119 protein-coding genes, 3 tRNA genes and 3 rRNA genes (2 of these 125 running past the window's edge) are annotated in these 109,823 nt (G+C 63.9%); 56 read left to right on the top strand and 69 right to left on the bottom strand.

Annotated features, from left to right (window positions below; all coding sequences use genetic code 11):
* Window positions 1-110, bottom strand: the 5' end (the start) of a protein-coding gene (locus CB0101_RS12805; RefSeq protein ID WP_010303557.1) for a pseudouridine synthase. It extends 616 nt beyond the left edge of the window; the window shows 110 of its 726 coding nt (coding positions 1-110); the start codon lies at window positions 108-110; its stop codon lies beyond the left edge, outside the window.
* 84 nt (window positions 111-194) lie between these two features.
* On the opposite strand from CB0101_RS12805, the gene CB0101_RS12800 reads away from it, so the two are divergent.
* A complete protein-coding gene (locus CB0101_RS12800) occupies window positions 195-1,190 on the top strand; it encodes an RpoD/SigA family RNA polymerase sigma factor (RefSeq protein WP_136644164.1) in 996 nt (331 codons plus the stop codon).
* 23 nt (window positions 1,191-1,213) lie between these two features.
* On the opposite strand, the gene CB0101_RS12795 is transcribed toward CB0101_RS12800, so the two are convergent.
* Window positions 1,214-1,681: a hypothetical protein gene (locus CB0101_RS12795; protein ID WP_010303543.1), complete on the bottom strand. Its 468-nt coding sequence runs from the start codon at window positions 1,679-1,681 to the stop codon at window positions 1,214-1,216.
* A gap of 26 nt (window positions 1,682-1,707) precedes the next feature.
* On the bottom strand, window positions 1,708-3,384 hold the full coding sequence (locus CB0101_RS12790) for an AarF/ABC1/UbiB kinase family protein (RefSeq protein WP_010303542.1): 1,677 nt from the start codon (window positions 3,382-3,384) through the stop codon (window positions 1,708-1,710).
* Window positions 3,385-3,434: 50 nt separating this feature from the next.
* Here CB0101_RS12790 and CB0101_RS12785 point away from each other — a divergent pair, with 50 nt between their 5' ends.
* The 3 genes from CB0101_RS12785 to CB0101_RS12775 are packed head-to-tail and all read left to right on the top strand — an operon-like array spanning window position 3,435 to window position 6,371.
* Window positions 3,435-4,925, top strand: a complete 1,491-nt coding sequence (locus tag CB0101_RS12785; protein WP_010303540.1) for an aminotransferase class I/II-fold pyridoxal phosphate-dependent enzyme — start codon at window positions 3,435-3,437, stop codon at window positions 4,923-4,925.
* Window positions 4,852-5,466, top strand: coding sequence for a precorrin-6Y C5,15-methyltransferase subunit CbiT (cbiT, locus tag CB0101_RS12780; protein WP_010303538.1), 615 nt, complete (start codon window positions 4,852-4,854; stop codon window positions 5,464-5,466). Before CB0101_RS12785 ends, cbiT begins: the two co-directional genes overlap by 74 nt.
* Window positions 5,463-6,371, top strand: a complete 909-nt coding sequence (locus CB0101_RS12775) for a phosphatidate cytidylyltransferase (protein ID WP_010303536.1) — start codon at window positions 5,463-5,465, stop codon at window positions 6,369-6,371. The genes cbiT and CB0101_RS12775 overlap by 4 nt, the downstream gene beginning before the upstream one ends.
* 6 nt (window positions 6,372-6,377) lie before the next feature.
* Here the strand turns inward: CB0101_RS12775 and CB0101_RS12770 are convergent, their stop codons facing one another.
* From CB0101_RS12770 to CB0101_RS12760, 3 genes are read right to left on the bottom strand one after another with little or no spacing between them, the layout of a single operon-like run.
* Complete coding sequence (locus CB0101_RS12770) at window positions 6,378-7,001, bottom strand: DUF2993 domain-containing protein (protein WP_029552716.1); 624 nt, start codon at window positions 6,999-7,001, stop codon at window positions 6,378-6,380.
* Window positions 6,994-7,875, bottom strand: coding sequence for an alpha/beta fold hydrolase (locus CB0101_RS12765; RefSeq protein WP_010303532.1), 882 nt, complete (start codon window positions 7,873-7,875; stop codon window positions 6,994-6,996). Before CB0101_RS12765 ends, CB0101_RS12770 begins: the two co-directional genes overlap by 8 nt.
* Window positions 7,876-7,881: 6 nt before the next feature.
* Window positions 7,882-8,991: an iron-containing alcohol dehydrogenase family protein gene (locus CB0101_RS12760; RefSeq protein ID WP_043716912.1), complete on the bottom strand. Its 1,110-nt coding sequence runs from the start codon at window positions 8,989-8,991 to the stop codon at window positions 7,882-7,884.
* A gap of 84 nt (window positions 8,992-9,075) precedes the next feature.
* Between CB0101_RS12760 and CB0101_RS12755 the strand changes: the two genes are divergently transcribed.
* From CB0101_RS12755 to gap, 3 genes are all read left to right on the top strand, one after another.
* On the top strand, window positions 9,076-9,750 hold the full coding sequence (locus CB0101_RS12755; RefSeq protein WP_010303528.1) for a TMEM165/GDT1 family protein: 675 nt from the start codon (window positions 9,076-9,078) through the stop codon (window positions 9,748-9,750).
* A 69-nt stretch (window positions 9,751-9,819) separates the two neighbouring features.
* Entirely contained in the window at window positions 9,820-10,380 is a 561-nt protein-coding gene (locus tag CB0101_RS12750; protein ID WP_010303526.1) for a hypothetical protein, read from the top strand.
* A gap of 65 nt (window positions 10,381-10,445) precedes the next feature.
* Window positions 10,446-11,447, top strand: coding sequence for a type I glyceraldehyde-3-phosphate dehydrogenase (gene gap, locus CB0101_RS12745; RefSeq protein WP_010303524.1), 1,002 nt, complete (start codon window positions 10,446-10,448; stop codon window positions 11,445-11,447).
* On the opposite strand, the gene CB0101_RS12740 is transcribed toward gap, so the two are convergent.
* Window positions 11,426-12,325: a malate transporter gene (locus CB0101_RS12740; protein WP_010303522.1), complete on the bottom strand. Its 900-nt coding sequence runs from the start codon at window positions 12,323-12,325 to the stop codon at window positions 11,426-11,428. The genes gap and CB0101_RS12740 overlap by 22 nt on opposite strands.
* Before the next feature lie 70 nt (window positions 12,326-12,395).
* Between CB0101_RS12740 and CB0101_RS12735 the strand changes: the two genes are divergently transcribed.
* The 7 genes from CB0101_RS12735 (at window position 12,396) to CB0101_RS15495 (ending at window position 21,557) form a co-directional block, all read left to right on the top strand.
* A complete protein-coding gene (locus tag CB0101_RS12735) occupies window positions 12,396-12,704 on the top strand; it encodes a hypothetical protein (protein WP_010303520.1) in 309 nt (102 codons plus the stop codon).
* Window positions 12,705-13,334: 630 nt separating this feature from the next.
* Window positions 13,335-14,819: ribosomal RNA gene (locus tag CB0101_RS12730) — 16S ribosomal RNA — on the top strand.
* Between the two features lie 193 nt (window positions 14,820-15,012).
* Window positions 15,013-15,086, top strand: a tRNA-Ile gene (locus tag CB0101_RS12725).
* Between the two features lie 26 nt (window positions 15,087-15,112).
* Window positions 15,113-15,185, top strand: a tRNA-Ala gene (locus CB0101_RS12720).
* Window positions 15,186-15,661: 476 nt separating this feature from the next.
* Window positions 15,662-18,536 (top strand): 23S ribosomal RNA (locus tag CB0101_RS12715).
* Between the two features lie 163 nt (window positions 18,537-18,699).
* A 5S ribosomal RNA gene (gene rrf, locus CB0101_RS12710) occupies window positions 18,700-18,816 on the top strand.
* Together the 16S, 23S and 5S rRNA genes with 2 tRNA genes alongside form the textbook arrangement of a ribosomal RNA operon.
* A gap of 428 nt (window positions 18,817-19,244) precedes the next feature.
* Window positions 19,245-21,557, top strand: a complete 2,313-nt coding sequence (locus CB0101_RS15495; protein ID WP_168187988.1) for a hypothetical protein — start codon at window positions 19,245-19,247, stop codon at window positions 21,555-21,557.
* A gap of 773 nt (window positions 21,558-22,330) precedes the next feature.
* Here CB0101_RS15495 and CB0101_RS12700 read toward each other — a convergent pair.
* From CB0101_RS12700 to rimI, 3 genes are all read right to left on the bottom strand, one after another.
* Window positions 22,331-22,732, bottom strand: coding sequence for a hypothetical protein (locus tag CB0101_RS12700; RefSeq protein ID WP_136644162.1), 402 nt, complete (start codon window positions 22,730-22,732; stop codon window positions 22,331-22,333).
* Between the two features lie 62 nt (window positions 22,733-22,794).
* The gene (locus CB0101_RS12695) at window positions 22,795-25,356 is read right to left on the bottom strand and encodes an ATP-dependent Clp protease ATP-binding subunit (RefSeq protein WP_010303504.1); all 2,562 of its coding nucleotides are present in this window, start codon (window positions 25,354-25,356) and stop codon (window positions 22,795-22,797) included.
* A 150-nt stretch (window positions 25,357-25,506) separates the two neighbouring features.
* A complete protein-coding gene (gene rimI, locus CB0101_RS12690) occupies window positions 25,507-26,010 on the bottom strand; it encodes a ribosomal protein S18-alanine N-acetyltransferase (RefSeq protein ID WP_010303502.1) in 504 nt (167 codons plus the stop codon).
* Window positions 26,011-26,044: 34 nt separating this feature from the next.
* On the opposite strand from rimI, the gene lysA reads away from it, so the two are divergent.
* The 7 genes from lysA to CB0101_RS12655 are packed head-to-tail and all read left to right on the top strand — an operon-like array spanning window position 26,045 to window position 32,495.
* On the top strand, window positions 26,045-27,445 hold the full coding sequence (gene lysA / locus CB0101_RS12685) for a diaminopimelate decarboxylase (protein WP_010303500.1): 1,401 nt from the start codon (window positions 26,045-26,047) through the stop codon (window positions 27,443-27,445).
* A 37-nt stretch (window positions 27,446-27,482) separates the two neighbouring features.
* Window positions 27,483-28,307, top strand: coding sequence for a diadenylate cyclase CdaA (cdaA, locus tag CB0101_RS12680; RefSeq protein WP_029552715.1), 825 nt, complete (start codon window positions 27,483-27,485; stop codon window positions 28,305-28,307).
* Window positions 28,304-29,098, top strand: coding sequence for an isoprenyl transferase (locus CB0101_RS12675; protein ID WP_029552714.1), 795 nt, complete (start codon window positions 28,304-28,306; stop codon window positions 29,096-29,098). The genes cdaA and CB0101_RS12675 overlap by 4 nt, the downstream gene beginning before the upstream one ends.
* 14 nt (window positions 29,099-29,112) lie before the next feature.
* Entirely contained in the window at window positions 29,113-30,090 is a 978-nt protein-coding gene (gene bioB, locus CB0101_RS12670; protein WP_010303494.1) for a biotin synthase BioB, read from the top strand.
* On the top strand, window positions 30,087-31,028 hold the full coding sequence (locus CB0101_RS12665; RefSeq protein ID WP_010303492.1) for a rhodanese-related sulfurtransferase: 942 nt from the start codon (window positions 30,087-30,089) through the stop codon (window positions 31,026-31,028). The genes bioB and CB0101_RS12665 overlap by 4 nt, the downstream gene beginning before the upstream one ends.
* Window positions 31,000-31,986, top strand: coding sequence for a DUF952 domain-containing protein (locus CB0101_RS12660; RefSeq protein ID WP_010303490.1), 987 nt, complete (start codon window positions 31,000-31,002; stop codon window positions 31,984-31,986). Before CB0101_RS12665 ends, CB0101_RS12660 begins: the two co-directional genes overlap by 29 nt.
* Window positions 31,983-32,495 (top strand): hypothetical protein, encoded by a 513-nt coding sequence (locus tag CB0101_RS12655; RefSeq protein ID WP_010303488.1) that lies wholly within the window; start codon window positions 31,983-31,985, stop codon window positions 32,493-32,495. Before CB0101_RS12660 ends, CB0101_RS12655 begins: the two co-directional genes overlap by 4 nt.
* Here CB0101_RS12655 and lipA read toward each other — a convergent pair.
* Together lipA and recR are read right to left on the bottom strand one after the other, a co-directional pair.
* Window positions 32,474-33,400 carry a lipoyl synthase gene (gene lipA, locus CB0101_RS12650; protein ID WP_010303487.1) on the bottom strand — a complete coding sequence of 309 codons (927 nt, stop codon included), beginning with the start codon at window positions 33,398-33,400 and terminating at the stop codon, window positions 32,474-32,476. The two genes, CB0101_RS12655 and lipA, sit on opposite strands and share 22 nt — an antisense overlap.
* A 7-nt stretch (window positions 33,401-33,407) precedes the next feature.
* Window positions 33,408-33,977, bottom strand: a complete 570-nt coding sequence (gene recR, locus CB0101_RS12645) for a recombination mediator RecR (protein ID WP_029552713.1) — start codon at window positions 33,975-33,977, stop codon at window positions 33,408-33,410.
* A 113-nt stretch (window positions 33,978-34,090) separates the two neighbouring features.
* On the opposite strand from recR, the gene psbP reads away from it, so the two are divergent.
* The 4 genes from psbP to CB0101_RS12625 are packed head-to-tail and all read left to right on the top strand — an operon-like array spanning window position 34,091 to window position 37,309.
* The gene (gene psbP / locus CB0101_RS12640; protein ID WP_010303483.1) at window positions 34,091-34,663 is read left to right on the top strand and encodes a photosystem II reaction center PsbP; all 573 of its coding nucleotides are present in this window, start codon (window positions 34,091-34,093) and stop codon (window positions 34,661-34,663) included.
* On the top strand, window positions 34,663-35,748 hold the full coding sequence (locus CB0101_RS12635; protein ID WP_010303481.1) for an FAD-dependent oxidoreductase: 1,086 nt from the start codon (window positions 34,663-34,665) through the stop codon (window positions 35,746-35,748). The genes psbP and CB0101_RS12635 overlap by 1 nt, the downstream gene beginning before the upstream one ends.
* A 32-nt stretch (window positions 35,749-35,780) precedes the next feature.
* Window positions 35,781-37,121: an NHLP bacteriocin system secretion protein gene (locus CB0101_RS12630; RefSeq protein ID WP_010303480.1), complete on the top strand. Its 1,341-nt coding sequence runs from the start codon at window positions 35,781-35,783 to the stop codon at window positions 37,119-37,121.
* Window positions 37,118-37,309, top strand: coding sequence for a hypothetical protein (locus tag CB0101_RS12625; RefSeq protein WP_010303479.1), 192 nt, complete (start codon window positions 37,118-37,120; stop codon window positions 37,307-37,309). Before CB0101_RS12630 ends, CB0101_RS12625 begins: the two co-directional genes overlap by 4 nt.
* A gap of 3 nt (window positions 37,310-37,312) precedes the next feature.
* Here CB0101_RS12625 and CB0101_RS12620 read toward each other — a convergent pair whose 3' ends face one another.
* The 6 genes from CB0101_RS12620 to CB0101_RS12595 are packed head-to-tail and all read right to left on the bottom strand — an operon-like array spanning window position 37,313 to window position 44,107.
* Entirely contained in the window at window positions 37,313-38,356 is a 1,044-nt protein-coding gene (locus CB0101_RS12620; RefSeq protein ID WP_010303478.1) for an FUSC family protein, read from the bottom strand.
* A gap of 3 nt (window positions 38,357-38,359) precedes the next feature.
* Window positions 38,360-39,379: a hypothetical protein gene (locus CB0101_RS12615; protein WP_010303477.1), complete on the bottom strand. Its 1,020-nt coding sequence runs from the start codon at window positions 39,377-39,379 to the stop codon at window positions 38,360-38,362.
* A 14-nt stretch (window positions 39,380-39,393) separates the two neighbouring features.
* Window positions 39,394-41,214, bottom strand: a complete 1,821-nt coding sequence (locus tag CB0101_RS12610; protein WP_010303476.1) for a TolC family protein — start codon at window positions 41,212-41,214, stop codon at window positions 39,394-39,396.
* Window positions 41,215-41,236: 22 nt separating this feature from the next.
* The gene (locus CB0101_RS12605) at window positions 41,237-42,073 is read right to left on the bottom strand and encodes a hypothetical protein (RefSeq protein WP_010303474.1); all 837 of its coding nucleotides are present in this window, start codon (window positions 42,071-42,073) and stop codon (window positions 41,237-41,239) included.
* Window positions 42,074-42,080: 7 nt separating this feature from the next.
* The gene (locus tag CB0101_RS12600; RefSeq protein WP_010303471.1) at window positions 42,081-43,139 is read right to left on the bottom strand and encodes an FUSC family protein; all 1,059 of its coding nucleotides are present in this window, start codon (window positions 43,137-43,139) and stop codon (window positions 42,081-42,083) included.
* On the bottom strand, window positions 43,136-44,107 hold the full coding sequence (locus CB0101_RS12595) for an FUSC family protein (RefSeq protein WP_136644295.1): 972 nt from the start codon (window positions 44,105-44,107) through the stop codon (window positions 43,136-43,138). The genes CB0101_RS12600 and CB0101_RS12595 overlap by 4 nt, the downstream gene beginning before the upstream one ends.
* Window positions 44,108-44,170: 63 nt before the next feature.
* On the opposite strand from CB0101_RS12595, the gene CB0101_RS12590 reads away from it, so the two are divergent.
* Complete coding sequence (locus CB0101_RS12590) at window positions 44,171-44,617, top strand: MgtC/SapB family protein (RefSeq protein ID WP_010303467.1); 447 nt, start codon at window positions 44,171-44,173, stop codon at window positions 44,615-44,617.
* Window positions 44,610-44,846 (top strand): DUF6737 family protein, encoded by a 237-nt coding sequence (locus CB0101_RS12585; protein ID WP_010303466.1) that lies wholly within the window; start codon window positions 44,610-44,612, stop codon window positions 44,844-44,846. The genes CB0101_RS12590 and CB0101_RS12585 overlap by 8 nt, the downstream gene beginning before the upstream one ends.
* Here the strand turns inward: CB0101_RS12585 and CB0101_RS12580 are convergent.
* Entirely contained in the window at window positions 44,828-45,748 is a 921-nt protein-coding gene (locus CB0101_RS12580; RefSeq protein ID WP_010303462.1) for an LCP family protein, read from the bottom strand. The genes CB0101_RS12585 and CB0101_RS12580 overlap by 19 nt on opposite strands.
* A gap of 94 nt (window positions 45,749-45,842) precedes the next feature.
* Complete coding sequence (locus CB0101_RS12575) at window positions 45,843-47,633, bottom strand: ABC transporter ATP-binding protein (protein WP_010303458.1); 1,791 nt, start codon at window positions 47,631-47,633, stop codon at window positions 45,843-45,845.
* 65 nt (window positions 47,634-47,698) lie between these two features.
* On the opposite strand from CB0101_RS12575, the gene CB0101_RS12570 reads away from it, so the two are divergent.
* Both CB0101_RS12570 and CB0101_RS12565 read left to right on the top strand, forming a co-directional pair.
* Window positions 47,699-48,598: an oxaloacetate decarboxylase gene (locus CB0101_RS12570; RefSeq protein WP_136644161.1), complete on the top strand. Its 900-nt coding sequence runs from the start codon at window positions 47,699-47,701 to the stop codon at window positions 48,596-48,598.
* A 72-nt stretch (window positions 48,599-48,670) separates the two neighbouring features.
* The gene (locus CB0101_RS12565; RefSeq protein ID WP_136644160.1) at window positions 48,671-48,871 is read left to right on the top strand and encodes a hypothetical protein; all 201 of its coding nucleotides are present in this window, start codon (window positions 48,671-48,673) and stop codon (window positions 48,869-48,871) included.
* A gap of 134 nt (window positions 48,872-49,005) precedes the next feature.
* On the opposite strand, the gene CB0101_RS12560 is transcribed toward CB0101_RS12565, so the two are convergent.
* Window positions 49,006-49,437: an RNA-binding protein gene (locus CB0101_RS12560; protein ID WP_136644159.1), complete on the bottom strand. Its 432-nt coding sequence runs from the start codon at window positions 49,435-49,437 to the stop codon at window positions 49,006-49,008.
* 239 nt (window positions 49,438-49,676) lie between these two features.
* Here CB0101_RS12560 and CB0101_RS12555 point away from each other — a divergent pair, with 239 nt between their 5' ends.
* Window positions 49,677-49,889 carry a hypothetical protein gene (locus tag CB0101_RS12555; protein ID WP_136644158.1) on the top strand — a complete coding sequence of 71 codons (213 nt, stop codon included), beginning with the start codon at window positions 49,677-49,679 and terminating at the stop codon, window positions 49,887-49,889.
* Between the two features lie 18 nt (window positions 49,890-49,907).
* On the opposite strand, the gene CB0101_RS12550 is transcribed toward CB0101_RS12555, so the two are convergent.
* The 7 genes from CB0101_RS12550 to CB0101_RS12520 form a co-directional block, all read right to left on the bottom strand.
* Window positions 49,908-51,692 (bottom strand): DEAD/DEAH box helicase, encoded by a 1,785-nt coding sequence (locus CB0101_RS12550; RefSeq protein WP_371413630.1) that lies wholly within the window; start codon window positions 51,690-51,692, stop codon window positions 49,908-49,910.
* Between the two features lie 251 nt (window positions 51,693-51,943).
* A complete protein-coding gene (locus tag CB0101_RS12545; RefSeq protein ID WP_010303433.1) occupies window positions 51,944-52,315 on the bottom strand; it encodes a phosphomannose isomerase type II C-terminal cupin domain in 372 nt (123 codons plus the stop codon).
* Between the two features lie 10 nt (window positions 52,316-52,325).
* Window positions 52,326-52,700 (bottom strand): ATP-binding domain-containing protein, encoded by a 375-nt coding sequence (locus tag CB0101_RS12540; RefSeq protein WP_050778725.1) that lies wholly within the window; start codon window positions 52,698-52,700, stop codon window positions 52,326-52,328.
* Between the two features lie 27 nt (window positions 52,701-52,727).
* Entirely contained in the window at window positions 52,728-53,894 is a 1,167-nt protein-coding gene (locus CB0101_RS12535) for an ATP-dependent RecD-like DNA helicase (RefSeq protein ID WP_136644157.1), read from the bottom strand.
* A complete protein-coding gene (locus CB0101_RS12530; protein ID WP_010303406.1) occupies window positions 53,891-57,505 on the bottom strand; it encodes a UvrD-helicase domain-containing protein in 3,615 nt (1,204 codons plus the stop codon). Before CB0101_RS12530 ends, CB0101_RS12535 begins: the two co-directional genes overlap by 4 nt.
* Complete coding sequence (locus CB0101_RS12525; protein WP_136644156.1) at window positions 57,502-60,759, bottom strand: exodeoxyribonuclease V subunit gamma; 3,258 nt, start codon at window positions 60,757-60,759, stop codon at window positions 57,502-57,504. The genes CB0101_RS12530 and CB0101_RS12525 overlap by 4 nt, the downstream gene beginning before the upstream one ends.
* A gap of 3 nt (window positions 60,760-60,762) precedes the next feature.
* A complete protein-coding gene (locus CB0101_RS12520) occupies window positions 60,763-61,440 on the bottom strand; it encodes a metallophosphoesterase (RefSeq protein ID WP_010303385.1) in 678 nt (225 codons plus the stop codon).
* Between the two features lie 92 nt (window positions 61,441-61,532).
* Here CB0101_RS12520 and CB0101_RS12515 point away from each other — a divergent pair, with 92 nt between their 5' ends.
* Window positions 61,533-61,886, top strand: coding sequence for a hypothetical protein (locus tag CB0101_RS12515; RefSeq protein ID WP_010303383.1), 354 nt, complete (start codon window positions 61,533-61,535; stop codon window positions 61,884-61,886).
* A gap of 129 nt (window positions 61,887-62,015) precedes the next feature.
* On the opposite strand, the gene CB0101_RS12510 is transcribed toward CB0101_RS12515, so the two are convergent.
* On the bottom strand, window positions 62,016-62,336 hold the full coding sequence (locus CB0101_RS12510; protein ID WP_010303381.1) for an MgPME-cyclase complex family protein: 321 nt from the start codon (window positions 62,334-62,336) through the stop codon (window positions 62,016-62,018).
* Window positions 62,333-63,082, bottom strand: coding sequence for a pyridoxine 5'-phosphate synthase (locus CB0101_RS12505; RefSeq protein WP_010303375.1), 750 nt, complete (start codon window positions 63,080-63,082; stop codon window positions 62,333-62,335). Before CB0101_RS12505 ends, CB0101_RS12510 begins: the two co-directional genes overlap by 4 nt.
* Window positions 63,083-63,229: 147 nt before the next feature.
* Between CB0101_RS12505 and CB0101_RS12500 the strand changes: the two genes are divergently transcribed.
* Genes CB0101_RS12500 through grxD form a run of 4 tightly spaced genes read left to right on the top strand, consistent with a single transcriptional unit; the run spans window position 63,230 to window position 65,117 of the window.
* Window positions 63,230-63,970, top strand: a complete 741-nt coding sequence (locus CB0101_RS12500; protein WP_010303372.1) for a 1-acyl-sn-glycerol-3-phosphate acyltransferase — start codon at window positions 63,230-63,232, stop codon at window positions 63,968-63,970.
* Between the two features lie 9 nt (window positions 63,971-63,979).
* Complete coding sequence (locus CB0101_RS12495; RefSeq protein ID WP_010303370.1) at window positions 63,980-64,507, top strand: hypothetical protein; 528 nt, start codon at window positions 63,980-63,982, stop codon at window positions 64,505-64,507.
* Window positions 64,508-64,556: 49 nt separating this feature from the next.
* Complete coding sequence (locus CB0101_RS12490) at window positions 64,557-64,793, top strand: BolA family protein (protein WP_010303368.1); 237 nt, start codon at window positions 64,557-64,559, stop codon at window positions 64,791-64,793.
* A gap of 3 nt (window positions 64,794-64,796) precedes the next feature.
* Window positions 64,797-65,117, top strand: a complete 321-nt coding sequence (gene grxD / locus CB0101_RS12485; RefSeq protein ID WP_010303363.1) for a Grx4 family monothiol glutaredoxin — start codon at window positions 64,797-64,799, stop codon at window positions 65,115-65,117.
* A 28-nt stretch (window positions 65,118-65,145) separates the two neighbouring features.
* Here grxD and CB0101_RS12480 read toward each other — a convergent pair whose 3' ends face one another.
* Window positions 65,146-65,412, bottom strand: a complete 267-nt coding sequence (locus CB0101_RS12480) for a DUF6761 family protein (protein WP_010303359.1) — start codon at window positions 65,410-65,412, stop codon at window positions 65,146-65,148.
* 81 nt (window positions 65,413-65,493) lie between these two features.
* Here CB0101_RS12480 and CB0101_RS12475 point away from each other — a divergent pair, with 81 nt between their 5' ends.
* Both CB0101_RS12475 and CB0101_RS12470 read left to right on the top strand, forming a co-directional pair.
* Window positions 65,494-66,276, top strand: a complete 783-nt coding sequence (locus CB0101_RS12475) for a response regulator transcription factor (protein WP_010303356.1) — start codon at window positions 65,494-65,496, stop codon at window positions 66,274-66,276.
* Between the two features lie 31 nt (window positions 66,277-66,307).
* Entirely contained in the window at window positions 66,308-66,958 is a 651-nt protein-coding gene (locus tag CB0101_RS12470) for a hypothetical protein (protein WP_010303352.1), read from the top strand.
* A 14-nt stretch (window positions 66,959-66,972) separates the two neighbouring features.
* Here the strand turns inward: CB0101_RS12470 and CB0101_RS12465 are convergent, their stop codons facing one another.
* From CB0101_RS12465 to CB0101_RS12455, 3 genes are all read right to left on the bottom strand, one after another.
* Window positions 66,973-68,928 (bottom strand): ABC transporter ATP-binding protein/permease, encoded by a 1,956-nt coding sequence (locus CB0101_RS12465; RefSeq protein ID WP_010303348.1) that lies wholly within the window; start codon window positions 68,926-68,928, stop codon window positions 66,973-66,975.
* Window positions 68,929-69,632: 704 nt separating this feature from the next.
* On the bottom strand, window positions 69,633-70,172 hold the full coding sequence (locus CB0101_RS12460) for a hypothetical protein (RefSeq protein ID WP_010303341.1): 540 nt from the start codon (window positions 70,170-70,172) through the stop codon (window positions 69,633-69,635).
* The gene (locus CB0101_RS12455; protein WP_010303336.1) at window positions 70,169-70,459 is read right to left on the bottom strand and encodes a hypothetical protein; all 291 of its coding nucleotides are present in this window, start codon (window positions 70,457-70,459) and stop codon (window positions 70,169-70,171) included. Before CB0101_RS12455 ends, CB0101_RS12460 begins: the two co-directional genes overlap by 4 nt.
* Before the next feature lie 33 nt (window positions 70,460-70,492).
* Here CB0101_RS12455 and CB0101_RS12450 point away from each other — a divergent pair, with 33 nt between their 5' ends.
* From CB0101_RS12450 to CB0101_RS12440, 3 genes are all read left to right on the top strand, one after another.
* Window positions 70,493-71,983, top strand: a complete 1,491-nt coding sequence (locus CB0101_RS12450) for a glycoside hydrolase family 13 protein (RefSeq protein WP_010303332.1) — start codon at window positions 70,493-70,495, stop codon at window positions 71,981-71,983.
* An 84-nt stretch (window positions 71,984-72,067) separates the two neighbouring features.
* Window positions 72,068-73,168, top strand: coding sequence for a hypothetical protein (locus tag CB0101_RS12445; protein WP_136644155.1), 1,101 nt, complete (start codon window positions 72,068-72,070; stop codon window positions 73,166-73,168).
* Window positions 73,096-74,151 (top strand): Ig-like domain-containing protein, encoded by a 1,056-nt coding sequence (locus tag CB0101_RS12440; RefSeq protein WP_136644154.1) that lies wholly within the window; start codon window positions 73,096-73,098, stop codon window positions 74,149-74,151. The genes CB0101_RS12445 and CB0101_RS12440 overlap by 73 nt, the downstream gene beginning before the upstream one ends.
* Here CB0101_RS12440 and CB0101_RS12435 read toward each other — a convergent pair.
* From CB0101_RS12435 to CB0101_RS12340, 20 genes are all read right to left on the bottom strand, one after another.
* Entirely contained in the window at window positions 74,094-74,531 is a 438-nt protein-coding gene (locus CB0101_RS12435; protein ID WP_010303318.1) for a hypothetical protein, read from the bottom strand. The two genes, CB0101_RS12440 and CB0101_RS12435, sit on opposite strands and share 58 nt — an antisense overlap.
* Before the next feature lie 68 nt (window positions 74,532-74,599).
* The gene (locus tag CB0101_RS12430; protein WP_010303315.1) at window positions 74,600-76,339 is read right to left on the bottom strand and encodes a CHASE4 domain-containing protein; all 1,740 of its coding nucleotides are present in this window, start codon (window positions 76,337-76,339) and stop codon (window positions 74,600-74,602) included.
* On the bottom strand, window positions 76,336-76,773 hold the full coding sequence (locus CB0101_RS12425) for a LytTR family DNA-binding domain-containing protein (RefSeq protein WP_010303312.1): 438 nt from the start codon (window positions 76,771-76,773) through the stop codon (window positions 76,336-76,338). Before CB0101_RS12425 ends, CB0101_RS12430 begins: the two co-directional genes overlap by 4 nt.
* Window positions 76,749-77,081, bottom strand: a complete 333-nt coding sequence (locus tag CB0101_RS12420; protein ID WP_010303308.1) for a LytTR family DNA-binding domain-containing protein — start codon at window positions 77,079-77,081, stop codon at window positions 76,749-76,751. The genes CB0101_RS12425 and CB0101_RS12420 overlap by 25 nt, the downstream gene beginning before the upstream one ends.
* The gene (locus CB0101_RS12415; RefSeq protein WP_136644152.1) at window positions 77,078-77,374 is read right to left on the bottom strand and encodes a hypothetical protein; all 297 of its coding nucleotides are present in this window, start codon (window positions 77,372-77,374) and stop codon (window positions 77,078-77,080) included. The genes CB0101_RS12420 and CB0101_RS12415 overlap by 4 nt, the downstream gene beginning before the upstream one ends.
* Before the next feature lie 22 nt (window positions 77,375-77,396).
* Window positions 77,397-78,479 carry an IS21-like element helper ATPase IstB gene (gene istB / locus CB0101_RS12410; protein ID WP_136644151.1) on the bottom strand — a complete coding sequence of 361 codons (1,083 nt, stop codon included), beginning with the start codon at window positions 78,477-78,479 and terminating at the stop codon, window positions 77,397-77,399.
* Window positions 78,476-79,234: a DDE-type integrase/transposase/recombinase gene (locus tag CB0101_RS12405; protein WP_168187987.1), complete on the bottom strand. Its 759-nt coding sequence runs from the start codon at window positions 79,232-79,234 to the stop codon at window positions 78,476-78,478. Before CB0101_RS12405 ends, istB begins: the two co-directional genes overlap by 4 nt.
* Complete coding sequence (locus tag CB0101_RS12400; RefSeq protein ID WP_168187986.1) at window positions 79,192-79,788, bottom strand: helix-turn-helix domain-containing protein; 597 nt, start codon at window positions 79,786-79,788, stop codon at window positions 79,192-79,194. The genes CB0101_RS12405 and CB0101_RS12400 overlap by 43 nt, the downstream gene beginning before the upstream one ends.
* Window positions 79,789-79,814: 26 nt before the next feature.
* Window positions 79,815-80,597: a histidine kinase gene (locus CB0101_RS12395; protein ID WP_136644148.1), complete on the bottom strand. Its 783-nt coding sequence runs from the start codon at window positions 80,595-80,597 to the stop codon at window positions 79,815-79,817.
* Window positions 80,594-80,926: a hypothetical protein gene (locus CB0101_RS12390; protein ID WP_136644147.1), complete on the bottom strand. Its 333-nt coding sequence runs from the start codon at window positions 80,924-80,926 to the stop codon at window positions 80,594-80,596. Before CB0101_RS12390 ends, CB0101_RS12395 begins: the two co-directional genes overlap by 4 nt.
* A gap of 660 nt (window positions 80,927-81,586) precedes the next feature.
* The gene (locus tag CB0101_RS12385; RefSeq protein ID WP_029552689.1) at window positions 81,587-81,898 is read right to left on the bottom strand and encodes a hypothetical protein; all 312 of its coding nucleotides are present in this window, start codon (window positions 81,896-81,898) and stop codon (window positions 81,587-81,589) included.
* 145 nt (window positions 81,899-82,043) lie between these two features.
* Window positions 82,044-82,394: a hypothetical protein gene (locus CB0101_RS12380; protein WP_136644146.1), complete on the bottom strand. Its 351-nt coding sequence runs from the start codon at window positions 82,392-82,394 to the stop codon at window positions 82,044-82,046.
* A gap of 808 nt (window positions 82,395-83,202) precedes the next feature.
* The gene (gene crtH / locus CB0101_RS12375) at window positions 83,203-84,774 is read right to left on the bottom strand and encodes a carotenoid isomerase (protein ID WP_010303282.1); all 1,572 of its coding nucleotides are present in this window, start codon (window positions 84,772-84,774) and stop codon (window positions 83,203-83,205) included.
* A 29-nt stretch (window positions 84,775-84,803) separates the two neighbouring features.
* Entirely contained in the window at window positions 84,804-85,136 is a 333-nt protein-coding gene (locus tag CB0101_RS12370; RefSeq protein ID WP_010303279.1) for a type II toxin-antitoxin system PemK/MazF family toxin, read from the bottom strand.
* On the bottom strand, window positions 85,133-85,387 hold the full coding sequence (locus tag CB0101_RS12365) for an antitoxin MazE-like protein (protein WP_071778091.1): 255 nt from the start codon (window positions 85,385-85,387) through the stop codon (window positions 85,133-85,135). Before CB0101_RS12365 ends, CB0101_RS12370 begins: the two co-directional genes overlap by 4 nt.
* A 37-nt stretch (window positions 85,388-85,424) precedes the next feature.
* The gene (locus CB0101_RS12360; RefSeq protein WP_010303275.1) at window positions 85,425-86,369 is read right to left on the bottom strand and encodes a cation transporter; all 945 of its coding nucleotides are present in this window, start codon (window positions 86,367-86,369) and stop codon (window positions 85,425-85,427) included.
* Between the two features lie 24 nt (window positions 86,370-86,393).
* On the bottom strand, window positions 86,394-86,795 hold the full coding sequence (locus tag CB0101_RS12355; protein ID WP_010303271.1) for a putative toxin-antitoxin system toxin component, PIN family: 402 nt from the start codon (window positions 86,793-86,795) through the stop codon (window positions 86,394-86,396).
* A 5-nt stretch (window positions 86,796-86,800) separates the two neighbouring features.
* On the bottom strand, window positions 86,801-87,022 hold the full coding sequence (locus CB0101_RS12350; protein WP_010303267.1) for a ribbon-helix-helix protein, CopG family: 222 nt from the start codon (window positions 87,020-87,022) through the stop codon (window positions 86,801-86,803).
* Between the two features lie 40 nt (window positions 87,023-87,062).
* Window positions 87,063-88,454 carry an FADH(2)-oxidizing methylenetetrahydrofolate--tRNA-(uracil(54)-C(5))-methyltransferase TrmFO gene (gene trmFO / locus CB0101_RS12345; RefSeq protein ID WP_010303264.1) on the bottom strand — a complete coding sequence of 464 codons (1,392 nt, stop codon included), beginning with the start codon at window positions 88,452-88,454 and terminating at the stop codon, window positions 87,063-87,065.
* 55 nt (window positions 88,455-88,509) lie between these two features.
* The gene (locus tag CB0101_RS12340) at window positions 88,510-88,959 is read right to left on the bottom strand and encodes a hypothetical protein (protein ID WP_029552708.1); all 450 of its coding nucleotides are present in this window, start codon (window positions 88,957-88,959) and stop codon (window positions 88,510-88,512) included.
* A gap of 130 nt (window positions 88,960-89,089) precedes the next feature.
* Between CB0101_RS12340 and CB0101_RS12335 the strand changes: the two genes are divergently transcribed.
* The 3 genes from CB0101_RS12335 to CB0101_RS15485 are packed head-to-tail and all read left to right on the top strand — an operon-like array spanning window position 89,090 to window position 90,338.
* A complete protein-coding gene (locus tag CB0101_RS12335; RefSeq protein WP_050778724.1) occupies window positions 89,090-89,593 on the top strand; it encodes a hypothetical protein in 504 nt (167 codons plus the stop codon).
* Window positions 89,590-89,892: a hypothetical protein gene (locus CB0101_RS15490; protein ID WP_168187985.1), complete on the top strand. Its 303-nt coding sequence runs from the start codon at window positions 89,590-89,592 to the stop codon at window positions 89,890-89,892. The genes CB0101_RS12335 and CB0101_RS15490 overlap by 4 nt, the downstream gene beginning before the upstream one ends.
* On the top strand, window positions 89,856-90,338 hold the full coding sequence (locus tag CB0101_RS15485; RefSeq protein WP_168187984.1) for a hypothetical protein: 483 nt from the start codon (window positions 89,856-89,858) through the stop codon (window positions 90,336-90,338). The genes CB0101_RS15490 and CB0101_RS15485 overlap by 37 nt, the downstream gene beginning before the upstream one ends.
* A gap of 119 nt (window positions 90,339-90,457) precedes the next feature.
* On the opposite strand, the gene CB0101_RS12325 is transcribed toward CB0101_RS15485, so the two are convergent.
* Together CB0101_RS12325 and CB0101_RS12320 are read right to left on the bottom strand one after the other, a co-directional pair.
* Window positions 90,458-90,580 (bottom strand): photosystem II protein Y, encoded by a 123-nt coding sequence (locus CB0101_RS12325; protein ID WP_010303228.1) that lies wholly within the window; start codon window positions 90,578-90,580, stop codon window positions 90,458-90,460.
* 93 nt (window positions 90,581-90,673) lie between these two features.
* Window positions 90,674-91,198 (bottom strand): gamma carbonic anhydrase family protein, encoded by a 525-nt coding sequence (locus CB0101_RS12320; RefSeq protein WP_043716854.1) that lies wholly within the window; start codon window positions 91,196-91,198, stop codon window positions 90,674-90,676.
* A gap of 125 nt (window positions 91,199-91,323) precedes the next feature.
* On the opposite strand from CB0101_RS12320, the gene CB0101_RS12315 reads away from it, so the two are divergent.
* Window positions 91,324-91,395: transfer RNA gene (locus tag CB0101_RS12315), tRNA-Lys, on the top strand.
* 236 nt (window positions 91,396-91,631) lie between these two features.
* Complete coding sequence (locus tag CB0101_RS12310; RefSeq protein ID WP_010303221.1) at window positions 91,632-93,020, top strand: hypothetical protein; 1,389 nt, start codon at window positions 91,632-91,634, stop codon at window positions 93,018-93,020.
* On the opposite strand, the gene CB0101_RS12305 is transcribed toward CB0101_RS12310, so the two are convergent.
* The 3 genes from CB0101_RS12305 to CB0101_RS12295 all read right to left on the bottom strand — a co-directional run bounded on the left by CB0101_RS12305 (window position 92,989) and on the right by CB0101_RS12295 (window position 93,788).
* Window positions 92,989-93,207, bottom strand: coding sequence for a helix-turn-helix domain-containing protein (locus CB0101_RS12305; protein WP_029552706.1), 219 nt, complete (start codon window positions 93,205-93,207; stop codon window positions 92,989-92,991). The genes CB0101_RS12310 and CB0101_RS12305 overlap by 32 nt on opposite strands.
* Entirely contained in the window at window positions 93,207-93,404 is a 198-nt protein-coding gene (locus tag CB0101_RS12300) for a hypothetical protein (protein ID WP_010303218.1), read from the bottom strand. The genes CB0101_RS12305 and CB0101_RS12300 overlap by 1 nt, the downstream gene beginning before the upstream one ends.
* Window positions 93,405-93,473: 69 nt before the next feature.
* Entirely contained in the window at window positions 93,474-93,788 is a 315-nt protein-coding gene (locus tag CB0101_RS12295) for a hypothetical protein (RefSeq protein ID WP_136644145.1), read from the bottom strand.
* Window positions 93,789-94,002: 214 nt separating this feature from the next.
* Between CB0101_RS12295 and CB0101_RS12290 the strand changes: the two genes are divergently transcribed.
* The 6 genes from CB0101_RS12290 to CB0101_RS12265 all read left to right on the top strand — a co-directional run bounded on the left by CB0101_RS12290 (window position 94,003) and on the right by CB0101_RS12265 (window position 97,922).
* Window positions 94,003-94,251, top strand: coding sequence for a galactose oxidase (locus tag CB0101_RS12290; RefSeq protein WP_246833752.1), 249 nt, complete (start codon window positions 94,003-94,005; stop codon window positions 94,249-94,251).
* Between the two features lie 3 nt (window positions 94,252-94,254).
* A complete protein-coding gene (locus CB0101_RS12285) occupies window positions 94,255-94,548 on the top strand; it encodes a DUF1651 domain-containing protein (protein ID WP_136644100.1) in 294 nt (97 codons plus the stop codon).
* A gap of 141 nt (window positions 94,549-94,689) precedes the next feature.
* Complete coding sequence (locus CB0101_RS12280) at window positions 94,690-94,947, top strand: hypothetical protein (RefSeq protein ID WP_136644144.1); 258 nt, start codon at window positions 94,690-94,692, stop codon at window positions 94,945-94,947.
* Between the two features lie 153 nt (window positions 94,948-95,100).
* Window positions 95,101-95,286 (top strand): hypothetical protein, encoded by a 186-nt coding sequence (locus tag CB0101_RS12275; RefSeq protein ID WP_136644143.1) that lies wholly within the window; start codon window positions 95,101-95,103, stop codon window positions 95,284-95,286.
* A gap of 732 nt (window positions 95,287-96,018) precedes the next feature.
* Window positions 96,019-96,900, top strand: coding sequence for a metal ABC transporter solute-binding protein, Zn/Mn family (locus tag CB0101_RS12270; protein WP_010303189.1), 882 nt, complete (start codon window positions 96,019-96,021; stop codon window positions 96,898-96,900).
* Window positions 96,882-97,922, top strand: coding sequence for a hypothetical protein (locus CB0101_RS12265; protein WP_246833769.1), 1,041 nt, complete (start codon window positions 96,882-96,884; stop codon window positions 97,920-97,922). Before CB0101_RS12270 ends, CB0101_RS12265 begins: the two co-directional genes overlap by 19 nt.
* Before the next feature lie 347 nt (window positions 97,923-98,269).
* Here the strand turns inward: CB0101_RS12265 and CB0101_RS12260 are convergent, their stop codons facing one another.
* The 7 genes from CB0101_RS12260 to CB0101_RS12235 form a co-directional block, all read right to left on the bottom strand.
* The gene (locus CB0101_RS12260) at window positions 98,270-98,743 is read right to left on the bottom strand and encodes a hypothetical protein (RefSeq protein ID WP_010303167.1); all 474 of its coding nucleotides are present in this window, start codon (window positions 98,741-98,743) and stop codon (window positions 98,270-98,272) included.
* A gap of 61 nt (window positions 98,744-98,804) precedes the next feature.
* The gene (locus CB0101_RS12255; RefSeq protein ID WP_010303162.1) at window positions 98,805-99,191 is read right to left on the bottom strand and encodes a hypothetical protein; all 387 of its coding nucleotides are present in this window, start codon (window positions 99,189-99,191) and stop codon (window positions 98,805-98,807) included.
* Window positions 99,191-100,396, bottom strand: coding sequence for a hypothetical protein (locus tag CB0101_RS12250; RefSeq protein ID WP_136644142.1), 1,206 nt, complete (start codon window positions 100,394-100,396; stop codon window positions 99,191-99,193). Before CB0101_RS12250 ends, CB0101_RS12255 begins: the two co-directional genes overlap by 1 nt.
* Window positions 100,397-101,318: 922 nt before the next feature.
* Window positions 101,319-102,299 (bottom strand): IS5 family transposase, encoded by a 981-nt coding sequence (locus CB0101_RS12245; protein ID WP_136643901.1) that lies wholly within the window; start codon window positions 102,297-102,299, stop codon window positions 101,319-101,321.
* A gap of 316 nt (window positions 102,300-102,615) precedes the next feature.
* The gene (locus tag CB0101_RS15690; protein WP_246833768.1) at window positions 102,616-102,846 is read right to left on the bottom strand and encodes a hypothetical protein; all 231 of its coding nucleotides are present in this window, start codon (window positions 102,844-102,846) and stop codon (window positions 102,616-102,618) included.
* A complete protein-coding gene (locus CB0101_RS15685; RefSeq protein ID WP_246833767.1) occupies window positions 102,843-103,064 on the bottom strand; it encodes a sigma factor in 222 nt (73 codons plus the stop codon). Before CB0101_RS15685 ends, CB0101_RS15690 begins: the two co-directional genes overlap by 4 nt.
* Before the next feature lie 240 nt (window positions 103,065-103,304).
* Entirely contained in the window at window positions 103,305-103,715 is a 411-nt protein-coding gene (locus CB0101_RS12235; protein ID WP_010303126.1) for a MerR family transcriptional regulator, read from the bottom strand.
* Between the two features lie 139 nt (window positions 103,716-103,854).
* Between CB0101_RS12235 and CB0101_RS12230 the strand changes: the two genes are divergently transcribed.
* The 4 genes from CB0101_RS12230 (at window position 103,855) to CB0101_RS12215 (ending at window position 105,890) form a co-directional block, all read left to right on the top strand.
* The gene (locus tag CB0101_RS12230) at window positions 103,855-104,106 is read left to right on the top strand and encodes a DUF3721 domain-containing protein (RefSeq protein WP_083798503.1); all 252 of its coding nucleotides are present in this window, start codon (window positions 103,855-103,857) and stop codon (window positions 104,104-104,106) included.
* An 8-nt stretch (window positions 104,107-104,114) separates the two neighbouring features.
* Window positions 104,115-104,519, top strand: coding sequence for a hypothetical protein (locus tag CB0101_RS12225; protein ID WP_010303120.1), 405 nt, complete (start codon window positions 104,115-104,117; stop codon window positions 104,517-104,519).
* A 4-nt stretch (window positions 104,520-104,523) separates the two neighbouring features.
* A complete protein-coding gene (locus tag CB0101_RS12220; protein ID WP_136644141.1) occupies window positions 104,524-104,739 on the top strand; it encodes a hypothetical protein in 216 nt (71 codons plus the stop codon).
* Window positions 104,740-104,781: 42 nt separating this feature from the next.
* Window positions 104,782-105,890 (top strand): IS3 family transposase gene (locus CB0101_RS12215; RefSeq protein ID WP_136643917.1). Its coding sequence is split into 2 segments (ribosomal slippage): window positions 104,782-105,046 and window positions 105,046-105,890, totalling 1,110 coding nucleotides; the frame shifts between segments, so codons are not numbered across the junction.
* A 104-nt stretch (window positions 105,891-105,994) separates the two neighbouring features.
* Here CB0101_RS12215 and CB0101_RS12210 read toward each other — a convergent pair.
* Window positions 105,995-107,632, bottom strand: a complete 1,638-nt coding sequence (locus tag CB0101_RS12210) for an iron uptake porin (protein WP_010303096.1) — start codon at window positions 107,630-107,632, stop codon at window positions 105,995-105,997.
* A gap of 576 nt (window positions 107,633-108,208) precedes the next feature.
* On the opposite strand from CB0101_RS12210, the gene CB0101_RS12205 reads away from it, so the two are divergent.
* Window positions 108,209-108,664 carry a hypothetical protein gene (locus CB0101_RS12205; RefSeq protein ID WP_071778089.1) on the top strand — a complete coding sequence of 152 codons (456 nt, stop codon included), beginning with the start codon at window positions 108,209-108,211 and terminating at the stop codon, window positions 108,662-108,664.
* Here the strand turns inward: CB0101_RS12205 and CB0101_RS12200 are convergent.
* A complete protein-coding gene (locus CB0101_RS12200) occupies window positions 108,561-109,340 on the bottom strand; it encodes a LuxR C-terminal-related transcriptional regulator (protein ID WP_246833765.1) in 780 nt (259 codons plus the stop codon). The genes CB0101_RS12205 and CB0101_RS12200 overlap by 104 nt on opposite strands.
* 135 nt (window positions 109,341-109,475) lie before the next feature.
* On the bottom strand, window positions 109,476-109,823 hold the 3' end of the coding sequence (locus CB0101_RS12195) for a sigma-70 family RNA polymerase sigma factor (RefSeq protein ID WP_010303081.1). 585 nt of this gene lie beyond the right edge of the window; 348 of the gene's 933 nt are visible here — the last part of the coding sequence; its start codon lies off the right edge, out of view; it ends in the stop codon at window positions 109,476-109,478.

Genomic DNA, 109,823 nt, shown 5'->3' with positions numbered 1-109,823 from the left:
GCGGTGCGCCCATTCACACTCACGCGCCCTGCCCGCAGCAGGGTTTCCGCGTACCGGCGCGAGCCGAGACCGGCGGCAGCGATCAGCTTCTGCAGCCGCTCTTCGGGCATGGCAAGGGCCTTTGGAGCTTCATTCTGCCCAGAAAAAAGGTGGTAGGTTTACGAAACACCTGAGTTTCGTAAACCCGTCGCTTCATGCCCTCGCTTCCGGTGATCCGTTCCGAGCGTGATGCTGCTGCCCTCGCCGGCGGCACCGACTTGGTGCGCTCCTACCTCCGGGATATCGGTCGGGTGCCGCTGCTCACCCATGAGCAGGAGATCACCCTCGGCCGCCAGGTGCAGGAGCTGATGGCCTTGGAGGAGCAGCGCGAAGAGCTGCGTCTGCGCGCCGGTGGCGAAGACCCCACTGATGCCCAGCTGGCTGAGGCGGCGCAGCTTACCCCGCAACAGCTCAAGAAGCGCCTGCGCTCCGGCCAGCGGGCCAAGGAGCGGATGGTGGCGGCCAACCTGCGCCTGGTGGTGAGCGTGGCGAAGAAATACACCAAGCGGAACATGGAACTCCTGGACCTGATCCAGGAGGGCACGATCGGCCTGGTGCGGGGCGTGGAGAAGTTCGACCCCACCCGCGGCTACAAGTTCTCCACTTATGCCTATTGGTGGATCCGCCAGGGCATTACGCGGGCGATCGCGGAGAAGAGCCGCACGATTCGCCTGCCGATCCACATCACTGAAACGCTGAACAAGCTCAAGAAAGGCCAGCGGGAACTGAGCCAGGAGTTGGGCCGCACCCCAACGGTGACGGAGCTGGCGGAGTTTGTGGAGCTGCCGGAGGAGGAGGTGAAGGATCTGCTCTGCCGCGCCCGTCAGCCCGTGAGCCTGGAAACCAAGGTGGGCGACGGCGACGACACCGAACTACTCGATCTGCTGGCAGCCGACGGGACCCAGCCGGAAGAGCTGGTGGATGGCGAGTGCCTTCGCAGCGACATGCGTGATCTGCTCGATCAGCTGCCGGAGCTGCAGGGCCGGGTGCTGAAAATGCGTTATGGCATCGGTATCGAAGAACCGATGAGCCTCAGCTCCATCGCCCGCGAACTGGAGATGAGCCGCGACCGGGCCCGCAGCCTCGAGCGCCGCGCCCACGAGGAGATGCGCCGGCTCTCTCAGCAGATGGGTGCTTATCTGGCGGCTTGAGCGCTCGGCCTTCGGCCGGATCCTTAGAAAAACTGATCGAAGTTGTCGAAATCAACGGCACTGAAGGTGCCGTTTTCCACCTGCAGCATCAGCCGCTCCAGCTGCACCCACAGGGCTCCCGCGGTGGCCAGCGACAGCAGCAGGGCCACCAGGTAGGCTGCGCCGGCGGCGAAGCTGAACACCTGCAGGCTCCCTCCGATGAACAGGGTGATGCCCAGCACGATCCCCGTGTAGCTCAGGTTGGTTTCGAAGCAGCCAAGCGGCAAGAGTGCGAGGCGATCCTGCTTCCAGCCGTTCAGCTTGTCTTGCACCAGGCGAGCGAAGGTGAGTCCGCAGAGCACGCCCATCGCCAGGCCCACCCCCGCCACCACATAGGGCGGCTGCAGGAACGGCGCAAACTCCAGCAGGATTTCCTGGGCATCCAGGTCGCCGTAGTCGCCGCTGGCCATGTCCTGGGCGGCTTCGCTCAGGTTGATCGGGGCCAGAGACATCGCGGTGCGTTCAGGTGGCGCCGACCCTAAGCGGCCAGGGGATTGAGCCGGGTGAGCAGCTGATCCCGCAGACGCCGCACCAGGCGCTGGGGAGCAAAGGTGCGGCCCAACAGGTCCATCAGACCCCGCAGGTCTTCGGTATTGAGGCGGTCGTCGCGCACCAGGGTGAGCAGCAGCCGCTCTCGGATGCTGCGGCCTTCCTGACCCAGCAGCAGCTTCAGCCCTGCACCGGCCACGGGTAGCAGCTCAGCACCCACGGCGCTTTCATCGTTTTCCACCACTGCCAGCAGGCTTTCGAGCCGTTGCACCTGCAGGCGCCCGTCGCTATCGAACAACACCTCCAACAGTTTTTCGCGCATCTCGGCGGTGTCGCCCGCCAGCAGGCGCTTGGCCACGTAGGGATAGGCCACACGGATGATCCGGAAACTGGGATCGAGCCGCAGGGCCAGACCCTCCTGGCTCACCACGGCGCGGATGATCAGGGCAAACCGCGCCGGCACCCGGAAGGGATAGGCGTACATCAGCTCCGAGAAGCGATCGGTGATCGCTTTGAAGTTGAACGAGCCCACGTTGTCTCCCAGGGCGCCGCCAAGCACCTCCTCAAGGGCCGGCACGATCGGGGCGAGATCGGTGTTGGGGTTGAGAAAGCCCAGATCCACAAAATCTTGGGCTAGGGATTGGAAGTCGCGGTTGATCAGGTGCACCACCGCGCCGGTGAGGGTGAGGCGGTCGCTGTCGCTGATCGAATCCATCATCCCGAAATCCACATAGGCCAGATGGCCCAGGGCTCCGGTTTTGCCGGGCAGGGCAAAGAGGTTGCCGGGATGTGGATCGGCGTGGAAGTAGCCGAATTCCAGGAGTTGCTGCAGCCCGGAAATCACTCCCGTGCGGATCAACGAGGAGGGATCGAGGTCCTGCGCTTCCAGTTCCTGGCGCTGTTGCAGCTTGGTGCCTTCGATCCAGGTGGTGGTGATCACCCGCTGGGCCGAGAGGCTGCGGTCCACCCGCGGCACGATCACCGCGGGGTTGCTGGCAAACAGCCGGCCGAAGCGCTCCGCGTTGTCGGCTTCGCGGCGGTAGTCGATCTCCTCAAACAACGACCGCCCGAATTCATCGATGATGTCGCCGAGGCCGAAGCCGAGGTTGAGGGGCAGCAAGGGTGCAGCCATCACCCCCAGCAAGCGGATCAGCACCATGTCGCGGCGCAGTTGTTGGGTGAGGTTGGGGCGTTGCACCTTCACCGCCACCCAGCTCCCCCCCACCGGTTTGGCCCGATACACCTGGCCGAGGCTGGCGGCAGCCACGGGGTAATCGGGAAACTCCTCAAACAGCTGCTCCACCGGCGCCCCAAGCTCCTCCTCGATGGTTCGCAGGGCGATGGCGTGGGGGAAGGCGGGCAGGTTGTCTTGGAGCTTGGTGAGCTCATCGAGCCAATCGCGCCGCACCAGATCCGGGCGCGTGGAGAGGGCTTGGCCGAGCTTGATGAAGCAGGGGCCCAGGTTGGTGAGGGTGGTGAAGATGCGTTGGCCGAGCTTCTGCTGCACCTTCGGATCACGGCTGCCGCTCTGCAGCACCAACACCAGGGCGAGCCCCACCAGTTGGCTCACCAGCACCACCAGCCGGCTGATCAGGAGCCAGGGGCGCAGCAGCAGCCAGCGCAGATCAGCCCCCGGGTCGTAGCGATGGGCGGGGCTGCTCAACACAGGGGCGCACGCAAAGAAGGGCAAACTCTAAGAAGAACGCCCGAGGGGCCATGGCTCTGCTGGAGCGTCTGTTGGCGGCTCCGCCGCTTCTGCCCCTGCACCTGCCCGCCCATGGCCGGGGCCGCGCCTTGGCACCGGGGCTGCGCCGCCTGCTGCGGCAGACCCCGGGTAGCTGGGATCTTCCCGAATTGCCGGAGATCGGCGGGCCGCTCGAGACCGAGGGTGCGGTGGCCGAGGCGCAGGCTGCCGCCGCAGAGCAGCTGGGGGCAGAGCGCTGCTGGTTTGGCGTGAACGGCGCCAGTGGCCTCCTGCAGGTGGCGTTAATGGCTCTGGCCAAGCCCGGCGATCGGGTGTTGCTGCCGCGCAACCTGCACCGCTCACTGCTGCATGGCTGCCTGCTCGGTCAGTTGCGGCCGGTGCTGTTTGACCTGCCCTTCGATCCGGCCACGGGGTTGTGGCTGCCCCCGACCCCGGCCTACCTGGAGCGGCATCTGGCCGAGGCCCTGGCGGCTGGACCGCTGGCGGCGGTGGTGTTGGTGTCGCCCAGCTATCAGGGCTTGGCGGCTGATCTACCAGCCCTGGTGGCGCTGGCCCATCAACGCGGCTTGCCGGTGCTGCTCGATGAGGCCCACGGCGCCCACGGCGGGCTCGATCCCCGTCTTCCGGCTTCGGGCTTGGCCAGCGGCGCCGATTTGGTGGTGCAATCGCTGCAGAAGGCGGCGGGCGGTTTGGCCCAGAGCGCGGTGCTGCTGCAAGGGGCTTGCGCGGATGCCCAGGCCACTGCAGCCCGCAGCGAAGCGATCGAGCGGGCCTTGCTCTGGTTGCAAACCTCCAGCCCCAGCGCTCTGTTGCTCGCGGCGGCGGCCACAGCCTTGGATCACTTGCACAGTGCAGCAGGCGGGCGACAATTGGCCCGCGCCGTCGACACCGCCCTGGAGCTCAGGCGGCGGCTCGAGCAGGTGGGCGTGCCCCTGTTGAGCAGCGACGATCCCCTACGCCTGTGCGTGCACACCGCCGCGCTGGGCATCAACGGGCTCGACGCCGATGCCTGGATGATGGAGCGGGGCGTGATTGCGGAGTTACCCGAGCCCGGTTGCCTCACGTTTTGTTTGGGGTTGGCTCCACCGCGGCGGGTGCTGCGGGTGCTGCCGAGGCGTCTGTTGGCGTTGCAGAGCGCATTGGGAGGCCCCCCGCTTGCTGCCTTCTCGGCGCCGCCCCTGCCGCCGGTGGCGGAGCCGGAGCTGCCGCTTGAGCAGGCTTGGCGGGCGCCGCAGCAGCGGGTTCCCTTGGCGGCGGCCAGGGGCCGGCTGGCGGCCGAACCGCTCTGCCCCTATCCCCCCCGGGATCCCTCTGCTGATTCCAGGGGAGCGCATCGACGCCGCCCGGGCGGATTGGTTGGTGCAGCAACAACAGCTGTGGCCCGGCCAGATCGCGTATACGGTGAAGGTTGTGGCCGATTGAGAGCCGATGGGCGCGTCCGGCGATGGCCCCTTCCAGTGGGACTTCGTGACGCCTGGGCTGCCGGATGCCGCCTTTGCTGATGCGCCCGGCTTCAGCCCCACGCCCCTGGAATTGCGGGTGATGTTGCTGGCCCATCTGCGCCCCCGCCCCGATTCACTGGTGTGGGATGTGGGTGGCGGTACCGGAGCGCTGGCCTTGGAGATTGCCCGTTTGATGCCCGCCGGCCAGGTGCACACCCTCGAGCGCGACCCCGAAGCGATCGAGCTGCTCAAGCGCAATGCCCGGCGCTTCGGCGCCACCAACCTGCACATCCATGCCGGGGATGCCCCCGAAGGCCTCACCCAGCTGCCGCCGCATCCCGATCGGGTGTTGCTGGAGGTGGGGCGCCCCTTGCGGCAGGTGCTTGATCTGGTGTGGGAGGCCTTGGTGCCGCAGGGGCGCCTGGTGATCAGCACCGCCAGCCTGGAGGGCCTGGTGGATGCCACCGACACGCTGGGGCGTTTGGAAGCCCGCGACCTGCAGGTGGTGCAGGCCACGGTGCATCGCATGCAGCGCCGCGGTCGTCAGGCCAGGCTGGCCGCGGCCGAACCGTTGTTTTTGATCGCCGCCGAACGCCCTTGATCCCCTCGCCCCGATCCCGCACCTCTCCCCAGCGCCTGCTCAGCGGTTACGCCGTGGGGGCGTTTGGCTTTGTGGTGGTGGTGTTGGGGGGCTGGTGGTTCACCCTCGCTCTGGGGGTGATGGTGCACCTGGGGCTGCTGGAGTATTTCCGGTTGGCGCGCTTCAAGGGCATCCGCCCCGCCAGCAAAACCACGCTGGTGGTGGTGCAGTTGCTGTTGATCACCACGCAATGGGCCCATGGCGGCGATGCCCAGGCGCTTGGCTTTTCCGCCGATCTGGCGGCCGCGGTTCTTCCCCTCTCCGGAGCGGCGATCTGCGGCTGGCTGCTGCTGCAACCCCTCACCGGCAGCATCGCCGATATCGCCGCCTCAATCTTTGCGCTCTTTTATCTGGGCTTTTTGCCCAGCTACTGGATCCGCCTGCGCGATCTCACCGATCCGGCGCTGGCGCCGCGGCTGAGTGGCCTCAGCCAGGCTTGGCCCCATCTCAGCTCCGGCATGGTGCTGATGCTGATGGCTTGCTTTCTGATCGTGGCCACCGATATCGGCTCCTATGTGATCGGGCGCCGCTATGGCCGCCGGCCCCTTTCGCCGATCTCACCGGGCAAAACCGTGGAAGGGGCATTAGGCGGTGTGGGCTGTGCAGCGCTGTTGGGGGGGCTGTTTGCTGAGCTGCTCGGCTGGAATTGGGGCTGGGCCGTGGGGGCTCTGCTGGGGATGGTGGTGGCCCTGTTTGCCCTGGTGGGGGATCTCACAGAATCGATGATGAAGCGCGATGCCGGCGTGAAGGATTCAGGAGATCTGCTGCCAGGCCACGGCGGCATCCTCGATCGCATCGACAGCTATCTGTTCACCCCGGCGGTGTTTTTCACCGTGGTCACGCTGCTGTTGCCGTTGATTCGCTGAGGAGCCTCAGGGCGACACCCGCGCCCGGCCATGCAGCTGCAACACGCCGCCTTCGAGGTTGGCGTCGCGGATCTCGATGTTGGGATCGCTGGGGAGCGACACGCAGGGGCGACCCTCCACACCGCAGAGCTGCAGGCCCCCATCCACGGCACGGGGAACGGTTGCGCAGCGCTGATCCTGCGCCTGGAGCACCAGCTGGTCGCGCTCGATGCTCACGCTTTGCAAGGGGGTCAGGCCCAAGAGCCCATCCACCAGCTGATCTCCCAGGGGGCGCCAGTGCGGTGTGCAGAGGGAACGGCCCAGCCCGCCGGCGCTGAACACCACACTCCCCTCGATCTGGAACGGCTGATCAAGCTGCACCGCCTTGCCGCGCAGCAGGTTGCCCACTTGCACCTCGATCGCATCGCTGCGCAGCTCCACCCGCTCGATCTCCAGCGAGCTGTACACCACGCCCCTGGCCACCAGGCTCACGCCATCGAGGCGGCCGCGCAGCAGCCCCAGGCTGGATCCATGCAGCTGCAGCTCCAGGCTGTCGACCGCCTCGCATTGCTGGCGAATCCAGAACTGCAAGCCGCTGGCCAGAAGTTGCAGCACCGGGCTTGAGCGGGGTGTCTGCGTGTCGTCAGCCATGCCAGATGCGAGCCACGGTGGCGGGCTGGTCGATGTGGGGCAGATGCCCGCAGCACTCCAGCTCAGTGATCCGCTCTCCTAACAGAGCCTGTGCGGCGCGTTTCTGGGGTGGCCGCAGGATGCGGTCGTTCTGGCCCCAGAGCACCTGCAGGGGTTGCGGCGGTAGCGGATCTCCGCAACCGGCGAAACCGCCGCTGCGGGCAAAGGCCCCCAGGGCTCCTGCCCAGTTGGGACACGCCAGATGCAGCGAGGCGATTTCCAGCTCCGCAGGCCCCACATCCCGATCCGGCATCGCGAAAGCGGAGCGGCACAGCCCCCGGCGGATCGCGGGCAATCCGAGGAAGCGGGCTCCCAGCTGATCGAGCAGAGGCGGCACCGGCATTGGTTGGCCCGTTAGGCCGGCGGGGGCCAGCAGCAGCAATCGCTCGATCTGCTCGGGGCAGCGGCGTGCCAGCTCCACGGCCACCGAGCCGCCCATGGAGGCGCCGATCAAGCCCACCTGCACTGCTCCGCTGCGCCGGATCAGCTCCTGCAGCACCTGCTCGAGGTGATCGAGCACGGCCGCCGGGCCGTAGGGGGCGTTGAGGGGTCTAGGGCAGAAGCCGAAACCGAACAGATCCGGAATGAACAGCTGATGGTGCGGGGCCAGCAAGGGGGCCAGCCGCCTGAACTCCAAATGCGAGCTATCAAAACCATGCAGCGCCAGCAGCGGTGGCCCTTCGCCGATCACCGCCACCGGCCATGGGCCGCCTTCTAGATCCGGTAGAGACCACCACTGCACCGCAGCGGCAAGGGCCCGGCCGTCGGGATCAAGCAGGTGCTCAGCGGCGTGGGCCAGGAGTTCCTGGGGGGAGGCGGAGGGTGCCGTTGTCATCACGGATCAACCCTGGCTGGCGCTCAATTTGGCTTCGCTGCTGGTGGTGGTGCTCACCAGCGCGGCGAGCACATCGCTGGGTTGCACGTTGAAGGGCAGGTGATGGAGGTCGGATCCTGGCCGGCAGGCAAAGGCCGCCACTTCCTGGAGCTCGCTGAGGCTGGCCCGCTCCAGGCCGAGGTCGCCCAGGCTCACGGGCAGCCCCAGCTCCTGGAACAACGGCAGCAGCTGCCGGCGTGCCTGCCCCGCCAGGCGGTTGCCGCCGATCACCTCCTCCAGGCGCAGCTGCACCAGGATCCCGAAGCCCACCTTGGCGCCATGCAACTGGCCATGGCTGGCCTCCAGTTGGGTGAGGCCGTTGTGCACTGCGTGGGCGGCCACGGTCCGGCAGCGGGCGCCGCCGATGCCGCCGATCAAACCGGCCGTGAGGCCGCAGGCCTCGGCCACTCGTACCCACGCTTCTCCGCCTGGCTGGGCCATCGCCTCGCCGGCCTCCAACAGCAACTGATCGCGCAACACCCGTGCCATTTGCACCGCCTGTTGCACCATCCCATCGCTGCTGGCACCGCTGCTCACCGAGGCCTCGTACCACTTGGCCATGGCATCGGCGATGCCGCTGGCCAGGGTGTGGGCGGGTGCCTGGCGCACCAGGGCGTGGTCGAACACCAGCAGATCAGGGCAGCGCTCCAGGGCTACGTCGCCTTCAAAGGCCCCTTGGGCTGAATAAAGGTTGGCCAGGGCCGTCCAGCCGGCACAGGTGGCGGCGCTGGTGGGCACGGTGATGCAGGCCAGGCCATGGCGGAAGGCCAGCAACTTGCCCGCATCGAGCACCTTGCCGCCGCCGGCAGCCACCACGGCATCGCAGGCGTTGCTGCGCAGGATCGCGCTGATCCGCTCCAGATCGCTCTCGCAGCAGTCGTGGTTGAGCTCGGCCTCGCTCAGCGTGAGCCCCAGCTGCTGCAGATCCACGCCCAGCTGCCCGCGCAGTTGGCGGGTGGCCGGGCTGCGGCCCAGCAGCAGAGGCCGGCTGCAAAGCGTTTGGATCGCCGGCCACGACTCCTGCCAGGCCCCTTCACCCCGCAGAACAACCGCTGGAGCGATAGCGAGTTGCTGCATGGAGGTGCCCACGATCAGCCCAATTGCCAAGAGTCCACTGTAGAAGTGACGGGCGCAGCGCATTCGCTGGTCTCGCGATCAGGCATGGCACCTCCACTTCCCTCCGATCCGGGCCTGGCGGCCTTTGGTTCGAGCCTCACGGCCATCACCCTGGCGGAGCTGGGTGACAAGACCTTCTTTATGGCCTTGATCCTGGCGGTGCGTCACAGCGCCCGGCTGGTGTTTGTGGGGGCTTTTGCGGCCCTGGCCGCCGTCACCCTGCTGTCGCTGGGTGTGGGTTACGGCTTGCGGGAGTTGCTGCCCCAGAACCTGGTGCCTTGGCTTGCGGCGGTTCTGTTCCTGGGATTTGGCATCAAATTGCTCGTGGATGCCCAGTCGCTGGGGGCCGGCGCGGCTCAGGAGGAGGCCGAGGAGGCGGAAGAGGCGGTGAATGCCGCGGAGCAAGGCAACGGCCAGGGCGGTGCATGGGCCGTGATCTGGGAAGCCTTCGCGCTGGTGTTTGTGGCGGAGCTGGGGGATCGCACCCAGTTCGCCACGATCGTGCTGGCCACTGCGCCGGCTCAGGTGTTCAGCTTTGCGGGGCTCCTCGCCGGCACCCTGGCCGGGCACGCGCTGGTTACCTGGCTGGCGGTGGGGGCTGGTAAGTGGGTTGGCGGTCGAGTCAACGAACAGCTGCTCTACCGGCTCAGTGGTGGTTTGTTCGTAGCCTTTGGCCTGGTGTCGCTGCTGCAGGGCCTGGCTTCGGTGGCCGGCCGCTGATTCTTCGGCTTTCCCCCTGTCTACAGGGCCCGTTTGGCGTCAGATTGAGTGCAGTGGCGTGAGCAGGGCATGGCAAAGCGTGGATGGCGCACGCGCCTGGCCGACACCTTGATGCGTTGGGGTGCAGCGCTGCGGCCCCCCCAGCCGTTGCCACCAGCCCCCACCCGCATCAGCCTGCCTGCGGAGCCCCGGCAACCGGCCCAGATGAGCCAGCTGCCGGGCGTTCGCCCGCCGCTCTCGATTGAAAAGGCGGTGCGCAACCGCGATCTCACGGTGCTCAAGCGTGAAGCCTGCGATGCCCTCGCGGCGCTGGCAGCCGCCCATGCCCTGGTGACCTCGGCACGGCTTGGGCAGATCCAGAACCTGCGTACCGATCTGGAGCGCGGTGAGCTCGAAGAGCAGGATCTTGCCGACCTCGCCGGCGACTACCAGGCCTGGCAGAACGATCAGGTGCGTTTGTTTGATGCGTTGGCCCTGGTGCTGGGCATGGCGGTGCCGGAAGGGCGCGCCTTCGACCAGATCGACGAAGAGATGGTTGAAGCGGCCGAGGCGCATCTCAACGCCCTGGCGGCTGAATATCAGCGCCGTTTGCTGAGTGATCAGTTCGAAGCGGGTCAGAAGGAAGGCTGAGGGCGCTGAACCCTGGCCCGTATGGTGAGCCTTGATTAGCTGCTTTTCACTCAGGGAGGTCTCCGATGAGCATCCGCGTCGGCATTAACGGCTTTGGCCGGATTGGTCGCCTCGCCTTCCGCCGTGCCGTCAGCCTGCCGGATGTGGAGGTCGTGGGTATCAACGACCTCATCGATGTGGAGTATCTGGCTTACATGCTCCGCTACGACTCCACCCATGGGCGCTTCCAGGGTGATGTGCGTGTGGAGAACGGCCAGCTGGTGGTGAATGGCAAGGCTATTCGCATCACCGCTGAGCGCGATCCCAACAACCTCAACTGGGGAGCGGTGGGAGCCGACTACGTGCTGGAGAGCACCGGCTTCTTCCTCACCGATGAAGCAGCCCGCGCCCACATCAACGCTGGCGCCAAGCGTGTGGTGATGAGCGCTCCCTCCAAGGACGACACCCCCATCTTTGTGATGGGCGTGAACCACAAGAGCTACGCCGGTCAGCAGATCGTGTCGAACGCCAGCTGCACCACCAACTGCCTGGCCCCGATGGCCAAGGTGCTGCACGACAACTTCGGCATCGTGACTGGTCTGATGACCACCGTGCACGCCACCACCGCCACCCAGAAAACGGTGGATGGCCCTTCGGTGAAGGATTGGCGCGGTGGCCGCGGCGCCGGCCAGAACATCATCCCCAGCTCCACCGGCGCCGCTAAGGCCGTGGGCCGGGTGATCCCTGAGCTCAATGGCAAGCTCACCGGCATGGCCTTCCGCGTGCCCACCCCCGATGTGTCGGTGGTGGATCTCACCGTGAACCTGGCGAAGCCCGCCACCTATGAGCAGGTGAAAGCCGCCATGAAGGCCGCCTCGGAAGGCGAACTGGCCGGAATCCTTGGCTACACCGAAGACGACGTGGTGTCCAACGACTTCCTTGGCGAGAGCTGCACCTCGGTGTTCGATGCCGGCGCCGGCATCGCCCTCACCGACACCTTCATGAAGCTGGTGTCCTGGTACGACAACGAGTGGGGCTACAGCTGCAAGTGCATCGATCTGATGCGTCACATGGCCACAGTCGCCTGAGCCAGTAGCCAGGCCCAGAGGGGCACGCTGATCAGCGAGAACAGCGTGCTCCACAGCACCAGTTGCGCAGCCGGGAGTGACTCCCGGCTTTTTTGTGGGCTGGCTTCGGCCAGCAACAGCACCGACATCGCCGTGGGTGCAGCGGCTTGCAGCACCAGGGCATCGCGCAGCAGTGGTGCCCAACCCAGCGATTGCGTGACCACAAGAGTGAAAAGCGGAAGGCCCAACAACTTGATCAAAAGCGCGGGCCGTAGGCCTTTGGCTTCGATCCGCTGGCCGACCAGGAGGCCAAGCCGCATGCCCACCAACAACAACATCAGCCAAAGCACCAGCCGAGCCGGCCACCACAGCGCCGTGGCGATCGGCGTGCGCCACGGGGAGAGCAGCAACGGCAACGCCACCAGCAGGGCTTGAACCACCGGTGTTCGCAACAGCTGTTGCAGCAGCTGCAAGGGCCGTGCCCGCTCGCCGGTGAGCAGCAGTGGGCCCAGGCTCCAGGTCACCAGTGTGCCCACGAGGTCGTAGGTGATGCTGAAACTGAGGGCTTCCGGCGGCAGGAGTGCCAGCGCTACTGGGAGGCCGAAATAGGTCGTGTTGCCCACCACGGCACCGAGTTGCAGGCTGCGCCGCGGCAGTAGGCGTTGGCTGCAGGCGCGTTGCGTGATCAGCAAGCCACCTCCTGTGAGCCCCAGGCTGAACAGGGCCGCCTGCAGGTTGCCGCTGTGAACGCCTCCCTTGAGCAGCAGACCCACGAGGCTGATCGGAACCCCCCAGCGCAGCAGATGCGGTGCCAGGCGCTGGGGCAGCTGAGGCCACACGCGCCCCAAGGCCATGCCGCACAGCAGACAAGGCGCCAGTTCGAGCAGCAGCTGCAGCATCCCTTCACCCTGCCAGCCGTTGCCGTCCGCCGCTGACAGCGCTAACGCTGAAGCAGCTGCGGGCGCTGCGATGGAGGATCAGCCGATCACCCCCCATGCCGTGCCGGTGTTCGACGCCGAAGGCAACCTCACTTATATCGGTGACGACGGGCGCCGCTATGTGGTTGGCCCGTTGCCGGCGCTGGATGAAGCGCAGGTTGATCAGGTGATGCAACGCCTGTTGGCAGGCCAGGGGCTGTTCTCGGAGCTCGAGAGCCTCGCCAGCCAGTGGCTGGATCAGGTGTGCGGCCCGGATCTGAGCCGCGGCGCTGCTCTGGCTCTGTTGCTGTCCAGCCTTGAGATGGCGCTTGACCCCGGCGAGGACGATGCCGAGGCTTGACCCGGTTCGGCGCTCTGGTAACTTTTGAAGCCGCTCGCGAGTCGAAAGACCTGCAGCGGCGAACCGAAAACCCCGAGAGATCGGTGTTGTAGGTTCATCCAGCGGCTGAGAGGCCGCTTGGAACTGAAAGCCGAGCAGTCGGTGATGTAGGTTCAACAAGCGGTCGAGAGGCCGCTGATCCGAAAGCGAAGCCGAGCCGCGAGGCAGGTTTTGTTTTCTGGAGCACCTGGACAACTGAAACGTTTAGGAACTGACGCTTTCACTGCGTCAGCCGCCTGCAGGATCCACTCGAGAGGGTGTTGAGGCTGTGAGTGGTTGGCCGCAAAGAGCAGTGAAGGTGTGAGGTCCCGTCAAAAATTTTAAGTTGCAGAAGCCTGCTGCTTTACACGATCGATGACTCTCACGGTTGTTGGTTGTGTCGGTGTGCAGTTGGTGGAGCAACGACCGGATCTGAGATCCTGGAAAGTCGAGACGAAAGAAATTTTGTTTTGCACTCTTTGAACGCTTCTGTCAGAGGGAGTGGCTCCAACTGTGAGATCTGCGCCAGTGGATCGAGTGGGTGATGAGCAATTCAAGTTGAGATGATTTGGAACGGTTTACTGTTTTGAGTTTTTCAAGAGGACTTGAACTACAACGGAGAGTTTGATCCTGGCTCAGGATGAACGCTGGCGGCGTGCTTAACACATGCAAGTCGAACGAACCTTCGGGTTAGTGGCGGACGGGTGAGTAACGCGTGAGAATCTGCCCTCAGGAGGGGGATAACGGCTGGAAACGGCCGCTAATACCCCATATGCCGCGAGGTGAAATGAATTTCGCCTGAGGATGAGCTCGCGTCTGATTAGCTAGTTGGTGGGGTAAGAGCCTACCAAGGCATCGATCAGTAGCTGGTCTGAGAGGATGATCAGCCACACTGGGACTGAGACACGGCCCAGACTCCTACGGGAGGCAGCAGTGGGGAATTTTCCGCAATGGGCGAAAGCCTGACGGAGCAACGCCGCGTGAGGGATGAAGGCCTCTGGGCTGTAAACCTCTTTTATCAAGGAAGAAGATCTGACGGTACTTGATGAATAAGCCACGGCTAATTCCGTGCCAGCAGCCGCGGTAATACGGGAGTGGCAAGCGTTATCCGGAATTATTGGGCGTAAAGCGTCCGCAGGCGGTCTTGTAAGTCTGTTGTTAAAGCGTGGAGCTTAACTCCATTTCAGCAATGGAAACTGTAAGACTAGAGTGTGGTAGGGGCAGAGGGAATTCCCGGTGTAGCGGTGAAATGCGTAGATATCGGGAAGAACACCAGTGGCGAAGGCGCTCTGCTGGGCCATAACTGACGCTCATGGACGAAAGCCAGGGGAGCGAAAGGGATTAGATACCCCTGTAGTCCTGGCCGTAAACGATGAACACTAGGTGTCGGGGGAATCGACCCCCTCGGTGTCGTAGCCAACGCGTTAAGTGTTCCGCCTGGGGAGTACGCACGCAAGTGTGAAACTCAAAGGAATTGACGGGGGCCCGCACAAGCGGTGGAGTATGTGGTTTAATTCGATGCAACGCGAAGAACCTTACCAGGGTTTGACATCCTGCGAATCTTTTGGAAACAGAAGAGTGCCTTCGGGAACGCAGTGACAGGTGGTGCATGGCTGTCGTCAGCTCGTGTCGTGAGATGTTGGGTTAAGTCCCGCAACGAGCGCAACCCACGTCGTTAGTTGCCAGCATTTAGTTGGGCACTCTAGCGAGACCGCCGGTGATAAACCGGAGGAAGGTGTGGATGACGTCAAGTCATCATGCCCCTTACATCCTGGGCTACACACGTACTACAATGCTACGGACAAAGGGCAGCAAACTCGCGAGAGCTAGCAAATCCCATAAACCGTGGCTCAGTTCAGATCGTAGGCTGCAACTCGCCTACGTGAAGGAGGAATCGCTAGTAATCGCAGGTCAGCATACTGCGGTGAATACGTTCCCGGGCCTTGTACACACCGCCCGTCACACCATGGAAGTTGGCCACGCCCGAAGCCGTTACTCCAACCCTTGTGGAGGAGGATGTCGAAGGTGGGGCTGATGACTGGGGTGAAGTCGTAACAAGGTAGCCGTACCGGAAGGTGCGGCTGGATCACCTCCTAACAGGGAGACAACAACTGATCGTGATGTCTGAGTACTTTATTCTCAGGCCATGATCCTGTCATCTCGAAGGTCGATCGGTACCTCAACTTCAAGGTTGGGATGAATGGGATACCTCGGTAAGTCATTCATGCTCAAGTCTTGATTTTTAGTTCCTAAACGTTGTCTAGGTCACCCCATAGAGGGTTCACTTCCTGGGCCATTAGCTCAGGTGGTTAGAGCGCACCCCTGATAAGGGTGAGGTCCCTGGTTCAAGTCCAGGATGGCCCATGCCAAGGTCCAGCGATGGATCAATTGGGGGTTTAGCTCAGTTGGTAGAGCGCCTGCTTTGCAAGCAGGATGTCAGCGGTTCGAGTCCGCTAACCTCCACTAACATCTGAACTCCTGAAGCAGGAAGCAATTCTTGTGAGGTGAGGTAGACGTTGTTCGCTGATCAAGAGCACTCGAGAGATCGAGTGGAGTTCAGCCTCAGATCATTCCCCAGTCTTTGATCCAAGGATCAAGGTTGAGATGGTTGATCTGATGCTGGATTCAGCGAAGGAGCCTCGCGAGGGGCTTTTTCAATGAGATTCAGCAGAACCTTGACAACTGCATAGGTGAGTCTGGAAAGACAAAGCATCTCATAGAGGCGAGATGACAGAAGCTGCAAAGCTGATGTTATGTCGTGATTCTATTTTTGAGAGCCGAGACCTTCTAGCGTTCTTCCAACGGCGCCGAGCCGACGGGAGTCTGATCCTTATTTGCGGCAGAGCCGCTTGCGATTGGGAGACCGATCAATAGCGAAGCTGCTTGCCAAATTCGAGAGAATAGGCCTCAACAGCCTGAAGCGTTAGGAGGATTAATTTGGTCAAGCTACAAAGGGCTCACGGTGGATACCTTGGCACACAGAGGCGATGAAGGACGTGTTTACCTGCGATAAGTCTCGGGGAGCTGGAAAAACGCTTTGATCCGGGAATTTCCGAATGGGGCAACCCCTAGAACGGCCGCCTGAATCCATAGGGCGGTGCGAGCCAACCCAGCGAACTGAAACATCTTAGTAGCTGGAGGAAAGGAAAGTAAAAACGACTCCCTCAGTAGCGGCGAGCGAACGGGGAAGAGCCTAAACCGATGGTTTCGACCATCGGGGTTGTGGGACAGCAACGTGTATCAGGGAGATTAGAAGAAGCGTTTGAATGGCGCACCACAGAGGGTGAAAGTCCCGTATTCGAAAATTGAACTGAGCTAGCTGTATCCCGAGTAGCACGGAGCACGTGAAATTCCGTGTGAATCCGCGAGGACCACCTCGTAAGGCTAAGTACTCCTGTGTGACCGATAGCGCAACAGTACCGCGAGGGAAAGGTGAAAAGAACCCCGGGAGGGGAGTGAAATAGAACATGAAACCGTGAGCTTACAAGCAATGGGAGCCCGACTGATCGGGTGACCGTGTGCCTGTTGAAGAATGAGCCGGCGACTTATAGGCACTGGCAGGTTAAACCGGGAATGGTGGAGCCATAGCGAAAGCGAGTCTGAATAGGGCGATTGTCAGTGTTTATAGACCCGAACCCGGGTGATCTAACCATGGCCAGGATGAAGCTTGGGTGATACCAAGTGGAGGTCCGAACCGACTGATGTTGAAAAATCAGCGGATGAGCTGTGGTTAGGGGTGAAATGCCAATCGAACCCGGAGCTAGCTGGTTCTCCCCGAAATACGTTGAGGCGTAGCGTCTAGTGCTCCAGCAGGGGGTAAAGCCACTGTTTCGGTGCGGGCTGCGAGAGCGGTACCAAATCGAGACAAACTCTGAATACCCTGTGTGTAACTAGGCAGTCAGACTGTGGGGGATAAGCTCCATGGTCGAAAGGGAAACAGCCCAGACCGCCAGCTAAGGTCCCCAAATCAACGCTAAGTGATAAAGGAGGTGGGATTGCCCAGACAACCAGGAGGTTTGCCTAGAAGCAGCCATCCTCAAAGGAGTGCGTAATAGCTCACTGGTCGAGCGATCCTGCGCCGAAAATGAACGGGGCTAAGCGTTGTACCGAAGCTGCGGATTAAACTTGTTTAATGGTAGGGGAGCGTTCCATGTGGGGTGAAGCGTTAGCGTAAGCGGGCGTGGACTGCATGGAAGTGAGAATGTCGGCTTGAGTAGCGAAAAAATGGGTGAGAATCCCATTCCCCGAAACCCTAAGGGTTCCTCCGGCAGGCTCGTCCGCGGAGGGTTAGTCAGGACCTAAGGCGAGGCCGAAAGGCGTAGTCGATGGACAACAGGTCAACATTCCTGTACTGATCATGTTTTGGGAAGGGGGACGGAGAAGGCTAGCCAATCCGGATGTTGGTTACCGGTCCAAGCGTTCGAGGCGTTGAGAGCTGGCGAAAACAGCTTGAGCTGAGGCGTGAGTGCGAGCTTCTACGGAAGCGAAGTTGGTGACGTCAAGCTTCCAAGAAAAGCCCTATACCCGTTAAGGCATGATTACCTGTACCCGAAACCGACACAGGTGGGGTGGTAGAGAATACCGAGGGGCGCGAGGTAACTCTCTCTAAGGAACTCGGCAAAATGACCCCGTAACTTCGGGAGAAGGGGTGCCAGCGCGAGCTGGTCGCAGTGAATAGGCCCAGGCGACTGTTTACCAAAAACACAGGTCTCCGCTAAGTCGCAAGACGATGTATGGGGGCTGACGCCTGCCCAGTGCCGGAAGGTTAAAGAAGTTGGTCAGCGCAAGCGAAGCTAACGACTGAAGCCCCGGTGAACGGCGGCCGTAACTATAACGGTCCTAAGGTAGCGAAATTCCTTGTCGGGTAAGTTCCGACCCGCACGAAAGGCGTAACGATCTGGGCGCTGTCTCGGAGAGAGGCTCGGCGAAATAGAATTGTCTGTGAAGATGCGGACTACGTGCACCCGGACAGAAAGACCCTATGAAGCTTTACTGTAGCTTGGTATTGTGCTCGGGCTCGCAATGCGCAGGATAGGTGGGAGGCTTTGATCCATTGCTTGTGGGTGATGGTGAGCCACTGGTGAGATACCACTCTTTGCGAGCTAGGGTTCTAACGGTCACCCGTTATCCGGGGACCGGACAGTATCTGGTGGGCAGTTTGACTGGGGCGGTCGCCTCCTAAAAGGTAACGGAGGCGCGCAAAGGTTCCCTCAGGCTGGTTGGAAATCAGCCGACGAGTGTAAAGGCAGAAGGGAGCTTGACTGTGAGACCTACAAGTCGAACAGGTACGAAAGTAGGCCTTAGTGATCCGACGGTTCTGCGTGGAAGGGCCGTCGCTCAACGGATAAAAGTTACTCTAGGGATAACAGGCTGATCTCCCCCAAGAGTTCACATCGACGGGGAGGTTTGGCACCTCGATGTCGGCTCATCGCAACCTGGGGCTGAAGTCGGTCCCAAGGGTTGGGCTGTTCGCCCATTAAAGCGGTACGCGAGCTGGGTTCAGAACGTCGTGAGACAGTTCGGTCCATATCCGGTGCATGCGCAGGAATATTGAGAGGATTTCTCCCTAGTACGAGAGGACCGGGAGGAACGCACCTCTGGTGTACCAGTTATCGTGCCAACGGTAAACGCTGGGTAGCCATGTGCGGAGTGGATAACCGCTGAAAGCATCTAAGTGGGAAGCCCACCTCAAGATGAGTATTCCCATGGCTTAAGCCAGTAAGGTCACGGGCAGAACACCCGTTGATAGGCTCTATGTGGAAGCGCAGTAATGCGTGAAGCAGAGGAGTACTAATAGACCGAGGGCTTGACCAAACCTCAGCTCTCAAACCTTGAAAAAGGCGAGATCTTTGTCTTCTAGAGCGGACCTCCAACACCTGCGTCAGCAGGCAGACGGACTGGTCTGTAACCTATGCAGTTCTCAGGGTTCACCTGAGAGCGAAGAATGCTTTGAAAGCTTGTCACCCAAGTTTTCTATCCTGGTGTCCATGGCGCATTGGAACCACTCCGATCCATCTCGAACTCGGCTGTGAAACGATGCAGCGCCGACGATATTTGGGGGGTAGCCCCCTGAGAAAATAGGTCGATGCCAGGTAAAACATTCTTTGCTCTAACCATCTCCCGCTTTCCGTTGCTGCTGTTGATCAGCCGACTGGAGTGATGAGACAAAAAAAGCCACCCGACGGGTGCTTTTTTTGTCTCTATACGTAAGTTGGCAGGACTCGCTTTTTCTGCTATAAACCTTCCTGCAGCAAATCTGTCCGCTGTGGATCCCCTTTTCCAGTCAGTTGCAATCCCCGGTGTTGAGGAGCAGGGGATGATGGGCTTGCGTGGCTGGGAGGAGGCGCATTCAGGATCGTCTGCGTTACTTGGCGGGGGGGGCTGGATGCAGCTTCTGCTGTTGGATCCCCTACGATCGATGGCCTTAGCGAGGTTGGCGATTCTGTTTTTGTAACTGACGGCCGCGATCCCCTGACCGGCATCGGTGATTCGGGTTCTTCATTGAATCCGCCAGCTGCGGTATTGAGGCGTCTTAAGCGTTATGCGTTCGATTTGTCAATTGACGTTAATGGGATCAATCTCTCGTCGCGGGGGGATGTGCAGGCTGGTCGTAAGTTCAATGTCAAGTCAACGATAGACGGCGAATCTACGCGCTTTGTAAGAGAGGGCGCCATGACTTACGCTAATGCGCGTTCGCTTGGTGCAAAGGGTAGGAAATGGGTTGAGGTCGACGAGGGTGATCTGGATTCGGCTGATGTCTCTGTTGCTCTGAATAGTTTGACCACGGGGCTGACTGCTCGCAATGCCTTGTCTGCTCTGAAGCGGGCTCTTGATTGGCGTCTGGTGGGCAACGATGGAGATCTCAAGAAATACACTGCCTATTTGGATCAGGCCACCTGGGCGTCGATGCTGCCCCTTTCCGACTTGGCTGCTGCTGAAATGGGCGGATTGCCGGCCGCTGATGGTGCGGAGCCGATTGCGATTGAGGTGTGGGTCAGCAAGTCCAACCGCTTGGCTAAGGTTTCTAGTGCGGCTGATGGTGTGGGTTCAATCAACCTCAATCTGATTCAGCTGAACCGTAAGGATATCAACGTGCCCAGCCAGAAGCAAGTGGGTGATCTTGAGTCTTCCTCCGGTCGTTATTTGTTTGCCGATGGTGCCGATGGAAAATCTTCCTCCATAAATGGTGGTGATGCAGGAATTATTTATGGGGATGGAGGTGATGCCATCACCGGTGGACGTGGTGGCAACGCCGGCTGGATTGGCGACGGCGGTCTGGGCGGTACGGGTCTTGATGGCGGGGCTGGTGGCACGGGTGGAGCCGGTGGCCTGTTGCTCGGCGATGGCGGTCAAGGCGGACAAGGCAGCACCGGTGTGACCGGTAGCTCTGGCGCAAGCGGTGGTTTTCAACAAGGTATTGGTCTTCCTGGCGGTGACGGCGGATTCGGCGGCACCGGCGGATCCGGTGGGTTGGGCGGAGAAGGCGGTCAGGGTAGCTTGATCTTTGGTCGTGGCGGCACCGGCGGTACGGGGGGCACCGGCGGTACGGGGGGCACCGGCGGGATAGGTGGTCAAGGTGGCGCGGGTGCTGCTGCAACCACGGCTGGCGGCGCTGGTGGCAACGGTGGTGATGGTGGACGCGGTGGCAACGGCGGCAGTGGTGGTCTCGGCGGGGAAGGCGGGGAAGGCGGTCTTGGACGCTATGTGTTTTCTGTCTTGGCCGGTGGCACTGGTGCTACTGGCCAAGACGGAAATGGTGGAGCCGGCGGCACCGGTGGTGCCGGTGGTGTTGGCGGCAGTGGAGGTAATGGAGATGCCACAACTCCCAATGGCGGGCGCGGTGGCAACGGTGGCAACGGTGGCCTTGGCGGCTCCGGGGGCACCAACGCCACAACCGGTACGGCTGGTGACGGAGGCAACGGCGGCAACGGCGGTCGCGGGTACTCCCCGACCGGGGACCGCGTCTTCTATGCGCCCAACACGGCTGGTCAGGCCGCCCCGGAACTGGCGATCACCGGAACCGCCGGCACCCAGGTGGTGCGGGTCTCCCTGGTCGGGGCGCCGACCGGCACGACGTTCTCCCTGCCGGTCACGGCGGGCCTGACCGCTTCCTACGGCTACACCCTGGCCGGGCAGAAAACCGAGGTCTACTTCACTGGCAGTCAAGCCGACATCAACACCGCCCTCGCGGCGATGCAGATCACCACCGGAGCGACCCTGGGCAACTTCTCCTTCGACGTTCTCTCGCTGAACAATCCGGCCAACACCTACTTCTGGCCGGAGGGGCCGACGGCCCCTGGGCAATCTCCGGGAAGCCGCTTCTACCAACTTGTTACCGGCAGCTTCTTCTGGTTCGGCGCAAATGCCGGCGGCCCCGGCGTCTCGCTCAACGGGCAGAATAGCTATCTGGCGACCATCACCAGCGCGGCGGAGGACGCCTTCGTCGCGACCTACATCCTCGGTAATGGCAGCCAGTGGCTGGCCGCCTCCGACGCTGCTGTCGCTGATACCTGGAGATGGACCCAGGGTCCAGAGGCCGGCACTGATTTCTGGTCGGGTGGCCCTTCAGGCGGGGGCGGGACCACCCTGCCGCCGCTCAACTATGCGAACTGGGCGGCCGGTCAACCAATTGGTGCCGGGAGCGCCGACTATTTGCTACGGCTCGCCGATGGAACGTGGACCGCAGTTAACGGCGCGTTCACCACTCCCGCAGGCCAAAACGGGTACATCCGCGAGTGGGGTGGGGGGGGGTGCGTCGTTCTCCGGTGTGTCGGATACGGAAGCAGCGGCGGTGGATGCCGCGGGCACCGGTGGTGCCGGTGGTGCCGGTGGTAACGGCGCCATCACCGGCACGAGAGGCTCCGCGGGTGCTAACGGTGCGATCGGTTAGTTCGGCAGCCGCCTTCAGCTCCGGAGCCTCAACCGCTCCAAGCGCAGCCGGCGGTGACGGTTGCCAAGGTGGCAGCACAGCCGCCAACGGGTACCCAGGTGCGAATGGCTGATCACGCGGACGCAGATACGAGGCTCTCAATTTGATTTCATCATGCAAAAAAAGTTTACCGAACCCGCCTGAGTCTGACATTTGATTTTTGGCATCACGTTCACTGATGTCAGGGGAGTGCCGCGGCCAAACAGTCGCGATTCATGAGTGATTCAAAGAGCTCGTGAGCGAATTGTTCGCGGTCTGCCTTTCTACGGCTCGCGTCTGAAGCGGCCCCGGCGAGGATGTTACGGATCGTGCGGCGATTGTTCGCCCGTCGCACGAAGCTCAGCTGCTCAGAGCTCAGGGTCGTGCTCCAGCCGGGAGGACTGATGCTCTGGCCATCGAGCCTGCAGCAGTAGCGAAATAGCTGCACGGCAACGAGCTAGCACCCCATTGTCCAATCGATTAGATATGACTCTGGTGGTCGTTCTGGGTGGGACGCTGTAATAAAAAAATGGCAGCCATTGCGGTGGTTGATCCGCCCCATCGCAGGCCATTGTTGTTCTTTTGGGAGAGCCGCGACCGCGCTGAGAAATGAGTCGCCTGTGGCCACCGTGGGCTCCTACGACGACTTGAAGAACCATTCCTGAGGGACTACTAGGGCGCACGCGTCGACTAGCTCGTGTCAGTCGACAACGGCGCAACTGTGATCGAGGCCCTGGAGAAACGCGTCAACAAGACCCGCATCAAACTGCAAGTCGGGAGCGACGGCGAGGCGGCTCCGCTTTGCCCACCTACTCGATGAGCAGCCGGTGGAGTTCGAACTTGTTGAGTGCGTATTTCTGTTGGAGAAAGAGGTGATGGTCGAGCGATGCGCGCTCACGTCAATCGGTACCACCCGCACAGCTGGGTTGGTGGTAGCGAATACTGCAGCTTGATTGCTGCCGCAGCCTGCGATCAGGATGTCGAGATCAGCGCGATAGTCGCGATCAGGCCAGAACAGGGGATGCGCGTGGCTGGGATCAAACCATTGCCAGTTTGATGCCAGCCAAGGGGCAAATCCTGGATGGGTTCTGGGTAAACCCATATCTCGTACTGCCCGGCTACAACATCCGAAAGGGGATGCGACATCGGTTACAGGAGCTTGGATCAGACCCCAGCCCCAGCCAGTGCGGGAATGGCGGCTTCGCCTTGCTTGCGGATGACAACTTGCTTGTTGTCGTCCACATCCACAACGGCACTGTCGCCTTCGCCGATGCGACCGGAGAGGAATTCTTCGGCCAGGGAGTCTTCGAGCAGGCGCATCACGGCACGACGCAGTGGACGGGCGCCGTAGCTGGGGTTGTAGCCCTCCTCCACCAGTCGCTCTTTGAAGGCCTCGGTGACGGATAGGTGGATGCCCTTCTCGCTCATGCGGCTGAACACTTCCTTGAGCATGATCTCGGCGATCTCCTTGACTTCGTCGCGGCTGAGCTGACGGAAGACGATGATTTCGTCGAGACGGTTGAGGAACTCAGGGCGGAAGTACTGCTTCAGCTCTTCGTTCACCAGCGAGCGGATGCGGTTGTAGTTGGTTTCTTCCGCATCGGCGCCGGAGAACTCGAAGCCGAGGCCGCCGCCACCCTTTTCGATCACCTTCGAACCGATGTTCGAGGTCATGATGATCAGCGTGTTCTTGAAATCAACCGTGCGGCCCTTGGAATCGGTCAGGCGACCGTCTTCCAGGAGTTGCAGCAGCAGGTTGAACACATCGGGGTGGGCCTTCTCGATCTCGTCGAACAGCACCACGGTGTAGGGCCGGCGGCGCACAGCCTCAGTGAGCTGACCGCCTTCGTTGAAGCCCACATAACCCGGAGGTGAACCGATCAGCTTGCTGACGGTGTGGCGCTCCATGAACTCCGACATGTCGAGGCGGATCATCGCCTCTTCGCTGCCGAAGAAGTAGGCCGCGAGCGACTTGGTCAGCTCAGTTTTACCCACACCAGTGGGGCCGGAGAAGATGAAGCTGGCGATCGGGCGGTTGGGGTTCTTCAGGCCCACGCGGGCGCGGCGGATGGCGCGTGACACGGCCTTCACCGCTTCGTCTTGACCGATCAGGCGCTGGTGGAGGGTTTCCTCCATGTTGAGCAGCTTGGCCGACTCGCTTTCGGTGAGCTTCTGCACCGGCACACCGGTCCAGGAGGCCACGATCTGGGCGATGTCTTCCTCCGTCACCATCGGGGTGCGGTCATCAGCCGGGGCTTCGGCCACAGCGGTGGCTGCGGGAGCCGAGGTCTCGGCAGTGGCTTCGCTGCCGGCTTCGGCCACTTGCGCCTCGGGCTCTTCCTTGCGGGTCTGCAGGATCGAGCGGATCTGGTCGCGCAGCTCCACTTCCTTATCGCGCAGCTCGCCGGCCTTGGTGAAGTCCTGCTCGCGAACGGCGTCTTCCTTTTCCTTTTGGACCGCGCGCAGTTGCTTGTCGACCTCCTTGGCGGCCGGGGGCAGCTTCGAGTTCATCAGACGCACGCGGCTGCCGGCTTCATCGATCAGGTCGATGGCCTTGTCGGGCAGGAAGCGATCGGAGATGTAGCGGTCGCCCAAGGTCGCAGCGGCCACCAGGGCCTCATCGGCGATCGTGAGGCGGTGGTGCGCTTCGTAGCGCTCCTTCAGGCCCCGCAGGATCTCGATGGTGTCGTCAACTGACGGCTCACCCACCTGCACCGGCTGGAAGCGACGCTCCAGGGCGGCATCGCGTTCGATGTGTTTGCGGTATTCATCCAGCGTGGTGGCACCGATGCACTGCAGCTCGCCGCGGGCCAGGGCTGGCTTGAGGATGTTGGCGGCGTCGATGGCGCCTTCGGCAGCGCCGGCGCCGATCAGGGTGTGCACCTCGTCGATCACGAGGATCACGTTCCCGGCACCCCGGATCTCCTCCATGATCTTTTTGAGGCGCTCCTCAAATTCACCGCGGTACTTGGTGCCGGCCACCAGCAGGCCGATATCCAGGGTGAGAACGCGCTTGTCTTCAAGGATGTCGGGCACATCGCCGGAGTTGATCCGCTGGGCGAGGCCCTCGGCGATGGCGGTTTTGCCCACGCCGGGTTCGCCGATCAGCACGGGGTTGTTCTTGGTGCGGCGACCCAGGATCTGGATGACGCGCTCGATCTCGTGCTGGCGGCCCACCACCGGGTCGAGCTTGCCGTCGGCGGCCTGTTGGGTGAGGTTGCTGCCGAACTCGTCGAGGGTGGGGGTTTTGGTGGACCCTTTGCCGCCGCCACCGCCGCTGGCTACCTCGGCGGTTTCGCCGAGCATGCGGATCACTTGGGTGCGCACCTTCGCCAGGTCGACACCCAGGTTTTCGAGCACACGGGCGGCCACGCCCTCGCCTTCTCGAATCAGGCCCAGCAGCAGGTGCTCGGTGCCGATGTAGTTGTGCCCGAGCTGGCGGGCTTCTTCGAGCGACAGCTCCAGCACCCGTTTGGCTCTTGGCGTGAACGGGATTTCAACGGCCACGAAGCCGGAGCCGCGCCCAATGATTTTCTCCACTTCAACGCGGGCATCCTTGAGGTTGACCCCCATCGACTTGAGCACCTTGGCGGCCACGCCGGTGCCTTCACCGATCAGGCCCAGCAGGATCTGCTCGGTGCCCACGAAGTTGTGCCCCAGGCGGCGGGCCTCCTCTTGGGCCAGCATGATCACCTTGATGGCCTTCTCGGTAAACCGCTCGAACATGGGCGGGGCCTGTTGCGTGTACTCCCAACTTATCAGGGTTGGCCTGGGGAGTGTGGTGTGAAGCTCGGATCCGTCAAACCCACTGCTGCAACTGCGTTCTAGGCGCGTGGTTTCAACAACTCAAGCTGCACACTTCTTCGGTTGTTCGCATCAGGAATGGGCGGCAATCCGAACCTGTTCCATGTCCTGTAAGCCTCTCCATTGGATCAGGGCATCGTCTCCATTGCGGTAGTAACCGCGACGGATGCCCGCGGTGTTGAAGCCGCTGCGCCGGTAAAGGGCCTGGGCGGCTGTGTTCGATCCGCTCACTTCCAGCGTGGCGTTGATCGCTCCGAGCAGCCAGGCTTCCCTTAGCAACGCCATCAACACCCGCTCCCCATAGCCCCGGCGCCGTTGATCGGGCATCACCGCCACGGCACCGATCTGCAGTTCATCAACCACCAGCCAGCCGCTGGCAAGGGCGATCAGGCTTGGGCCCCTGAACAAGCCCATGCACACCCGATGGGTGTGGCTTAGTTCCTCTTGCCATTGCGCTTCGGTCCACAACCCGTTGAGGCTGGCTTGATCGAGGGCAACGCAAGCGCTCAGCTGCTCTGGCCCAAGGCGCCGGGATACGGGCTCGTTGGTGGCAGGGGGCTCTGTCTCGAATGACACCAGGCGAGGGAGGTGCTCTTCATAGGATCGCCCGATGACCAGTACCCGTGAAGCTGCCCCCGCAGCGGACATCGCCGCCGACCTGCGGCCCTACGAGACTGCGCGCGATGTGGCCAGCCCCAATCGCAACCTCACCCCCGTTACCACGGCCATCGACCCCGAGGGTCGCCTGGTGGTGGGTGGATGCGTGCTGAGCGATCTGGCCCGGCGCTACGGCACACCGTTGTATGTGCTCGATGAGGCCACCCTGCGCGGCACGGCTCAGGCCTATCGCAAGGCTCTGGCTTCTCACTACCCCGGCTCAGCCCTGGCGCTGTACGCCTCCAAGGCCAACAGCAGCCTGGCGATCACAGCCGTGGTGGCCTCTGAAGGTCTGGGCCTCGATGCTGTGTCCGCCGGTGAGCTGCTCACGGCTGTGCAAGGCGGGATGCCGCCAGAGCGCATCGTGTTCCACGGCAACAACAAGAGCCTCGAGGAGCTGCGCCTGGCGGTGGAGCTGGGGGTGACGGTGGTGGCCGACAACTGGCTCGACATCGAGCAGCTCGCCAGCTTGGAGATGGCCCAGCCTGTGCGGCTGATGCTGCGCTTCACCCCGGGGATCGAGTGCCACACGCACGAATACATCCGCACCGGCCACCTCGACAGCAAGTTCGGCTTTGATCCCGACCAGCTCGAAGGGGTGCTCCAGCACCTAAAACAGTGCAGCTGGGCCCAGGTGAGTGGCTTGCATGCCCACATCGGCTCGCAGATTTTTGAGCTGCAGCCCCACCGCGATCTCGCCGCGGTCATGGCGGATGCCCTCAAGTTGGCCCGGGAGATGGGGCATCCGGTGAGCGATCTCAACGTGGGCGGCGGCCTGGGCATTCGCTATGTGGAGAGCGACGATCCGCCGTCGATCGATGCCTGGGTGCTCACCGTGGCTGAAGCCGTGGCAGCGGCCTGTCAGGAGCGGGGCCTGGATCTGCCCCGTTTGCTGTGTGAGCCCGGCCGCTCCCTGGTGGCGACCTCGGGCGTCACCCTCTACAGCGTGGGCAGCCGTAAAGACATTCCCGGCATTCGCACCTATCTGTCGGTGGATGGCGGCATGAGCGATAACCCTCGGCCGATCACCTATCAATCCCAATACACCGCTGTGCTCGCCGATCGGCCTGAGGCTGAGCCTTCCGACAGCGTCACCCTGGCGGGCAAGCACTGCGAATCTGGCGACGTGCTGCTGAAAGATCTGGCGCTGCCGCCCGCCACCAGTGGCGATGTGCTCGCCGTGTTTGCCACCGGCGCTTACAACGCCTCGATGTCGTCGAACTACAACCGCATCCCCCGCCCGGCGGCGGTGATGGTGCACAACGGCCTGTCTGAGGTGGTGCAACGCCGGGAGCAGCCGGAAGACCTGCTGCGCTACGACGTTCTTCCCGAGCGGCTGCGGCCGGTAGCCTGAGCGGCAGGTTGGAGCGATTCTGAGGGTGTTCGGGGCGTTGGCCGGAATCCAGCTGGGAGCGGTGCTGGATCTCCTGCTCGCCACCGCCCTCGGCATGGTTCTTCTGGCGCGGGTGAACGAGCCGCGCACGCTTTGGTTGCTGCGCGGTTACCTCACCCTCGTGGCTCTGGCCTGGGTGGTGCAGCGCTACGCCAACTTGCCGCTCACCAGCAAGCTCGTGGATGCGCTGGTGATGGCTTGCAGCCTGGCACTGGCGATCCTCTGGCAGGGAGAGCTGCGCCGGTTGATGGAGCTGCTCGGGACCGGCCGGCTGGATGTGTTGTTTGGCAGTCAGCGGGGCGACAAGCTGGCGTCAGGATCGGCTGCCGTGCTGAGTGAAGCGGCGGGCCGGCTCTCGCAGTTGCGGCGCGGCGGTTTGATCGTGGTGGACCTCGGCAGCGATCTGCGCCCCGAAGATTTCCTCAATCCCGGCATTGCCCTGGATGCCCAGTTGTCGGCAGACCTGTTGCTCAACCTTTTCGCCGTTGACACCCCTCTCCACGACGGCGCCGTGCTGGTGAAGGGCAACCGGATCCTGTCGGCGGGGGTGATCCTGCCGCTCTCGCGTCAGGGCCTGAACCGTTACGGCACGCGCCATCTGGCGGCACTGGGCATCACCGAACGCTTTGATCGCTGCCTTTGCATCGTGGTGTCGGAGGAAACGGGCACCCTGTCGATGGCCCGTCAGGGCCGGCTGGAGCGGCCGCTCACCAGCAGCCGGTTGCAGGAACTGCTGGGTGAATCGCTAGCCCAGAGCAGCAAGCCAGCGGCCAAAGGGGGCGGGCGTAGCGTGGCGATGGATAAGGCTGAACCCAACTCATGAGTCGCTCCCTGGCGACCGCTACTGCTGTCCAGGGGAATCGGCCTGCCCGTGCCGTGCTGCCCGCCGGTCTGGACCCTGCCCGATTGCCGGCCCACGTGGCGGTGATCATGGATGGCAATGGTCGTTGGGCCAATCAGCGCAAGTTGCCCCGGGTGATGGGGCACCGCGAAGGGGTGGAAGCGCTCAAGCGCACCCTGCGCCTCTGCAGCGATTGGGGCATCGGGGCGCTCACCGCCTATGCCTTCTCCACCGAAAACTGGAGCCGCCCGGGCGAAGAGGTGAGCTTCCTGATGGCGTTGTTTGAGCGAGTGCTGGCCCGGGAGCTCCAGGCCCTCGAAGAGGAGCAGGTGCGCATCCGCTTCCTCGGTGATCTGGAGCAATTGCCCGACGGGCTGCAGCAGTTGATCGCCGATGCCACCCAACGCACCGCCGCCAATACGGGCATCCATTTCAACGTGTGCACCAATTACGGCGGCCGCCGTGAACTGGTGCGGGCGGCGCGGTTGCTGGCGGAGCAGGTGGCCCGCGGTGAGCTGGATCCGGCCGCCATTACGGAGCAGCACTTTGCGGCCGAGTTGTTCACCACCGGCGAGGTGGATCCGGATCTGTTGATCCGCACCAGCGGCGAACAGCGCATCAGCAATTTCCTGCTCTGGCAGCTGGCCTACGCGGAGCTGCACATCACTGATGTGCTCTGGCCCGATTTCAACGAAGCCGCCCTCACCGCGGCCCTGCTCGATTACCAGAGCCGTCAGCGCCGTTTCGGCGGCGTTGAGCCTCACGCCTCCTGATGACGTCCAGCCCCTTGACCCTCCCCGCCCTCGAGCTGCGCCACGACTGGGGCACCGCTGAGATTCAGGCGCTGCTCGAGCTGCCCTTGATGGATCTGCTCTGGCGCGCCCAGGCCGTTCACCGCCAGGCCAACCCTGGCTACCGAGTGCAATTGGCCTCCTTGCTCAGCGTCAAGACGGGCGGCTGCGAGGAAGACTGCGCCTATTGCCCCCAGTCGATGCACAACAGCAGCGACGTGGCTGGACGGCCGGAGCTGGAGGTGGAGCCCGTGCTCGCCCGGGCCCGCGCTGCCAAAGAGGCCGGTGCCCACCGGTTCTGCATGGGTTGGGCCTGGCGCGACATTCGCGACGGCGCCCCGTTTGAAGCGATGCTCGCCATGGTGCGCGGCGTGCGCGAGCTGGGGATGGAGGCCTGCGTCACCGCCGGCATGCTCACCGATAGCCAGGCCGAGCGCCTGGCCGAGGCCGGGCTCACCTCCTACAACCACAACCTCGATACCAGCCCCGAGCACTACGACCGGATCATCACCACCCGCACCTTCCAGGAACGGCTGGAAACACTGCAGCGGGTGCGCAAGGCCGGGATCTCGATGTGCTGCGGCGGCATCATCGGCATGGGCGAAACCCTCACCGATCGGGCCTCGCTGTTGCAGGTGCTCGCGGCGATGAACCCGCACCCCGAAAGCGTGCCGATCAATGCCCTTGTGGCGGTGGAGGGCACCCCCCTGGAGGAGCAGCCCGAGGTGGATCCCCTGGAGCTGGTGCGGATGGTGGCTGTGGCTCGGATCCTGATGCCCCACAGCCGTGTGCGCCTGAGCGCTGGCCGCGAAACGATGAGCCAAGAAGCGCAGGTGCTCGCCCTGTTGGCCGGCGCCGATTCGATCTTCTATGGCGACACCCTGCTCACCACTGGGAATCCAGATGTGGCCGCCGACCAGGAGCTGCTCGCGGCCGCCGGCGTGACCCCCTGGCAGGAGGCCGTGCCCGCGTGAGCGTGCAGGTGGCGGCCTTCTATGGCTTCACGGCCATGGCGGAGCTGCCGCCGTTGCAGGTGGAGTTGCGGGCTCTGGCGGAAGCCGGCGCCGTGCGCGGCACGATTCTGTTGGCCGAAGAGGGGGTGAACGGCACTATCAGTGGCCCAGCGCCTGGAGTGCAGGCGGTATTGGCGCGGTTGCGGCAGCTGCCTGGGCTAGCGGGGTTGGAGGCGAAATTCAGCGAGGCACCGCAGCAGGCCTTTCACCGGCTCAAGGTGCGCATCAAGCGCGAGATCGTGACCATGGGCTGCCCCACCGTGAAGCCCGCCGAGCAGGTGGGAACTTACGTGCCACCACAGCAGTGGGATGCTCTGATCCGCGATCCGGATGTGCTGGTGGTGGATACCCGCAATGCCTACGAGGTGGCGGTGGGCACGTTTGCAGGGGCGATCGATCCGGGCACCGAGAGTTTCCGCGAGTTTCCCGCCTGGGTGGAGCAGGCGTTGCGGCCCCTGGTGGAGCAGCGTCAGCCCAAGGGGATTGCGATGTTCTGCACCGGCGGGATTCGCTGTGAGAAGAGCACGGCCTATCTGCTGCAGCAGGGGTTTGACAACGTGTATCACCTCCAGGGCGGAATCCTGCGCTACCTCGAGGAGATGCCCGAGCAGGGCAGCAGCTGGCAGGGCGAGTGCTTCGTGTTTGATCAACGGGTGAGCGTGAACCATCAGCTCGAGCCCGGGAGTTACAGCCTTTGCCACGCTTGCGGTTTGCCGTTGTCACCGGCTGATCGCGAGCTTGCGTCGTATCGCGAGGGGGTGAGCTGCCGGCATTGCCTTGAGCGCTTCAGCGACACCGATCGGGCGCGGTTCGCCGAGCGGCAGCATCAGATGCGCTTGGCGCGGGAGCGCGGGGTGCAACACATCGGCGGTGGTGCTGGTGCAGCCCGTTCTCTATAGCTTTCGCCGTTGCCCCTATGCGATGCGGGCGCGGCTGGCCCTGGCGGCAGCTGGGATGCAGCCCGGCCACGCGCTGGAGCTACGGGAGGTGGCGCTGAAGGCCAAGCCGCCGGAGCTGGTGGAGGCCTCCGCCAAAGCCACCGTGCCTGTGATGGTGCTGCCCGATAGCCGGGTGATCGAGGAAAGTCTGGCGATCATGCGTTGGGCGCTGGAGCAGCGTGATCCCCAGGGCTGGCTGAGCGGTTGGAGCTCCGCGGAGCACGAGCGCATGGAAGCCCTGATCGCCGAGAACGATGGGCCGTTCAAGCACCATCTCGATCGCTTCAAGTACCCCGATCGCTACCCAGGGGAGACATCCGAGCCGCATCGTCTCGCGGCTGTCGCGATCCTGAGCCGTTGGAGTGAACAGCTGAGGGCTGGCGGCTGGTTGTTGGGCGATCGCCCTTGCTTGGCCGATTGGGCGCTGCTTCCCTTCGTGCGCCAGTTCCGCCTGGCGGATCCCGAAGGCTTCGATGCGGAGCCAGGGCTTGCGCCGTTGCAAGCCTGGCTGGCCCGCTTCCTGGAGGGCCCCGAGCTGGCCACCGTGATGGAGGCTCCCTGGGCTGAGCGCAGCGCCTGGCGTTCTCCCAGTTGGCTGTATCACCTGACGTTGCGCCAGGAGTGGAATGACGCCCGCCGAGACGGCGTCTACTGCCGCTCCACCCGCGGGCGCTCATTAGAGGAGGTGGGGTTCATCCATCTCAGCGCTGCCCATCAGGTGGAGGCCACGGCGCAGCGCTTTTATGGCGATCTCCCTGCCGGTGCAGTGCTGTTGCTCACGCTTGATCCACAGCGGTTGTCGGCCGCAGGCCTCAATGTGCGCGAGGAGCCCGCGCCGGGAACCGGTGAGCTGTTCCCTCACCTCTACGGAACGTTGCCCTTGGAGGCGGTGCTGTTGGCGCAGCCGCTGGTGCCATGAGTGTTCCCTCCCTTGCCGAGATCGAACAGCTGGCCGCGGCCCAGGGGTTGTTGCTGCGGCTGCAGGTGCGCCGTTGGTTGGCGATCACCAGCCTGCGGGTGGTGGTGGCGCGGCCGCGGACGGATCAGCCGCCGCTGCTGCTTGGGGAGCTCAAAGGGTGGGCCTTACCCCTGCCGGATGCTCTCCAGCTCGACACGATGCGGGTGCAGGGCCCGCAAACCCAGGGCGTGGGTGCGTTGATCTGGGCCGCCACGTTTGCGTGGGCGCTGGAATCCACCCCCTGCCGCAGCGCCCGCTTGCTGGCCATCCGCGACAACGACCTTCAGCACAGGCGCCTGGTGCGCTACTTCAAGCGGCTGGGGTTTGCACCGATTCGCGAGGTGGGAGCGGCGGCGGCTGATCTGCCCCTGCGGCTGGTGTGGGGTGGGGCAGGCTTGTTGATGCGGGGCGATTGCGCCGCTGGCTTGGAGCGGGCCTGGCGGATGGCTCAGCTGGCTTCAGCGGCGTGATAGCTGCTGCGCACCAGCGGGCCTGAGCGCACATCGGCGAAGCCCAGCTCGCGTGCGATGGCACCCAACTGCTCGAATTCTTTGGGCGTCCAGTACCGATCCACCGGGATGTGGGCCAGCGACGGGCGCAGGTACTGGCCGAGGGTGAGCCGTTGGCAGTCGACGGCGCGCAGGGCCTGCAGCGTTGCCACCACTTCCTCGAAGGTTTCACCGAGGCCCAGCATCAGGCCGCTCTTGGTGGGGATCTGAGGCGCGAGTTCCCGGGCGGCGGCCAGTAGCCCCAGCGAGCGGTTGTAGGTGGCGCCGCGGCGCACCTCCCCCTGCAGCCGTTCCACGGTTTCGAGGTTGTGGTTGAAGCACACCGGCTCGGCGGCGAGCACGGCCTGTAGCCGTTGACGTTGGGCGGCGATTGCCTCCAATTCATCGCGGTGGCCGCCCCAGAAGTCGGGGGTGAGCACTTCGATGGCGATCAGGGGGTTGCGAGCGCGGATGGCCGCCATCGCGTTGGTGAACAGGCTGGCGCCGTGGTCGGCCAGATCGTCGCGGGCGACAGCGGTGAGCACCACGTAGCGCAGGCCCATCGCCTGCACCGCATCGGCCACACGCTCGGCTTCACCGGCATCGAAGGGCACGGGGGCCTGGCCCTTCTCCACCTGGCAGAAGGCGCAGCTGCGGGTACAGATCGGACCGCCCAGCAAAAACGTGGCGGTGCCGGCGGCGTAACACTCGCCGCGGTTGGGGCAGCGGCCTTCCTCGCAGATCGTGTGCAGCCGCTGCTGCTTCACCACCGCCTGCACCGCTTCGAGCTCGCTGGCGTTTCCAATCGGCGAGCGCAGCCAATCAGGAAGCCGATCGGCGGGTGGGATGGCGCTATAGCGGCTGGTGGTGTGAACGCGGGAACTCACGGGCTTGTCACTCCATCCGTCTGCGTCCTTCCAGGGCCCGCGCCAGGGTCACCTCATCGGCGTATTCCAGTTCGCTGCCCACCGGCAGGCCGTAGGCGATGCGGCTCACCTGGGTGAAGGGCTTGAGCAAGCGGGCCAGGTAAAGGCTGGTGGTGTCACCTTCCACTGAGGGGGTGAGGGCCAGGATCACCTCGCTGACGCCATCACGATCCACCCGCTCCACCAGCGGCTGGATCTGCAGCAGCTCCGGCCCCACGCCATCCATCGGAGAGATCAGGCCACCGAGCACGTGATAGCCGCCCCGGAATTCACGGGTGCGCTCCAGGGCCAGCAGGTCGCGCGAGTCGGCCACCACGCAGAGCACGCCGGTGTTGCGCTCCTCATTGCGGCAGATCTCACAGAGCGGATCGGCAGAGAGGTGATAGCAGCGCTGGCATTGGCCCACCTGGCTTTTGGCCGCCAGCAGAGCATCGGCGAAGGCCTGGATCTGCTCGCTGGGCTGGCGCAGCAGGTGCAGGGCCAGGCGCTGGGCTGTGCGCGGACCGATGCCCGGCAGTCGCTCGAACTGATCGATCAGTCGGGCCAGGGGGCGGGTGAAGCCGCTCAGGGCACTGCCGGTAGCTGAAGCGAATCTAGGCGGGGTGGCCGGGCCAGCGGGCCAGAATGCGGGTCGCTCGCCAGCCGCGCCGCATGCTGCCCTCGCCGTTCTCCTCGCACTCCCGCCGGGCCCCGCTCACCGCCCTGTTGGCTGTGCTGCTGGCGGTGGTGCTCAGCGCCTGCAGTGCCGCCGCCGCTGGTTTGAATTCCTATCAGAGCCCAGATGGGCGCTACGCCTTCCTCTATCCCACCGGCTGGACGCGCGTGCAGGTCACCGATGGCCCGCAGGTGGTGTTCCACGACCTGATCAATGCCGACGAAACCTTGAGCCTGGTGGTGTCGGATGTGAACAGCACCAACAGCCTCGAGAACCTCGGCAGCGCTGTCGCCGTGGGCGAAAAGCTGCGCCGCGTGGTGATCGCCCCGGAAGGCAGTGGCCGTGAGGCCGAGCTGGTGGAGGCCTCCGAGCGGGAAGACGGTGGCCGCACCTTCTACGACCTGGAATACGCCGTGCACCTGAGCGACCGCGATCGCCATGAGTTGGCCACCGTGGTGGTGGATCGCGGCCGCCTTTACACCTTTGCCGCCAGCACCAATGAGGCCCGTTGGCCTCGGGTGGAGGGTCTGTTCCACCAGGTGATCAGCTCCTTCACCCTGCGCATCTGATGGCCGGCGCACCCGCCGGCCTGGTGGTCGTCGGCGGGGGGCTGGCGGGAGCACTGCTGGCCCTGGAGCTGCGCCAGCTCGGGGAGGCCGTCACCCTGATTGATGCGCCTCCGGCGGACGGCACCGCGTCGGCCACGGCGATCAGTTACGGCGTGATTCCCGGTTGGCCGCTGGCTCCCACGCCCCTGGCGCGGTTGGCGGCCGGTGCCTCGCACCACTGGCGCCAGCTGCAGCAGCGCCATGGGCCGCTGGGCTGGCATCGATGCGCGTTGCGCCTGCAGGGCCCAAGCCCTTGGCTGAGCGCGTTGGCCCGCCTGGGGGTGTTGCCTCTGGCGCAGGTGGATACCGCGGTGCTGAACGAGCGCTTGCCGGCGGTGCTGGCGCAGGCTGGGGTGGAGCGGCTTGGTGCAACGGCGTTAGCGATCCAGCCCGCTGCAGGCGGCTGGCAGGTGCAGCTGAGCGATGGCAGCTCCTGCCAGGCCGATCAGGTGGTGTTGGCGGCGGGGCCGGGCTGCCACCGCCTCTGGCCGCACCTGCCCCAGACCTTGCGCAGCAGTTGGGCGGCGGTGCTCGAACTCCAGGTGTTTCCCGCGGCGCTTGGATCTGCGGCGGCCTGGCTACCCCAGGGCTTTGCGCGGCTGGGTTTGGAGCGCCGATCGGATGGGTTGCTCGAGCCTGCCTGGGTGGTGGATCCGGGTCTGGTGCCCTGGGGGCGCGGCGCTTTGGTGGGCCAGTACACCTGGCTTGCCGCCTCGGCGGCCTACGCAGAACCACCGCCGGCGGCGCTGTGTGAGCAGCAGTTGCGCCAGGAGCTGGAGCAGCGTGCGGCCTGGAGCCGGCAGCGGCAGGCGTTCACCGGGGTGCTGCGCCAGGCGGCCGTGGCCTTCAGCACCACCGGGGCGCCATTGGTGGGAGCGCTGGACCGAGCCCCGGGGCTGTGGCTGTTCACCGGCTTCAGCGGGGCTTTTGCCCAGGTGCCGGTGTTGGCTCCGTTGCTCGCCCAGTGTCTGGTGGGAGACAGCCGGCGGGCGGGTGCAGCGGAGCAGCGGCTGCAACAGCTGGGGGTGTGGCCGCAGGGGGGCTGACAGCTGTATCGGATTCCTGCAAGCTGGCACGCATGACTCAGGCCACCCCCACTGCCGACACGCCCTGGTACCGCCGGCGTGCCCAGCAGCTGCGCGAGCGCTGGCAGGGGTTGAGCGATCACAACCAGGTGGGGGTCTGCCTGGCCGGTGTGACCGGTTCGGTCGTGCTGTGGGCCCTGTTCTGGCCGGTGCCCACCGAGGTGAAAGGCACTGGGGTGCTCATCTATCCGGAAAACGCCGGCATCCTCAATGCCCGCTCCGGTGGTCAGGTGCGCGAAGTGTTCGTGCGCGTGGGCCAAACGGTGAAGCGCGGTCAGGTGTTGATGCAGCTCTATCTGCCGGTGCTCGAACGGCAGCTGGAGCAGCAGCGCGGCAACCTGCGCCAGCTCGAGCGCCACAACGAGAAGCTCGATTACCGCGATGAGCTGCGCTTGCTCACCGAGAAGCGCGCACTCGACACCGCCCTCGCCAAGTATTCCGACGATCGCCGCCGCTACGGCGAGTTGCAGTCGACGTACTCCAGCAAGTTGCGCAACCTGGATTGGTTGGCGAAACGGGAAGTGGTGGCGCCGCTCTCCACCGAGGTGGTGTCTGCAGAGCAGGGCCTCACCAGCACCAGCGTGAATCTCGATGAGGTGAAGATCAACGAGCGCAACGTGGTGACCAGCTACCAGCAGGTGAAGCTCAACATCGAGACCCAGGCCCTGCAGCGCCGCTATCAGATCGATGATCTCAAGCGCGAGATCGCGGTGACCCAGGCCAAGATCGCCTACGACGGCAAGGTGCACGCCGAACGCGACGGCACGGTGCTCGATTTGCAGGTGATCCCGGGCCAGACCGTGAGCACCGGTCAGCGCCTGGGCACGATCGGGCGTCCCGAGCAGCCCAATGCCAAGGACCGGCCCCTCAAGGCTGTGGCCTACTTCCCACCCGCCGACGCCCGTCGCCTGCCCCTGGGGCTGCCGGTCGAGGTGGTGCCGCTGTGGAAGCAGCGCGGTCGCTTCGGCGGGATTGTGGGCAAGGTGACCCAGGTGCTCACCCTGCCTGCCACCGAAGACGACATCTCCACCACCATCGGCAACCCGCAGCTCGCCCAGGAGCTCACCAAGAACGGCCCGGTGATGCGCAGTGAGATTGAGCTCGAGCCTGATCCCGCCAGCGTGGATGGCTACCGCTGGACCCTCTCCGGCGGCAGCGGCGTCTTCCCGATCCGCGAAGGCCTCACTATTTCCACCCACGCCTACGTGGAGTGGCGTTCACCGATCACCTACGTGATTCCCGGTCTGCGCTCCCTCACCGGCGGTTACCGCACCCCCTGGATCGACCTGCGCTGGAACCTGCCCTTCCTGCGCCAGCCCAACACCCTCCAATGACGCCTCGAATCCCGCCCATTCGCAACGCGCTGCTGCGTCAGGAGCTGCCCTGGCTGGTGAGCGAGGTGGTGTTGCTGCTGATCCTGTTCAACGCCAACCCCCCGGAGCTTTGGTTCTGGTTGGTGGTGTTGGTGGTGGTGTTGCTGTACCGGATCGAGCGCTGGTGGTCGTCGCGGCCAGGCGCCTGAGGCTCAGATCACCAGGGTCCGCCAGCGTCGCTCCGTGATCTCCAGGGTGTGATCAATGCGGTTGAGCACCATCAGCCGGCCGGCCACCTGTTGCAGCTCGCTGGGGGTGAGGCGTTGAAAGGCGGCTTTGGCTTGCTCGTCGCTGAGGTCTTCGATCGGCAGCACAGGCCGCGGCGTTGGCGGCGGCGGCTGCAGCTCCAAGGAGCGGCTCAAGTTGCCTTGCCAGTTGAGCAGGCGATTCGCCACTGCTGCGGTGAACTGCAGCGCAGCCTCGTGTTGGCGGTGCAGTCCCCAGGCCTGCCATTGCGGATCGGGTAGACGACGCAATTCATCGAGATCGAGGATCAACATCTCGCAGGCGTGATCCATCAGATCCCAGAGCTGGGCGACAGGATGTCGGCTGGCCAGGGGGCCGAGCTCCCGCAGGGCGTTCACCCGTTGCTCGCGCAGGCTGATCAGGCTGTTGCGCATCGCCCGTAGCCGTTGGGTGAGGGCGTTGCGGCGTTTCGCATCGGGCGGCGACTGCAGGTAGTCGCTGAGGGTGTGGCCCAGATCCACCAGCAACTGCAGCAAGCCCTGGCGTTGTTGCAGGCGGGCCCGCGCTGGCCAGAACAGGCGCAGGCTGAGCAGCGCCATGACGATCCCGAACGCCGTCCAGAACAGACGCAGGGGGATCCAGCTGTCGAGCTGTTGTTCATGCAACAGCCAGCCCATGATCACGACAAAGCAACACACCGAGTAGCCCACCGTGAGCCGCAGGCTGCCGGCGATCAGGCGGGCGAGCAGCATCGCCAGAGGCAGGGCGATCAGCACCGGCAGATGGCCCCAGGCCCGGTAGCCGAAGAACACCACGATGGCGCCAATGGTGGTGCCGATCAGCCGTTGGCGCCCCAGCTCCAGCGTGTTGCCGTAGTTGCCCACGCTCACGCTCAGCACCGCCAGCGAGGCGTACATCGCAAAGGCAAGGCCGGTGAGGGTGGCGAAGCCATTCACCAGGGCCACCGTGAGGGCCAGGCGCAGGTTGTCGCGCAGGGCGGGCCGCAGCATGACTCAGCTGGCCTCCTGGCGCCCGATCGCCTGTCGCACCAGGCCGCGGCTGTGGAGCAGTTGGTGCAGTTGGGTGATCTGTTGGCCGATGGCCAGAAGCAAGGGCGGGGAGGCCTGAAGCTGAGCTGCCTCCTGCAACCAGTTGTTCTGGGTGCTGGCGGGATCGATCGCAGCAGGCATCGGCGGAATCGCTGAGCTGCTGCCTAGGGCTGCTTCCAGGGCCCGCAGCTCGGCTTGCAGGAGTGGCGCGCCGGAAGGGCAGGGTGGTAGCTGCAGCAACAGGGGCTCCAGCAACAGCCATTGGCGCAGCAGTTGGCGCCAGATGCTGCCGGTTTGCGCCCAGCGTGAGCTCAGTCGCCGCACTGCCGCAGGGGTGCGGACGCCGGCCCGTTGATCGCGCAGTTCTTGCAGCTGGAGGATCTGGGGCAGCAACGCCTTGGATTGCAGCGGTGCTGGTGCCTCGCCACCGGTGTCGAGCCACTGGCGCATGCGTTGAATCTGTTGTCGCAGCTGGTCGCACAGCCCGGCTTCAAGGGCTGGTAGTTGTTGGAGCGGCCGGCGCGGCCAAAACACCCAGGTGGCCAGTTGTGCCATGGCGATGCCCGTCACCACGGTGAACGCCAGGTTGAAGATCAGCGCCCAGTTGAGGTGTTTGCCGTAGCCCACAATCTCCAGCGCCCAGCAGGCCATGTAGCCCATGCCGGCGCCTTTGGTGAGGCCAAGGCCGCGCACCAGGCAGCCCGTGATGAGCAAGCCGATGGCGGTCACCAGCCAGCCCTGGGAGAAGTGATGCAGCACCACGGCGGTGAGGATCCCCACCAGGGCGCCTCCCACCAATTGGCCAAGGCTGCGCACCGGGGTGAGCTCGTTGTCGTTGATGAACAGCACCGCCATCAACAGGCCGAGCATCATCACGTCGCGCCGGCCCGACCAGAGCATGATCCCGATGGTGAGCGTGGCCGCCAGCCAGGTGCGCAGGCTGTTGCGCCAAAGGGGGCTGAGGCTCGGCAGGGTGGTGGCCATGGCGCTGGCCGTCCTCAGGGGCTGCTGCTCGACACCTGGAGCTGCAGCTGTGGCTGGATCGGTTGGTTGGGATCGCGCGGCATCGGCAACAGCTCCCGCAGCAGCTGCGCGTAGGTGACATTCACGCCCACCGTGGCGTTGAGCCGTTGCACCAGGCTGTTGATCAGGCGGTCTTGGGTGATCGACACATCCAACTCGCTGGAGAGGCCGGTGAGATAGCGCAGGCGCACATCGCGAAAGGCTTCCACGGCAGCGGCCACACCGCGGCGAGCCGAGCTGAGCTTGGCGAGGCTGGCTTCGTGGTTGAAGAAGGCTTGCTCCAGCCGCAGGCGGATGTCGTTGCGGGTGGCGGCGTATTGCTGGGCCGCGGCGGCTTCCCGCTTGGCGAAGGCGCGGGCCTGACCGGCGGTGGTGCCGGCGTCGAAGAGCAGCCAGGTCATGGTGAGGCCCACCGACCAATCCCAGGCATTGGTGGAGGTGAGGGGCAGGGCGGTGGAGCCGCAACAGCCGCCGCCGCCCAGTTCAAAGTTGCCGAGGCTGGAGAGGTTGCTGCTGCCGCCGGCGTTGGCAAACAGCGACAGCTTGGGCAGTAAGCCCGCTGCGGTGGCCTGCTTCTGCTGCGCCAGGGCTTGGCGGGTGGCCAGGATCGCCTCGAGCTCGGGGTTGCCGCGGTAGGCCGCCAACAGGCTCGCCTCGAGATCCAGGGGCCAACGGGGCTGCACCACGATCGGATCGCTGGCGCTGGGGGTGACCTGGGGCGGCAGGTTGAGCAGCACCGCCAGCCGCCGGCGCGCCACGGCGCGATCGGCCATGGCCTGAATCAGCGTTTCTTCATCGGAGGCTTGGATCGCCCGGCGCCGCAATACATCGAGGCGAGGCACCAGGCCGGCCTGTTTGAGGTCGAGGCTGTCCTGCAGGATCACCAGATCGTTGCGTACGTTCGCGTCGTAGACGCGCACCAGCTGCTCCTGCTGCTGCAGCTGGTAGTAGGCCTCGCTCACCTGCAGCTGCAAGGAGCGCAGTTGATTGGCGTAGGTGTTGCGCTGTTGCTCGAGGCTGGCGCGGGCTGCTTGCACCTTGGGGGTGCGCGCGAAATCGAGCAGCGCGTAGTTGAGCTGCAGCCCGCCTTCAAAGGCGCTGCTGCCGGAGGTGGCCTTCACCCAGCCGCCCTCGGGTACCCCAAAGGCTCCACCGGTAGGGGTGCCCAGCTGAGGTTTTTTGGATAGGGGGTTGGTCGGCTTCAGCAGACCGTTGCCGTCAAACTGTGGGCCAAAGCCAAAGTTGTCGTTGGCTTGCAGCGAGGTTTCGGTGCTGCGGCTGCGGTCGTAGCCGCCGGCGGCAAAGGCGCTGATCGTGGGCCAGTAGGTGCCCATCGCAGCCTGGAAGCTGGCCAGGGCTGCCGCCACCTGCTCGCGTTGGGCCTGCAGGCTGGCGCTACTGGCAAAAGCGATGGCCAGGGCCTGCTCAAGGCTCAAGCTGGCGATCCCAGAGGCCTCCAGCTGCTTGGGGGTTGGCAGATCCAGGGGCGGGGCTGGGGTGGATTGCTCCGGTTGGATGGGGCCCTGGGCCGGTTCGTTGGCCCGCAAGAGATTGGGCGGGAGCTCAGGGGTGCTGAGCACATCGCGCACGGGGGGCTCAGGCTCCGCCGGCAGCAGTTGATCGAGGGCGCGCAGCTCGGAATCGAGCGTCTGCCAACTGCGCTCGAGCAGTTCGGTGGAGCCTCCGATCATCGGAGCCGGCACGGCCGTGGAAACCGGGAGGGTTGGCTGCGGGGCCGCCAGGGCCGGGCCGCAGCAGAGCAAACTGAGGGTGAGAGCGCGCTTTCGCAGGGCCACGGTGCTGCCGAGGTGGTGCCGATCAGCGGCTCTTGCGACGCAGTCTGGGGGAAGGAGCCGATCCACGACGGGCTTGATGTGACGCCTTTCGCACAGTGGCGATTTGGCGTGGCTTCCCCAGCACCCCCGCAATCAGGATGGCCACATAGAGCTGACCCACGATCGTGATGCCCACACTGGCGCTCACGCTGGTGAGACTTTCACCATTGAGCACTGCGCTGCCCAGGGTGGTGAGGCTCCCGAAAGCGGCGCCCAGCATGTGGGGCGCATAGGCAATCGCGTTGGGCAGCTCCCCATGGGGGGACCCCGATACGGAGAACGCCGCTGGATCGAGCACCAAGAGTGAATTGAGCACGATCCCGCCCGTAAACCCGATCAGCAAATAGCCCGCCGCTGCACCCATCAACAGATCGCCGCTGAACACGGGCTCTTCCGCCAGGGCACTCATCAGCGCCCAGAGCTCGTAGAGCAAGAGGCACAGCCAAATGAGCATGTGCAGCACGCTCAATTGCACCGCCAGGGGTGGCACGAGCAACAGAGAAAGCTGCCAGATCAGTTCCACCCCGGCCGCGCAGAACCAGCCGTATTGCAACCACCGGCGCCGTTCGATCACCCGTTGCAGGTGATGGTGGTCTTTCTGGCGAATCACCGCCATGCGCAGCTGGGAGCTGAGCCTGTTCTGGGGCAGGAGGGGCGAATCCATCACCACCTGCACACCGCCGATGATCAAATACACCAAGCTCACCAGCTGCGGTGTCTGTTGCAGCGGCCGCAGGCTGATCAAGGCGATCACCTCAACGATCAGCAACCAGCGGTAGTAGTTGTGGCGCTGCTGCAGTAAGGCTCGAACAACGGTCATGGCCGGATCACCTCCGCGCCATGATCGCCCGCCAGCTGCTTTCGCCGCCGCGAATGGCTTGCTCGGCTTGGCGGCAGAGCACCAGCCGGCTGGCAATGCGCTCCAAGCGATCCAGGGAGGCGGAATTCACCACCGGATCGTTCAGTTCGGCGCCGAGCTCCAGCCAGCTGCGGGGCAGCTGGAGCTCCTGTGGCGGCGGACTGGGCAGACCGCGGGCGCTGCGCAACTGCTGGCTCCAGATCCCCACCTGAGCCGCCATGTGCTCCAGCAGCTCCGCTTCGGCCTGGTGCAGCCGGGCTACCAGCTGGGGGTCGCGTTGGCTTGGCACCGCCCGCTCCATCCCGCCCACCATGCTGACCAGCCGTGAGGCGGTCGCATCGAGGTTGCTTACCAATAACGCCGCGGGGTGGCGTTCGGGTTGGTTCCCGAGCTCCTGCACGAGCGCCGGCCGTTGGCTGCGGGCGCTTTGGAGCGTGAGGCGCAACTGACGAAAGGTTGCAGCAGGGGCGGACGGGTTGGGTTCGCGGGTCGCGGGCTGGGCCTCGAGGCGCTGAGCGAGGGCGATCAAGGTGTGCTGCAACTGCTCCATCAAGTCGCCGTAGCGACCGAAGCACTGCGTCAGCCCCCGCGCTGGCCAGAACAGCCGCAGGCTCAGCACCGTGAGCACCACGCCAAGGACGGTCCAGAAGAAGCGCAGTGGAATCCAGCTGGCGAGGTTGCCCTCATGCACCAGCCAGCCCATCACCACGATCATGCCGCCCACCTTGTAACCCACCCTCAGGCTCAACAGGCCGCCGAGCAGGCGCAGGCAGCCCAGGGTGATCGCCAGACCCACCGCAATCGGCAAGGTGTGCAGGCACTCAAAGCCGATCAGCAACAACACCGAGCCGAGCACGGTGCCCAGTAAGCGCTGGCGACCCAGTTCGAAGGAGGTGCCATAGGTGCCGCTCGATACCGACAGCACCGCCAGAGCGACGTACTGAGCGTCGGGCAGGCCGGTGATGCTGGCGAAGCCATTGCCCAGACCCGCGGTGAAGGCTGTGCGTAGGTGGTTGCGGTCGATCACGGCTGCCTCGGCTGCCCAGGGGCGAGGCGGTTGAGGGCCCCGAGTGAGGCATGCAGGGGGCGTAGCTCCTCCGCCAGGGCGAGGAGAGGGAGCAGGGGCAGCTGCTCACGCTCGGCCAGTTGTTGCCAGGCCCGGGCGTTGCGCTGGGGTGTGGGCTGGGGCCGGGCTTCGAGCTGTTCGCCCAGGCCCAACACGGCCCCGCGGATCAGCTCCGCCTGCTGGAGCGAGCGCTCGGGGAGGGTTTGCATCACACGCTCCCAGCTCACCCAGTGGGATTGGGTGAGCTGCCACAGCCGCAGGCGCTGCTCCCACTGGCTGTTGCGCAGGAGCTTGTGGCGGGGGCCGCTGCGTTCGCGGTTCACCAACTGCTCCATGCGCAGCAGATCAGTGGTGAGGGGGGCGGGGTTGAGCGGTTGGGGGCGCTCCGCCTGTTGGCGCAGCCAGGCGCTGTAGCGCCGCAATTGGCGCTGCAAGCTGCTGCGCAGGCGTTCATCCGCGGCGCCGAGCTCGCGGTAACTATTGCGCGGCCAGAACAGCAATCCAACGAGGATCGCCACCACGCACCCCACCACGGTGTCGAGCGCTCGATTGAACACATAGTTCCAATTGAGCGCCACATGGCTGGGGATCATCAAAAACATGATGCTGGTCATGCTTGCGGTGCCCAGGGCGCTCTTCCAGCCCAGCCAGTCCAAGATCGGAACCATCAACACCAGCGACACCAACACCCCGACCCAGCCCGAGAGGATGGTGTGGACGATGAAGGTGATCAGGCCGCCGGCCACCGTGCCGAGGATGCGCGCGGAGGCGGCGCTGATTGTTTGATCATCGTTGTCATCCACAACGATGATGGCCGCCAAGACCGGATACCAGACAAACTCAATCCGTTCGGTCCACACCGCAATGGTGGCTGTGATGAACACCGCCACGGCCATCTTGAGGCTGTTGCGCAGCAACTCGTTCGACACTGGCTGCGGCATGGAGCGCTCCGCTGGAGCTTATGGCCGCCTTCAAGGGGGTGCGCAGTGTTGATGAGCTGGATCCCTGCCATTTCGCCTGATCTTGAGGTGCTGATGCGCCTGGGGTTAGCCGTGCTCTGCGGCATGGCGGTGGGGTTCAACCGCGCCCAGCACTTTCGCCATCCCCAACCCAGCCGCCTGCGCATGCATGTGTTGGTGGGCTTGAGTGCCTGTCTGATGGTGCTGGCAGCGGGGCCTGATCTGGAGGCCCGCAGCCGGGTGATTCAGGGGGTGGCCACTGGCGTGGGCTTCTTGGGGGCGGGCGAAATCCTGGTGGACCGCCGTGGCAACGGCCATGACGACCCCACCCCGCAGGTGCACGGTCTCACCAGTGCCGCCTCGATCTGGTTCACCGCCGCCCTGGGGGTGACGGTGGCTGCGGCCAGTCCGTTGATGGCGCTGGTGGCGTTGCTGCTGGCCCTTCTCGTGTTGTCGCGTTCCGGTCAGGCCCATGGCTGAGAGTCTCTGGAGCCAGAAACCCTGGTGGTGTCAGCCCTGGTCGATCCTGCTCACCGGCGTGGTGGTGGTGGGCGGCAGCTGGTGGTGGCTGCGGATCTGGTGGATCACGGCGCCGCTGGCGCTTGGGGTGCTGCTGTGGTGGTGGCTATTTCTGGTGGCAGTGCCGGCGGCCTACCGGGCCGAGCAGGTGGCTGAGGGGAAGGCCCCAGATCAGTACACCGAGCCGTAGCGATCAGGATTGCCCGCGGCGGCGTCGCCTGCGCTGGGCTTGGGCCACTCCGCCTCCCAGTAGCTGATGCCATCGCGCATGAAAGGGCGTCCGCCCAGGCGTTCGGCATCGAGCCGGGTGCCGCCCATGGCGGTCATGAGGCCGCCGATTTCCATCGGGCCCAGGTCGGTTTTCATGTCCTTGCCGGCGGCGGCCAGCAGGGCGGGCATGCGCACCAGGTTTTCCGGTTTGGTGATTTGGTCAAACAGGGCTTTGAGCAAGAGCTTCTGGCGATCGAGGCGGCCGATGTCACCCATCTCGTCGTGGCGGAAGCGCAGGAAGCCTTCGATATCGCGGCCGCGCAGCACCTGGCGGCCGGGTTGCAGATCGATGTAGAGGCCTTGGGTTCGATCGGTGTAATACATGCGCTTGGGCACATCCACCTCCAGGCCGCCGAGGGCATCGCCGAGGCGACGGATCACCGAAAGGTTCACCAGGATGTGGTGCTGCACCGGCCGGCCGAGGTGCTTGGAGAGCTCCTGCTTCACGGCCTCGGGGCCGCCGTAGGCATAGAGGGCATTGGCCTTGAGCGGGCCAAAGCGGGCTGAATCGATGAAGGTGTCGCGCGGCACCTGGGTGAGCTTGGTGACGCCGTTGTCCACCCGCAGGGTGTACATCACATCGGTGTTGCCGCCGCCCAAATCGGTGCCGAGGATCACCACCTCCTTCTCGCCCATGCCGGCCCAGCGGCTGAACGGATTCACCACCTCGTGGTTGCTGCCCGCAGGCGGGCCATCCAGCAACTGGGTGAGCGGCGCTGCCAGCAGCAAGCCGCCACCGAGGCCCACGGCAATGGCCATCAGGATCGGGCCGCGCTCATCGCGGGGGCGCATGCCGATGCTCTTCAGGCCTTCGCTCTTCATCTTCACAACTTATTTCACGCGTCTTGACCATCCCTTCAACGCCGCATAACCAGCGGTCAGTTTTTGGGCTGGCTGGTGGGCATGGGCCAGGCGCTTAGAGGCGCAGGGCCTCATCGGCGCGGAGGCCCGCCTGCACCCGCCACAGATTCACGTAGGCGCCGGCGGCGGCGATCAGTTGATCGTGGCTGCCGCGCTCCACGATCCGCCCCTGATCCATCACCACGATCTGATCGGCGTGGCGCACGGTGGAGAGACGGTGGGCAATCACCAGGGTGGTGCGCTCGGCGGTGATGTGATCCAGCGAGCGCTGGATCGCCGCTTCGGTTTCGTTGTCGACGGCCGCGGTGGCTTCATCGAGGATCAACACCGGCGGGTTCTTGAGGATGGCGCGGGCCAGGGCAATGCGTTGGCGCTGGCCGCCGGAAAGCCGCTGGCCCCGCTCACCCACCACCGTGTCGTAGCCCTGGGGCAGCGCCTCGATGAAGCGGGCGGCCTCGGCGAGATCCGCCGCTCGGGCGATCGCGGCGCGGGGCGCCTCAAAACTGCCGTAGGCGATGTTCTCGGCCACGGTGCCGTGGAACAGGAACACCTCCTGGCTCACCAGGCCGATGGCGCGCCGCAGGTCGGCCAGCTGTAGCTGTTGGATCGGGATGCCATCGAGCTCGATCGCGCCGCCTTGCAGCTCATAGAGCCGCAGCAGCAGTTTCACGATCGTGCTCTTGCCCGAGCCCGTGGCGCCAACGATGCCGATGGTGCTGCCAGCAGGCACCTCCAGGTTGAAGTTCTGGAGCAAGGGCTCGCGGCCGCTGTAGGCGAAATCGACATGGCGGAAGGCGATGGCGCCCTGCACGCGGCCCAGGGGTAGGGGGCGATCACCGCTGGGGATGGTGATGGGGGTGTCGATCAGATCCAGCACCCGCTGGCTCGAGGCCATGGCGCGCTGGTAGTCATCGAGGGTGCGGCCGAGGCTGGTGAGCGGCCAAAGCAGTCGCTGGGTGATGAACACCAAAAACGAATAGGTGCCCACAGCGATGGCGCCACTCCAGGCCTGCAGGCCGCCGATCACCAGGATCGCCAGGAAGGCAAACAGGATCGCGAAACGGATCAGCGGGATGAAGGCGGCCGAGAAGCGGATCGCTTTGGCGTTGCTGATGCGGTAGGCCTGGCTCTGCTCGGCGAGGCGTTGGTTCTCCCATGGCTCGGCCGCGTAGCTCTTGATCGTGAGCATGCCGCCGAGGTTGTTGGCGAGGCGGCTGGCGAGGTCGCCGGCGCGCTCGCGCACCTCGCGGTAGCGAGGCTGAAGCCGTTTCTGGAAGCTCAGCGATCCCCAGAGGATCAGCGGGATCGGAATAAACGACACCCCCGCCACCGTGGGGGAGAGCCACACCATGGCGCCGCCGACGGCGAGCACGGTGGTGATCAACTGCAGGATCTCGTTGGCGCCGTGATCGAGGAAGCGCTCCAGCTGGTTGATGTCGTCGTTGAGGATCGCCAGTAGGCGACCGCTGCTGCTCGCTTCAAAGAAGCCCATCTCCAGCCGCTGCAGATGGCTGTAGGCCTCGAGGCGCAGCTCGTGCTGCACCGTTTGGGCCAGGTTGCGCCAGAGCAGCGCGTAGAGGTATTCGAACAGCGATTCAGCGCTCCAGATCACAAAGGAGAGCGCCGCCAACACTCCCAACTGCGCCGGCACCGTGGTGACCCCGAAAGCCGCCAGCCAGGAGGTGTTCTGCTGCACCACCACATCCACCGCCAGGCCGATCAGCACCGGTGGGGCGAGATCGAACAGTTTGTTGAGCACCGAGCAGCTGGCCGCGAGCCAGACCAGGCGCCGATGGGGGCGCAGGCTGCCAAGCAGACGTTGCAGCGGAGAGGGTTGGGAAGCCATGGATGCATTCAAGCCAGCCGCCGTTGGAGCTGTGCAACGCTCAAGCGATTGAGTGAGGGGCCCCGATGCAAGCGTTCACCAGCCCTGCCGATCAGTTGCGTGCGCTCTTGGCGGGAGAGTCTTGCCAGGTGATGCCCTGCTGCTTCGATGCCCTCTCAGCGCGGTTGGTGGAGCGGGCCGGCTTTCCGCTCACCTTCATGAGCGGCTTCTCCGTGGCCGCGGCGCGGGCCGCGCTGCCGGATACGGGGCTGCTCACGGTGACGGAGATGCTCGATCAGGGGCGCTCGATCTGTGGGGCGGTGCGCATCCCGGTGATCGGCGATGGCGACACGGGCCATGGCAACGCGGCCAACGTGCAGCGCACCATGCACCAGTTCGCTCGGGCTGGGTTCGCCGGGATCATGCTGGAAGACCAGCTGGCCCCAAAGCGCTGCGGCCACACGGGTGTGAAAGAAGTGGTGAGCCGCGAGGAGGCCCTGGGCCGGATTCGCGCCGCGGTAGCGGCCCGCGCCGAAGGCGCCGATCTGGTGATCGTGGCGCGCACCGATGCCCGCTCGGCCCTGGCGGCAAGCCATGGCGATGAGGCCGCGTTGGACGAGGCCCTCTGGCGCTTGAAGGCGTTCGCTGAACTGGGCGCCGATGTGTTGTTCCTGGAGGCGCCGCGTTCCGAGGCGGAGATGCGCCGCTTCTGCGCCGAGGTGCCGGGCTGGCGCATGGCCAACATGTTGGAGGGGGGCTTCACACCGCTCTTGCCTCCTGATCGGCTCGCAGCGATGGGCTTCCGGTTGGCGGCCTATCCGCTCACCCTGCTCTCCTGCGCGGCTGCGGCGATGCAAGACGCCCTGGCAGATCTGGCGGCCGGGCGCACGCCCGAGCGGATGCTGGAGTTCGCCGAGCTGCGGGAGCTGGTGGGTTTTGATCACTACGACGCGGTGCTGCAAGCCCAGGCCAGCGGCTCACTGTGAAGCTGTTGCCGATGAACAGTTCAGGGGTTGCGCCCGGCGTTAGACCAGTGGTGTCACCACCAGGAGGTGTTCATGACACGGACCCGAGACTTCCATCGCTTCCATCGTTGGACGGCGAAGCTGCGCCGCCGCAGCCTGCGCAGCGCCTTGCCTGAGCCCCGTGAAGGCGAACTGCAGCCCACCCATCCCGTTACCGCGGTGCGTTGCCGCGAATGGCAGCGGGATCAGCTGCACGATCTGACTGAGCTCGAAGAGCTCGAGGCGATCGCCTAAGCGCGGTTGAGCGCAACAACGATGGTCCTGCTCCGCTGTGACAGGGCCATCCACAGGCAGCAAAAAAAGCCCTGGGCCGGCCGTGTGACCAGAACCCAGGGCTTTTCGTTGAGCCGGTGCTCAATGGGGCTGGATCACCAGCGGTTGCCGCCGCCGCCGTCGTAACCACGGCCACCGCCACCGCCGTAGCCGCCGCCACCGCCGCCGTAACCACCACGGTCACCGCCACCGCCGCCGTAGCCGCCACCGCCGCCATAGCCGCCGCGGCCACCGCCGCCACCGCCATAACCGCCGCGGCCACCGCCGCCACCACCACCACCGCCTTGGCGGGGAGTGGCCTTGTTGACGCGGATCATGCGACCCATCCACTCCACGTTCTGGAGGTCGTCGACGGCCTTCTGTTCGTCGGCCTCGTTTGCCATTTCGACGAAGGCGAAACCGCGCTTACGGCCGGTCTCACGGTCGAGGGGAAGGCTGCACTTGGCCACTTCGCCGTACTGGCTGAAGAGGTCAAGCAGATCCTCTTGTTCGGCCTGGAACGAGAGGTTGCCGATGTAAATGGTCATTCCTTGATGCGGAACCTGAAAACTGATCCGTGGGTGCTGCGCGGTTCCGGGTGGAGCCAGTAAGCCTTTGAATCTCTGTCACCCTACAGCGGCGTCGTTGGGCGCCTTAGCGCGTGCAGCAAGGGTGCTGCGCTGCGTGAAGAGGCTTGAAGCAACCCCGAAGGGAACCGGAAGAAATGCACCGATCCCGAACTATTGTCCGATTGTCAGTAAATCCACACTCGTAGCGAGCGCCTCCCATGACGGCACCCGTGCCCTGGAGTCTGGCCTGGAGCGAAGACGGTGAGCTGGCTCCCCAGGATCGCTTTGATCTGCTGCAGAGCCTGGTCGCCAGCGAATGCGAGAGCGTGCAGCCCAGTCTGGTGGTGGCTGTGGAGCGGCTGAGTGTGGAGCAGCTGACGCTGCTGTCTTCTGAGTTGTCCACCGAGGGGCTCACGGGCCTCTGCGCCTGAGCCCCCGGTTCCAGTTGATCAGTCGCGGGAACGGCTGATCTGCAGTTCGCGGTTCATCACCTTCAGGCGCCGCAGGCCCTGGAACACGTCTTCGGGCATGCCCTGGGGCAGATCCACGAGGCTGTGGGCATCGAAGATCTGGATGCGGCCGATGCTGCGGCCGTTGAGGCCGGCTTCATTGGCGATGGCGCCCACGATGTTTCCGGGCTTGACGCGATCGCGCCAGCCCACCTCGATGCGGAAGCGCTCCATGCCGGACTCCGGCGGACCGGATTGCTCGCGGGGGCCGCGGCGGCTGGCACCGGGGCGTTCCTCGCGGCGCCCGTCGCGGCGCCCATCACGGCTGCCGTCGCGCCCGCCATCGCGGCCAGCGGCCTGGCGGATCCAGCTCTCATCGCCTTGCACCAGCAGCGGCTGGGGACCCACCACCAGCTGCAGAGCGGCCAGGGCCAGCTGCTCAGGCGTGGCGCCACTCTCTTGGGCGACTCGCTGCACGATCTCGGAGAGCAGGGCGCGCTCTTCATCACGGCCTTCGGTGGTGAGGCCGTCGCTGAGGCGCTGGCGCAGACGATCCAGGCGGCTCTGGTTGATGGTGGCGTTGCTGGGGATCTGCATCGGCTCGATCGGCCGGCCCACTGCCCGCTCCAACCCGCCCAGGAAACGCCGCTCCCTTGGGGTGACAAACAGAATCGCGTCGCCGCTGCGACCGGCGCGGCCGGTGCGGCCGACCCGGTGCACGTAGGCCTCGGAATCGAAGGGGATGTCGTAGTTCACCACCAGGGTGATGCGGTCCACATCGAGGCCGCGGGCCGCCACATCGGTGGCCACCAGCACATCCACCGTGCCGTTCTTGAGGCGCTCGATCGTGCGCTCCCGCTGGCTTTGAGCCACATCACCGTTGAGCACGGCCACGTCGTAGCCCTTGGCTTCGAGGGCTTCGGCCACGGTGACGGTGATCGCCTTGGTGCGGGCAAAGATGATCACCCCTTCTTTGGTTTCCGACTCGAGCACCCGGGTGAGGGCTTCGAGCTTCTGGGGACCGTTGACGGTGATGAAGCGCTGGCGAATCCGGCTGGAATCGGCGCCCTTCGTTTTGATCGTGACCTCAGCAGGATCGTTGAGGTATTTGTGCGAAATGCGCCGAATTTCGGGCGGCATCGTGGCGGAGAAGAGCACCACCTGGCGCTGGCTGGGGAGCTGCTCGAGCACCCACTCCACGTCGTCGATGAAGCCCATGCGCAGCATCTCGTCGGCTTCGTCGAGCACCAGGCTGCGCAGGCCGCTGAGGTCGAGGGTGCCCTGGCGCATGTGGTCCATCACCCGGCCGGGGGTGCCCACCACGATCTGCACGCCGCGCTTGAGGCGAACGATCTGATCGCGGAAATCGGAGCCGCCATAGAGGGGCAGCACGCGCAGGTGCGGCATGTTCGCCGCATAGCTCTTGAAGGCATCGGCCACCTGGATGGCCAGCTCACGGGTGGGGGTGAGCACCAGCACCTGGGGGGTGCGCTGCTGGCCATCCAGGGCCGCGAGCATCGGCAGGGCGAACGCTGCGGTTTTGCCGGTGCCGGTTTGGGCCTGGCCCACCAGGTCTCGGCCGAGCAACAGCTCAGGGATCGCGGCCTTCTGGATCGGGGAGGGCTCCTCGTAGCCGATGGCGGTGAGGGCATCGAGCAACTCAGGCGCGAAGCCGAAGCTGGCGAAGCCTGAGGGCGTGGCGGCGATCACGGTGGTGCTCACCTCGGCGCTGTCATCGGCGCTGGTGCTGCTGGCGCAATCGAGGGCGCTCAGATCAACGGCCACCTGGGCCGCGGTGCTCGCTACGGCGCTGGTTGTTTCAGTGGAAATGGCTTGAGTCTCGGGTTGTTGGTCTTGGATGATTTCTTCCTGGACGCGTTGATCCACAGAGCTGTCAAGGCTCTCGCAAAGGTTCTGGGTCACGTTCTGAACGGCTGGGCCTGAAATGTCCTTCGTCGACAGGCCGGCAGACACCCTGGTAATGAAGCGGATTCGCTTCGAATAACTGCCTTGCCCTTACACAAAGGGTCTCTTAATCAACTTAACACTTGGCCGGAAGCGCGCTCCGCGATGCGTTGGTAGTCATCGGCGAGGCGTTCGATGTCGTCTTCGCTGAGCTGATCGCCCCGCTGCACTTCCACGATCAGCAGATCCTGATCGCCGGCGCTGGCGCGGTGCACGGCGCCGCAGGGGATCCAGAAGGTGGTGCCGGCCTGGGCGTTCACGGTGTGGTTGTCGCAGAGGAGGGTGCCGTGGCCGCCCACCACCACCCAGTGCTCGCTGCGGTGGTGGTGGCGCTGCAGGCTGATGCGCTGGCCGGCGCGGATGCAGAGCCGTTTCACCAGGTAGCCCTCACCGCTGCCCAGCGGTTCAAACCAGCCCCAGGGGCGCTCCACCACGCTGTTCATGGCCCCGACGCTAGGTGGCTTGCCGTGGTGTGACCAGCAGCACCTTCTGGCGGGCCCGGGTGAGCCCGGTGTAGAGCAGGCGCGGATCGCTGTGACGGCTGGGGGGGAGCAGCAGCAGCACCTCGCCGTATTGGCTGCCCTGGGATTTGTGCACTGTGAGGGCCAAGGCGGGTTCGGCCCCCGCCAGCCGGGCCGGGTGGAGCAACCGGCCGGAGCTCATCCACACCAGCCGCTGGCCTTCGCGCTCCACGAGCACGCCGATGTCGCCGTTGGCGAGCTCCTGCTCGGGGCGGTTTAGCCGGTTCAGCACCGGCGTGCCCAGGGGCCAGCGCTCCAGCGGTGCCGCGGCAGCAGGGCCGAGCAGCGCCCGGTGCAAGGCCTCCACCCCCCCAGGGCCCTTGCCGCAGCGGGCTCAAGGCGATGCGCGCTTCCAGCGCCCCAGCAGGGCGGCCCCATCGCTGGGGTGCAGCTGCTCCCCCTGCCAACGCAGCGCCTGGCAGCGCTGACGCAGCCGCTGCTGCTGCTCCCGCAGCGGCTGGAGCACGGCCGCTGGCAACTGGGGCAGTGGGGCTTCCAGCCAGGCGAGGTTGGCGTTGGCTGGCAGCTGCTCGAGCTGCGGCCGCAGGGCCAGCAGGGGATCGGCGGCGCTGGGGGCCTGTTGGCGCAGGGCGGCGGCCACGTCGGCGATGGCGCCGTTGTTGCGGTAGGTAGTGGTGAGCTCAAGCACCGCGCCGCCCAGCTGCTTGCGGATGTGGGGGCGGCAGAGCTCCTCGAGCACCGCGCCGGTGCCCACCGGCGGGAGTTGCCCTGGATCCCCCACCAGCAGCAGGCGGGCCTGCTCCGGCAGGGCGTCGAGCAGGGCGGCCATCAGGGGCAGATCCACCATCGAGAGCTCATCCACCACCAGCAGATCGAGCTCCAGCCGATGGCGGGCGTTGCGGGCAAAGCGGTTGCTGCCGCGGGCCTCGAGCAGCCGGTGCAGGGTGGAGCAGGGCAGCGGTTGCACGCCGGTGAGCGCTGCGCTCAGCCGGGCGGCGGCCTTGCCGGTGGGGGCGGCCAGCTGCACCCGGAGCTGAGGTTCCTGGGCCAGGGCGGCCTCGAGCATCCGCGCCACGGTGGAGGTTTTGCCGGTGCCGGGCCCCCCGAGCAGCAGCACCAGCTGCCGCTCGAGCAGCGCCACCACAGCGGCCTGTTGCTGCGCGTCCAGCCCGGCCTGGGCTGCGGTGGCCGCGGCTGCGTTGAGGGTGCCCGGGCTGGGGGCGGGGCTGAGGGGTGTGGTTGCGCGGGCGATCAGATCGCTCAAGCAATGCTCGAGCTGCTCATGCCAGCGGCGCCAGCGCAGCCAGGGGCCATCGCGCACCAGCAGCGCCTCGGGCCCGGTGAGCCAGCCGCTGGCGGCGAGGGCCTCCAGGGATGCTTCCTCCAGCTCGCTCTGGCGTAGATCGAGCCCCAGCTCGCCCTGCTCCAGGGCCTCGAACAACGCGGTGATCACTGGTTGGAGCAGGCGCGGATCCGCCCCAGGCGCCGGTGGTTGGCGGCGCAGCAGGGTGTCTTGCAGGGCGGCGGCCAGGCTGCTCATGGCTGGCCCTCCCGCAGCAGGGCATCGAGGGCGAACACACGCTCCAGGGGCGGTGTGTCCACCACCACGCCGGGAACACCCGCCTCGGGATCAGCCATCGGCCCGGGCACACCGCGCAGGAACACATAGGCGTAGCCGCCCAGGTGCTGGGTGGGGGCATAGCCGGGCAGGCGCCAGCTCAGATAGCGGTGCAGCGCCACCAGATAGAGGTGCGCCTGCAGGGGGTAGTGGCTGCGGGACATCAGCTCTGCCATGGCGGCTTGGCTGTAGTCGGCCGGTCCGCAGGCCAGCACCTGGCCTTGGCTGCCTTTCCGGCCCAGCCAGTTGCTCTTCCAGTCGGCCACCCACCAGCGCTCCTGCCACTGGAACACCAGATCGATCGAGCCGGTGAGGAAACCGCGGCTGGCCACCTGCAGGCTGCGCAGCTGCCGGCCGTAGTCCGCGCCGAAGGGCCCGCCTGGGTGCTGCTCAAACGCGCTGGCCAGGCCGCTGCTGCGCACCAGCCGATCTGGGTCGTCGTGGGCCAGGGGGAGATCGAAGTTGAGCTCGCTCAGCCAGCTGCCGCTCGCCAGATCCATCAGCCGGCAGGCCCCCAGCGCACCGCCGAGGGGGCTTTGAACCAAGTGCACCAGCCCGTCCAGCAGCGGATCGATGAGCTCCGCGTCGAGGCCGGCGCGCTCGAGCTCCTGCAGCAACAGGGGCCTGCTGGCCTCGGGGTTGTGCGCCAGCTCGCCGAAATCCAGTTGCTCGAGCATGCGGTGCAGCGCATCCCCTGGGCCTGAGCCGCGGGGGAACGCGGCGAGCGGGCCCAGCGCCGGCCAGCTGGAGCTGGGTGTGGCCGGCGCGGCGGCCGCGTCGCTGTCGTCGGCGGGGTTGAGGGCATCGCTGTCGCGGCCTTCGTCTTGCGCTTGGGGCGGCAGGGCGGCGCCGGCGTGGGCCCAGGCGGAATAGCTGGCCCGGCCCCAGCGGCTATCGAGGCTGCGGCTGGGGGTGGGGCCCAGCTCCAGGGCGCCCTGCTCAGGATCGGGCGTCCAGGGACGCTTCGGCGGCGGCAGTTCGGCCGGATCGATCGGGTGCAGTGCCGCCAGCTCCGGTTGCTCCAGCCAGGGGCTGAGTGGGTTGCCGGCTTCGGCTTGGTCGGCGCCGGGCCAGGCGAGCACCAGCAGGTGTTGGGCGCGGGTGCAGGCCACGTAGGCCAGGCGCTCCGCCTCCTGCAGCTGGGCTTGGTGGTCTTGGCGGGCGGCGGTGCGGCCGGGCCCCCAATAGGGATTGAGGTGGAGATCCAGCCGCGGCGACGGGCTATCAGGTGGCAGCCAGCGCCGCCCCAGCCGCTGGCCACCGGCCTTGGCGGGGGCTGGGGCCTTCCAGAGATAGGGGCAGATCACCACTGGGTATTCGAGCCCTTTGCTGCGGTGCACGGTCACCACGGCGATGGCGGATTGGGCGGCGTCGCTGCGGCAGAGGTGGGTATCGGGGGGGTCGCGCTCCTCCTGCAGCCGCAGGTTGCGCAGCCAATCGGCCGCCGCCACCGCCCCCAGCCCCTGGCTGTGCATCTGCTCCTGCACCAGTTCGGCCGCCTGCTGCAGATCCGCCAGGGCCCGGCCCCGCAGCGAGAGCTGCGCCAGGCCATCGGCGGCGAGCAGCTCGGCGAGCACACCGGTGAGGCCGAGCCGCGGCAGCTGCTGCGCCCATTGGCTGAGATCCGCCGCCAGCTGATCCCAGCGCTCCGGCGGGCTGGCCTGCAGCTCCTCGGCCGACCAGCCCAGGAGCGGCGAGGCCGCCAGCAGGCGTTGGCGCCCCGGGTCGCCGGGGCTGGCCAAGGCATCGAGCAGGCGCTGCAGCGCCGTGGCACCCACGGTTTCAAACACATCGCCGCGGCTCACCAGCCGGCTGGGCAGTTGCCGTTGCTCCAGCGCGGCTCTCAAGCTTTCGGCCTGGCTGTGGCGCCCCACCAGCAGGCAGAGATCAACGGGCTCCAGCACCCGTTCGCTCGCGCCCTGCCGCAACACCAGCCGTCGCTCGAGCACGGCCTGGCAGAGGGCCGCCACACGGCTCTCGAGCTGGGCGGGTTCCACCGGCAACAGCTGCAGCGGTGTTTCGTCGGCGCCGAGCAGCAGCTCGCCTTTGTTGGCTTGGGCCTCCACCTCAGGCACATCCAGCTCGGAGAGCACCAGCCCCGGCCGCATCAGGGCATTGAGCCCCGCCACCAGGGCTGCGCTGGAGCGGCGGTTTTCGATCAGGCCGTATCGCTCGCTGGCGCTGGCGGCGGCCTGGCGGTAGGTGGCCAGTTCACCACCGCGGAAGCGGTAGATCGCCTGTTTGGGATCGCCCACCATCACCAGGAGGTGGTTGGAGCCGGGCCCGGTAAAGGCGCGCTGCAGGATCCGCCACTGGATTGGGTCGGTGTCCTGGAATTCATCGATCAAGGCGGCGCGGTAGCGCTGGGCCACGGCCTCCAGCAATGGCGAGGGGGAGCTGGCGTCGGGTCCTGGATCGAGGGCCTCGAGCAGCTGGCCGAACCCCATCTGGCCGCTGCGCTCCCGCCGCCGCAATAGTTCGGAGCGGCCCCAATGGGCGAAGTGCAGCAGCGCCAGCTCCGCCGGTCCATCCACCAGTGCTGCGATCGCCTCGAGCAACGGCCGCTGCGGCAGCGGCACCGCTTCGCCATGGGCCACGGCCGCCACCTTGCAGAAGCTGCCGGGGTGGAAGTAGCCGAGCAGATCGCTCTGGCTGAGCACCTCTTGATAGCTCGGGGTGCCGGTGAGCCCGTCCAGCCAGGCCTGCACCCGCTGCAGCTTGTCGGGCTTGGCTTTGAGCCGGAAGGGCTTGTAGGGGAGCCCCAGGCTGTTGAGCTCGCTGGCCGCGGCGGCGAGGTCTTCTTCCAGTGCTTCGCTGCGCTCCTGCCACTCCTGTTGGAAGCGCTGCCAGAGCTGCGGCCACAGCGCTTCGAGCTGAGGGGCTAAGGGGGTATCGCTGGCTAGCGGCAGCGGATCGAGCGCCAGCGCCGGATCGCCATCGAGGCTGCCGAGCAGCCCCGCCAGCTGCTCTGGGCTGACCTGCTTCTGGCGCAGCCCCGCCAGCAACCCCGCTGGCAGGGGGAGCACCTGGCGGCTCCAGTAGTCGTGCACCAGCTCGGCGCGGCGCTCGCGGCCTTCGCTCTCCAGGCTCACCGCTGGCCCCAGTCCAGCTTCGAGGGCCTGGCGCTGCAGCGTCCGGCGGCAGAAGCCGTGGATGGTGGTGATGTCGGCGCGATCAAGCTGCTCGAGAGCCAGCAGCAGGCGGCCGCGCAGCAATGCCGGTGGATTGGGGCCGAGGGCCTCCAGCCAGGCGGCCAGGGGTGCATCGCCGGGGGTGGCGCTGCTGCCGGGTTCGAGCAATTGCAGGGCGTCCTGCAGGCGGCGGGCGATGCGATCGCGCAGTTCCGCTGCCGCTGCATCGGTGAAGGTGACCACCAGCAATTGCTCCACCGCTAGCGGCGCGCGGCCTTCGCTGAGCAGGCGCAACACCAGGTGTGCCAGGGCGAAGGTTTTGCCGGTGCCCGCACTGGCCTCCAGCAGGCGGATGCCCGCGCCCAGGGGCATGGCGTTGGCATCGAAGCGGCGGAGGCTCATGGTTTTTTCTCCTCCTTTCGCCGCTGCAGCAGGGGCCCATGCAGTTGCAAGGCCAGGGCCTGAAGCTTGGGGGTGAGCAGCTGCTCCAACGGCAGATCGGCGCCGAAACACACCGCCTGCACCGGATCACGCCGTTCACCACGAAGCAGGGGATTGCCCTCCCAGGCCCCCAGGGCTGCGCTCCAGCGGCGCTGCTCGCTGGCCGCGGCATAGGCCCAGCCCGTGTCGGGGGGTAGGGGCCAGCAGCGCTGGCGGTGCGCCTGGTGCCACTGGCGCAGCTGCTCGAGCTGCAGAGCTGCCTCCGCAGCGGGCAGCGCTTCGAGGCGCTCGAGCACCCGGAAGCGATGGCCATCGCGGCCCACCAGCGCAGCGCCAACGGGGGCCTGGCCGGCGGCGCAGGCGAGCAGCAGCTCCAGCCAGAGCACGAGCCGCTGCGGCGTGCGTGGCTTGGCGCTGTGCACGAGCACCAGCTGGCGGCCACGCCAGGACAGCTCGCCCGAGAGCCCCTCCCAGCTGGCTGGGCGCTGCTGCGCCTCACCGAGCAGCTCGAGGCAGCTGCTTAGGTCCAGCCAGCGCTGCTCCAGCTGCTGCACCTCCAGCTCGCCGGCGGCCTGGGGAGGCAGCAGGCCTGTACCCCGCTCGATCAAGGGCCAATCGGGCAGCGCCTCGGGCAGGGGATCGAGCTGTTGGCGCAGCAGCGCCGCCCGTTCGCGTTCGCCCAGTTCGAGGGCATCGCGATCGAGCACGGGGTGATCGAACTCCCGGGGCCGCAAGCTCAGCCCCTCCAGCCAGCTGCGCTGCGGCTGCTCGATCCACTGGCGCAGCTCACTCCAGGCCTGCTCGGGGCTGGCGACGGGCTCAGCGGCTGGTGATGGCATGGCGCTGAAGGCCAGGCCCCGCGCAGGCGGGGCGCTCAGGCCCTGCTCAAGCTGTTGGCGCGCCTGCAGCAGGCGGCGATCGCAGCTGGCGGGCGGCCAGGGGTCGGCGGGCAGGAAATTGGCGCGCTCCAGCGGGTTGGCGCAGTGCACCCGCAGGGGCAGCTGCGGCAGTTCGCGGCTGAGCCACTCCAGCCATTGCCGCACCGGGGTGGAGGCCTCCAGCGCTTCGCCGCTGCGTTCATCGCGGTTGCTCCAGCTCACCAACAGGTGCTGCCGCGCCGAGAGCAGGCTCTCGAGCAACACGTAGCGGTCTTGATCGCCGCTGTTGGGGTCGCCCAGCTGGCGTTGTTGCTCGAGCAGGTGGAAGCCGGGGCGCTGACGCTGGCGGGGGAAGGCGCCGGCATCGAGGCCCATCAACACCACCACCTTGTGGGGGATGGCGCGCATCGGCTCGAGGGCGCTGATGGTGAGGGCACCGGAGCGGTGGCCAAAGCGGCCGCTGCCTTCGCTCAGCCGCTCGCCAAGCAGTTCGGCCACCACCGGCGCCGCCAGCTCCAGCTCACTGGCCTGGGCCACCGCCTTCCAATCGGACAGCACGGCGTGGAGGCTCTGCAGCTCCCAGGCCCGCTCGCCGCCATCGCCAAACAGCGCTTGCAGCAGGGGACGCAGCCCCTCGATCCACTGGGCTGGCGACCGCGGTTGAGCCAGCCAGCGCAGTTGCTCCAGCAGGGTGCGCAGCAGGGCGATCCAGCGCTGCTGTTGCTCGAGGCTGCCCTCCATCGCTAAGGGGGCGCAGTCGCCCGGGGCCATACCGGGCAGTTGGGGCAGCACCAGGCCGAGCACCAGGCGATCGAGGGCCCACTCGAGGCTATGGGTGCCATCGCCGCCGCGGTCGCGCCCGTCGAGGCCCCAGCGAAAGCCAGCCTCCTGCAGCATGCGGCTGATGGCCGCGGCGTCGTCCCCCTCGAGCCCCTGGGCCGTGAGCAGCGGCGTGCAGGCGAGCAGCCGCTCCAGGGCCGAGGCGGTGAAGCGTTCACCGCCGAGCTGCAGCAGTTCGAGCAGCCCCTGGCTGATGCCCGCTTCGCTCTGTTGGCTGCGGTCGGTGAGGCGCCAGGGCAGCTGCACACCGGTGGCGCCGCTGTCGCCGAACACCGCCCCCACCAGCGGTGCGAAGGCCTCCACCTGGGGCGTCATCACCAGGATGTCGCGCGGTTCGAGCTTGGGATCGGCGGCGAGCAGCTGCAGCAGGCGATCGCGCAGCACCTGCAACTGGCGCAGCCGGCCTGGGCAGGCGTGGAATTCCAGGGAGCTGTCGCCGGGATCGGCCTGCAGCGCGTCCGTGGCCTCGCCATCGGCGGCGCCGCTGGCCAGCCGCTCCTGCAGTTGCTCCAGCAGCGTGGGCGTGCGGCCCTGCTCCACGGCCACCGCCGCCGGCGCAAAAAACAGATCGCCTTCGCGCCATTCCCCCAGCTGGTTTTCGCCACTGCCCTCGAGCAGCTGTTGAAACTCAGCCCCCAGCCGCCCGAAGCGCGCCTCCAGGCCGGGCACCTCCAGGAGCCAATCGCTGCTGAGGGGATCGCGGCTGCCGGCGGCGTCGCGCCGCTGCCAAAGGTCGCGGCAGGGGGTGAGCAGGTAGAGCTCCACCGCCTGGCAGGCCGAGATCGCCTGGAGCAGCTCCACCTGCACCGGCGCCAGGCTGCTCAGGCCAAACAGGCGCAGCGGCTGAGGGTTGGTGCTGTCGGGCCTCCAGCCCTGCTGCAGCCGGCGGATCAGCGCGAGAGCCCGCAAGCCGAAGGCTTCACCGGGAAGGGCTTCCGCCAGGCGCTGCACCAGCAGCGGTTGCCAGAGCAGCTCCGGCGGGAGCGGTTGGCCGCGGCTATCCACGGCCTGGCCCTGCAGCCAGGCCTCGAGCATGGCGGGGCGGTAGAGGCCGTAATCATCGATGGCATCAGCGATGGCCCGGGCCAGCTGCCAGAGGGGGCGATCCAGCTGGCGCAACTGGCTGTGGCCCTGGCGTTGCTGCAACCAGCGCTGCAAGGGGGCCGCCTCGGGTTGCTCGAGCAGCGGCGGCAAGAGCTCCAGCAAAGGCCACACCAGGTTTTGGGCGCGCCAGGGGTCGGGGCCGGGGGCAGGACTGCTGCCGAGCCATTGATCCACCACCTGCCGCAACTGGCTGGTGGGGAAGGGAAAGCGCAGGTTGGCGGCGATGCCGGCGCCATTGCCCGTGGCGATCTGCTCCCCCAGCCAGCGGCTGGTGGGCCAGGTGTTCACCACCACCTGGATCTGCTCAAGCGGGCCGGGCGGCTCAAGCCGCAGCTGGGCGGCCAACACCTGGGCCAGCAGTTCAGCGCGATTGCTGCGATACAGCGTGAGCAAGGCTCAGCCCAGGGCGGCTGCCGGCTCGGGTGAACGGCCGCGGAAGCCGGGCATGGGGCTTGCCTGTTCGGCCCGCAGGCCGGGAACGGCAATCACAGCCTGGGTTTCGGGGCAGTAAGCGCTGAGGTCGCCGCCGTAGCAGGCGCCCGTGTCCACCATCACGATGTGGTGAAGCCGGCGCACGTGGGGGCCAGGGGTGTGGCCGATCACCACATCGCCGAAGCGGCCGTCGTAGTTCTGCCAGAAATCGAGGCGCACCCGCAGATCGGGCTGCCAGGTGCTGGGGTCGAAGCCGGCGTGGGTGGCCACCCAGCCCTCGCCCCAGTAGGCCAGGGGCAGATGTTGCAAGCGCTCGAGCCACTGGCGGGAGCGGCTGTCGCCGAGCTGGCGGTAGGTGTCGCAGCCAGCGAGGCGCCGCTCGGCTTGCCAGTTCACGCTTTGCAGCCCGTTGATCAGGTCTTGTTCGTGGTTGCCCCGCAGCCACACCGCCCGGCCCGATTCCACCAGGCCCCAGATGCGCTCCATGCTCGCCGCGATGCCCGGGCCGCGGTTGATCGCATCGCCGCAGAAGATCAGCCGATCGCCTGCCGGAAGCTTCAGGAGCAGCTGCTCCAGCGCGTCGGCGCAGCCATGAACGTCACCGATCACCCAGTGATGGGGGCGGCGCTGGGGGGACGTCATACAGACGGCGCGTTGGCCCCATTTTTGCTCCTGGGTGGCAGTTCTGTCATCCCTGCAACGCCGTTAACCTGCCCGCAACCACGCCAGCGCTGATGGACAGCCAGCCCATTGATCCGCGCACGCTCTCGGTGGGGCAACGGGTTTCGATCCTGGTGAAGGCGCTCGATGGTGCCAAGCGCACCAATGAAGCGCTGGCGAATTGCAGCAACGGCGATCAGATGGTGGAGGTGCTGCTCGATGCCTCCCGCAAGCTTGGCCTGGGCCTCACCCGCGCCGAACTGACCCGCACCCCGCCCATCCGCGATTGGATTTGGTGGAAGAACAAAGAAGCCCTGCTCACCATCGGCGACGCCAAGCCCCGTTACCAGCAAGACGGCGACCAGGGCCGCACCGAGGCCGCGGCGGATGGCGAGCAACCGCGCAAGAAGTTTCTGGGGCTGTTCTGAGGCCGCAGCGCCGATCCGGTGAGCCGGCGCCGCCACAACGCGTAGACCACAAAACCCCTGATTCTGTACGGTTTGTACAGAATCAGGGGTTTCTCTTGAGGCCCGTTCAGTGACCGAGTGATGGCCCGATCAGGCCGCGCTGGCCAGGGCGTCGGGGATGGAGGTGCTGGGGGCTTCGAAGCTGCCCTTGGCCACGAACTCCAGGCGCAGCTTCATGAATTCGATGAACTTCGCGTCGGTGGACACCACGGCCGCAGCGGGCTGGGGCACCTGATCCGCGATGGCTTTGAGCTCCGGTGCCTGCAGGAAGGCGGGGCGCTTCACCAGCCAGAAGTCGATCTCCTTGCCCTGTTCGCCGTAGTTGCGCACCCGCTCGCGCAGCACCTCATCGAGGGGCTCCTCCACGGTGAGGAAGGTCTCGCTGGCGGCCACGAAGTGGTACTGGGTCATGAACTGGTGCTGCCGAACAGGGGTTCCCCGCGGGGATTCTGAACTAAAGCCTTCATCTGCCGCACCGCCTCCTCCAGGCCCACCGCCAGGGCGCGGGCCACGATCGTGTGGCCGATGTTGAGCTCCTCCATCCCCTCGATCGCCGCCACAGGCTCCACGTTTTGATACGTGAGGCCATGGCCAGCGTTCACGCGCAGCCCCAGGCTGCGGGCGATGAAGCTGCCTTCGGTGAGGCGGGCCAGCTCGAGGGGTTGCTGCTGCCAATCGGCTTCGGCGTAGGTGCCCGTGTGCAGCTCCACCCAACGGGCGCCCGCGGCGCGGCAGGCCTCGAGCTGCGTGGGCTCGGCATCCACAAACAAACTCACGCCGATGCCGGCCTCCTGCAGGCGCCCCACCAGGCCCTGAAGCGGTTCCAGCTGGCCGGCGACATCCAGACCGCCTTCGGTGGTGACCTCTTCGCGCTTTTCGGGCACAAGGGTCACCATGTCGGGCTTGATGCGCAGGGCAATCGCCTCCATCTCAGGCGTGGCGGCCATCTCCAGGTTGAGGCGGCTGCGCACCACCTGGCGCAGCAGCTCCACATCGCGGTCGTGAATGTGGCGGCGGTCTTCGCGCAGGTGCACGGTGATGCCATCGGCACCGCCCAGTTCCGCCAGCAGGGCGTAGCTCACCGGATCGGGCTCCACGGTGCGGCGGGCCTGGCGCACGTTGGCGATGTGATCGATGTTCACGCCAAGGCTGGCCATGGCATCAGGGGCGTCTGGCCGGATCCTATGGATGGGCCGGATGCTGCCGCCGCAGGACCGCAGGGTGAAGTGCCTGCCCCGCGCTGTAGAGCTGCAACACCACCACTACGTTGAGTCTTTCGGGATGGCCGTTGAGGCCGCAGAAGGGTGGCGACGGCGTCCAGTCAGCTGAGCAAGCGCGAGCAGAGCCTGTGCAACGGCATCAGCCCCTGGCTGTCGCCCCTGGCGATGCTGCTCACCCAGGATGTGGCCCTCAAGGGCTTTTTCCGCTCGCTCAAAGTGCTTGGCGGTGAGCATCTGCCCCACAGCGGTCCGGTGCTGATGGCGCCCACGCACCGCGCCCGTTGGGATGCGTTGATGCTCCCCTATGCGGCGGGCCGCCGCGTGAGCGGCCGCGACTGCCGCTTCATGGTCACCCTCGATGAGATGAAGGGCCTGCAGGGGTGGTTTCTGCACCGGCTGGGCTGCTTCCCGGTGAATCAACTCAAGCCCCAGACCGCCAGCCTGCGCTTTGCCGTGGATCTGCTCGAGGCCGGCCAGCAGCTGGTGGTGTTTCCGGAGGGGCGGATCATGCGCGAGCCCGGCCCGATCCGGCTGATGCAGGGGCTCGCGCGCCTGGCCTTGCTGGCCTCGGCCCATGGCCTGCAGGTGCCGGTGTTGCCGATCGGCATCGCCTATGGCCGTGCCATCCCGCGTTTTGGCGATCGGGCGGCCTTGGCGTTTGGGGAGCCGCTGTTTGTGGAGGGCCATGGCCGCGAGGCCGCCAAACGCTTCAGCGATCAGCTGGCGGCAGCGATGGCCGCGGCGGAGCGCCAGGCCCTCGAAGCGGTTGGCCGCAGCGCCGCGGAGGGCGGCTTTGCAACGCCCGTAGAGTTTTCCAACGTCTGACTTGTTGCCGTGCGCCGGCCGATCGCCGCTCTTGCCCTCAGCGCCCTGGCGTTGGTGACCCCTTCCCTGCCAGCCATGGCGCAGCAGGAGCCCGAGAAGGTGCTGGCCTCCGCCAGCTCCGGCCTCAACCTGGCTTCCGTGCAGGCCAAGGTGGCCCAGGGCGACGCCGCTGCCGCCGCCGGCAAGCTCAACGAAGCCAAAAGCGATTACGACAAGGCGCTGGAAGCAGCCAGTTATCTGGTGAGTGCCTATCGCGGCCTCTCCGGTGCGTTCCGCGGCCTCGATGCCCGCATCCCCCGCGAGATGGATCAGAAGGGCCGTGAGGCCACCGAGCTCCAGGCCAATATCGAGCTCCGCCTGGCGGCGTTGCTGCGCCGGATGAATCAGCCGGCTGTTGCTGTTCCCTTGCTCGTGAAGGTGGTGCAGCGCATGTCGCCCACCAGCCCCCAGGGTCAGAAGGCCTACCAGAGCCTGCTGGAGCTGGGCTTTGTGGCCACTCCCTACAACGCCGTCAGCGCCACTCCGGCAGCCCAGTGAGGGCCGCGCCTACATTCGCTCGGTAGCCCGCTTCGCGACTCTCCAGTTCATGGTCCATCCCGACCAGGTGCGAGCTGCCATCACCCAGGCGCTGCCGGATGCCCGTGTTGAGGTGGAAGACCTCACCGGCGGCGGCGATCACCTGCAGGTGACGGTGGTCTCCACCGCTTTCGACGGCCTGAGCCGCGTGAAGCAGCACCAGCTCGTGTACGGCGCCCTGCGCAGCGAGCTGGCCAGTGAGGCCATTCACGCCCTGGCCCTGCAGACCTCCACCCCCACCGCCTGAACCATGGACGCCTCCACCCAGCAACGCATCGAACAACTGGTGGGCAGCAGCCCCGTGTTTGTGTTCATGAAGGGCAGCAAGTTGATGCCCCAGTGCGGCTTCAGCAACAACGTGGTGCAGATCCTCAACTCCCTGGGGGTGGCCTTCGAAACCTTCGACGTGCTCTCCGATATGGAGATTCGTCAGGGCATCAAGGAGTTCTCCGATTGGCCCACCATTCCCCAGGTGTACGTGAACGGCGAGTTCATCGGCGGATCCGACATTCTGATCGAGATGTACAACTCCGGCGAACTGCGCGAAAAGCTGGCGGTGGCGCTGGCCTGATCAGCGCCGGACGCGCTCGGGGGCCGGATCAGTTCCGGCCCGTTTCGTAGAGGGTGCTCATGTCATCACCCGGGCCGATGAAGCTCGAGGGATCCATGATCCAGCGATCCACCAGCTCCTCCAGGCGCCGCTGGGTGAGGGCATCCAGCACCGCCGTTTTGCGCAGGGCATGCAGATAGCCGTCTGCGTAAAGGCGCAGCTCGGCCGGGCTGTGATAGCGGCTGGCCAGCGACTGGCAGGCATCACAGAGGGATTGGAAGTGGCGGATCGCGTCGGGGTGTTGCAGGGCGGTCATGAGCGGACCGGTTGGGACAGCTGGCAAGGCATCGCCTGATACCACTCTGGCCAGGAAAACAGGGATAGCGTAGGCAGAATCATGGAGAACCAGGTGGATTCCTCCGCTGCCGGCTCCACACCCAATGGGGCTGAAACAACCCTGAAACGTGTGTTGGTGGTTGATCCCCACCCCACGTTGCGCACCGTCTTGGCCCAACGCCTCCGCCAGGACGGCTATCTAGCCGCCGCTGTGGCCAGCGCCGCCGAGGCCGTGGCCCTGTGCGACGACCTCACCCCGGATCTGTTGGTGGCCGCGGAGCTGCTGGAGGAAACCACCGCCCTGAAGCTGGCGGCGCAGTTGCGCTGCCCGGTGATGGTGCTCACGGCGCGCTCGGGCTCGGAGCCTGTGGTGGCGTTGCTCGACGCCGGCGCCGATGAGGTGTTGCGCAAGCCCTTCGGCCTGGAGGAATTGGCAGCCCGCAGCCGTTCGTTGCTGCGCCGCAGCCGCAGCGGCCTGCAGGAGCGGGTGTGTGTGGGTCCGCTGGAGGTGCATTTGCTGCTGCGCCAGGTGACGCTGCGCGATCAGCCGGTGGAGCTGAGCCCCAGGGAATTTGCTCTCCTGTGTGCGTTGTTGATGCCGCCAGGGGTGGTGCGCAACCGCAGCGAGCTGTTGCGCATGGCCTGGCCGCCGTTCAGCGGCGGGCCCCGCTCGGTGGATACCCAGGTGCTCACGTTGCGGCGCAAGCTCGAACAGGCGGGCCTCGGCGAAGGCGGCGGAATTGAAACGGTGCGGCAGCAGGGCTATCGCTTCAGCCTCGACACGATTCCGGCGGAAACCGCTGGTGCCGAATCATCCCGCACGATGACGCCCATTGCGCCTTAGCAGGCATCATTGAATGAGCTCAAGGTGAAGGATGCCATTGCTGTTGCGCCGTGGTCTGCTGGCGTGTGTGGTGGCCGTGATGGCCCTACAGGCTGTAGAGCCTGGCCTGTCGAAACAGAAGAACAACACCAACAAAAGGCGTAACAGCCAGTCGAGTCGTACCAAGTCGACGTCGTCCTTCAAACATCCCGACTATTGGCGTCGCAATCCCAATCGCTGGAAGCAGCAGTATTGGAGCCCGGTGCAGCGCTACAACCATTGGAATCGCCCCTGCAACGGGCTGGGTTGTGATCCACGCACCTGGGCGCCCTCCTCGTACCGCAATACCCGCCGGGGTTGGTACAACAGCTCCACCTACCGCGGCTGGGGCTGGTGGGGGTCGCGATCAGCCGCGTGGGATTACGGCGCCCTTGCGGCGGGCTCGATCATCGCTGCGGCGATCACCAGTGCCCAACGCACGCAAGCACCCACGATCGTGGTGCCCGATAGCTCCTATCAGCTGAATTACCGTTCGGTACAAGCTGAAACCGACAACGGCATTCGTTTTCTGGTGAGCCGCGGTGGTGTCACCTACCAGATGGATGCCGATTGCCGTGATGGTGAACTGAACGGCTATGCACCGAACAATCTCTCCGAGGCGCAGCTGTTGAACGCGGCTTGTGAGGTGGCCTATGGGAGTTGAGCTGCGCCTTTGATTCAACTGGCGAAGGCATACTGATCAGCCTCGATCAGTCGCCAGTGTCCACCGGCTTGAAGCTCGAGCACTTTGCTGTGATGCTCGAGCAGGGACGGCCGGTGGCCAACGCTGATGTATCCCATGCCTGATTGCTGCAGCTGCTGGTAGGCGGCTCGCTCATTGGCGGTGTCGAGGGCGCTGGTGGCCTCATCGAGGAGTGCGAAGCTCGCTTGGCTCAGCATTACCCGTGCAAAGGCAATGCGCTGTTGCTCGCCAACGGAGAGCACTTTTTGCCATTCCACAACCTCATCGGGATCGGGATGTTGCTGGAGCAGGTTGGGTAGGTTCGCAGCCTTGAGTGTGGCTGCAATCTGCTCGGTGCTGATGGCCCGTGGGGTGTGGGGGTAGAAGAGCAGTTCCTTAAGGCTGCAGCGAAATAGATAGGGCTTTTGTGGAACGAAGATTACACCGTCATCCAGGCCTTTGCTGTGGCTTGAGCCGGCGGATGGATGCCAAAGCCCGCTGAGCATGCGGAGGAGTGAGGTTTTGCCGGTGCCTGAGGAGCCCACGAGCAAAATGCGATCGTGAGGGCTCACGTTGAGGGTGAGGTCTTTGATCAGGAGCCGATCAGTGTGCGGAACATGAAGACAGGCTTTCTTTACGTCGATTACGGCGTCCGAACTCTGGGAGCCTGGACCTTGAATTTGCGCGGTCGGGATGAGTGCCTCAGAGAGCTCCTCTAGTCGAACAGCGTTAGACGATAGAGTTGCTAGGGAGGTGAAATTATCAACCAGGAAGCTAAAGGTCCCCATCACAGATGAGAAGGCTATGGCTGTTTGGCTGATCGCTCCAAATTCCACATCTCCGTTGAAGTAAGTCGTCCAGAGTAGGATGTAGGGTACAAAAATCTGAAGATTGGCGTAGGTGGCTTGATAAGCGCCAAAAGCGGAGACGTTCTTGATGAGTTTATACTTATTGTTAATAGCGCTGTCGAGGGCAGCTGTCATCCGGGTGCGTTCAGCGCTTTCGCCGCGGTAGAAGGCGATGGATTCAGCATTGTCGCGTACCTGAATGACTGCGTAGCGAAAGTCTGCATTGAGTTCTAGCTGTTTGTAATTGAGCTTGAAAAGCTTCCTGCCGATGCCCGCTCCAATAGCTGTTCCTGTTAATGCATACACGATCACGATTCCAAAGGCTACAGGGTTGATTGACCATAAAACCAGTGAAAAACTTGCGGTTGAGATGAAACTGCGAACTAATTCGAAAAAGAGATAAGTGGCTTCTTGGGTGAACTCGTCGGTGTCTTGGGTGATGCGTTGGTCTGGGTTGTCGATTTGCCTATCGGCTGTATTGCTTGCCGAGCTGATGCGGAAGAAACTGTTGTTGCGAAGGTAGTTGTTAATGTATTGTTGGCTGGAGACTGATCGCCAGAAGTTTGCTAGATTGCGAGAGACGAGTGTGCTGCTATAGAAAACAGGGACTAGCCCGCCAAGGATGAGGGCTAGTCCGATTAGGATGTTTTTGGCCTGGCTTTCATTGCGAGAGGTAAAGGCATTGGTTAGGTGATTGGCAAGATAGGAGAAGTCAACAAGCATTGCATTCAATAGCAGTAGCAGAGTGAAACTGCCAATTACATAGAGCCAGGCCGTTTTCTGGGGGCGTTGTAGTGAGCGGCTTGCAGCTGCTAGCGCTACAGCAGCAGCCCCGGCCAGCGAAGCGGTGAGTGCATCCATATGGCTTTGCCGCAGCCACTGCGTGAAGCTGCTGATTTCAGCGAAGGCGCTGGTGGCGATGCTCTGAGGAACGAGCCAGCTGATGAGTGCCTGAACTGCCAAAATCCCAGCCATGGCGAGCCCGAGAGCTATCAGGAAGGCAAGGATCAGATAAATGGCGATGATGGCGATCGAGCGTTTGTTTGCTGAGCCTGTGAAGAAGGGCGCGATCAGCCTGCCGAGATTCTGAATGCTGCGTAACATGATTAGAGGTTGTGTTTAGTTGAATGCGATTAGATGGATTGGTTCATTTCGATTGACCGCACTGCTGCGAAGGTCAATCCAGAAATCCTGATTCCTGATCGACAGCCCTCCGCTTGAGCTGGAGTGTTGTGTGATCTTGACATCTTCAGGATCAAAGCCACGTAGGATGATGCGCTCTTGGCTGGTGAAATCCGTGATCATTGCTCGACCTTCGAAGTGGTGATGGTTGGTTTTGGGGCCAGCCGGTTGGGCAGGTATTCTGTTCCTTGTTCCTTTCGTTCAGGCCTAGGCTGGTATGGTGAGGTGAATGGCGCTATCAACGCCGTCGAAAAGTATTGAACGCAATAGGTGCCGGATCCGCTGAAGAGACCCTCTCCCTTTATTTGATATCGAGATCTATCTCTCGATTCTGGCCCGATCTTGAAGCCTCCCGTGAAATCATTGGCGTGAAGGGTGATAAGGCTCCATTCGCTGCTATGAATGCTTCGATCGGCTAGGCCAAGGCGAATCAGGCTTGATTCGAATGCGTTGATGCTGGGACACGCCCAACAGTTTCGTACTTCTTGGGTGCGAATACCAAGGGTGAGGTCTGTTCCACACCAGAGCACATCGCGGGGTGTATCGGAGGGGACAAATCGTTTTGAGAGGCTGAACTGTGCTGGAAATTGGCCTCTCGTCGACATTTAGATTGCTTGATCAGAACGTTAGCGTATCAGTAGCCAAGTTATTTCAGATCCCAGCATCACACCACAGATGCTGGCCAGCAGTTGATACGTCCATGGTGGGCTGATCCGGCCGATGGAGCTGGTGTTGAGCCCCGTGTATTGGCTGAAGCGGCTCAGAAAGCCGTCAAAGGCTTGTACCCGCTGAGGGAGCAGATAGGCCGATCCTTCTTGTGTTCGCACGTAAAAAACTTTGCCTCCCTGGCTGGTGTTCACTGGGGTGAGCCCGGTGATCGCCTCCCACTGCAGATGCCAGCCGCGACGCAGCCACCAACGGCACCAAGCCGGATGGCCGACGCGGATCCCGATGTCGCTGAGTTCCACCTGTTCGCTCACCAGCGCCAGGATCAGCACTAGCCCAAGCGGCAACGCAGCCCAGAGCCAGCCCTGGAGCTCCGGCGGAGCCAGCACGGGCAGTGGCAGCACCAGCGCTAGATAGAGGCTGATCAGGGTGAAGCGGATCAGCGGAGCCATCGGGAAGATGGCGACTGTGGCGGTGGACTGCTCGCCGCTGCTGGTCATCGATCTTCGGGGGATCCGGGCAGAGGTTCCACCACCGTGGAAGGGGCGTAGCGGCCGCTGAACACCTCTTGTTCGCGGCCTTTCCAGAACTCACCTAGGCGCATCAGATCGGCATGGGCTTCCTGAAGGGCATCCATGTACTCCTGGGGATCCATCGAATCGCGAGATTCCTTGAGCTTGGTGAGCCGTAGCAGTTGCAGCATCCAGGGTTTGCTCAGCTCACCGCGCTGCTCGAGGTAGCGCGCCAGGTCGGCGGCGTTGGGGGTGCCATCGCTGGAGGCGGCCATCGGGCTGCGGGGAGCAAGGTGGTGCGTCACCCTATGGAGAGGGCTGGAGTGGCCGTGAGTTCGGATCTCCGCTCTGCCTTCACCCGTCCGCCCGCCTGGGTGGCCGAGGCGGTGGTGGCTCAGATCTTTCCCGATCGCTTTCGCCGCAGCGGCCGCGTGGCGGCGCAGCAGGGTTTGGCTCTGCAGCCCTGGGGCGATCCACCCACGCCCACCGGGTTTCAGGGTGGAGACCTCTATGGCGTGATCGAGGGGCTCGACCATCTGCAGGCGCTGGGCATCACCTGCCTCTATCTCACCCCGATCTTCAGTTCGGCGGCCAATCACCGTTATCACGCCTACGACTACTTCCAGGTAGATCCCTTACTAGGCGGTGATCAAGCCTTTGATGCGCTGGTAGCGGAGCTGAAGCGGCGGGGGATGCGATTGATCCTCGATGGTGTGTTTAACCACTGCGGCAGGGGCTTCTGGGCGTTTCACCATCTGCTGGAGAACGGCCCGGCCTCGCCCTATGTCGACTGGTTCATCACCGAGCACTGGCCCCTCAAGCCCTATCCAGAGCCGGGTGAACCCTGCGGTTATCACAGCTGGTGGTGTGATCCGGCGCTGCCGAAGTTCAACCACGCCAATCAGCAGGTGCGGGAGCACCTGCTGGCGGTGGGGCGCCACTGGATCGAGCGGGGTATCGATGGCTGGCGCCTGGATGTGCCCGATGAGGTTGAGCCGAGCTTCTGGGTGGAGTTTCGCCGCGTTGTGCGGGAGGCCAATCCTGAGGCCTGGATCGTGGGTGAGATCTGGGGCGATGCGCGCGCCTGGTTGGGGGGCGAGCACTTCGATGGGGTGATGAATTACCGGGTGGCCTGGAGTTGTTTGGGTTGGGTGGCCGATGGCCGGCTGCAGCAGGGCCATGCCCGTGAGGCAATTCCCTACGGCTGCCTCAGCGGTGAGCGCTGGAAGGAGGTGCTTCTTGAAACCTTGAGCTGGTATCGGCCGGAGGTGAATCAGGCCCAGCTGAACCTGCTCGACAGCCACGATGTGCCACGGGCGCTGCACATGCTCCAGGGCGATGTGGACGCGCTGAAGCTGGCGCTGGTGCTGCTGTTTGTGTTGCCGGGCGTGCCGTGCGTGTACTACGGCACGGAGGCGGGCTTGAGCGGTGGGGCGGAGCCGGAGTGTCGGGAGGCCTTCCCCTGGGGCGATCCGCAGGCCTGGCCCCAGGATTTGCGGGCGTTCATCGCCTCGCTGGCGGCGTTGCGGCGGGAGCAGCCGGCGCTGCGCTCAGCCGAACTTGCGGTGGAGGTGTTGCAGGGCCCCGACGGGGATCAGGGCCTGCGGCTGGTGCGGGGGGCGCCGGGCGGGGAACAGGTGGAGGTGGTGCTGAACCGGAGCCGGCGTGTGGGCCTGGAGGTGGCTGGGCTGGAAGGGCGCAGCCTGTTGTGGGCGTGTCAGAAAGGCTGTGGGGTGTCAGTGGAGAGACTGGGTCCTCAACAGGTGTCATTGAGGCAGTTGTGGATTTCGTCCCCTTGAGCTACGGATTCATCCCCAATGCCCGCCTCTATTGACGGACTCCTGGTGACGACACTTAGGATGATGATCACTTGACTAGAAACCGTGGCGACTGAGCAAAACATTTCTGAAGATTATGCAGTATTGTTTGCGGGTGGCATAAGTCCAAGTCGTAATTTTTCGCGTTACTACAATTCTTTAAAGGGTCTTTACGAGGTCTTGCGTGACCAGCATGGTATAGCTCAAGAGAACATTATTGTTCTTTATGCCAATGCTGAATCGGATACACGTCACGACCAAGCCTATGGGTTTGGATCTATAGATGAAATTGTTCGACTTGGTGTTGATCCATTTCTTGCTGAGAGCATTTTTAATGAACAGCTAGAGTTTAAGAAGGCCACTGCTAACAATGCAAGGCTTTCTCGTGCTGAAGCTGAAGGATTTGAGGAAAATTTTGCGGACCTTAATAAGCGGCTTGGAGGGTTGTTGAAAATTGATTATCAATACGAGGCTAGCGATAAAGATGATGGCGATTATCTAGCTCAAGTTGTTTACTTCGCCTCGTCGGACATGACGTTTGCGTCGGGGTCTTCTGTTCTCTCTGCAAATGGCTCTGCGCTGCAAAGCGCTTTGACTGAGGTCGCGGGTCGTGTTGATAGCAACGACCACGTATTTTTCTGGACTTTTGACCATGGAGATTTTGGAGAGGGGCAGGGTAATCTCATTGCTTACAATGATATAAACCCTAAATGGCTTTTTGGTAGGAGAGATGTCGGTAATCAGGCTCGTCTGAATGGATGGGGGAGCGATGCTATTGGTAATGCTCAGCTGGCTCAATGGGTAGCCCCTGTTATTGAGAGTGCTGGGTATGCAACTCTTGTCTATAATCAATGTTTTTCGGGCGGAATGCTTGCCGCGAGCGAATCAGCAATTGATTCCGCTGATTATGCCTATGGAATTGCTGCTACCAATCAGTATGAGCAGAGTATTAATTATGCTTTTGCTGAAGGTATAAGAATTGCCTTGGAGGCCGGTCGCCCTCTCGCAAGTGAATTGTTCGCGACTGCAAAGGACAAGGACCAATTTGCGTTTAAGGGTGCCTATGAGCCTAATGCGGGCGAACCAAAGTATCCATGGGAGCATCCATGGGCTTATGGCGATGGAGCGTTTCAGTATTTTCGGGTGATGATTTTACTCATCCTCTAGAAAAAGATGGTGTTGATGTAATAGCTCCTGACCGTCTTCTTGCTGAGGTGGGTGACGAAGAATTATCTTTACGGCTTAAAGAAGATGGCGTGGTCGAAGTCTACGCGCGACTTGTTGAGCTTTATGGTTCGGATGTTCAGGTTGATGCCGTCACTCTCCCATCTATGGGGAGTCTGGAGCGAAGAGACGGCCGCCTTTACTATGTGCCAGTTGCTGATTTTTACGGGGTTGACTCTTTCGTTTTGAGTTACTCGACGCCTACGTCCTCTGGCGCAATCAGTGTGACTCTTGAAGTCGAGTCAGTCAATGATGCGCCACAGCTTGCAGATGATTTTGTGTCTGTGGCCTCGGGTGCGAAGCGCGTGAAATTCTCTGTCGATTCTCAGCCTGGTTTTCTTGGAGACTTTGATCTGGAGGGTCAAAGTCTCCGTGTAACAGACTTCTCTGCGCCTGAGAATGGTAGTCTTAAGAAGATTGGTGGAAATAGCTTCCGCTACACTCCTGACCCTGAATTTGTGGGACGTGATTCATTCCTCTATCAAGTGTCAGATGGTGAGGATTACTCTGTGGCGGAGGTGACGTTCACGGTGGGTGGAGATGTTTTGTCTCGCGATGCTTATGGCGGTTTCTATGAGCTTAAGTCAGATGGTCCCGATCCCATCATTAATCCACTGCGTGCCCAAGACGGCTCTATTTTGAGCGATGACAGTTCAGCGCATTGGGATATTGCGGCTGCTGTGAAGGATGGCGGCCGCTACCGCCTGTTGCTCCAAGGCGAAGGAAAGAAGGAAGGTTTGTATCAGGTCTGGACTGCTGATGAGTCTGGCCAGGTGATTGGTCGGGGTAAGAAGTGGCTCACTCCTGACCAGTTCAAACAGAAGACGTATGGCACCATATTCCCGTCTGTTGTCGGTAATGGTGTTGGTCAATTGGGTAGCCCCGTTACGGATTCTGATGGAGGCATCTTTGCGTCGATAAAGTAATTTTCTGGTTGCTGAGTTGGCTCATTCTTTTGGGCGGATGTCTGTGGGTTCTGAGTTGTACTAGTCTGCATTTTGCTTGCTCGGCTGAGTTCGGTCGGGGTGAAGTTGAAGTTGCTGAAGTCTTTGAGCCATATTATCTCTAAGTTTTTTCCTTCCCAGGTGAGCTCGAAATCGCCATCGTCGGTCAGAGTGTTGATGTATCCGCCGCCACGGCTCAATTCAGCCATGCGCTTGTGTTGTTTGAAGTTGGCTTTGACGCGCGCGATAGGCTTGTTGCCGTCTTCGTTGGAATTGGCGTAGACATCCACAACCGCCAAGTTCTTTCCGGGCTTGCGGCGGAGGGTTTCGGTGTATCTCTTCAGGGTTCTCAGGCCATCCATGATCAGGGTGAACTCACCTGGCCCGAAGCCTCATTGCCCGCTGATCGCGTCACGTTCTGAACGGTTGCTCATCGCTGCTTGGTTTCATGGTTGTTGCCTGCCTGTTTGACCAGCAGCTCGCTGATCTCCTGCACCGGCACTCCGATTCGTGGGCCGCTAGCGAGGTTCACGCCTCGCTGCCACAAACCCTGCAGGTCGTCCTGTTGTTGCACCCCTCGCACCGACACTTGTAGATCGCGTGCATGTCCCAGCTCGATCAGGGCTTGGATCAGTGCTTGCTGGGCTGTGAAGACTGAGGGGTTGCTCCAACCTGGTGTGAATAGCTGCACTTCATCCACCCACTGTTTGTGCAGCCAGATGGCTGGATCCAGAGCTCCCCCCGCATGCAACCAGCCCAGCGCGAATCCGGCGTTGCGCCACAGCGGTAGGTGTTGACTGATTGCATCGGCACTTGCGTTAGCGCCTTCGATGCCAATGGTGCACAGCTCCGCTGGCATGTTGTGGTTGTTGAGGATGGCGACCAGCTCCTGAAGAGTTCGTGGGTTGCCCCACAGCGAAGGGGGGAGATCCAGCTGCAGGCCAAGATTGCAGCGCACACCCGAGGGCAAGTTGCTCCAGGCCTTGATCGCTTTCCGGTAGTGCTCCAGGGTGCGCTCATGGCCCGCGAGCACGTGCACGCGCTGGAGCTCGCCTTGGTGATTGCGCATCGGTTCGAATTGCACCCCTGCGCTTTGGCTCGGTGCCTCTTGCTGATTACGCAGCGCCTGGGCCACCAGCTCCAGCTTTCTGGCGAGATCGTCGATCGGATCGCCGCATCCGTGGCTGAGCAACTGCAGCGCTTGTTCGCGTTGGCGATCCGGCAGGTTGTTGAGCCCTTGTTCCAGTTGACCCCGGGCTCGGCGCAGCCGTTGTTGACTGCGTTGTTGTTGTTGCCGCTGCAGGAGCAAGCTGCGGCGCCGCTGCAACATCAAGCCGGCCCGCAGCCCCAGCAGGGAGAGCAGAAAGGGCAGCGCCACGCTGAGGTCGCTGCCCAGGGCGGCGATTGCTTCGCCTATGACGGGTTTGGGGTTGAGATTGAGCACCCGCTGATCAGGGCCCCAGAGCGGTTGCCCCTGAAGCTGGAGGGTCTGGTCCCCAGGCGCGCCTGCGATCAGCTGCCGCTCCAGGGTCTGCATCAGGGCCTGCATCGCAGGCCCATGGCTGGGATGGCGCAGGGGGGCCAGCAGCACCATAAGGCCCGATGCCGCGGCTCGTTCGCTGGTATCGGTGATCGGCTCGATCACACCGATCCAGAGCCGGGTTCCGTTTTGATCACGGCAGTGGATTCCCAGGGTTTGCGGTGCGGCCAGCAGTGCTGTGCTCTGGGCCTGGCTGCAGCGCACCAAGGGGTCTTGCGCCCAGCTGGAGGGCCCGCGGCGGCCCTGCATGGTGAGCAAGGCGCCGCTTCGGTTGACGATCAGCACCACCGGAGCCACACGGCTTAGCCCGTTGGCCACCTTCAGGTTGCGGGCGGGGTAGCCGGGCGCTTCGCCGCGGGCAAAGGCATGGGTTTCATCCCAATGGGCCCAGTCGTAGGCGGTGGCCCGCAGGGTGCTCCATTGGGCGGCCGCCAGCTCGATGCCCTGCTGCAGCTGTGTATCGCGGCGCTGGCGCTCCAGGCGGTGGTGGCGCTCCAGCGCCAGGGCGCATAGACCTAATGCCAACACCAGGCTGCCGCGTTGCAGCCACCGGCGCTGCCAGGGCGCCAGGGCCTGCGCCTCTTGCTTGCCCCAGGAACGCAACCACTGCAGCGGATGGCGTTGGCTCATGGCTGCAGAGCCAGGGCCTGTTGCAACCGGATCGCGGCCGTGCTGCCCACGGCCAGGGTGGGGGCCTCGGCGGCGCTGCCAAAGCGCAACAGCGTGCAGCTGCGCGATTGCCGCTCGCAGCGGCTGATCCGGCTTGCTTGCACGATCGTGGAGCGATCCAGGCGTAGGAAGCGCTCAGCCGGGAGTTGTTCCTCCCAGTATTTGAGCGGACGCTTCACCATGAGCCCAGGCCCCTCTTGCAGTTGCAGATGGGTGTAGTTCTGCATCGCCGCTACCCAGAGAATCTCCGCAAAGGGCACGAATTGGCGCACACCCCGGTCGCCGTCACTTGCTTCCAGCCACAGGCCAGTGCTGGTGGCTGGTGTGGGCGATGCTGTCGAGCTCCTGCGCTGCCTAAGGCGCTCGAGGCTCAGGCCCAGGCGCGCTGCCTGCACCCGCTTGAGAGATAGTCGTGCACACCTGCGGCAAAGGCGTCCACGGCGTAGTCGCTATGGGCGGTGGTGAAGATCACCTCCACCCCTTGGGGGATCTGGCCGAGCAGGGTGTGGCCATCGCCACCGGGCATGCGTTCATCGAGGAACACCAGATCGATCGGGTGCTGTTGAAGAACGCCAACGGCCTCCTGCACGGAGCACACCATCGCCAGCACCTCCACATCCCCGCAGAGCCTCAGCAGCTCTTGCAGGCGCTCCAGGGCCGGAGGTTCATCGTCAACCAAGAGGGCGCGCAGAGGGCTTGTCATCGCAGAGGAAGCATCAACGTGGCGATCACCCAGGCGCCGTCTTGGCGGATCGAGAAACTGGCCTGGTTGCCGTAGTGCCAGTGCAGGCGCTGCGCGAGGCCGCTCAGGCCGTAGCCCACGCCGCTTGGGCTGCTCCCTTGGTCGGCTGCGAGAACACCGGTGTTGCACACCTGCAGCTGCAGCTGCTCCGCCGTCCGCTCAAGGCTGATGCGCAAGTGCAGGCAGCCAGCGTTGTTGCCCTGGCCGTGCTTAAGCGCGTTTTCCACCAGCGGTTGAAGCAGAAAACGTGGCACGGCTTGATGGTGTAGGTGCGGGTCACTGGTAATGCGTGTTTCGAGGCGCTCGCCGAAGCGCAGTTCTTCCACACTTGTCAAGCGACATCCGCTTTTGGTCCTCCGGCGACACGAAATCTGGTCCAGCTGATGGTCTGCTGATGGGGCCTTCCGTTGGCTTTTCGATCGTTGCCTCATCGGTGTGTGTCGTGACGTGGTTGTTGTGGGCTGCGGAACCTGTGCTGCCTGATTCGAGTTTTCCTTCAGGCCTCCTCACTGGGCGGCGGTGGCTGTAGGCCAGCGCTGTCCTGTGAGGAGGAACCGCCGCCTGCGGGCGGATGAGACCGCTGCGACGTTTCCCTTTGAGCCGGTAGCTGTCGCCCCGGATCGTCAGCACGTGGCTGTGGTGCAGCAGCCGATCGAGGATTGCCGTGGCAACCACCTGATCACCAAACACCTCGCCCCACTCCATGACGGGGCGGTTGGAGGTGATCAACACGCTGCCGCGCTGGTAGCAGCGGGAGATCAGCTGGAAGAACAGATAGGCCGCGTTCGGCTCAAGCGGCAGGTAGCCGAGCTCATCGATGATCAGCAGCCGGGTTTTGGCGTACTGCGTCAGCCTTGCTTCCAGGGCGTGCTGCGCCTGGGCTTTGGCCAGGGCTGTGATCAGCTCCATCGCACCGACGTACTGGACGCTGTGACCGAGCCGCACCGCCTCCCGGCCCAGTGCCACGGCCAAGTGGGTCTTACCCACACCCGGCGGTCCGAGCAGTAGCAAGGTGTCGCCGTTGGCCACCCAACGGCAGGTGGCCAGCTCGCGGATTTGGGCCGGATCGATCGACGGCTGAGCCTCGAAATCAAATGCCTCCAGCGTCCGCACATACGGAAAGCGCGCCAGCCGCAGCGCCATTTCCATCCGCAGCTGGTCCTTGCGAGCCACCTCAGCTGTGCAGAGCCAGGTCAGCGCCTCACGCAGGTTCATCTCCCGCCTTGCCGCCTCCTCCAGGAGCGCATCGAGGCGATCGCGGATGGCCGGTAGCCGCAGGCGGGTAAGCATCGCCTCCAGCTCCTCGGTCGGCACCGGTGGCGTGATGGGTGTGGATCGGTTGCGCGGGTTGGTGCTCATGCCGCTACCTCACCGATCAGCTCGGCATAGACGGCCAGAGGCCGGGCCAGTTCAGAGCTGCGAACCATGCGCCGCTCCTGCTCTTGCTCCTGTTCTTGATCACAACGCTCGCTGGTGTCCCGCAGCGAACGCACCGCCTCGCGCCGCTGCCGTTGCGGCACCAGGCCATCCCAATGGCCGTCGATCACCTGGCGGCTACGGCTACCAGGCCGCTGACGCCTGTGCTCAGCCACGATCCTGCCGCCATGGCGGATCAGAACCTGTTGATCGCGCACCAGCACGCTCACCCGCTGGCGGATCAGCGCCTGCGGCGCCGAATACCAGTTCGCTTCCACTTCCACGCAGCAGTCGCTGTGCACAACGCGCACCAGCTCCCGCTCTGCCAAGAAGGACGGCTTGGCCTCCAGCGGCTGCAAGGCCTGGGCTTCTGCGCGCATAAACCGCTCCAGCGGCGCCTCACCCGTGGTGCCATGCACCCTCAGGTCAGCGACCTCACGGGTCCAGCGCACCAGATGGGCCTCCAGCTCCGCCCAGCTGCTGAACTCCCGCCCGGCCATGGCGTTGCGTTTGACGTACGCCACCCCACGTTCGTCTTTGCCTTTCGTCCTGGCCCGGTACGGCCGGCAGGCGCGGGGCTTGAACCCCCAGTAGCTGGCGAACTGCTCAAGCCGCTGGGCAAACACCAGGATCTGTCGTTCCGGATCGTGCTGACTCACCAGGGCGCGAGCGTTATCCACGAGCACCTCCTGAGGCACACCGCCCCAGTGCCGGAACCCTCCTCCAGGGTTGAGAGCCAGTGGTCCTGCTTCTCGCTGCGGAACGCCCGCACCAACAGTCGCCTGGAGTATCCCAAGGTGAGCACCGCCAGGTGCACCCGCACCCGCTCGCCGCCAATACGCACCACGCACTGGCCAAAGTCCGCCTGCAGCTGCCGGCCCGGTGGCGTCTCAAACCGCACCGTCGCCACAGCTGCGTTGCGCAGCTCACGCCGCCATGGCTCAACCGCACGCTCCACCGTGCGCAGGCTCACCTTGATTCCCTTCTCACTGGCCAACTCCTGCCGCAGCACGTCGGCATTGCCGCGGTGGGCCAGAAATCGCTGCCGCAGCCACTCCCGTTGACCATCGAGAACCGAGGTGCGGCAGGGCTTGCCATAGGGCTGCCAGCCACCCTGCCGTAGGTACTTGCGCACCGTCTCCGGCGAACAGCCCAGTTCCCGGGCAATCCGTCTACGGCCCCAGCCTGCTGCCGAAAGCCGCTGCATCGCCTCCACATCCTGAGGGGTCTGCACCGGCATCTCCGCAGCCATCGGCTCCAGAGATGACGCCCCTGCGCTCACCGTGTCGTCAGGCCTGGCTCGCTCCACAGGGTGGACCAGTTTTCGTGTCGCCGCCGGACCAGTTTTTGCTGTCGCCTGACAACACTGAGGTAGTTGTTGAGCGCTTCCATTTGTGTGGCGAGCGGTTCCCATTCCGCATCACTGCGATCGAGCGTGTAGCGCAGGTAGCCGGCCAGGCCCTCACCGGCACTTTCCACCGCATCGGGATCATGGCGGCAGGCGATGAGGGTGTTCATCGCGTTCATCAGAAAGTGGGGTTGAAAGGCGGCGGAGAGCAGGCTGAGCTGGGCCCGGCTCATGGCCAGCTCTGTGGCGGCATGGCGGGCCTGAACCTGGAGCCGCTCGCGGCTTTCGGCAATGAGCAGATAGAAGCCAGCCCACACCATCAGGCGCAGTTCCAGCCCGAGCACATAGACCCAGAACTTCACGGCGCTCATGGCTGGGTCGACATCACCAATCGCCAGCCGCACCCCGCGGATCAGCAGTGAACTCCCGATGGCAAACAAGCTGAGCAGGCTGATCACCAGGGCAGCCCGCTGCCAGCCTGTGAGGGCGCGCCAGCGCGGCCGCTGCTGCAGACTCCGGTGCAACCAGACGCAGAAGAGCCAACCCGCCAAGGCCCTGGAGCTCACGAACCAGGGCAGCTGGTACACCTGCGATTGGAGCACGGTGGCAGTGATTGCGGCCTCAAGGCCAACCACAAGCCAGAAGAGGCTATTGGCGAGTGCAAACCAGTGCTGAATCAGCCAGTGCTGAAGCTGCGGCAGGCGCCGATTCACATCACCAGCCACATCAACGCTGTCAAGCCTACGAAGGGATGGCAGGGGTAAAACAGTAGCGGCGCCCTGTTCATCCCCGGAATTGCCGGATTCATCCAATCGCTGGTGCGAGTGGCTCGCCGGGGGGAATAGCTGATGTCTCCGATGAACAAGGCTTTGATACTGAACAGAGCCTTCTCAACTCCTCGTGTTTGAGGGGTCGTGATCAGATTGATTGCGATACAGCTGTAGGTGTAGTCGCTCAAGGCGCCGATCGGCTTGGTACCTGGCTCCTTTGAATGACTTCGCGGGTCAATGATTCCCGTTGAGATCACATCGCGGTCTGTCAACATGATGCTGCCCGGTTTGCCTTCATTGATGAATGCAATCGGTTATCATTTGAAAACCTTGCTAAATCGAGACTGCCTTGTAGTCAGCTCTTTGGTGCCAGCATGCATCTAATAGGGTCTATAGAGAGAGTCTATAGGAAGTCTGATTGGGAGTCCCTCGATCCTTTTTTGTGCGCTGGAATAGTATGATCTAGGGTTGCTTTCTGTGCGTCAACTAGGTAAGGTTGCTTTTGGATAATCTCAGTTGCAAATGCTTCCGGCCAGTGTAGGGCCGTTATTGCTAGGGACCTGACTCGAATGTTCGGTTGCCTTTGTGGCGACTTCCTGTTCATTCCCTCTCAGGGCTGCGGCCACGGGTTCTAGGTCGAGATTTCTAGAAATAACTCTGACCGATTTGCGCAGGCGAAGGCACTGGACTCAGCGCATTGAGATCTTGGCGTTATAGGCAGGCGCAGCAGGCAGGCTATGGACAGCTGAAACGGCGTGTATCCTCTAAGAATTCTTAGAGAAATAGCTTGATTGCAAGGTCTCGAATTGTGCTTTAATCGCCTTGGGGTCGAGTGTATCGAATCTAGATCGGTCAGAAGTCGATATCAGCTGTCTCGAAAGGCGAAAAAAGCCCAGTTTGTCACTGGGCTTTGTGAGGATCACAAGTAGACGTTATTGAAAAATCGTTGTGCTGCCAGCTTCTCCAGTTACGGTTTCGTATGTTTGGCCGTCTTCGCCGCTGAAGACCTTGGTTTCTCCCCGTTTGACTGTCAGATCCTTGCCGCTTTTCTTGTCTCCTTTCTTGCCGCTCTGCTTGCCGGCTTTTTGTTTTTTGGCTTTATGGGCTGCTTTCTTGGAAGCCTTGGCTTCGACGCGAGTTGTTCCCTTATTGCCGTCGTTACCCTTCTTGCCAGCCAGGCTTGCAGTGGGAGCGATCAGGGCTGCGCTGAGAGCTGCTGTAGCGACAAGTCTGAAGATGTTCACGGACGAGTGAAAATTACCATTTCAATTTTAGCCTGATTGGAGATTGCTGCTCGAGCGTTGCGGCCACTTGTTCGGCTGGACCGTTGTGCTCGAGTATTCACTACGTCAGTGTGAAATCAGCGCTGATGCCGCCGTGGTCGGAGTTTCAGGGTGGGCCGAGCGGTTGTGCGCTTTCGACGGGCGATATGAAACGGGAGATGGTTTTTGGTGTGAAGCCGGCGCCAAATAGAACAAGGTCGAGTCGTTCTGGATTCACGCTGTATGGCGCCAGTCTGAGGTCGTCGTTGACGCCATAGGTGACGCTCTTTTTGAAGCTTGCTTTAGGTTTAAGGGTTGTCCAGGTGTCGACCAGCTTCTTGCCGGCCAGCACGTCGTAGGTGCCGTATGCAGCAGATTCGGGATTCTCGGCATCGGAGTTGAAGGCCGCCACCAGCAGGGTGCGTTTCTTCGACTTTGCAGGCCCATTGATGAGTCCGCGTGCTTGCTGTTCCTGCACTCGTTTCCAAGTGCGAGTTCACAAAGCGAATGCGCTCGCCGTTGAACTTCACGTCAGCAGCGGTCCAGCCTCGGCTCACATCTAGGCCCGTGACCAAGTCGAGCTGAGCCTCATAGGCTCCCGCTTTGCTCTTGGCTAGCTTGAATGACTTCGCTGGCAAATCAGTGCGCATCAAGATCACATCGCGATCTGTCAGCCTCACGCTGCTCTTCTCGCCTTCATTGATGAAGGCTGGTAGTTGACCGTCGAAAGCCTGGTGAACTGAGACTGCCTTGTAGTTGGCTCCTTGGCGCTCCAGTGCGTTCAAGAGAATCTGGAGAAAGTCGAACTGAACGTCCGTCGCTTCTTCGTTGATGCCCTGGGCTGTTCGATAGAGGGATACTTCCTGCAGGCCAACTAGGTGAGGTTGCTTTGCGGCGATCTCAGCGGCAAACGCTTCCGCCCTTGTCGGAAAGTCGCTGGTTTGAACCTGGTTTCAAAACTCTGTGGCTTTGGTGAAGACTCCTTGTTCATCCCCGCTCAGAGCCGCTGCGGCCACGGGCTCGAGGTCGGCGCCCAGGTAAAGATTTCTCGACAGCACCCTGAGCTGGTTTTTCTTGCTTGCGTGTTCAGTATTCGTGCAACACCAAGGGATTTTTTTCTTTGCTCTCTGGGGACCAATCCAGCGTCTTCGGGGACGAAATGGTGCATCTGCCTCGTGTCGATGCCGATCTGCTCGGCCTAGATGAAGTCGCTGAAGCATGCCCCCGCGATGGAGTGGCGTTGGGTTGGTCGCTGCCAGCTGCACTGTCTTTGGCGAACAGAGTGTTCAGTCCGGCAGCGCCCAGGGGTTGAGCCCCAAGTCGGCGCCGATGCGGTGGGCGCAGGCAAAACCACTGAAGGCCACGGCATTGAGCCCCTGGCCGGGGAAGCAGGAATCGCCCACGCAATAGAGATGATCAACCCCGGTGCGGTTGAACGGCATCGGCAGTAGACCCGGTAGCCGCAGCGATGGGATCGGGCCGTAGCTGCCGCCCATGCGGCCGAGGAAACGGCGGTGCGTGCGCGGGGTGCCAATCTCCTGGTGGCGAATGGCGGTGCCAAGGCCCGGCAGGATTGCCTCCAGCCGTTGCACCAGGCGTGCGGCGTCGGCGCTTTTCTTGGCTTTGTACTCGGCGGGGCTGAGCTTGCTCCAGGCCTGGATGTCGCTGGGGGTAAATGTGTGCACGATGTGCCGGCCTTCCGGAGCCAGGGAGGGATCGAGCAGCGTGGGGATCGATACGAAGACCACACCCTGCTCGCTTTCCATCTCGCCCCAGTCTTCAAGCAGCAAGTGGTGGCAGTGGAAGCCTTCGGGAATCACCGAGGCCTCCACACCTAGGTGCAGCGAGAGAAAGGAGGGGGAGGGCTTGTAGCGGCGCCGCCAGGTGGTTTCGGCTTTGGGGGTGTGGGCGGCATCCACGAGTGACGCGCTTCTGGGGCGCTGCACATCAGCGTTCTCCTGAGGAGTTTCAAACGTGTCCCAGCGGGTGGCGTTGCTCACCACTCGGCGGGCGCGGATCTCCTCGCCATCAGCCAACCGCACGCCGACGGCCTGGCCGTTCTCGATCAACACCTTGGTGACGCGCGCCTTGTAGCGGATGGCGCCGCCATGGCTCTCCAGCCCGGCCACCAGCTTCTCCGCGATTACCCCCACGCCTCCTTTGGGGTAGTTGATGCCGCCGGCATGGCGATCGGAGAACACCATGCCCGCATTGATCATCGGGGTGAGGTCCGCCGGCATCACGCTCCAGCAGAAGCACTCCATATCGATCAGCTTGAGCAGCTGTTCGTCTTGGATGTGCTTGCGGGCCACATCGCCCACGTTGAACGGCAGCCAGCGGGCTAACCCCAGGCAGGCCAATGGCGCCTTGAAAAACACCTTCGCGAGGTAGGCCGGGTCCTCAAGCGAGAGCAGTGGCATCGTATCGAGGCAGTTGAACACCTGCCAGCAGGTGTCGTAGAAGGCGCGGATGCCCTTGGCTTCGTGGGGGAAGAGGGCTGAGAGGCGCGCGATGAAGGCTTCGTAGTCGCGGTCGACCGCCACGTTGTGCCCGCCGGGCAGGTGGTATTCGAGCTGGGCTGGATCGGGGATCGTTTCGCAGTGTTGGCCCACATCGGCCAGGGCGCGGGTGAGCAGGTTGGTGTGCCCTTTCTCGCCGAAGCCGAAGATCATCGACGCGCCTACATCAAAGGTGTAACCCTCACGCCGGAAGCTGCCCCCCGAGCCCCCTGGAATCAGGTAGCGCTCCAGTACGAGCGTTTTCGCTCCCTTAGCCGCTAGCTGCGAGGCGGTCACCAGCCCGCCGATGCCCGAGCCGATCACGATCACGTCCCAGGTGGGGGCGGGGCTGCTGGTCACCGGTGGGCTCGGGCGGGGTTGGGGCGACCCTAGGAGCTGGCCAGGCCAAGAAACACGATCGCGCATTGGCTGAGGCGGTGGAGATCAGCACGGCTTAGTTGGCCAATGCATTGCCCCAATCGGCGTCTCGACACGGTGGTGATCTTGTCGACCATCAACCGGCTGACTGAAGTCAGTCCATTGGTGGGCGAGGGTTCCACTGCGATCCGAAACAGCGGCAGATCTGTGGCATCACTCGTGAAGGCGCAGATGGTGACGGAGTCGGTTCCGTCGAAAGCGTCGTGTTGCAGGATCACCGCCGGTCGTGGCTTGCCAGTCACGTCCCCGCCGCCAGCCACGGTCCAGATTTCGCCTCGTTTCACAGCTCGTTGAGTAGGCCGATGCTGTCAATGAATGATTGATCTGCTTCGGCGTGAGCACTTGCGCTGGCGGCTCGTGACTGTGCGTGGGCTGCTGCGGCAAACGCTTCGGATCGTGTATCGGGCACCCAGATCTGGATTGGTCGCAGGCCTTGTTCGCGAAGCCTTTGGCGGTGAGCGGCAACGCGCAGCCGAGCTGCCTGGCGCCGATCCCCTCTGGGCTCGACGCTGCTTGGTCCTCCTCCTGAAGTCATTGCACGTTCGCCGACGGTTGTAACATGTTACGCAGTCCTATGGCATCGGCGCAAACGGCGCCTGCCCGGTGAGGATCACCTCGGTGCGGACTGGGCCCAGCAGCTCGCCGCAGCGTTGGTCGATGCGTTCACGCAGGCGATCGAGCCAGGGGCCATCCACCGGCATGGCGGGGTTGAGATAGGCCACCACAAAGGTGGTGCGCCCCACTTTCATCACGGTGAGATCGAGCAGCCAGGTCGACATACCGCTCAGTAGCTCCTGCACCGCCGCTCGGGTGCGTGCGATCAAATCCGGGTCGCAGGCGGCTCCAGCGGTTTGGCGCAGAGCGCGCCAGAACTGCTGCAGCGGCTCAGGCAGCACCACCAGGGCCAGTGCCAACACCAACACCGAATCGGCCACCGGCACCAGGGCTCGCAGGGGGGTGGACTCCAGCAGGGGTGCGCCGAGCAGCGCCGCCCCAGCCACGCCGCTGATCAGGCCATCGATGCGGGCGGCATGGGCTTCGGTGCGCAGCAGTTCGCTGCAGCGGCCGCTGCGCTGCCAGTCGATCTCGTGGCGCCAAGCCAGGGCCAGGCAGAGCACCACCATTAGCCCGGCGTAGGCGGCGACGGGGCGCAGCTGCACGGCCTCCACCGCTTGGCCGGCCAGGTGGTTCACGATCGTGGTGCCAGCGGTGATCAGGGCCACGCTCAGGATCCCGATCAGCACCAGCGAGCGGAACAGCACATACAGCGCTTCCTGGCCGTCGTAGCCATAGGGGTAGGCGCGATCGGGCGGGCGCACCACGTTGGCGCCGATGCGGGCGGCGATCCAGCTGGAGGCGGCCATCACACCGGAATACAGGCCATCGAGCAGCAGCGCTTCAGAGCCCGAAAGCGCGTAGACGCTGATGCCCATCACCGCCATCACCAGACTGGCGGCCACGCCGATCTGGAGGGAGCGCCGCTCGATCTGGCGGGCGCCGGGTGGGGCGTGGGTCATAGCGGGAAGGGCGCTAGTCCAGCTCTAGCCAGGCGAGCGCAACTGTTCCCAGCAACCGCGTGGATTTATGATGGGAATCGGCGGCGCCACGCAGGCCAGGACGCCTTGATCACCGGTGACGAATAGGTCGGCGTCGATCAGCACGGCACTGGCGACCACCCATTCGTCATCCGCATCGATCAGTCCGAGCTCAAGCGTTTGTTCGGGTCTGGGTGCAATGGGCTGATCGCGCAGAAACGTTTCGATCGCATGGATCTGCGCGATCGGCAGTTTTCCCTTACGGCTGAGCACCTCGCGCAATTCGCTGATCACCACTTCGCTGCTCACCAGCGTGTGCTCCGCGAGCACCAACCGCAGCAGATCGGCGCACAAACCGCGCGCAAGGAAGGCGCTCACCAACACATTGGTGTCGAAGAAAACCCGCACGCGCCTCAGGAGATGGCGGCGAACACGTCGTCATCGGTGAGCCAACCCGCCGCCTCACCGAAGGGCAGCGCCTGGCGACGCAAGCGCTCGAATCGCATCAGTTGCAATTGCCTGCGCAACGCGTCGCGAACGATTTCACCCCGGGAGCGGCCGGTTTCGGCGCAGACGGCCTCGAGCTCCTGCTCCAGGTCGTCTTCGAGGCGGATGGTGAGTGACCGGTTTTTCATGCACCAAATTGTAGTGCGAGCCGTCCGGTCGAGGAACTGCTCAAGCTGGAACTGGCTCTGCTGGCTGTGATGGGACTGCCATGAACGGCTCCAGATCCGCCAGAGCCCGATCCCGATACGCGCCATAGCGCCGGCGCTTATCGCGGATCCGCTCCGGTAATTCCGGCAGCAGCCCGAAGTTGGGGGGCATCGGCTGGAACTTCTCGCTCGGAGCCTCAGCGATGAAGTGGGTGAGGGCGCCGATCATGGAGGTGGAGGGCAGCTGCAACGGCTCCTGGCCGAGGGCCAGCCGCGCAGCGTTGGTGCCAGCCAGCCAGCCGCCAGCTACGGCCGCCGCATAGCCCTCGGTGCCGGTGATCTGCCCCGCGGCGAGCAGCGTGGGCCGTTGGCGAAATTGCAGGGTGGGATCCAGGAGCTGTGGCGCCTCGAGGAAGGTGTTGCGGTGCATCACCCCGAAACGCACGAATTCGGCGTTTTCCAGGCCCGGGATCATCCGCAGCACCCGTTTCTGCTCGCCCCATTTGAGGTTGGTCTGGAAGCCCACCAGGTTCCAGAGGCGGCCGTCTTTATCTTCCTGGCGCAGTTGCACCACGGCGTAGGCACGGTTGGCGCGGCGCACATCGCGGTCGTTCACATCGCCCCAGCGCGGATCCCAGAGGCCGATGGGTTTGAGCGGGCCGTAGCGCATCGTGTCTTCGCCGCGGCGGGCGAGCTCCTCGATCGGCAGGCAGCCCTCGAAGAAGGTGGCGTTCTCCTTCTCGAAATTCTTGAGTTCGGCCTGCTCGGCGGCCAGCAGCGCCTCGCGGAAGGCGAGGAACTGCTCTTTGTTCATCGGGCAGTTGATGTAGTCGGCATCGCCCTTGTCGTAGCGGGAGGCGCGGAAGGCCACGCTCAGATCGATGCTCTCCCCCTCCACGATCGGGCTGGCGGCATCAAAGAAGTGGCAGTCGGCGCGGCCGGTGAAGGCGCGCAGCTGCTCCGCCAGGGGTTCACTGGTGAGCGGACCGGTGGCGAGCACGGCGATCTCGCCGGGCCTGGGCAGTTCGGTGTGCTCGCGGCGCTCCACCGTCACCAGCGGGTGCTGCTCCAGCGCTGCGGTGAGGGCGGCGCTGTAGCGGCCACGGTCCACCGCCAGGGCGCCGCCGGCGGGGACGGCGTGCTCATCGGCGGTGCGGATCACCAGGGAGCCCAGGCGCCGCAGTTCCTCCTGCAGCAAGCCGGCAGCGCGGTCGCTACTCAGTGCTCCGAAGCTGTTGCTGCACACCAGCTCGGCGAATTCGCTGCTGTGGTGCGCCGGCGAGCGGCGAATCGGTCGCATCTCCACCAGGCGCACCGGCACGCCGGCGCTGGCGATCTGCCAGGCGGCTTCCGTGCCGGCCAGGCCGGCACCAATCACCAACACCGCGTTGCCGTTGAACCCTGCGGCCTGCATGGCCCCTGCCCATCTGCTCTTCAGCTAAACACTGCAGGCGTCAGGGCCGTGGCGCTCAACCCACGTCCACGAAGTTCACCGTGGCGTAGACGCGATCCCAGATGTGCCCTGGCCCGGCCAACAGGATTGTGAAGGCATCCTCCTCGGGGGTGATGGTGCCGAGCATCTGGTCGGTGCCATCCACGCTCCACATCAGGAATTCCTTGGCCCATGGATCCACCATGCCGATGTACTCCTGGCTGTAGGTGGTGCCGTCCTTGGTGAAGGTGCGCGTCGCACTGAGTTGTCCGTTGGTGAGAACGTCGAAGTCGAGGTTGTAGTTCCGGGCATCGCGGAAATCTGTACCTCCGCCGGCATTGATGATCGCGTCGCCATCCACATAGCTCATGCTGTGGTAGCTGGGTTTCCAGTTGCCATCGGCGAGGTAGTTGTTCCAGCGGCGCAGTTCGCGGTTGAAGCGCCGGTGGCTGCGCGCCACGGTTTTGATCGTGTCTTTGGCCGCCATGGGTTGATGTCGGATGCATTCACCGTGACGATTGGGCGCGCGAGCGTCAACAACGCCGCAGCTCAGTGCAATCGGCTTGACGCGCGCTTCGCCTGTGATCAGGTTGCGGGAATCGGATCCGTGGGTGGCGATGAATCGATCGTTGCTGGTGTGGCTGAGTGCAGGGTTCGCCTGCAGCTGGTTGGGGTGGGCTCCAGTGCACGCGGAAACGGATCTCATCTACAGCCTCAACACCACCTGCAGCCTCGGTAAGGGCAAGGCCCAGCCCTGTCAGGTGGAGGCGGTGGAGGTGGGTGAGGCCACCGAATACCGCCATCGGTTGGGGGCCCGCACGATCAGCTACCGGATCCTTGAAGACCCCACCGTGCGTATTGAAGGGCGCAAAGCGGCCGGTGCGCCCTGGACCAGCGTGCGCAACGCCTGGATCAACTTCGCCACCAACGAGCTCTGCTTCAACGACCGCGCCTTCTGCGTGGTGAACCCCACCTTCCTGGCCGATGTGCAGGCCGAGGCGCAGGGGCCGGCCTTTGAGGGGCGCGAAACCGTGGGGCTGGCCTTCGGTGAGGCCGGCCGGGTGGACATCGCCTGTTTTGACAACGGCTGCCGTCGACTGCTGGAGGCCATCGGACGATGACGATTCGGATGCGTGGGTTCGCCCTGGCTTTGGGGGTGGCATTGGTGCTGCAGCCGCTGGAGCTGCTCGCCGCGGTGGAGATCCCGGCGGCGGTGGAGATCGCCCGTGGGGCGGCGGCCGAGGCGGTGGCGGGCGCGGCGGCGGTGGTCGCGGTGCCTCCCGCGGCGGGAGTGGTGCTCGAACGGGCTTCTCCTCGTTCAGCGGCGGCAGTAACCGCAGCAGCCTGCGCCTGGAGACGCGGCCAGCGGAACGCAGCGGGCGCGTGGACACCCGCCAGGGCAACCGCAGCGATCGGGTGAATGACCGCAACCGCACCCGCCGCCAGGCGATCAACACCTGGGACCGGAACCGTCCCAACTGGGTGAACAGCAACTGGAACGTGAATCGCCCCTGGCGCTATGGCTGGTACGGCGGCTCCACGTGGAACAACTGGGGCTGGTGGCCGGGCCGGGCCGCCGCCTGGGGCCTGGGCAGCCTGGCCACCTTCGCGGTGATCGACAGCCTGGTGGACAGCGCCGTCAGCAGCCAGACCAATTACATCGTGGTGCCCGATTCGGACTATTCGCTGTACTACAGCTCGGTGCAGCCCACGGGCGATCTGGTGACCTTCCAGGCCGACGATGGATCCAGCACCCTCACGTTCCGCGCCGACTGCCGCTCCGGAACCCTGAACGGTTACCCCCCGCAGAACGCCAACGAAGCTCAGCTGCTCAATGCGGCCTGCCAGGTGGCCTTCGGGCAATGAGGGGCGTTTCGCGCGAGATGCGCTGAATCCCGGGATGGGCTGAACATGCAAAAGCCCCCGCTTTGGCGGGGGCTCTCGGTACGCCGGCCAGAAACGACGAGCGAACGCTCAAGCGGCGATCAGCCGTTGGCGCGCTTCAGCATCATCTGCAGCTGGCCCACGGCAGCGCGGCCGATGTTGAACACAGCCCAGCCAGCGGCCAGCGCGATCGGGGTCACAACGAGCAGGAGCCGGGCGTCCATGACTGGGCGTTACGTAGGTGCTTCATCTGATCTTACGGACCATCCCCAGGCCACCGAGTGCGCCCCAGGGCAGTTGACTGAATTCGCAGCAATTCAGGCCTGCGAAAAGCCGGGATCGCTGGAGCGGCCGGCGTGGGCCATGGCCAGTTGGCGGTAGCGGCGGGCGTGTTCGCGTTGCTCGGCCGCCTGCTCCTCGCGCAGCTCGCGCTTCAGCTGGGCCGGTGCGCCCATCACCAGCGCCCGCGGCGGCACGTTCTTGGTGACCACCGAACCGGCGGCCACCAGCGCACCGGCTCCCACGGTGACCCCATTGAGCACGATGGCGCCGATCCCGATCAGGCAGCCGTCTTCCAGGGTTGCGCCATGCACCACGGCCCGGTGGCCGATGGTCACGTCGGCTCCGATCGTTACGGGCTGGCCAGGGTCGCCATGCAGCACGGCGCCGTCTTGCACGTTGCTGCCCTCGCCGATGGTGATGGCGCACACGTCGCCGCGGGCCACGGCGGTGGGCCAGAGGCTGGCCCCGGCCGCCAGGCGCACATCGCCGATCAACACGGCCGAGTCGGCCACCCAGGCATCGGGATGCAGCGTGGGCTGAGGCCAGGGCTGATCAGGCATGGCAGGCGGCTGAGCGGCGGCATCGGCCCCCATTCTCGGCGCGGTTGGAGGCCGGACCCTCCGGGTGATACCTTCACGTGGTGCCCGAAAGGGCCACCCCCGAACCTGGTTCTCCAGCTCCGGGCGGGTCGTTAGCTCAGCGGTAGAGCACTCGGCTTTTAACCGATTGGTCCTGAGTTCGAATCTCAGACGACCCATTTTGTGTCTCAGCTTTTGCTGACTGGCTTTTGCCAGTAGCAGCAAGTGATCTCAGGCTACTGGAAGGCCTTTGGGCCAGGCCGGAATGAGATCGCGAATGTGCTGAGAAGGCGCCAATTGCGCCAAATGTTTGGGGGTTTCCCCCAAACACCCCCAAACATCACGGGATCCCTTGGGGCACCGTGAGACCGATCGGCCAGCGGCTGGGGAACTCTCCCCTTAAAGCCTTTGAGCCATGACACAGGCCAACAGCGCCTTGAGCAGCGCCAACGGTGTGTTGCGAGCCCATCACCTGCCCTTCCGGTTGCGGGCGGGGCACAACAGCCGTTGGGTGAGCGTGTACGAAAACCTGCCCGGGCGGCGGGTACGGGAGCGGGCCGTGCGCGGCTGCTCCAGCCAGGACGATCTGGCGATTGAAGAACTCTGCTTCCGGCTGGTGAGCGAGGCGCGTAGGCAGCCCGGAGCGACCCTGGAGCAACTGCTCGGTAGCCCAGGCGATGAGCCAGGCGGCATGGCGCCGCGGCTGGCCCCGAGCTGGCCGGAGATCTGTGATGCCGTGGTGGCGTTCCAGCGCCGCCAGGGCGTGAACATGAACCTGGTGGGCCCATTCAAAGGGCAGGGCTATTTCCGCCTGCTGCCGGCCGATGGTGCGGCCCGGGAGGCGGATGTGCGCCGCTTTGCTCTCCACACCGGTGACAGCCTGCGCGCCCACCTGGCGGACCCCGCTGAGCCGCTGGTGCCTGTGGCGACTCACCGCCAGGGCTTCCGCCAGAAGCGGGAGGTGGTTTCGTTGCTGCGCCGGGCGGGGTTTGGCTCGATTGCGCCCGAGAGCCTGAGCGAAGAGCTCAAGGGAATGGTCAATCACAAGAAGGTGGTGCTCCTGGCGGCCGGTGAATCCAGGCGCCGGATCCCGAGCACAGAGGCCATCCAGGAGTGGCTCGATCAGGTGATCGAGGAAGACCCTCTATGGGGTTGGTTGTTCGCGATGGTGGCCACCTACGGCCTGCGTCCCCATGAGGTGTGGCACATCGATGGCCTGCCGGATCAGAACGGGCTGATCACCATCGGCGTTGCCGCGCGCCATATCAAGGTCACGAAGACCGGCTTTCGCGCGGCGGTTCCCCTGCCGGCGGAGTGGGTAGAGCGCTATCAGCTGGGCGGGGGCAACGGTGAACAGCGGCTGGAGGAACTGCGCCGCCGCCATGTGCCCAAATTCGTGAACGAGGACGGCGAACCATTCGATCCCGAGCGCGACCTAGTGAAGCGATGCGACAACAACGAACGACTCGGGGCGCTCTGCTGCCACAAGCTGCGCAGCTCCGATGCCAAGGCGGAGTTTGAGCTCAAGAACAAGCTCTACGCCTGGGTGGAAACAGCGCCGGCCCAGGGCAAGAAGAAGGCACAGAAAAGGAAAGAGCGCTGCGTGCCCTATGACCTGCGACACGCCTATGCGATCCGGGCCCGGGAAACAACAACCTGGAACTACGCGGATGTGGCGGCCGTGATGGGCCATAGCCCAGAGGTGCACCGCCGGACGTATCTGAGTGAGATCAGTAGTGAGCAGACCAAGGCGTCAGTCGTGCGCCGCCTGCTCAGCGGCGGCAGTGAGGCCGCTGCCGGTTGATCTGCACGGCGCAGCGCTCGGGCTGCCACAACTGATCGGAGCGCGGGCAGCAGGGGTTCATCCGAACCCAGTGCTGCCCTTCTCGTAGAAGGCCGCTGTGCACCCATCGGCGCAGGGAGGAGCGGCTGACCTTGAGCTGCGTGCACAGCTCAGGTGTTGAGAGCCAAAGGGTTCTCTGCTCGCCCATCAGCTGATCCTCCCGAGGGCGAGCTCACAGCGCTGGCGGTGCCAGAGCAGGTGTGAGCGTGAACTGGTTGGGTTCTTGGCCACCAGATGCCGCCCGTCCTTGAGCAGCCCCGAACGGCGGATGGCAAAGAGGGTGGAGCGGCTGATGGCCAGATGGGAGCAGAGCTCGGCAGTGGTGAGCCAGAGGTGATCACTCATCGGCAGCAGGGCAGACGACGCTGCGACCAGAGCGGCCGCACGGGAGGCTACTGGCGGTGATCTGAACCCTCAGACCTCCTCCTCCCAGAGCCCCATCCGCTCGAGCCAGGCGTCGGACTGCTCAAAGCTCCAGCCGTGATCGGTTTCCAACACGTCGGCGATGGCGACCATCACATCGAAGGAGCGGCCGTCGTAACCGCCGCGGGCGATGGCGGTGCGCTGCAGAGCCGTGCCCAGTTGCAGGAGATCCAGTTCCGCCAACCAGTCGCCCTGCTCAAAGGCCGCAAAGGCGTGGTCTTGCTGGAAGGGCGGGAGCGTGAGCTCGTCGGCTGAGGCTGCCTGGTGAGTGGGCGGCGTCAGACAGGAGCGCGTCCAGCTGAGCATCGGCAGCAGGGTTGGGACTAGAGGCAGAAGTGATCGGAAGAAGGCGAGCAAAGGGGATGGTGTGAGGCCCAGAAGGGTTCCGACGTCGTCAGCGGGCGTGGCTGACAGAGGCAGTCGATGCCCAAAGAGCCCGAGCCAACCCGCACAATCCCTGCTAGTACAGGTGTACGCATGGAGAAGATTGATGGCTGCTTCTCGAATCCGGCCCACCGCGGTGACTGCAAGCAGTGACTGCGAGACCTGGCCGTATCTGGACGTGGGCGTCCTGCGCCCCAGCCGGAGCCGCAAGGTCTGCATGACCTGCCATTGGTTCAGGCACCACGCCGGAGCCGAGTGCATCCCGGTGCTCACCTGCCAGCTGCACCGCGGCCAGATCGCCCAGGGCGAACACCTGATCCGCCGCTGCCAGGGCTGGACGGATGACATGGTTCGCCAACGGGGTTGGGCGCCGGAGGCGGGCTGAGGGGTGTTCGTTCAGAAGGGTCAGCGGATTCCGTCGGCTCCGGCTGAGGGCTGGCTGAGTGATGGCCGCCAAGTCCTGCACTTCAAGCCCGCGATCTGGAATCAGTGGCAGCAGGAGCTGGAGATCACCAGCGGCCAGGTGTTGCGGGATCAAGCAGTGCCGTTGCTGCAGCGGCGTGTGCGCCTCAGCCGCGAGCGAGCGGTTGAGCTCTGGCGTCAGCGCCTGGCGGAGGGGTGGAAACCGTGCACGCCGCAATGGCAACCACCGCCACTGCTGGAGCCGAGATGGGGACGCTGAACACGCGACACCTCGTACACCGCCTAAGCCCGGGCGTTAAGAAACTCATAGCGCGCCATTGAAGAGCATTGGTCACGTTTTAGTTTCGTGCTCCCAAAAATAAGGACTGCAGCCGTTGCTATAGCCAGCTGATCTCCACCAATGGCCTACGCCTCCATAGAAATGCCTCCATTCCAGTTAGCTCCAGGCGAACAGGATCCTCGCTTTCAACTTGATCCAAGCCGTATGCCGCGGCGGCTTGATCTTGATCTTCCTGAGGAGTTGCTGGAGAAATTGATGAGGCAGGCAGGGCGCAGTCATCGCTCACTGCCAGAACTGATTGAGCACATTCTTTCTCAATCCTGCGTGGAGATTGTCGAGGATGCTCGATCGCATGATGCACCCTCTCTGCCTGAATAAAGGCTGCAGACTGCAACGCTCTGCTGCATCGCTGCCGTAACTCCGATCACCTGTTTGGATCGGGCCACCATGCATCAGATGCGAGACCTTTTGTGAAGCCACAGGCGTGATGAGCTCAACCGGAAAACAAAGTAAAGATTTCAGCTATAGAGGTTGTCCTTGCCCCACGCAAATCCCTCTGACTGTCGCGGAGAGTCGCGATCCAGTCGAGCGAGCAAGCGGATCACCATCACGATCCCTTACAGCACCTTCCGCGACCTTGAAAGCCGCAGCCTTGAGGAGGGTCGCTCGCTGAGCAATCTCGCGGCCTGTCTACTGGAGCGCGCTCTAACCACGTAGACCCAGGCTAGAGGCACAAGCCAAAGGCCACCTTGCTCCCACTCGGGCGCCAAGGCAATGCGTGTAAACGCCGATTGCTCAGCGCCAGCGGCGGGGCGAATCTGTATGCATCAACCAAGGAGGCGCCCAAATGGACGACACGCCACCCCGCTACCTGCCAGAAGCACGCTGACTGCAGGCCCCTGCTCCAACAGTCTTCACCCAACCGTGGGCAGGTCGTTCAGCCAGGCAAGAGGAAGGTCCTCAACCTGTGCGCCTGACTGATCGACACTCCGTTTGCACCGCACAGCTGCCCCAGGAGAGCCAACGCCCACACCTGGAACGTTCGGCCCCAGGCGCCAACGCCAGCAGCTTCGACCATCTACAGCCATTGGAATGTTGATTGGTTCAGGCCCCCGGGCATTGCTCGGGGGGTTTTGATTGGGATTGCGGTGCTCCGGTGTCTCCCTCGTGCCGTCACCTGCTCAGAAGTGATAGCGACCGGTCGTTATCCAGCGGGTCGATGTCGCTGGCGCCTGTCCCTTCATCACGGGCCACACAGTCGAAGGTCGCCCCGCGGGAAACGCCAAAGATCTCTGCGATCAACGGTCGTTATGGCGCAGGGGCCTGGCGACTTGCGAGGCGAGCCAGCCAGGCGGATGAACCCCAAAGATCCCTGCTGACCCATGGCCTCAACCATTGGCGACACGAGGGCGAGAACCATTATCATTCGCGGCAGCTTGTTTCTGTGTCATGGGTTCCGCTGCCCTGGTTGGGCTTGTGCTTGCCGCGGCGCCGCCGCCATCGGTGGTTTCTGTGGATGGCGTGCTGTGCGACATCACGCGGTCACTCGTGCAGAGCGACGCTCGGGTGACGTGCCTGGTTCCACCCGGAGCTGATCCCCATGGCATGGCTCTGCGCGGTTCAGATCGTCAGGCGCTGAGCACCGCTCGCCTGGTGTTGGTGAATGGCTACAACCTCACGCCGGCGATGAACCGGATTCGTGTCAGTGCTCCTGTGGTGGCCGTTGCTGAACGCGCCACCCCAGGTAACCCAGCCAAGGATCCACACGTGTGGCACGACCCAGGGCTCACCAGTGCCATGGTCCGCGAGAGCGCCACTGCACTGAGGCCTCTCCTTGGAGCAGCAAAAGCTGGAGCACTGCAGCGACGCAGCCAGGCCATGCAGGCCGTGTTGAACCAACTAGGGAGTTGGAGCGCAGCGCAGCTGCAGACGGTTCCCTCTGCTCAGCGTGTTCTGGTCACTGAGCACCGAGCGTTTTCAGCTTTTGCCCGTCGCTATGGCATTCGTGAACTGCCGGTGATCGATGACTTTGCGTCGGGGGGGACTCTGAGACCCTCGAGCCTGGGGGCCATCAGCCGGGCCATCCGCCAATCAGGCACAAAAGCAATCTTCGCTGAGGCGTTGCCACCGTCCAAAACGCTTCGGCGCATCAGTTCTTTCAGCGGTGTCGCCATCGCCAAGCAACCGCTCTACGCCGATGGGCTGGCACCCGGGAAATCGCTGATTCAAACAGCTACGGCCAATGTCTGCACCTTTGTGACCGCGCAAGGAGGCCGATGTGATCAACGCACAGCCTCTGCGCTGCAACAACAATGGGCTGCGATCCGATGAAGACACGCCACACAATCGTCTCGATCCTTTCTGTTTTGGCTGCTATCGGCTCACCCAGTGGAGCCTTAGCCCATGGCGCTGCAGGTGGTGATGATCTGCTGCCGGGTGAATTTCGGATCCGACCAGTGGTGACACTGGAGGGCCACGCAGGCCTGGAGAACAATCTGGAGGGCCAGCCCCGCCATTACGCCATCGACGGGTTGTTCGGAGCCGTCTTTGAGTGGGGTTTAGACAAAGGCGGCAGTTTCGCCATCGAAGCTCAGATCGGTCCTGCTTTGGTGTGGGGCGAGGCTGAACATTTCTATGGGCGTGTTCATGTTGACGGTCATGGCGGCAGCGCTCATCACGATGACCATGAGGACTCGGACGACGAGCATGGGGATGATCACGACGACGGGCATGAGGACGACCATGGTGCCCACCACAGCGAAAGTCATTCCGCTGGTCATGATCACGCCCATGGGGACGGAAGTCCCTATCGCCGCACCGATGTCAAGGGCTATCTTCAGGCGCGCTATCAACCGAACGATCGTTTTGAGGTCTCGCTGACATGGTGGCCGTATTACGTCACCGGCAATCAAGGTGATGATGTCATTGGCCTGAAAAATGAGGTTGGTGTTCAGGCCATCTGGGCACTGGGGGATGGGGATGTGAACTTCGCACTTGGTGATGGCCTGGAAACCATCGTTGACGGTGTGTTTGTTTCGCTCGAAAACAGAACAGGTTGGGAAAGTGAAGGAACCTATCTGGGTAACTACACCGACCCATGGCTTGGTCTGGGCTTCAACATCGATCTTCTGAACATCACGCTCTCTGCGGGGCCACGCTTCTATAGCCCTGGTTCCTATTCAGGTCTGCCCTTCCGCACTGATTGGGGAGGTGAGATCGAGCTGGAGTATCCCCTGGCTGAGTCTGTCGTTGTGTTCGCACACTGGAAGCCGATCTACAGCAGCCAAGGAGGAGATGGCTGGGGGGTGGGCTGGCAGCACCACATCGGTACCGGAGTCAGCTTCAGCTTCTGAGCAATGAAGCACATGGGGGCCCTGCTCCAACAGTCATCCCCTAACCGTGGGCAGGTCGTTCGGCCGGGCAAGAGGAAGGTCCTCAACCTGTGCACCTGACTGGTCGACACTCCGTTTGCACCGCCATAGGTGCCCCAGGAGAGCAAACAACCCATACCTGGATCGTTCGGCCCCAGGCGCCAACGCCAGCAGCTTCGATCCAGACCAACGAAAGCCATTGGAATGTTGATTGCTTCATGACCCTCGGGCGCTGCTCGGGGGTTTTTGATTGCGGCGGATATCTGCACACCAAAAAGCCCCGGGCGATGACCCAGGGCTCTTGATGACGAGAACTCTCGTGAGGAGCGTCAGCCCTTACTGGCCCGCACCTCCCAGAACGCCGCACCCAGGCTGTAACTCGCCAGGCCGCTCTGCTGTTCATAACTCTGGCGTGCCTTGAGCTGGCATTCGATCTCCTTGCAGTCGATGGAATAGCTCCACTGCTTGCGGCCGGGGCGGCGGTTGAGCACCAGGTCCGGGGTGATCTGGTAGCCATTGCCGTCCTTGCCCGCCGGCAGCAGGGTGAGCAGATCCCCGCGCAGGTGGGCTAGGCGCAGCTGCTCGTTCAGTTCCTTCTGCTCGGCGTTGAGGAGTTCTTGCTGTTGCTTCACCTCAAGCAGGCGGGTGACGCAAGTGGTGATGGAGTCAGCGGAGAAGCGCGGGTCGTCTGCGCCGGAGCTGGCGGGGAGGACTCCCGCATTGGCTAGGAGGAGCAGGGCTTCTGGAGTTCCCGGTGCGGGTTCGCCCAGGGAGAGAGGAGCGGCGGTGAGGGTGGCAGTCATAGGCGTGTGTGAGGTGTGTGCGAGTGCCCGAGATCTGAATCGCAAGGGGGCCTATGGCCCCTTAGGCGCCGAGGGCTTGGATTTGGTTGAGGGCCTCGATGAGTTCGTTGCGGCGGAGGCGTTCGATGGCGGCGGGGAGTGAGGTGCGATCGATCGGGTAGCTGCGCAGGAGGGAGCGGAGTTCGACGACGGAGAGCTCATCCCAGAGGGGGGAGAGGTTGGGCACGCATGTCGGCTGGCTGGCCTGGGTGGGGCGCTCCTCCATCCAGGGCTCAGCTGCCGCAGCGGGCTGGGCGATGGGGAACTGCTGGCTGAGCTGACTCACCAGCTGCGTCAACCCGGTGATGGCCTGGAGCAGGGCGCTTTGGAGCTCGGATGTGGCCAGCTCAGTCGCGAGCTGAGCAGTGGCGCGGGTGCCGATGGCACCTGTGGCAGTGGCAACAGTCATCAGACAACAACCTGATAAACAACAGAAGGGGTGTGGAGTTTGCTTTCGCTTTTGGGGCTGTAGGCCTCCCACTCGCGGTTGAACACGTAGGGCTCGATTCCAGTCACGTCCTGCAGATCAACCTTCATCCCATCGATGGTGGCGGCTGCAGGCTTGGCCTGTTTGGCTTTGGGATCTGTGGCTGGAGCAGCGGTGACGATGTGGATGTTCTGAGCCGCCTTGCTGCAGAAGTTCAGCCCCGCTTCTGAGTAGGCGTTGCTGCCCACCAGGGAGGCGTTGCGGGCGTGGTAGTCGCCTATGGCGCTGGCGTGCAGGTGGCCAAAGAGCGTGTAATCCACCGTGATGCCTTGAGCGGCGTACTTACCGGTGATCTCTTGCACCGACTTCTGCACATTCGCGCCGATCTGATGGCCGTGCAGGCAGAGGAAGGTGCGGCCCATCACCTCAAACAGGAGCTCGTTGGCGCGGAAGCCGCAGAAGTTGATCCCCTCCGTGCCAGCAAAGCCGCGCTTGAGGATCTCGTAGATCATCAGGTCGTAGCTGTCGGTGGCGAGTTCATCGCTCCAGCCGAGTTCTTTGTTCACGCGGCTTTCATTGCCGGTGATGCCATAGACCTCGAGCTCGAACTGCTCGCGTAGATCGAGCAGAAAGGCCCGCAGGATGTCGACGGCAAGCAGGGTTGCTCTGGAACGGTTGGTGCTGTTGGAGAGCAGCTCATCGAGGCGCCGGTCGCTGTTGAGGAAATCCCCCAGGCAGGCCACCACCACTTTGCGGGCGCCATAGCTCTGGCCCAGTTGCTTGACCCGCTGGGCGAGCTTGGCCAGCCGCTGCGCCGCCACGGTGAAGTCGTAGCGGTTGGACGGCAGTTCAACCCGCTCGTTGAAGTGCAGATCGCTCAGTTGCACGATCAGCACGGAATCCCCGCCTTCCGGGATGCGGGAGAGCGTCACACCCTGGGTAAAACCCCGCTCATCCAATAGGGAACAGAGTTCCCGGGTGTAGGCGGTGACGGCGTTCTCGATGCGGGCGTGCTCGCGGAAGGCCTTGCGCTCAATCCGGTTGGTGTCGGCCTGGGCCTGGCGGGCCTTGGCCAGGCGCACATTGAACTGCAGCAGTTCGCGGTCTTGATCGGTGTTGGCGGCCGGTGTTTGCCCCCGTCCGGGGAGATGACGGGCTGGTTGGTGGCGGTGTTTGGCTGAACTCATAAAGAAGTGCAGGTGCGGGAGGCTACTGGTGTCTCCCCTGCGTGCCGTCTGGAATGCGCAGAACCCTGTGCTGTCCGGCCATCAGCAGCTCCTGCAGAAGGGCCTAGTCCCTCGAGCAGCGTCTGCAAGTAGGGTGAGAAGACAAGTCGGATGAGCGAGCCGGCCCTGGCATCGCCTGCAGCCATCTATTGAGCCCACAGACGGCCACTCAGTCGCGGCTGAGATTCAGATCTGTTTGAGCGGGTTCAAACGTCCACATGCGTCATTGCGGTGTCCTGTCGGCACTGCGATGTGAAAGGCAGGTCTTGATAGACGACAGACATCACATGATTAACCTCACGAGCTCCCATGAACACAAAAAAAACCAACTCGCCTGTTGCCTGCGATTAAATTGTTTGATTGCTGTGCGCTCACGACAGGGCGTCTGCAGTCGCCCTCCTTTCCGGAGGGGGCAGCCAAGTCGCTTGAGTTCTCTCCTCTGGATTCCGCGCAGTCACGCCGCTGGCAGCACGAACAACTGATGCAGTCGGCATGAGCAGTCTTCTCCTCCTTCTGTCTTGCATGCGCCCCCTGGATGTCGCCTGAGATCGCATGGATACAGGTGCTTGGCCTGTCAGGTGTTTTGGTGGTCGCCCTCATCCTGACAAGTCGGTTCTGATCAGCTCGATTCGATTGCGCTCAGGTTCTATGGATCAGGGCTGTGGATTGAACTCTCGTTTCAGAATCTGAGAGCACCTCGACTCTTCGCCGGTTAGGGAAACTCTGGACAAGCGGTGTTTGAGCGGCGGCAGCGAGCAGAAAGAGTGGTTTTGGCTGCAAATTGCCTCTGAGGCCATTTTTTGATGACCTTGGCTCACATATCCAGCCACTTTCGGCTGGTTTTGAGGCTAAATAGAGGTGTGCAGGCACACCAAGTCCCTGTTCACACTGTCGCGAGTAATTGTCGTCGGGCCTGGTACAGATTCGACAGTGCCGCAAGCACGTTGATTTTGCAGCGGTTCTTGGCCAAGCCTCGCAGCCGGGTCTTTTGAAAGCCGAACTGCTGCTTGATCACACGGAAGGGATGCTCAACCTTGGAGCGGATGTGAGCTTTGGCCGTCTCGATCAGATCCTGCACCCTCCCATCCGGGGTGTCAGGAAGAGCCCTGCGCGTGCCGGGCCGCATCGCCACTCTGAACTCCGCTGTCTTGCCAGCCATTTCTGGTCTCTTGGCGATGCCCTGGTAGCCAGCATCGCCGTACACCACCTCCTCATCTCCATGCAGTAGCTCAGCTGCCGGGGTGAGGTCGTGCACGTTGGCGGCGGTGACGACAACCGAATGGATCAGGCCTGAGTCCTTGTCAACGCCGGCGTGGACCTTCATGCCGAAGTACCACTGGTTGCCCTTTTTGGTCTGGTGCATCTCCGGATCCCGCTTCCCATCTTTGTTCTTGGTGGAGCTGGGCGCTGCGATCAAGGTGGCATCGACGATCGTGCCCTGACGCATGGTTACGCCCCGAGCGGCCAGGAGCGCTTTGACGGTGTCAAAAATCTGCTCACCCAGCCCATGCTTCTCAAGCAGATGGCGGAACGTGAGGATCGTGGTCTCGTCCGGGATCCGATCGCTGATCAGCTCGATGCCGGCAAAGCGGCGCATGGTGGGCACCTCGATCAAGGCCTCTTCCATGGCCGGATCGCTGAGGGAGTACCACTGCTGCAGCAGATGAATGCGCAGCATCGTTGCCAGCGGATAGGGAGGCCTGCCGCCTTTCTTGCTCGCCTTGGGGTAGTGCGGCTCGATCAGATCGATGAGTGCCTGCCAAGGCACCACAGCCTCCATCTCGGAGAGAAATTTCTCGCGCTTGGTGCGCTTCTTGGCCGTGGTCAGCTCATAGTCCGTGAAACCGAGCTGCTTGCCGCCCATCAACCCAGTCCTGGTCTGCGATTACAGGTTCATTTTCGCGCAGACGGGCTGGGTTTTCCAGAATTTCCTTAGGAATCACGCCATAAGAGTTCAAGATCCTGGCTTCTTGCTCGCACGCTCAATCTCAACACAGGTGTTCTGATCTCAATGCCAACTACAGTCACTGGTATGGGAAGCGGATCCTGCGCGAGTTGCCGTTTTCTGCTGGGATTTCCTGGTCCGATCTGCCACTGTCATATCTGGCAGCGTCCATACACACTCGCTGAGGTTGCCCTGCATTCCTGCTCGCTCTGGGCACCGCGCTCGAGTCGCTAATTCAATCCCCTGAACGCATCAGCTCCTCCTGCAGCGGCACTGGCCGATGTCCACAGGCGTGCCGGCACTCCAGCCAACGCTGCAAAGGCACATTCAGTCGATCCGCGATTTGTTGGTCTGTGAGTCCCTGTGCCACGTGTTTGCGGGCCTTAATCCACAGCTCCCGCAGCCGGTGGCTGATGCGCAGCGAGAAGCCCGTGTCGCGCAGGTAGTGCAGCAACTCGCCTTTCACCTTGGGACGAGATAGCTGGAGGGGCGATGACCGAGCGTGGGATCAAAGCCAATAGCGCCCTTACAAAGACCCTCGTAGGCGGGGCCGATCAGGTCGTCGACTGACATCGACCAGCGGCGAGCAAAGCGATGCGCCTGTTGATGCGCCAGGCCCAGGTGTTGGCAGGCAAAGGCCCGCTGCTCACTGGTCATCGGCCGGCGCAGACAGCGTTTGGACATGAGGGATGTGCAAGTGCGGGAGGCTATTGGCCTTGCCTTGAACTCCCTGCGCTGCAATGGATTGGCGGGCATGCATGGGCTGCACCAACGCCCCACGCACGACCGCCCCGAGCGGTGTCGGCCCACACGCCTGCATCACCAGAGCGATCACACCGCCAATGGCGGCACCGCGAAACACAACAGGCATGATCAACAAGCAATGCCCTATAGGGTTCCGTGGTTTCCTTCGCTCAATACGTGTCAGCGGTTGGACGCTGAAACCTGCAGGCTTTCCCCTTCCTTGACGCCGCCGCACTCCTGCCAGGAGCTCAACAATTGAGCGAGTTCGGCTTTCATCGACACCAGCTCCGTCAGTCGCTCATCAATCGATTGAATGCGGGTCTGAATGCTGCTTTTCAAAGCGCTGCAGTTGCAATGGCCTGATCGCCGCACATCGAGAATGCGTTTCAGCTCCGGTAGGGGCACATCCATAGCCCGCAGGGCCCGGATCAAGCTCAATTCCGCCACCACAGCGGGATCGAAGAGCCGATAACCGCCCTGAGAACGGCTGCTGGCGTGGATCAACCCTTCATCGCTGTAGAAGCGCACGGTCTTCACCGACAGACCCGTGGCTTGGGCCACCTGTCCGATCCGCAGAGCCGGAGCCTCCATGCAACAACCCTCCAGAAACGGGAATCTCTGATCAGCTTAGGAAGCCCAGCGTGTGACGATCTGACCACTTAAGACTCCGCTGGCTCCGCTGCACTGGAGAGTTGGGCTAGCTTGCGTTCCTGCTGTCTTCGCAATGTCCATGCCACCACGTCCTGGTGTCAAAAGGCTTCCACATCTCTTCAGTCTGATCGCTATCGCCTCAGGCATTCAGCTGTTGGGAGTCGCCCAGGCGAACACCAGTGGGGTGCCGGCCATGTATGCCACCAAAGCAGAAGCCGAGACCGCCGCGAAGAAGCACTTCAACTGCACTGGTGCCCATCAGATGGGCAATCAATGGATGCCCTGTGCCACCCACGGGCAATCCAACGGACAGCCTCAACACAACCACTGAGTTTGAGCATGAGCAGTTGCGGTGAACCGCCCAAACTGATCGCCGTCGGCATTGCTCCGCTGGGCATCGTTTCGATTGGCGTCGTGCCGATGGGCGTGGTGAGCATCGGCGTGGTGCCCATGGGTGTGTTCAGCCTTGGTGTCGTGGGCATGGGCGTGGTCAATGCCTGCGTCGTCGGCATGGGTGTCGTGGTTGCTGGGCTGAGCTCCATGGGGATCTGGTCGTTCAGTCCTGGGCATGGACATCACCACAACAGCAGCGGCGCCGCTCAGGAGCAGTTGATGGCTTACCCCAGCAAACAGGTGGCCTTGGAGAAAGCACGCGAACTCGGCTGCGAAGGCGTGCACGCCATGGGCGATCTGTGGATGCCCTGCTCAGAACATCCCAGTCAACCTTCTACCCACCATCACTGATTCCATGAACGTCATCCGCAACATCAGCCTGGCTCTTCTCGTCGGCGTGGTGGCGACTGCTTCGCCAACCCTGGCCTGCGGTGGTGGCGGTTCAGGCAGCTATCGCAAGCCCGCCCGTCCTGGTACGCAGCATCACAGCCCTACAGCGCCAACCTCCCAGCAAGGATCGGCCGCGCCTCAGAACGCCCTGGCGTGGCCCCTAAAAATCGGTCCAGGGTGAATGAGAGTCCTCATCCGGCCAGACTGGGCCGGGGACTCCACCATGAAACGAACCCGCCACACACCCGAGCAGATCATCCGCAAGCTCAAAACGGCTGACCAGTTGCTTGCCCAGGGCCAGACAGTTGCGGACGCCTGCCGAGTTCTCGAGGTCTCCCAGCCCACCTACCACCGCTGGCGGCAGCTCTACGGCGGAATGAAGGCAGAAGAGGCCAAACGGCTCAGCCAGCTGGAGAAAGAGAACGCCCGGCTCAAAAGGCTTCTGGCGGAAGCAGAGCTCGACAAGGCGATGCTCAAGGACCTCGCTGAGGGAAACTTCTGAGCCCGGAGCGTCGCCGGCGGGCCGTCACAGTCCTGCAGGAGCGTTACCGGGCATCCCAGCGGAGGGTCTGCCGATTGGTGGGCCAGCACCGCAGCAGCCAGCGCCATGTCGGCAAGGTCGCCGATCTTGAGGAGGCCAAGCTGAGGCATCGTCTCCGCGAAATCGCAGCTGAGCACATCCGCTGGGGCCGGCGCATGGCCCACCGCCTGTTGCGGCGGGAAGGCTGGACGGTGAACCACAAGCGGGTGCACCGGCTCTGGCGCGAGGAGAACCTGCAGCGGCCCACCCCCCGCAAGCAGAAGAGGGCACGCCCGGCTGACGGCTCGGTGCGACGTCACCAGGCTGAGCACCCGCACCAGGTCTGGGCGATGGACTTCCAATTCGACGCCACGGCCGATGGCCGGCGGCTCAAGTTCCTCAACGTGATCGACGAGCACAGCCGTCTCTGCCTGGCCATCCGGGTGGGCAGGCGCTGCAAGTCCAGAGACGTCGTGGCGGTGCTGGAGGAGCTCACCAGCCTCTACCCAGCCCCAGCGTTCATCCGCAGCGACAACGGGCCCGAATTCATCGCCCACGCCCTCAAGCGCTGGAGCGAGAACAGCGGCACCACCACGGCCTACATCGAACCAGGATCACCGTGGCAGAACGGGTTTGCCGAGTCGTTCAACAGCCGGTTCAGGGATGAGTTACTGAACACCGAGCTGTTCACCACCGTGAGCGAGGCCCAAACCTTGGCTGATCGCTGGCGCTGGGAGTACAACACCTTGAGGCCGCATTCAGCCCTCCAGGGGCGTACGCCCCTGGAGGCAGCTCAACCAGCTGCTGCATAACCACCCACTCTCATTGCGCCTGGACCAATGAAGGGGGTCACGTCAGCCCCTCAGTAGGGGCGCCTGAGAGCTGCCGACCGCCTGGTTCACCGGCGAGCTTCCGATCAGAACCGGAAGCTCGTTTTCACCAGGCCACCGAACTGACTGAAGCTCTCACCCGCTGGTGTTTGCTGACCCAGTGGGCGGCTCAGATAGACCAAGGCCGGTGTCACAGTGATCTTGTCGGTCACCTGGAACTTGTACCACCACTCCCACACGTAGTTGCCGTCGTTGGGCGTGACGCCGCCAGTGAGTGCCGTCGCAAACACAGGTTGAGCCACAGCAAAGCCAAAGTCATTCCCTTTCTGGAACACATCGGTCCACTGCAGGCCCACCATCCAGGACTGACTGGTGCTCAGGCTGCCTGCAGGCTGAGGCACGCTGTAGCTGGTGCTGTTGATGCCCCAGCCAACGCTCACCGAAGGCCACCAGCCACTCTGCAGCGGTTGCCAGTAGGCACTCAAACCCAGTGCATTGGTTTTGGCGCTGAGGTTGTGATCAATGGCGCCATGGGTGAACGGCGTAGTGCCAGGAACAAACTGCGTATCAGGCTGGACATAACTCCAGATGGCTGCCAGGCCCCACTGTTCCTGCTGATAGGCCAGCTGCACACTGCCTGTCGCGCCGGAAAACTTGTTGCCGATGCCGCCACCACCGTCGCCCTCGGGCACCGAGGGATTGCCCGACTGACCATTGGAGGCCACATAGTTGGCGCTGATGCTGAAACCACCCTGTTGCCACCAGGCACCGGCGCCAGCACCGAGGTTCTTGCTGTAAGCGGCAGGGGCACCATTCACCGTCATCACGTTGAGGATGGTGTCAGCCGGATACACACTGGGCCAAAGGGCCAGCATGTCTTCCTGGCCAATACGACCACCCAGGGTGAAGGTGAACTGGCCCAAAGGGAATTGATAGAAGAGCTTGTCGATGGCCACGATGTTGGGGCCTGCATCTTCTTCAAAGGCGATTTCCAGCTCAGAGAGGCCTAGTGCATGGGGCTCGCCGCCGAACACGCTGCTGCCGAAGTTGCCTGCTCGCAGATTGGTACGCAGACGATCCCTGCCGGTGAAGCTGGTGTCGAAGGTCAGCTGAACGTCATAGTTGAACGTGGTGGCATTGGGCAACACCACGGGCGCACTGTGATGACCACCGTTGCGGTTTACGGTGTTGGCCCCTGCGTTGATGGCCGAACCCGAGAACGCATTGGCACCCACTACAAAGGTTGCTAAGCCGCTCAGCTTGGTGGTGGTTGAGAACTGCGTAGCTTCCAGCTCAGCCACCTTGGCCTCGAGGCCGTCCACGCGGCCTTTCAGCACGGCGAGCTCCTTCTCGAACTCCTTCATCAGCCGCTTGAGCTCGTCGGTCACTTCGGTGATCCGGTCGAGGCAAGCGTTCAGCAGCGCGGCCGCTTCAAAGCGGGTCATCGCACGGCTGCCGCGGTAGGTGCCGTTGGGATAGCCGGCCACACAGCCGTAGCGCTCGATCAGGTTGCTCAGAGCCTGATAAGCCCAGTCGGTGGGCTGCACATCGGAGAACTGGGTGATCGAGGTGACCTGGTCGGCACTGGAGCCGTACTGGCCTATACCGGCGAAATTGAGGCTGTCGCGCTCTGCAGCGGAAACGCCAAGGTTGCAGCCCAGGGCAGCCGGAACAAACAGGGCAGCGGTCGCGGCTGCGGACAGGCCAGAACCCAAGGAAGGCATGGGGAAGAGGCACCAGGAACGGTCCGCGCCATAATCCCGCATATCTCCAGTATGTCTGCATTAAAGGAAGGTTGTTGTGTTCAGTTCCTCACCGGATATGTCGGGTCCCCGTCTGCTGTCGGGGAGTGCCAGTCCTCGCTAGAGCGATGCTGGCGATGAGAGCTTCCGAACGCGGCTTCACCCTCTATCAGCTCCTGGTGTCGCTGGTGGTCCTGGTTATTGCTGTGAGCCTCGGCCTCGCGTATCAGCACAGCCGTCATCCCAGGCCATTCTTTGCTGATCTCGAGCACCTTGAGGCGAGGTGATTGGTGGGTAAAGCACCTTGAAGGCGGGGCTGGAGCTTGAAGCTGCGGGTTTGCTGCTGCACCGGAAGAAAGGCTGAGGGATTGCGTTGATTGCTGACGGATATCGGCCGTAGATGTACTGACGGCAGCAGGAACCGTGGTGACCCACCTGATGCCATGGCCACACCTGTGGCCTTGAGATCCCACGGCTGTGGCGCAGCTGATGCCACACCTGTGGGCGGTGCCCACCACGGCCTCAAAGCCAGAACCGGTGCAGTGATTTCTGACCGCCATGACCACCAAGGTTCTGCTCACCCATCACCACCGCGATGCGATCGAGAACGCCGCGGACCGCGGTTTCTGGATGCCACTGCCCCTTGCGGCCGAGCAGCTCAAGGACGTGATGTACCTCACCTCCCTCAGCTATGGCGAGATCACCCTCAAGCAGTTGGTGGAGGTGGCCAGCTTTGAACCCTGGCGTGAGGCTGATGGCATCGAGCGTTGGTTGCCGTTCCTCGGCCAACGGCTCGAGCTGCCCAAACCCCTGCCCCTGGGTGATCGCAAGTTGCTCGCCGGCTGGCTGCCGCGTCAGCGGGAGGCGGTGCAGATCATCGAACTCGATGCACTGCTGGCGGCCAAACGTCTCAGCGATGTGTTGCCCGGCTCCGGTGCCTGTTGCCACCTGCCGCGGCGCCCTGCTCTTGCCCCGGCCGTTGATGCAGCCCGCAGGCCAGATCTGGCTGCTTGAGCACCCCGTGCTCGAGGCCCCACACCAGGAGTCCGCCTTGGTTGCGGGCTCCTGTTTTGCCGTACAAGGCACTGAGCCGGCGCCGCACCGTGTCGGTGCGCACCTGCAGTTGTGAGGCGATCTCGCGGGTGCTGCGGCCGCCGGCCACCAGGCGCACCAGTTGCTCCTCTTTCACCGACAGAACCACGGCTTCTTCTTGCAGCGGCGTGTTAGCGAGCAGTTGGCGGATGCGATCAGAGAGCTGGGGGTCTTCGTAGCGGCCGTTGCGCAGGAGCACAGCTACGCACTGGAGCAGGCGGCCACTGCCGCAGCTCTCGCGGCAACTGATCCCATCGGGCCTCAATCGCCAGAGCCGCACCAGTCGTTCACCGCCGATCGCCGCATCGAGGCAGAGCAGGAAGCGGCACCGCTTGGCGCCGTGCCGCTCGCGCAGTTGTGTCATCAGCTCGGCGGCCCCGCCATCGGGGCTGTCGTCATCGCAGAGCACCAGCAACTGCCCTGTTTGAGGTAGCGGCAGTGCCAGAAGTTCTGCGGTGCTGCTGGCGCTGAATTGCAGCTGCGGGAGCAGGAGCGCTGTGGTGTCCCGCATGCGCTGGTGGTGACTGCAGACCACAACGGTCCAGCCATCGAGAAGGCTCGTAATCGTGCTCTGCAGGGTCTGAACGTGACGCCGCAAGTCCTCGGGTTGCATCACCCCCAGGCCAATCACCAACCTGTAGCAACCCTCTACAGAACCGCGCCACAACAGGACAAACGCCCGCAGGCAAGTCAGCCCCGGGCGTTGTACGGCCAGCCAGTGGCTGGTGATGGATCAGAGCTGAATCTTGAGGTTGTGACCGGTGGCGGCCTGGCGCAACTTGTCCAGGGCGGTTGCTTCCAACTGTTCCAGCTGCTCGCGCTGCATCCCGCCCATGGAGCGGCGCAGCTGACAGGGGCTCAGAGGCGGCCGGCGCAGGTAGCGGTTGCGAATCAGGCGGTGCTCCTGTTCATCCAGGCAGCTCATCAACTGCGGCAGGGACGCGTGTTGTGGGTCGGGCTCTTGTGTCAGCTGCTGTTCGGCCGCTTGCTGCAGGGAGGCCAGATCAAGCCGGCTACATCCACCTTTTTCGTCACCCTCTTCCTCTGCACCATCCAGGGATCCGGTGCGGGTGGCATCCCA

Origin of the sequence: Synechococcus sp. CB0101, assembly GCF_000179235.2 — a bacterium.
Classification (GTDB): domain Bacteria; phylum Cyanobacteriota; class Cyanobacteriia; order PCC-6307; family Cyanobiaceae; genus Vulcanococcus.
This window is presented reverse-complemented; position numbering and strand designations above follow the sequence as displayed.

Bases quoted from the DNA above. Each gene is read 5' to 3' on its own strand.
- CB0101_RS12360 (WP_010303275.1), bottom strand. From the start codon at position 86,369: ATGACCCACGCCCCACCCGGCGCCCGCCAGATCGAGCGGCGCTCCCTC.
- CB0101_RS12265 (WP_246833769.1), top strand. From the start codon at position 96,882: ATGGGCTGCGATCCGATGAAGACACGCCACACAATCGTCTCGATCCTT.
- CB0101_RS12305 (WP_029552706.1), bottom strand. From the start codon at position 93,207: ATGGGCGAGCAGAGAACCCTTTGGCTCTCAACACCTGAGCTGTGCACG.
- cbiT (WP_010303538.1), top strand. From the start codon at position 4,852: ATGGGCGCGTCCGGCGATGGCCCCTTCCAGTGGGACTTCGTGACGCCT.
- CB0101_RS12520 (WP_010303385.1), bottom strand. From the start codon at position 61,440: ATGACGTCCCCCCAGCGCCGCCCCCATCACTGGGTGATCGGTGACGTT.
- CB0101_RS12590 (WP_010303467.1), top strand. From the start codon at position 44,171: ATGAGCTGGATCCCTGCCATTTCGCCTGATCTTGAGGTGCTGATGCGC.
- CB0101_RS12735 (WP_010303520.1), top strand. From the start codon at position 12,396: ATGGAGGATCAGCCGATCACCCCCCATGCCGTGCCGGTGTTCGACGCC.
- CB0101_RS12565 (WP_136644160.1), top strand. From the start codon at position 48,671: ATGACACGGACCCGAGACTTCCATCGCTTCCATCGTTGGACGGCGAAG.
- CB0101_RS12475 (WP_010303356.1), top strand. From the start codon at position 65,494: ATGGAGAACCAGGTGGATTCCTCCGCTGCCGGCTCCACACCCAATGGG.
- CB0101_RS12210 (WP_010303096.1), bottom strand. From the start codon at position 107,632: ATGCCTTCCTTGGGTTCTGGCCTGTCCGCAGCCGCGACCGCTGCCCTG.
- CB0101_RS12770 (WP_029552716.1), bottom strand. From the start codon at position 7,001: ATGGCTGACGACACGCAGACACCCCGCTCAAGCCCGGTGCTGCAACTT.
- CB0101_RS12310 (WP_010303221.1), top strand. From the start codon at position 91,632: ATGACACAGGCCAACAGCGCCTTGAGCAGCGCCAACGGTGTGTTGCGA.
- CB0101_RS12270 (WP_010303189.1), top strand. From the start codon at position 96,019: ATGGGTTCCGCTGCCCTGGTTGGGCTTGTGCTTGCCGCGGCGCCGCCG.
- CB0101_RS12755 (WP_010303528.1), top strand. From the start codon at position 9,076: ATGGCACCTCCACTTCCCTCCGATCCGGGCCTGGCGGCCTTTGGTTCG.
- CB0101_RS12515 (WP_010303383.1), top strand. From the start codon at position 61,533: ATGGACAGCCAGCCCATTGATCCGCGCACGCTCTCGGTGGGGCAACGG.
- CB0101_RS12220 (WP_136644141.1), top strand. From the start codon at position 104,524: ATGAACGTCATCCGCAACATCAGCCTGGCTCTTCTCGTCGGCGTGGTG.
- CB0101_RS12250 (WP_136644142.1), bottom strand. From the start codon at position 100,396: ATGAGTTCAGCCAAACACCGCCACCAACCAGCCCGTCATCTCCCCGGA.
- CB0101_RS12465 (WP_010303348.1), bottom strand. From the start codon at position 68,928: ATGTTACGCAGCATTCAGAATCTCGGCAGGCTGATCGCGCCCTTCTTC.
- CB0101_RS12260 (WP_010303167.1), bottom strand. From the start codon at position 98,743: ATGACTGCCACCCTCACCGCCGCTCCTCTCTCCCTGGGCGAACCCGCA.
- CB0101_RS12605 (WP_010303474.1), bottom strand. From the start codon at position 42,073: ATGACCGTTGTTCGAGCCTTACTGCAGCAGCGCCACAACTACTACCGC.
- CB0101_RS12325 (WP_010303228.1), bottom strand. From the start codon at position 90,580: ATGGACGCCCGGCTCCTGCTCGTTGTGACCCCGATCGCGCTGGCCGCT.
- CB0101_RS12340 (WP_029552708.1), bottom strand. From the start codon at position 88,959: ATGGCGGCCAAAGACACGATCAAAACCGTGGCGCGCAGCCACCGGCGC.
- CB0101_RS12560 (WP_136644159.1), bottom strand. From the start codon at position 49,437: ATGACCATTTACATCGGCAACCTCTCGTTCCAGGCCGAACAAGAGGAT.
- CB0101_RS12625 (WP_010303479.1), top strand. From the start codon at position 37,118: ATGACGCCTCGAATCCCGCCCATTCGCAACGCGCTGCTGCGTCAGGAG.
- CB0101_RS12430 (WP_010303315.1), bottom strand. From the start codon at position 76,339: ATGAGCCAACGCCATCCGCTGCAGTGGTTGCGTTCCTGGGGCAAGCAA.
- CB0101_RS12620 (WP_010303478.1), bottom strand. From the start codon at position 38,356: ATGCTGCGGCCCGCCCTGCGCGACAACCTGCGCCTGGCCCTCACGGTG.
- CB0101_RS12455 (WP_010303336.1), bottom strand. From the start codon at position 70,459: ATGGCCGCCTCCAGCGATGGCACCCCCAACGCCGCCGACCTGGCGCGC.
- CB0101_RS12440 (WP_136644154.1), top strand. From the start codon at position 73,096: ATGGGAGCATCCATGGGCTTATGGCGATGGAGCGTTTCAGTATTTTCG.
- CB0101_RS12555 (WP_136644158.1), top strand. From the start codon at position 49,677: ATGACGGCACCCGTGCCCTGGAGTCTGGCCTGGAGCGAAGACGGTGAG.
- CB0101_RS12800 (WP_136644164.1), top strand. From the start codon at position 195: ATGCCCTCGCTTCCGGTGATCCGTTCCGAGCGTGATGCTGCTGCCCTC.
- gap (WP_010303524.1), top strand. From the start codon at position 10,446: ATGAGCATCCGCGTCGGCATTAACGGCTTTGGCCGGATTGGTCGCCTC.
- CB0101_RS12585 (WP_010303466.1), top strand. From the start codon at position 44,610: ATGGCTGAGAGTCTCTGGAGCCAGAAACCCTGGTGGTGTCAGCCCTGG.
- CB0101_RS12480 (WP_010303359.1), bottom strand. From the start codon at position 65,412: ATGACCGCCCTGCAACACCCCGACGCGATCCGCCACTTCCAATCCCTC.
- CB0101_RS12335 (WP_050778724.1), top strand. From the start codon at position 89,090: ATGAATCGATCGTTGCTGGTGTGGCTGAGTGCAGGGTTCGCCTGCAGC.
- CB0101_RS15490 (WP_168187985.1), top strand. From the start codon at position 89,590: ATGACGATTCGGATGCGTGGGTTCGCCCTGGCTTTGGGGGTGGCATTG.
- CB0101_RS12740 (WP_010303522.1), bottom strand. From the start codon at position 12,325: ATGCTGCAGCTGCTGCTCGAACTGGCGCCTTGTCTGCTGTGCGGCATG.
- CB0101_RS12300 (WP_010303218.1), bottom strand. From the start codon at position 93,404: ATGAGTGATCACCTCTGGCTCACCACTGCCGAGCTCTGCTCCCATCTG.
- grxD (WP_010303363.1), top strand. From the start codon at position 64,797: ATGGACGCCTCCACCCAGCAACGCATCGAACAACTGGTGGGCAGCAGC.
- CB0101_RS12765 (WP_010303532.1), bottom strand. From the start codon at position 7,875: ATGACAACGGCACCCTCCGCCTCCCCCCAGGAACTCCTGGCCCACGCC.
- CB0101_RS12635 (WP_010303481.1), top strand. From the start codon at position 34,663: ATGGCCGGCGCACCCGCCGGCCTGGTGGTCGTCGGCGGGGGGCTGGCG.
- CB0101_RS12575 (WP_010303458.1), bottom strand. From the start codon at position 47,633: ATGGCTTCCCAACCCTCTCCGCTGCAACGTCTGCTTGGCAGCCTGCGC.
- CB0101_RS12795 (WP_010303543.1), bottom strand. From the start codon at position 1,681: ATGTCTCTGGCCCCGATCAACCTGAGCGAAGCCGCCCAGGACATGGCC.
- CB0101_RS12470 (WP_010303352.1), top strand. From the start codon at position 66,308: ATGCCATTGCTGTTGCGCCGTGGTCTGCTGGCGTGTGTGGTGGCCGTG.
- CB0101_RS12235 (WP_010303126.1), bottom strand. From the start codon at position 103,715: ATGGAGGCTCCGGCTCTGCGGATCGGACAGGTGGCCCAAGCCACGGGT.
- CB0101_RS12675 (WP_029552714.1), top strand. From the start codon at position 28,304: ATGAGTCGCTCCCTGGCGACCGCTACTGCTGTCCAGGGGAATCGGCCT.
- CB0101_RS12630 (WP_010303480.1), top strand. From the start codon at position 35,781: ATGACTCAGGCCACCCCCACTGCCGACACGCCCTGGTACCGCCGGCGT.
- CB0101_RS12530 (WP_010303406.1), bottom strand. From the start codon at position 57,505: ATGAGCCTCCGCCGCTTCGATGCCAACGCCATGCCCCTGGGCGCGGGC.
- CB0101_RS12400 (WP_168187986.1), bottom strand. From the start codon at position 79,788: ATGGCTGCGGAGATGCCGGTGCAGACCCCTCAGGATGTGGAGGCGATG.
- CB0101_RS12510 (WP_010303381.1), bottom strand. From the start codon at position 62,336: ATGACCCAGTACCACTTCGTGGCCGCCAGCGAGACCTTCCTCACCGTG.
- CB0101_RS12695 (WP_010303504.1), bottom strand. From the start codon at position 25,356: ATGTTCGAGCGGTTTACCGAGAAGGCCATCAAGGTGATCATGCTGGCC.
- CB0101_RS12580 (WP_010303462.1), bottom strand. From the start codon at position 45,748: ATGAAGAGCGAAGGCCTGAAGAGCATCGGCATGCGCCCCCGCGATGAG.
- CB0101_RS12505 (WP_010303375.1), bottom strand. From the start codon at position 63,082: ATGGCCAGCCTTGGCGTGAACATCGATCACATCGCCAACGTGCGCCAG.
- CB0101_RS12280 (WP_136644144.1), top strand. From the start codon at position 94,690: ATGGCCTACGCCTCCATAGAAATGCCTCCATTCCAGTTAGCTCCAGGC.
- CB0101_RS12365 (WP_071778091.1), bottom strand. From the start codon at position 85,387: ATGACTTCAGGAGGAGGACCAAGCAGCGTCGAGCCCAGAGGGGATCGG.
- CB0101_RS12350 (WP_010303267.1), bottom strand. From the start codon at position 87,022: ATGAAAAACCGGTCACTCACCATCCGCCTCGAAGACGACCTGGAGCAG.
- CB0101_RS12785 (WP_010303540.1), top strand. From the start codon at position 3,435: ATGGCTCTGCTGGAGCGTCTGTTGGCGGCTCCGCCGCTTCTGCCCCTG.
- CB0101_RS12230 (WP_083798503.1), top strand. From the start codon at position 103,855: ATGCCACCACGTCCTGGTGTCAAAAGGCTTCCACATCTCTTCAGTCTG.
- psbP (WP_010303483.1), top strand. From the start codon at position 34,091: ATGCTGCCCTCGCCGTTCTCCTCGCACTCCCGCCGGGCCCCGCTCACC.
- CB0101_RS12760 (WP_043716912.1), bottom strand. From the start codon at position 8,991: ATGCAGCAACTCGCTATCGCTCCAGCGGTTGTTCTGCGGGGTGAAGGG.
- CB0101_RS12535 (WP_136644157.1), bottom strand. From the start codon at position 53,894: ATGAGCAGCCTGGCCGCCGCCCTGCAAGACACCCTGCTGCGCCGCCAA.
- lysA (WP_010303500.1), top strand. From the start codon at position 26,045: ATGACCAGTACCCGTGAAGCTGCCCCCGCAGCGGACATCGCCGCCGAC.
- CB0101_RS12450 (WP_010303332.1), top strand. From the start codon at position 70,493: ATGGAGAGGGCTGGAGTGGCCGTGAGTTCGGATCTCCGCTCTGCCTTC.
- trmFO (WP_010303264.1), bottom strand. From the start codon at position 88,454: ATGCAGGCCGCAGGGTTCAACGGCAACGCGGTGTTGGTGATTGGTGCC.
- istB (WP_136644151.1), bottom strand. From the start codon at position 78,479: ATGAGCACCAACCCGCGCAACCGATCCACACCCATCACGCCACCGGTG.
- CB0101_RS12460 (WP_010303341.1), bottom strand. From the start codon at position 70,172: ATGACCAGCAGCGGCGAGCAGTCCACCGCCACAGTCGCCATCTTCCCG.
- CB0101_RS12225 (WP_010303120.1), top strand. From the start codon at position 104,115: ATGAGCAGTTGCGGTGAACCGCCCAAACTGATCGCCGTCGGCATTGCT.
- CB0101_RS12420 (WP_010303308.1), bottom strand. From the start codon at position 77,081: ATGACAAGCCCTCTGCGCGCCCTCTTGGTTGACGATGAACCTCCGGCC.
- CB0101_RS12490 (WP_010303368.1), top strand. From the start codon at position 64,557: ATGGTCCATCCCGACCAGGTGCGAGCTGCCATCACCCAGGCGCTGCCG.
- CB0101_RS12700 (WP_136644162.1), bottom strand. From the start codon at position 22,732: ATGGGTTTACCCAGAACCCATCCAGGATTTGCCCCTTGGCTGGCATCA.
- CB0101_RS12255 (WP_010303162.1), bottom strand. From the start codon at position 99,191: ATGACTGTTGCCACTGCCACAGGTGCCATCGGCACCCGCGCCACTGCT.
- CB0101_RS15685 (WP_246833767.1), bottom strand. From the start codon at position 103,064: ATGTCCAAACGCTGTCTGCGCCGGCCGATGACCAGTGAGCAGCGGGCC.
- CB0101_RS12545 (WP_010303433.1), bottom strand. From the start codon at position 52,315: ATGAACAGCGTGGTGGAGCGCCCCTGGGGCTGGTTTGAACCGCTGGGC.
- CB0101_RS12615 (WP_010303477.1), bottom strand. From the start codon at position 39,379: ATGGCCACCACCCTGCCGAGCCTCAGCCCCCTTTGGCGCAACAGCCTG.
- CB0101_RS12320 (WP_043716854.1), bottom strand. From the start codon at position 91,198: ATGCCTGATCAGCCCTGGCCTCAGCCCACGCTGCATCCCGATGCCTGG.
- CB0101_RS12205 (WP_071778089.1), top strand. From the start codon at position 108,209: ATGACCACCAAGGTTCTGCTCACCCATCACCACCGCGATGCGATCGAG.
- CB0101_RS12245 (WP_136643901.1), bottom strand. From the start codon at position 102,299: ATGGGCGGCAAGCAGCTCGGTTTCACGGACTATGAGCTGACCACGGCC.
- CB0101_RS12435 (WP_010303318.1), bottom strand. From the start codon at position 74,531: ATGGATGGCCTGAGAACCCTGAAGAGATACACCGAAACCCTCCGCCGC.
- CB0101_RS12655 (WP_010303488.1), top strand. From the start codon at position 31,983: ATGAGTGTTCCCTCCCTTGCCGAGATCGAACAGCTGGCCGCGGCCCAG.
- CB0101_RS12295 (WP_136644145.1), bottom strand. From the start codon at position 93,788: ATGCTCAGCTGGACGCGCTCCTGTCTGACGCCGCCCACTCACCAGGCA.
- CB0101_RS12750 (WP_010303526.1), top strand. From the start codon at position 9,820: ATGGCAAAGCGTGGATGGCGCACGCGCCTGGCCGACACCTTGATGCGT.
- CB0101_RS12570 (WP_136644161.1), top strand. From the start codon at position 47,699: ATGCAAGCGTTCACCAGCCCTGCCGATCAGTTGCGTGCGCTCTTGGCG.